Annotated in this window: 99 protein-coding genes and 4 pseudogenes (2 of these 103 only partly in view); 54 read left to right on the top strand and 49 right to left on the bottom strand. The window is 62.0% G+C overall.

All coding sequences use genetic code 11. The annotated features are described in order from the left end of the window. Nucleotides 1–900, bottom strand: partial view of an SRPBCC family protein gene (locus DM872_RS29775; RefSeq protein WP_179062745.1) — the 5' portion only. 240 nt of this gene lie to the left of the window's left edge; only the first 900 of its 1,140 coding nucleotides appear in the window; it begins with the start codon at nt 898–900; its stop codon lies beyond the left edge, outside the window. Nucleotides 901–988: 88 nt separating this feature from the next. Here DM872_RS29775 and bsrA point away from each other — a divergent pair, with 88 nt between their 5' ends. Together bsrA and DM872_RS29765 are read left to right on the top strand one after the other, a co-directional pair. Further along, nucleotides 989–1,906, top strand: coding sequence for a LysR family transcriptional regulator BsrA (bsrA, locus tag DM872_RS29770; RefSeq protein ID WP_179062744.1), 918 nt, complete (start codon nt 989–991; stop codon nt 1,904–1,906). A 297-nt stretch (nt 1,907–2,203) separates the two neighbouring features. Next, nucleotides 2,204–2,392, top strand: coding sequence for a hypothetical protein (locus DM872_RS29765; protein WP_179062743.1), 189 nt, complete (start codon nt 2,204–2,206; stop codon nt 2,390–2,392). Between the two features lie 96 nt (nt 2,393–2,488). On the opposite strand, the gene DM872_RS29760 is transcribed toward DM872_RS29765, so the two are convergent. From DM872_RS29760 to DM872_RS29730, 7 genes are all read right to left on the bottom strand, one after another. Further along, nucleotides 2,489–2,662, bottom strand: a complete 174-nt coding sequence (locus tag DM872_RS29760; protein ID WP_179062742.1) for a hypothetical protein — start codon at nt 2,660–2,662, stop codon at nt 2,489–2,491. Further along, nucleotides 2,659–3,789 carry a PepSY-associated TM helix domain-containing protein gene (locus DM872_RS29755; protein WP_179062741.1) on the bottom strand — a complete coding sequence of 377 codons (1,131 nt, stop codon included), beginning with the start codon at nt 3,787–3,789 and terminating at the stop codon, nt 2,659–2,661. The genes DM872_RS29760 and DM872_RS29755 overlap by 4 nt, the downstream gene beginning before the upstream one ends. 66 nt (nt 3,790–3,855) lie before the next feature. After that, the gene (locus tag DM872_RS29750) at nt 3,856–6,270 is read right to left on the bottom strand and encodes a TonB-dependent siderophore receptor (protein ID WP_179062740.1); all 2,415 of its coding nucleotides are present in this window, start codon (nt 6,268–6,270) and stop codon (nt 3,856–3,858) included. A 146-nt stretch (nt 6,271–6,416) separates the two neighbouring features. Further along, nucleotides 6,417–7,376, bottom strand: coding sequence for a FecR domain-containing protein (locus DM872_RS29745; protein WP_179062739.1), 960 nt, complete (start codon nt 7,374–7,376; stop codon nt 6,417–6,419). Next, complete coding sequence (locus DM872_RS29740; RefSeq protein ID WP_179062738.1) at nt 7,373–7,891, bottom strand: RNA polymerase sigma factor; 519 nt, start codon at nt 7,889–7,891, stop codon at nt 7,373–7,375. The genes DM872_RS29745 and DM872_RS29740 overlap by 4 nt, the downstream gene beginning before the upstream one ends. Before the next feature lie 156 nt (nt 7,892–8,047). Further along, complete coding sequence (locus tag DM872_RS29735) at nt 8,048–8,458, bottom strand: PA2817 family protein (RefSeq protein WP_179062737.1); 411 nt, start codon at nt 8,456–8,458, stop codon at nt 8,048–8,050. A gap of 71 nt (nt 8,459–8,529) precedes the next feature. Continuing rightward, complete coding sequence (locus tag DM872_RS29730) at nt 8,530–10,977, bottom strand: acyl-CoA dehydrogenase (RefSeq protein WP_179062736.1); 2,448 nt, start codon at nt 10,975–10,977, stop codon at nt 8,530–8,532. 152 nt (nt 10,978–11,129) lie between these two features. Here DM872_RS29730 and DM872_RS29725 point away from each other — a divergent pair, with 152 nt between their 5' ends. From DM872_RS29725 to DM872_RS29700, 6 genes are all read left to right on the top strand, one after another. Continuing rightward, nucleotides 11,130–11,792 (top strand): transglutaminase-like domain-containing protein, encoded by a 663-nt coding sequence (locus DM872_RS29725; RefSeq protein WP_179062735.1) that lies wholly within the window; start codon nt 11,130–11,132, stop codon nt 11,790–11,792. A gap of 87 nt (nt 11,793–11,879) precedes the next feature. Continuing rightward, nucleotides 11,880–12,797, top strand: a complete 918-nt coding sequence (locus tag DM872_RS29720) for an AAA family ATPase (protein WP_077523029.1) — start codon at nt 11,880–11,882, stop codon at nt 12,795–12,797. After that, the gene (locus tag DM872_RS29715; protein ID WP_179062734.1) at nt 12,797–13,744 is read left to right on the top strand and encodes a DUF58 domain-containing protein; all 948 of its coding nucleotides are present in this window, start codon (nt 12,797–12,799) and stop codon (nt 13,742–13,744) included. Before DM872_RS29720 ends, DM872_RS29715 begins: the two co-directional genes overlap by 1 nt. Next, nucleotides 13,741–15,729 carry a transglutaminase TgpA family protein gene (locus DM872_RS29710; protein WP_179062733.1) on the top strand — a complete coding sequence of 663 codons (1,989 nt, stop codon included), beginning with the start codon at nt 13,741–13,743 and terminating at the stop codon, nt 15,727–15,729. The genes DM872_RS29715 and DM872_RS29710 overlap by 4 nt, the downstream gene beginning before the upstream one ends. 58 nt (nt 15,730–15,787) lie before the next feature. Beyond that, a complete protein-coding gene (locus DM872_RS29705) occupies nt 15,788–16,549 on the top strand; it encodes a CHAD domain-containing protein (protein ID WP_179062732.1) in 762 nt (253 codons plus the stop codon). Between the two features lie 116 nt (nt 16,550–16,665). Then, a complete protein-coding gene (locus DM872_RS29700) occupies nt 16,666–17,466 on the top strand; it encodes an acyl-CoA thioesterase (protein WP_179062731.1) in 801 nt (266 codons plus the stop codon). Nucleotides 17,467–17,617: 151 nt separating this feature from the next. On the opposite strand, the gene DM872_RS29695 is transcribed toward DM872_RS29700, so the two are convergent. The 3 genes from DM872_RS29695 to DM872_RS29685 all read right to left on the bottom strand — a co-directional run bounded on the left by DM872_RS29695 (nt 17,618) and on the right by DM872_RS29685 (nt 20,593). Next, entirely contained in the window at nt 17,618–17,977 is a 360-nt protein-coding gene (locus DM872_RS29695; protein WP_179062730.1) for an Mpo1-like protein, read from the bottom strand. A 223-nt stretch (nt 17,978–18,200) separates the two neighbouring features. Further along, entirely contained in the window at nt 18,201–19,682 is a 1,482-nt protein-coding gene (locus DM872_RS29690; protein ID WP_179062729.1) for a methyl-accepting chemotaxis protein, read from the bottom strand. A gap of 104 nt (nt 19,683–19,786) precedes the next feature. Next, nucleotides 19,787–20,593, bottom strand: coding sequence for a TatD family hydrolase (locus tag DM872_RS29685; RefSeq protein ID WP_179062728.1), 807 nt, complete (start codon nt 20,591–20,593; stop codon nt 19,787–19,789). Between the two features lie 233 nt (nt 20,594–20,826). Between DM872_RS29685 and DM872_RS29680 the strand changes: the two genes are divergently transcribed. Further along, nucleotides 20,827–22,248, top strand: a complete 1,422-nt coding sequence (locus DM872_RS29680; protein ID WP_179062727.1) for a transglycosylase SLT domain-containing protein — start codon at nt 20,827–20,829, stop codon at nt 22,246–22,248. Nucleotides 22,249–22,349: 101 nt separating this feature from the next. Next, nucleotides 22,350–22,784 carry a DoxX family protein gene (locus tag DM872_RS29675; protein ID WP_077523011.1) on the top strand — a complete coding sequence of 145 codons (435 nt, stop codon included), beginning with the start codon at nt 22,350–22,352 and terminating at the stop codon, nt 22,782–22,784. Nucleotides 22,785–23,029: 245 nt separating this feature from the next. On the opposite strand, the gene DM872_RS29670 is transcribed toward DM872_RS29675, so the two are convergent. From DM872_RS29670 to thpR, 3 genes are all read right to left on the bottom strand, one after another. After that, nucleotides 23,030–24,067, bottom strand: coding sequence for a lipase secretion chaperone (locus DM872_RS29670; RefSeq protein ID WP_179062726.1), 1,038 nt, complete (start codon nt 24,065–24,067; stop codon nt 23,030–23,032). Between the two features lie 55 nt (nt 24,068–24,122). Beyond that, nucleotides 24,123–25,067, bottom strand: a complete 945-nt coding sequence (locus tag DM872_RS29665; RefSeq protein ID WP_179062725.1) for a triacylglycerol lipase — start codon at nt 25,065–25,067, stop codon at nt 24,123–24,125. A gap of 209 nt (nt 25,068–25,276) precedes the next feature. Then, on the bottom strand, nt 25,277–25,807 hold the full coding sequence (thpR, locus tag DM872_RS29660; RefSeq protein WP_179062724.1) for an RNA 2',3'-cyclic phosphodiesterase: 531 nt from the start codon (nt 25,805–25,807) through the stop codon (nt 25,277–25,279). Nucleotides 25,808–26,004: 197 nt separating this feature from the next. Here thpR and DM872_RS29655 point away from each other — a divergent pair, with 197 nt between their 5' ends. Further along, complete coding sequence (locus DM872_RS29655; RefSeq protein ID WP_179062723.1) at nt 26,005–26,313, top strand: class I SAM-dependent methyltransferase; 309 nt, start codon at nt 26,005–26,007, stop codon at nt 26,311–26,313. A gap of 21 nt (nt 26,314–26,334) precedes the next feature. Here the strand turns inward: DM872_RS29655 and greB are convergent. After that, a pseudogene (greB, locus tag DM872_RS29650) lies at nt 26,335–26,664 on the bottom strand (transcription elongation factor GreB); the annotation flags it as partial. A 129-nt stretch (nt 26,665–26,793) separates the two neighbouring features. Between greB and gmtY the strand changes: the two are divergent. From gmtY to DM872_RS29635, 4 genes are all read left to right on the top strand, one after another. Further along, entirely contained in the window at nt 26,794–28,137 is a 1,344-nt protein-coding gene (gene gmtY / locus DM872_RS29645) for a gamma-mobile-trio recombinase GmtY (RefSeq protein WP_179062721.1), read from the top strand. Nucleotides 28,138–28,540: 403 nt separating this feature from the next. Beyond that, on the top strand, nt 28,541–32,530 hold the full coding sequence (gene gmtZ / locus DM872_RS29640) for a gamma-mobile-trio integrase GmtZ (RefSeq protein WP_179062720.1): 3,990 nt from the start codon (nt 28,541–28,543) through the stop codon (nt 32,528–32,530). Continuing rightward, a complete protein-coding gene (gene gmtX / locus DM872_RS31025) occupies nt 32,454–33,098 on the top strand; it encodes a gamma-mobile-trio protein GmtX (RefSeq protein WP_373273752.1) in 645 nt (214 codons plus the stop codon). Before gmtZ ends, gmtX begins: the two co-directional genes overlap by 77 nt. A gap of 478 nt (nt 33,099–33,576) precedes the next feature. Then, entirely contained in the window at nt 33,577–34,074 is a 498-nt protein-coding gene (locus DM872_RS29635) for a ProQ/FinO family protein (protein ID WP_179062719.1), read from the top strand. Nucleotides 34,075–34,239: 165 nt separating this feature from the next. Here the strand turns inward: DM872_RS29635 and DM872_RS29630 are convergent, their stop codons facing one another. Further along, entirely contained in the window at nt 34,240–34,503 is a 264-nt protein-coding gene (locus DM872_RS29630; protein WP_179062718.1) for a type II toxin-antitoxin system Phd/YefM family antitoxin, read from the bottom strand. A 407-nt stretch (nt 34,504–34,910) separates the two neighbouring features. Between DM872_RS29630 and DM872_RS29625 the strand changes: the two genes are divergently transcribed. Further along, entirely contained in the window at nt 34,911–36,239 is a 1,329-nt protein-coding gene (locus tag DM872_RS29625) for a DUF4041 domain-containing protein (protein WP_179062717.1), read from the top strand. 817 nt (nt 36,240–37,056) lie between these two features. Here the strand turns inward: DM872_RS29625 and DM872_RS29620 are convergent. The 3 genes and pseudogenes from DM872_RS29620 to DM872_RS29610 form a co-directional block, all read right to left on the bottom strand. Beyond that, nucleotides 37,057–37,287 (bottom strand): annotated as a pseudogene (locus DM872_RS29620) (BRCT domain-containing protein); the annotation flags it as partial. A gap of 41 nt (nt 37,288–37,328) precedes the next feature. Then, complete coding sequence (gene panC, locus DM872_RS29615; RefSeq protein ID WP_179062716.1) at nt 37,329–38,195, bottom strand: pantoate--beta-alanine ligase; 867 nt, start codon at nt 38,193–38,195, stop codon at nt 37,329–37,331. Nucleotides 38,196–38,250: 55 nt separating this feature from the next. Beyond that, nucleotides 38,251–38,532 (bottom strand): annotated as a pseudogene (locus DM872_RS29610) (bifunctional aconitate hydratase 2/2-methylisocitrate dehydratase); the annotation flags it as partial. A gap of 303 nt (nt 38,533–38,835) precedes the next feature. Here DM872_RS29610 and DM872_RS29605 point away from each other — a divergent pair. From DM872_RS29605 to DM872_RS29595, 3 genes are all read left to right on the top strand, one after another. Beyond that, the gene (locus DM872_RS29605; RefSeq protein WP_077523333.1) at nt 38,836–39,585 is read left to right on the top strand and encodes an electron transfer flavoprotein subunit beta/FixA family protein; all 750 of its coding nucleotides are present in this window, start codon (nt 38,836–38,838) and stop codon (nt 39,583–39,585) included. 1 nt (nt 39,586) lies between these two features. Next, nucleotides 39,587–40,516: an electron transfer flavoprotein subunit alpha/FixB family protein gene (locus tag DM872_RS29600; protein ID WP_179062715.1), complete on the top strand. Its 930-nt coding sequence runs from the start codon at nt 39,587–39,589 to the stop codon at nt 40,514–40,516. A 69-nt stretch (nt 40,517–40,585) separates the two neighbouring features. Continuing rightward, entirely contained in the window at nt 40,586–41,410 is an 825-nt protein-coding gene (locus tag DM872_RS29595; protein WP_179062714.1) for a metalloregulator ArsR/SmtB family transcription factor, read from the top strand. Nucleotides 41,411–41,445: 35 nt separating this feature from the next. Here DM872_RS29595 and DM872_RS29590 read toward each other — a convergent pair whose 3' ends face one another. Beyond that, nucleotides 41,446–42,357 (bottom strand): TauD/TfdA dioxygenase family protein, encoded by a 912-nt coding sequence (locus tag DM872_RS29590; protein ID WP_179062713.1) that lies wholly within the window; start codon nt 42,355–42,357, stop codon nt 41,446–41,448. Between the two features lie 96 nt (nt 42,358–42,453). Then, nucleotides 42,454–44,064, bottom strand: a complete 1,611-nt coding sequence (locus DM872_RS29585; RefSeq protein WP_256873505.1) for an MFS transporter — start codon at nt 44,062–44,064, stop codon at nt 42,454–42,456. 198 nt (nt 44,065–44,262) lie between these two features. Between DM872_RS29585 and DM872_RS29580 the strand changes: the two genes are divergently transcribed. The 8 genes from DM872_RS29580 to DM872_RS29545 all read left to right on the top strand — a co-directional run bounded on the left by DM872_RS29580 (nt 44,263) and on the right by DM872_RS29545 (nt 54,408). Beyond that, nucleotides 44,263–45,603: a hypothetical protein gene (locus tag DM872_RS29580; RefSeq protein WP_179062712.1), complete on the top strand. Its 1,341-nt coding sequence runs from the start codon at nt 44,263–44,265 to the stop codon at nt 45,601–45,603. Further along, complete coding sequence (locus tag DM872_RS29575) at nt 45,600–46,994, top strand: acyl-CoA reductase (RefSeq protein WP_179062711.1); 1,395 nt, start codon at nt 45,600–45,602, stop codon at nt 46,992–46,994. Before DM872_RS29580 ends, DM872_RS29575 begins: the two co-directional genes overlap by 4 nt. A 19-nt stretch (nt 46,995–47,013) precedes the next feature. Next, entirely contained in the window at nt 47,014–47,802 is a 789-nt protein-coding gene (locus DM872_RS29570) for an SDR family oxidoreductase (protein WP_179062710.1), read from the top strand. 93 nt (nt 47,803–47,895) lie between these two features. Further along, on the top strand, nt 47,896–48,921 hold the full coding sequence (locus DM872_RS29565) for an aldo/keto reductase (protein ID WP_179062709.1): 1,026 nt from the start codon (nt 47,896–47,898) through the stop codon (nt 48,919–48,921). Between the two features lie 78 nt (nt 48,922–48,999). Then, nucleotides 49,000–50,667 carry a DUF1302 domain-containing protein gene (locus tag DM872_RS29560; RefSeq protein ID WP_256873504.1) on the top strand — a complete coding sequence of 556 codons (1,668 nt, stop codon included), beginning with the start codon at nt 49,000–49,002 and terminating at the stop codon, nt 50,665–50,667. 28 nt (nt 50,668–50,695) lie between these two features. Beyond that, nucleotides 50,696–52,075 carry a DUF1329 domain-containing protein gene (locus DM872_RS29555; protein WP_256873503.1) on the top strand — a complete coding sequence of 460 codons (1,380 nt, stop codon included), beginning with the start codon at nt 50,696–50,698 and terminating at the stop codon, nt 52,073–52,075. A 135-nt stretch (nt 52,076–52,210) separates the two neighbouring features. After that, entirely contained in the window at nt 52,211–53,353 is a 1,143-nt protein-coding gene (locus tag DM872_RS29550; protein ID WP_179062708.1) for an alpha-hydroxy acid oxidase, read from the top strand. Between the two features lie 101 nt (nt 53,354–53,454). Then, the gene (locus tag DM872_RS29545) at nt 53,455–54,408 is read left to right on the top strand and encodes an IS1595 family transposase (RefSeq protein ID WP_179062707.1); all 954 of its coding nucleotides are present in this window, start codon (nt 53,455–53,457) and stop codon (nt 54,406–54,408) included. 48 nt (nt 54,409–54,456) lie between these two features. Here DM872_RS29545 and DM872_RS29540 read toward each other — a convergent pair whose 3' ends face one another. Continuing rightward, nucleotides 54,457–55,791, bottom strand: coding sequence for an amidohydrolase family protein (locus DM872_RS29540; RefSeq protein ID WP_179062706.1), 1,335 nt, complete (start codon nt 55,789–55,791; stop codon nt 54,457–54,459). A 336-nt stretch (nt 55,792–56,127) separates the two neighbouring features. Between DM872_RS29540 and DM872_RS29535 the strand changes: the two genes are divergently transcribed. Beyond that, nucleotides 56,128–56,991: a cache domain-containing protein gene (locus tag DM872_RS29535; protein ID WP_373273758.1), complete on the top strand. Its 864-nt coding sequence runs from the start codon at nt 56,128–56,130 to the stop codon at nt 56,989–56,991. Here DM872_RS29535 and DM872_RS29530 read toward each other — a convergent pair. From DM872_RS29530 to DM872_RS29505, 6 genes are all read right to left on the bottom strand, one after another. Continuing rightward, nucleotides 56,970–57,569: a TetR/AcrR family transcriptional regulator gene (locus tag DM872_RS29530; protein ID WP_179062705.1), complete on the bottom strand. Its 600-nt coding sequence runs from the start codon at nt 57,567–57,569 to the stop codon at nt 56,970–56,972. The genes DM872_RS29535 and DM872_RS29530 overlap by 22 nt on opposite strands. An 8-nt stretch (nt 57,570–57,577) precedes the next feature. Next, complete coding sequence (locus DM872_RS29525) at nt 57,578–58,837, bottom strand: NAD(P)/FAD-dependent oxidoreductase (RefSeq protein ID WP_179062704.1); 1,260 nt, start codon at nt 58,835–58,837, stop codon at nt 57,578–57,580. Nucleotides 58,838–58,865: 28 nt separating this feature from the next. Then, a complete protein-coding gene (locus DM872_RS29520) occupies nt 58,866–59,033 on the bottom strand; it encodes a rubredoxin (RefSeq protein ID WP_016492693.1) in 168 nt (55 codons plus the stop codon). Between the two features lie 100 nt (nt 59,034–59,133). Next, nucleotides 59,134–60,153, bottom strand: a complete 1,020-nt coding sequence (locus DM872_RS29515) for a zinc-dependent alcohol dehydrogenase (protein ID WP_179062703.1) — start codon at nt 60,151–60,153, stop codon at nt 59,134–59,136. 44 nt (nt 60,154–60,197) lie between these two features. After that, nucleotides 60,198–60,674 (bottom strand): MaoC family dehydratase, encoded by a 477-nt coding sequence (locus tag DM872_RS29510; protein WP_179062702.1) that lies wholly within the window; start codon nt 60,672–60,674, stop codon nt 60,198–60,200. A 31-nt stretch (nt 60,675–60,705) separates the two neighbouring features. Then, nucleotides 60,706–61,608 carry an SDR family NAD(P)-dependent oxidoreductase gene (locus tag DM872_RS29505; RefSeq protein ID WP_179062701.1) on the bottom strand — a complete coding sequence of 301 codons (903 nt, stop codon included), beginning with the start codon at nt 61,606–61,608 and terminating at the stop codon, nt 60,706–60,708. Between the two features lie 331 nt (nt 61,609–61,939). On the opposite strand from DM872_RS29505, the gene DM872_RS29500 reads away from it, so the two are divergent. After that, nucleotides 61,940–62,683 carry a TetR/AcrR family transcriptional regulator gene (locus tag DM872_RS29500; RefSeq protein ID WP_179062700.1) on the top strand — a complete coding sequence of 248 codons (744 nt, stop codon included), beginning with the start codon at nt 61,940–61,942 and terminating at the stop codon, nt 62,681–62,683. A 27-nt stretch (nt 62,684–62,710) separates the two neighbouring features. On the opposite strand, the gene DM872_RS29495 is transcribed toward DM872_RS29500, so the two are convergent. The 3 genes from DM872_RS29495 to DM872_RS29485 form a co-directional block, all read right to left on the bottom strand. After that, nucleotides 62,711–63,559: a MaoC family dehydratase N-terminal domain-containing protein gene (locus DM872_RS29495; RefSeq protein ID WP_179062699.1), complete on the bottom strand. Its 849-nt coding sequence runs from the start codon at nt 63,557–63,559 to the stop codon at nt 62,711–62,713. A gap of 66 nt (nt 63,560–63,625) precedes the next feature. Beyond that, nucleotides 63,626–64,426, bottom strand: coding sequence for an enoyl-CoA hydratase (locus DM872_RS29490; RefSeq protein WP_179062698.1), 801 nt, complete (start codon nt 64,424–64,426; stop codon nt 63,626–63,628). Nucleotides 64,427–64,446: 20 nt separating this feature from the next. Next, the gene (locus tag DM872_RS29485) at nt 64,447–65,316 is read right to left on the bottom strand and encodes a MaoC/PaaZ C-terminal domain-containing protein (RefSeq protein ID WP_179062697.1); all 870 of its coding nucleotides are present in this window, start codon (nt 65,314–65,316) and stop codon (nt 64,447–64,449) included. 237 nt (nt 65,317–65,553) lie between these two features. Here DM872_RS29485 and DM872_RS29480 point away from each other — a divergent pair, with 237 nt between their 5' ends. Genes DM872_RS29480 through folX form a run of 4 tightly spaced genes read left to right on the top strand, consistent with a single transcriptional unit; the run spans nt 65,554 to nt 68,639 of the window. Continuing rightward, complete coding sequence (locus DM872_RS29480) at nt 65,554–66,417, top strand: SDR family NAD(P)-dependent oxidoreductase (RefSeq protein ID WP_179062696.1); 864 nt, start codon at nt 65,554–65,556, stop codon at nt 66,415–66,417. A gap of 42 nt (nt 66,418–66,459) precedes the next feature. Next, nucleotides 66,460–67,647, top strand: coding sequence for a thiolase C-terminal domain-containing protein (locus DM872_RS29475; protein WP_179062695.1), 1,188 nt, complete (start codon nt 66,460–66,462; stop codon nt 67,645–67,647). A 60-nt stretch (nt 67,648–67,707) separates the two neighbouring features. Further along, nucleotides 67,708–68,265 (top strand): GTP cyclohydrolase I FolE, encoded by a 558-nt coding sequence (gene folE, locus DM872_RS29470; protein ID WP_016492704.1) that lies wholly within the window; start codon nt 67,708–67,710, stop codon nt 68,263–68,265. Nucleotides 68,266–68,267: 2 nt separating this feature from the next. Continuing rightward, entirely contained in the window at nt 68,268–68,639 is a 372-nt protein-coding gene (folX, locus tag DM872_RS29465; protein ID WP_179062694.1) for a dihydroneopterin triphosphate 2'-epimerase, read from the top strand. 184 nt (nt 68,640–68,823) lie between these two features. On the opposite strand, the gene DM872_RS29460 is transcribed toward folX, so the two are convergent. Genes DM872_RS29460 through DM872_RS29440 form a run of 5 tightly spaced genes read right to left on the bottom strand, consistent with a single transcriptional unit; the run spans nt 68,824 to nt 73,388 of the window. Further along, nucleotides 68,824–69,879, bottom strand: coding sequence for an acyl-CoA dehydrogenase (locus DM872_RS29460; RefSeq protein WP_218649734.1), 1,056 nt, complete (start codon nt 69,877–69,879; stop codon nt 68,824–68,826). Next, nucleotides 69,876–71,036 carry an acyl-CoA dehydrogenase family protein gene (locus DM872_RS29455; protein WP_179062693.1) on the bottom strand — a complete coding sequence of 387 codons (1,161 nt, stop codon included), beginning with the start codon at nt 71,034–71,036 and terminating at the stop codon, nt 69,876–69,878. Before DM872_RS29455 ends, DM872_RS29460 begins: the two co-directional genes overlap by 4 nt. Nucleotides 71,037–71,046: 10 nt before the next feature. Continuing rightward, entirely contained in the window at nt 71,047–72,288 is a 1,242-nt protein-coding gene (locus DM872_RS29450; protein WP_179062692.1) for a CaiB/BaiF CoA transferase family protein, read from the bottom strand. Beyond that, a complete protein-coding gene (locus DM872_RS29445) occupies nt 72,285–73,064 on the bottom strand; it encodes an SDR family NAD(P)-dependent oxidoreductase (protein ID WP_179062691.1) in 780 nt (259 codons plus the stop codon). The genes DM872_RS29450 and DM872_RS29445 overlap by 4 nt, the downstream gene beginning before the upstream one ends. Nucleotides 73,065–73,073: 9 nt before the next feature. Then, nucleotides 73,074–73,388: a Zn-ribbon domain-containing OB-fold protein gene (locus DM872_RS29440; protein ID WP_373273751.1), complete on the bottom strand. Its 315-nt coding sequence runs from the start codon at nt 73,386–73,388 to the stop codon at nt 73,074–73,076. A gap of 256 nt (nt 73,389–73,644) precedes the next feature. Here DM872_RS29440 and DM872_RS29435 point away from each other — a divergent pair, with 256 nt between their 5' ends. Beyond that, a complete protein-coding gene (locus tag DM872_RS29435) occupies nt 73,645–75,237 on the top strand; it encodes an MFS transporter (protein ID WP_179062689.1) in 1,593 nt (530 codons plus the stop codon). Between the two features lie 127 nt (nt 75,238–75,364). Here the strand turns inward: DM872_RS29435 and DM872_RS29430 are convergent, their stop codons facing one another. The 4 genes from DM872_RS29430 to DM872_RS29415 all read right to left on the bottom strand — a co-directional run bounded on the left by DM872_RS29430 (nt 75,365) and on the right by DM872_RS29415 (nt 80,113). After that, the gene (locus DM872_RS29430; RefSeq protein ID WP_179062688.1) at nt 75,365–76,171 is read right to left on the bottom strand and encodes a metal-dependent hydrolase; all 807 of its coding nucleotides are present in this window, start codon (nt 76,169–76,171) and stop codon (nt 75,365–75,367) included. A gap of 76 nt (nt 76,172–76,247) precedes the next feature. Then, on the bottom strand, nt 76,248–77,534 hold the full coding sequence (locus DM872_RS29425) for an amidohydrolase family protein (RefSeq protein ID WP_179062687.1): 1,287 nt from the start codon (nt 77,532–77,534) through the stop codon (nt 76,248–76,250). 30 nt (nt 77,535–77,564) lie between these two features. Next, entirely contained in the window at nt 77,565–78,752 is a 1,188-nt protein-coding gene (locus tag DM872_RS29420; RefSeq protein ID WP_179062686.1) for an amidohydrolase family protein, read from the bottom strand. A gap of 173 nt (nt 78,753–78,925) precedes the next feature. Next, nucleotides 78,926–80,113 carry an acetyl-CoA C-acyltransferase family protein gene (locus tag DM872_RS29415; RefSeq protein ID WP_179062685.1) on the bottom strand — a complete coding sequence of 396 codons (1,188 nt, stop codon included), beginning with the start codon at nt 80,111–80,113 and terminating at the stop codon, nt 78,926–78,928. A gap of 134 nt (nt 80,114–80,247) precedes the next feature. Between DM872_RS29415 and DM872_RS31020 the strand changes: the two are divergent. The 3 genes and pseudogenes from DM872_RS31020 to DM872_RS29405 all read left to right on the top strand — a co-directional run. Next, nucleotides 80,248–81,417 (top strand): annotated as a pseudogene (locus DM872_RS31020) (methyl-accepting chemotaxis protein); the annotation flags it as partial. A gap of 144 nt (nt 81,418–81,561) precedes the next feature. Next, the gene (locus DM872_RS31015; RefSeq protein WP_373273757.1) at nt 81,562–82,275 is read left to right on the top strand and encodes a methyl-accepting chemotaxis protein; all 714 of its coding nucleotides are present in this window, start codon (nt 81,562–81,564) and stop codon (nt 82,273–82,275) included. Between the two features lie 77 nt (nt 82,276–82,352). Then, the gene (locus tag DM872_RS29405) at nt 82,353–83,543 is read left to right on the top strand and encodes an MFS transporter (RefSeq protein WP_179062683.1); all 1,191 of its coding nucleotides are present in this window, start codon (nt 82,353–82,355) and stop codon (nt 83,541–83,543) included. 70 nt (nt 83,544–83,613) lie between these two features. Here the strand turns inward: DM872_RS29405 and DM872_RS29400 are convergent, their stop codons facing one another. The 5 genes from DM872_RS29400 to glcD all read right to left on the bottom strand — a co-directional run bounded on the left by DM872_RS29400 (nt 83,614) and on the right by glcD (nt 90,096). Continuing rightward, nucleotides 83,614–85,788, bottom strand: a complete 2,175-nt coding sequence (locus DM872_RS29400; protein ID WP_179062682.1) for a malate synthase G — start codon at nt 85,786–85,788, stop codon at nt 83,614–83,616. A 19-nt stretch (nt 85,789–85,807) separates the two neighbouring features. Beyond that, nucleotides 85,808–86,209, bottom strand: a complete 402-nt coding sequence (locus DM872_RS29395) for a heme-binding protein (protein ID WP_077523261.1) — start codon at nt 86,207–86,209, stop codon at nt 85,808–85,810. Nucleotides 86,210–86,315: 106 nt separating this feature from the next. Further along, the gene (gene glcF / locus DM872_RS29390) at nt 86,316–87,533 is read right to left on the bottom strand and encodes a glycolate oxidase subunit GlcF (protein WP_077523258.1); all 1,218 of its coding nucleotides are present in this window, start codon (nt 87,531–87,533) and stop codon (nt 86,316–86,318) included. 8 nt (nt 87,534–87,541) lie between these two features. Continuing rightward, nucleotides 87,542–88,597 carry a glycolate oxidase subunit GlcE gene (glcE, locus tag DM872_RS29385; RefSeq protein ID WP_077523256.1) on the bottom strand — a complete coding sequence of 352 codons (1,056 nt, stop codon included), beginning with the start codon at nt 88,595–88,597 and terminating at the stop codon, nt 87,542–87,544. Continuing rightward, nucleotides 88,597–90,096: a glycolate oxidase subunit GlcD gene (gene glcD, locus DM872_RS29380; protein ID WP_179062681.1), complete on the bottom strand. Its 1,500-nt coding sequence runs from the start codon at nt 90,094–90,096 to the stop codon at nt 88,597–88,599. The genes glcE (DM872_RS29385) and glcD overlap by 1 nt, the downstream gene beginning before the upstream one ends. Nucleotides 90,097–90,334: 238 nt before the next feature. On the opposite strand from glcD, the gene glcC reads away from it, so the two are divergent. After that, the gene (glcC, locus tag DM872_RS29375; protein ID WP_077523252.1) at nt 90,335–91,108 is read left to right on the top strand and encodes a transcriptional regulator GlcC; all 774 of its coding nucleotides are present in this window, start codon (nt 90,335–90,337) and stop codon (nt 91,106–91,108) included. Between the two features lie 134 nt (nt 91,109–91,242). On the opposite strand, the gene DM872_RS29370 is transcribed toward glcC, so the two are convergent. After that, complete coding sequence (locus tag DM872_RS29370; RefSeq protein ID WP_179062680.1) at nt 91,243–92,442, bottom strand: amidohydrolase family protein; 1,200 nt, start codon at nt 92,440–92,442, stop codon at nt 91,243–91,245. Between the two features lie 149 nt (nt 92,443–92,591). Here DM872_RS29370 and DM872_RS29365 point away from each other — a divergent pair, with 149 nt between their 5' ends. From DM872_RS29365 to DM872_RS29320, 10 genes are all read left to right on the top strand, one after another. Continuing rightward, nucleotides 92,592–93,329, top strand: a complete 738-nt coding sequence (locus DM872_RS29365) for an SDR family NAD(P)-dependent oxidoreductase (protein WP_077523248.1) — start codon at nt 92,592–92,594, stop codon at nt 93,327–93,329. A 254-nt stretch (nt 93,330–93,583) separates the two neighbouring features. Then, nucleotides 93,584–94,093: a MarR family winged helix-turn-helix transcriptional regulator gene (locus tag DM872_RS29360; protein WP_158713771.1), complete on the top strand. Its 510-nt coding sequence runs from the start codon at nt 93,584–93,586 to the stop codon at nt 94,091–94,093. Between the two features lie 103 nt (nt 94,094–94,196). Next, nucleotides 94,197–95,261, top strand: a complete 1,065-nt coding sequence (locus tag DM872_RS29355) for a phosphotransferase family protein (RefSeq protein ID WP_179062679.1) — start codon at nt 94,197–94,199, stop codon at nt 95,259–95,261. Nucleotides 95,262–95,294: 33 nt separating this feature from the next. Beyond that, the gene (locus DM872_RS29350) at nt 95,295–96,596 is read left to right on the top strand and encodes an acyl-CoA dehydrogenase family protein (protein WP_179062678.1); all 1,302 of its coding nucleotides are present in this window, start codon (nt 95,295–95,297) and stop codon (nt 96,594–96,596) included. Beyond that, on the top strand, nt 96,596–97,339 hold the full coding sequence (locus tag DM872_RS29345; RefSeq protein WP_179062677.1) for an SDR family NAD(P)-dependent oxidoreductase: 744 nt from the start codon (nt 96,596–96,598) through the stop codon (nt 97,337–97,339). Before DM872_RS29350 ends, DM872_RS29345 begins: the two co-directional genes overlap by 1 nt. 13 nt (nt 97,340–97,352) lie before the next feature. Further along, on the top strand, nt 97,353–98,183 hold the full coding sequence (locus DM872_RS29340) for an SDR family NAD(P)-dependent oxidoreductase (protein WP_256873501.1): 831 nt from the start codon (nt 97,353–97,355) through the stop codon (nt 98,181–98,183). A gap of 12 nt (nt 98,184–98,195) precedes the next feature. Beyond that, nucleotides 98,196–99,026, top strand: coding sequence for an SDR family NAD(P)-dependent oxidoreductase (locus tag DM872_RS29335; RefSeq protein WP_179062676.1), 831 nt, complete (start codon nt 98,196–98,198; stop codon nt 99,024–99,026). Nucleotides 99,027–99,030: 4 nt separating this feature from the next. After that, a complete protein-coding gene (locus DM872_RS29330) occupies nt 99,031–100,680 on the top strand; it encodes an AMP-binding protein (RefSeq protein ID WP_179062675.1) in 1,650 nt (549 codons plus the stop codon). 176 nt (nt 100,681–100,856) lie between these two features. Then, entirely contained in the window at nt 100,857–102,179 is a 1,323-nt protein-coding gene (locus DM872_RS29325) for an MFS transporter (RefSeq protein WP_179062674.1), read from the top strand. A gap of 11 nt (nt 102,180–102,190) precedes the next feature. Continuing rightward, on the top strand, nt 102,191–102,643 hold the full coding sequence (locus tag DM872_RS29320) for a PaaI family thioesterase (RefSeq protein WP_179062673.1): 453 nt from the start codon (nt 102,191–102,193) through the stop codon (nt 102,641–102,643). Here the strand turns inward: DM872_RS29320 and glcE (DM872_RS29315) are convergent. Continuing rightward, nucleotides 102,640–103,647, bottom strand: coding sequence for a glycolate oxidase subunit GlcE (gene glcE / locus DM872_RS29315; RefSeq protein ID WP_179062672.1), 1,008 nt, complete (start codon nt 103,645–103,647; stop codon nt 102,640–102,642). The genes DM872_RS29320 and glcE (DM872_RS29315) overlap by 4 nt on opposite strands. A gap of 101 nt (nt 103,648–103,748) precedes the next feature. On the opposite strand from glcE (DM872_RS29315), the gene DM872_RS29310 reads away from it, so the two are divergent. Beyond that, nucleotides 103,749–104,612, top strand: a complete 864-nt coding sequence (locus DM872_RS29310; RefSeq protein ID WP_179062671.1) for an acyl-CoA thioesterase — start codon at nt 103,749–103,751, stop codon at nt 104,610–104,612. Between the two features lie 77 nt (nt 104,613–104,689). On the opposite strand, the gene DM872_RS29305 is transcribed toward DM872_RS29310, so the two are convergent. Together DM872_RS29305 and DM872_RS29300 are read right to left on the bottom strand one after the other, a co-directional pair. After that, nucleotides 104,690–105,565 carry an alpha/beta fold hydrolase gene (locus tag DM872_RS29305; RefSeq protein WP_179062670.1) on the bottom strand — a complete coding sequence of 292 codons (876 nt, stop codon included), beginning with the start codon at nt 105,563–105,565 and terminating at the stop codon, nt 104,690–104,692. 13 nt (nt 105,566–105,578) lie between these two features. Then, entirely contained in the window at nt 105,579–107,204 is a 1,626-nt protein-coding gene (locus tag DM872_RS29300) for an AMP-binding protein (RefSeq protein ID WP_179062669.1), read from the bottom strand. Nucleotides 107,205–107,446: 242 nt separating this feature from the next. Here DM872_RS29300 and DM872_RS29295 point away from each other — a divergent pair, with 242 nt between their 5' ends. The 5 genes from DM872_RS29295 to DM872_RS29275 form a co-directional block, all read left to right on the top strand. Further along, nucleotides 107,447–108,631: a thiolase family protein gene (locus DM872_RS29295; RefSeq protein WP_179062668.1), complete on the top strand. Its 1,185-nt coding sequence runs from the start codon at nt 107,447–107,449 to the stop codon at nt 108,629–108,631. Nucleotides 108,632–108,721: 90 nt separating this feature from the next. Continuing rightward, nucleotides 108,722–109,918 (top strand): ABC transporter substrate-binding protein, encoded by a 1,197-nt coding sequence (locus DM872_RS29290; RefSeq protein ID WP_179062667.1) that lies wholly within the window; start codon nt 108,722–108,724, stop codon nt 109,916–109,918. A 98-nt stretch (nt 109,919–110,016) separates the two neighbouring features. Continuing rightward, entirely contained in the window at nt 110,017–111,684 is a 1,668-nt protein-coding gene (locus tag DM872_RS29285; RefSeq protein WP_179062666.1) for a GMC family oxidoreductase, read from the top strand. Next, nucleotides 111,681–113,171: an aldehyde dehydrogenase family protein gene (locus tag DM872_RS29280; RefSeq protein WP_179062665.1), complete on the top strand. Its 1,491-nt coding sequence runs from the start codon at nt 111,681–111,683 to the stop codon at nt 113,169–113,171. The genes DM872_RS29285 and DM872_RS29280 overlap by 4 nt, the downstream gene beginning before the upstream one ends. 29 nt (nt 113,172–113,200) lie before the next feature. Further along, a protein-coding gene (locus DM872_RS29275; RefSeq protein ID WP_179062664.1) for a CaiB/BaiF CoA transferase family protein crosses the window boundary here: on the top strand, nt 113,201–113,766 show its start. 622 nt of this gene lie beyond the right edge of the window; 566 of the gene's 1,188 nt are visible here — the first part of the coding sequence; it begins with the start codon at nt 113,201–113,203; its stop codon lies beyond the right edge, outside the window.

The raw sequence follows: 113,766 nt of genomic DNA, 5'->3' as shown, positions 1-113,766 counted from the left end.
GGTCGCACGCCAGAGGTGTCCGGGGCTGTACTCGGTCACGTCCCAGCTCAGGTGTCCCGCGCGCCCGCCTGCGTGGATGTCTTCCTCGAAATGGCTGCCCGCCGGTAGTGGCCCTGCGGGGCCGTCCACGCGAAGTGAGGAGGGGTGCCATTCGGGCCAGCGGGTGGCAGTGCTGGCATAGGCCAACACCCGCTCCGGGCTGCGGTCGATTTCCACTGCGTGCTGCATTCGGGTCATGGCGTTCTCCTGTTCCAGTGGTTCCCAGTGCAGGCTGCCCTTGAGCCAGTCCATCAACGGGAAGACCAGGTTGAAGTTGTGGGTCTGCATCAGGTCGCGGCGGTGGTGAAGCTCGTGCAACCGGCGCATGTGGCTGATCCATGGCAGGCGCGAGATGGGGTGATTGGCGGGCAGGTGCTCGCAGGCATGGAAGACCTCGTAGCTCAGGTAGCCGGCCAGCAGCGTGGTGGAGAAGAGGGCGGCGACGTTGCTGTTCACCAAGGACAGCAGCCACCAGGCGGCGAACAGCCCGACGCTGTAGAAGACGATCAGCCAGGCAGGAAAGAGGATCACCCGCCAATCCCGCGCGGATTCCCAGGTCATCTTTCCGGCGACGAAAAAGCTGTGGTGATCGCCGGTATGGCGCTTGTAGAACATCGAGCCGGCGCGGGTCTTGTGGTGGCCAAGGTTCTTGTGGATGGAGTACTCGCCCCAGTTGAAGAAGACCAGGGCCGCGGGCACTACCAGCCACTCCCAGGTTTTCACGTCGCTCAGGCTGCTGATGAAGAAAGTCAGGCAGGTCGCGCCGTAGAGCAACACGAAACCGCCATGCAACCAGACGTTGTAGAGGGGGTGGATGCCCGCCCGATAGCGGTCGCGAAAGGCCTGGGTATCGTGGCTCATGGCTGCTCCAGCAGTCTTGTTGACATATCAGGAAGCATAGTGATGAATGCTTTATTCCGATAATGGATAGTCGAAATGAGCATTATTCATGAGCCTGAATTTGCGCCGCATCGACCTGAACCTGCTGCTGGTGTTCGATGCGCTGATGCAGGAGCAGAACCTGTCGCGGGCCGCCACGCGCCTGCATATGAGCCAGCCGGCGGTGAGCAACGCCCTGGCGCGGCTGCGTAGCCAACTGGGCGAGCCATTGTTCAAGCGCACGGCGCGCGGCATGTCGCCCACCGCCCATGCACAGGTGCTCTATGCGCCAGTGCGCCAGGCGCTGAACCTCCTGCAGCTCGGGCTGGGAGCCCAGGAGGTCTTCGATCCGGCGGCCGAGCATTGCTTTCGGCTGTCGATGAACGATTACGCCCAGGCCATGCTGCTGCCGCCGCTGCTCGAGCAGTTGAAGTGCGAAGCGCCGAGGGTGGTGTTGGAGGTGCAAGACGACGAGGCGCAAAGCCTGGTGACGCGCCTGGCCACCGGCGACCTGGACCTGGCCATCGACTACCTCTATTTCGACAACCCCGACCTCTGCTACCAGCCCCTGATGGAAGAGGAGCTGGTGGTGATCGGTCGCGCCGGGCACCCGGCTTTCGCGAGTGGGCTCACCCGCGAGGGCTACCTGGGCAGCCAGCACGTACTGATATTGCCGCGCGCCGGTCGTGGTTCACCGCTGGAGATCGTGCTCGGCTCGGCGAAAGTGAAGCGTCGGGTCGGCCTGCAGGTTCCCCACTACCTGTCGATCCCGCCGATCGTGGCCCGCTCTGACTTGCTCGGCACCGTGCCGCGTCGGCTGGCGGTGCACTTCGCCGCCATCTATGCGCTGGAGGTGGCGCCGCTTCCGGTAGAGACGCCGCCCGTGCAGGTGAGCCTGATCTGGCACCGTCAGCAGGAACTGGCGCCGGGACTGGGTTGGTTGCGAGAACAGTTGGCGCAACTCGGCGCGACGCTGGCCATTGGCTGAATTTCATCTGCGCGCTGCCATCGTTTCGTTCGCAATCAGTGGCTTAAGCAGGTGGATCGACAGGCGGTTCGGGGCGCTCTAGGCTCCCGGCAACAGCGCGTTTCGATGTGTCTTCGGGTGCGGCAAACAAGTTAGCTAGCGAACTAATTGCCATTTGGGTGGGTCCTATCTTCCGAATTGATCATTGGCCCTCGCCATCGGCGCATCAGCGCATCAGCGCGTACCGAGTCACCGGCTTTGATCGGACCCCCGATGATCCTTTCCGTTTTGCCTTGTTTGTTGTCCGGAGTTTGATTTATGAAATCTGTTATCGCCCTTGCTTCCGCCCTGACCATCGTTCTTTCGGCCACCACCGCCATGGCCGCAGGCGGCGGCGATCGCACCACCCAACGCTGGCAGGCCCGCCTGGCGAAAGTCCAGTTGGAGCAGAAGCAGCAAGAGGCTGTCGCCGCCAAGCAACGTGCCGAGCAGGCTCGTCAGGGCTGATCCGAAGCGGCGGCCGGCGTTCTTCCTGGTCCCGCATTCTCGCCCCCATTAAAAAGGCCCGCCTGGCAATGCCAGGCGGGCCTTTTTTGCATCTGTTTATTCGCGCGTGCGGCGCAGAAGCGGCCATGAACCGAGCAGGGCAGGTACGCCCAGGCCCAGCCAGGCCAGGCTGTCCCACCAGCCGTCACCCAGAAGTGCACTGAACAGGCCCACCGCGCAGAGCAGGCCGATGACCAAGGGCAGGCTGAAGGTGGATTGGCGCCACTTCATGCTGTGGCCTCCCCGGACGAGCGTTGCCCGCTGCTGCGCCGCTGGCGAACCCACCAGAGATAGAGGCCGCTGCCCAGCACGATGATGGTGAGGACATCCAGGACCGCCCAGAGCAGTTGCATGGGGCGGCCGCCGTAGTCGCCGAAATGCAGCGGCTGGGACATCGCCAGTGCATCCATGTACCAGGGACGTTGCGCGACGGCGGTGACCTCCAGGGTTCGCGCGTCGATCAGCACTGGTGTCCACAGGTGAGCGGTCAGGTGGGTGCTGCCGACCATGAACACCGTGTAGTGATGCTCGCTGGAGAAGCGTGTGCCGGGAAAGGCGATGAAGTCCGCTTGCATGCCCGGAAGCGCTGCGCCGGCGATATTGAGGACGTTGTCCGCCGGAGCACGCTCGGTCAGCGGTGGGGCGTTGCGGTAGGGCTCTACCAGGGCGGTCAGTGCGTCCTGGCGCCAGGCGCCGATCAGCAGGTCGGCACAGGCGCTGATGACGCCGGTGACGCCCACCACCAGGGCCCAGGTCAGGGTGACGATGCCGATCAGGTTGTGCAGGTCCAGCCAGCGCGTGCGGGTCGAGCGCTGGTGGCGCACCTCGGCGAACTTGAGGCGGCGCATGAACGGCGAATAGAGCACCACGCCGGAAACGATGGCGACGACGAAGAGTACGCCCATGAATGCCAGCAGCAGCTTGCCCGGCAGCCCGGCGAACATGTCCACGTGCAGGCGCAGGATGAACATCAGCACGCCGCCGTTGGCCGCGGGCATCGCCAGTGCTTCGCCGGTGCGGGCATCGAGCATGAAGGTGTGCGACGAGTTGGGTTCGGTGCCAGCGGTGGCGGCAGTGATGGTGACCACGCCGTTGGGCTCGTCCTTGTCATAGCCCAGGTACTGCACCACCTCACCGGGGCGATGGCGTTGGGCGGCGTCCACCAGTTGCTGCAGCCCGAGGTGCGGCGTGTCCGGCGCCATCTCGCGAAGTTCGGGCGCCTCGCCGAGAAGATGCTCCAGTTCGTGGTGGAAGATCAGCGGCAAGCCGGTGAGGGCCAGCATGAGCAGGAAGAGGGTGCAGATCAGGCTGGTCCAGGTGTGGACGAAGGACCAGCGGCGGATGGTGGAAGATTTCATCGGTATTCCAAGGCGAAGGCCGCCCTTGGGGCGGCCTCGGTGGTACTTCGGTTGCGCGCTAGTGCCTTACCACTGGTAGCTGGCACTGGCGACGACGCTGCGTTCGTCGCCGTAGTAGCAGTAGAAGCCGTCGCAGGTCGAGATGTAGTCCTTGTCGAGCAGGTTGGTTGCGTTCAGCGCAACCGATGCACCGGTGAGGCTGCTGTCCAGGCGACCGAGGTCGTAGTGCACGGCCGCATCGAACACGGTGTAGGAGTCCGCATGACCCAGCTCGGTGTTGGCCTGGTCGCCATAGGTGTTGCCGGTGTAGCGCGCGCCGGCGCCGATGCCGAAGCCGTCGAGCACACCGTCATGCCAGGTGTAGTCGGCCCACAGCGAAGCCTGGCGGTTGGGCATCAGCTGCAAGCGATTGCCCTTGAACTCACCGTCCTGCACTTCGGATTCCGCCTGGGTGTAGGCGGCGATCACTTTCAGGTTTTCAGTCACGTCCGCCACGGCTTCCAGCTCCAGGCCCTTGACCTTCACTTCGCCGGTCTGGCTGGTGACGGGGATGCCGGCGATGCGGTTGGTGACCGATACGTTCTGCTGCGTCAGGTCGTAGACCGCTGCGGTGAGCATGATGTCCGTGCCAGGCGGCTGGTACTTGACGCCCAGTTCCCACTGCTTGCCCTGGGTCGGCTTGAACGACTCGGTCGGCGAGGCCGTGGCGTTGCTGGTCGGCTGGAATGACTCGGCGTACGACAGGTACGGCACGAATCCGGACTCGAACACATAGCTGAGGGCGGCGTTGCCGCTGAATTCCTTGTCGCGTTCGGTGTTGGTGGCGTCGCCCTTGTTGAAGAACTCGGTGCCGGTGTGCACCCAGTCTTCGCGGCCGCCAAGGGTCAGGCGCCACTGGTCGAGGGCCATCTGATCCTGGACGTAGAGGCCGGTCTGACGGGTCTTCTGGTTGTAGTCGTAGAAGGCGTCGGAGCGCGGCGGGCGAGTGATCGGCAGGCCGTAAATCGGATCGGTCACGTTGACGCCCGGTACCTGGCCGAAGATCGACAGGAAGTTGGTGTTGCTGCGCTGGTGGTCGAGACCGAGCAGCAGGGTGTGGGTGATGTCGCCGGTGGCGAAATCAGCCTGGAAGTTGTTGTCCACGGCGAACTGGCTGATGTCCTCGTCCACGTTGGTGGAGCTGCGGCCAGTGTTGCCCTCGTCGTCGACGACAAAGCCGAAATCGGCGAAGGCCGGGATATAGCTGTTGACGGTGATGGTCTGGAACGACAGATCGGACTTGGTGTAGCGCAGGTTCTGACGGAACTGCCAGACGTCGTTGAAGCGATGCTCGAAGGCGTAGCCCAGCGCGTAGTAGGTGCGGTCGTAGTACTCGTAGTTCGGGTCGCCCAGGTTCTTGTGGTGGGAGATCTTGCCGAACGGCATGTCGATCTTGGTGCCCTGGATGGGGCGGAACTGGCTGGTGACGCCGGTATCGTCGCGGGTGAACTGCGACAGCAGGGTCAGGGTGGTATCGGAGTCGATGTTCCAGGTCAGGCTGGGTGCGATGTTGTAGCGCTTGTCGTCGATATGGTCGATCTGCGTGCCGCCGTCGCGTACCACGCCGCTGACGCCGTAGAGGAACTGGCCCTGCTCATCGATCTTGCCGGTGCTGGCGAAGTTGATCTGGCGGTGATTGTCGCTGCCGTACTCGACCTCGATCTCATGGCTCGATTCGGTGCTCGGACGGCGGCTGACCATGTCCAGCAGGCCGCCAGGCGGGGTCTGGCCGTACACCGACGAAGCAGGGCCGCGCAGCAGGGCCAGGCGGTCCAGGTTCCAGGTTTCCGGTTTCGGGTTGGCGTACACGCCCTTGGGCAGCGGCAGGCCATCGAGGAACTGGGTCGGCTCGAAGCCACGCACGCGCATCCAGTCGAAGCGGGTGTCGCTGCCGTAACTGCTGGAGACGATCCCCGGCATGTACTTCACGGCGTCGTCGAGGCTATGCACGCCGCGGTCCTGCATCTGCTCGCGGGTGGCGACGGAAATCGAGCGAGGGACTTCGACCAGCGCGGTATCGGTTTTGGTCCCGGCGGCGGTGCGCTTGGCCAGGTAGCCGGTGGTGGGACCCCACGCGGTTTCGTAGCTGCGGCTACCGTCGATGTTCACATCCGGCAGGCTCATCGCTTCGTCGGCCACGGGCGCCAGGCTGTAGCTGTCGGCACCGTTCTGCACCAGGCGCAGGTTGCTGCCCTGTAGCGCCTTGGACAGCGCCTGCAGCGGGCTCAACTCGCCCTGCACGGAGGGAGCGGTCTTGCCGGCGGTGAGGGCGGGGTCAACGCTGAGGACGATGCCGGCATCCGCTGCGATGCGGTTCAGGGTGCTGGCCAGCGGTGCGGAGGGCAGCTGGTAGCTGTCGGCCTGGGCCTGGGTGGCCAGGCTGCCAACGGTGACGGCCAGCGCCATCAGGGTGCGGCGGAAGGGTGCGGAAGCGCGTTGCATTGCGAACATCTCCTAAGTGAGAAATCGTCTCAATGCCTTCTTGCCGAGCCAGAATCGAAAAGTGACAGGGGGACGCTCAATTTTTTTTCCCGTCCCTGGGTGTCGTTGTTTTCGAGGTGGGCAGCGCCGCACTGCCCACCGTGTCTTCAGTCCTTGGCCGGCACCACGCGTGTCCACCAGTGACCCAAGCGCTCGATGCGCACGGGCAGGCTGGGGGGTAGGGCGGCCAGGGCCTTGTCACTGTCGTTGAGCGGGAAGACGCCGCTGATGCGCAGGTCGTCCAGGCCAGGGTCCAGGCCCAGGTAACCTTCGTGGTACTCGCTCAGGGTGTCGATCAGCTGGGACAGCGGCATGTCCTCGGCCACCAGCAGTCCCCGGCTCCAGGCTTCGGCACCCACGGGGGCGGCGCGCGTGGGCCCAAGGTGCTCCTTGTCGATCCAGACCTGCTCGCCAGCACGGACTACCCGCTCGGTCGAACCGTTGTGCGGCCTGGCTGCTACGGCGGATTCCAGCACGATCAGCTGGGTCGCCTCGCCGTCGCGGCGCACGAGGAAGCGGGTGCCGAGAGGCTGCAGACGGCCCTGGTCGGTTTCGATGATGAAGGGGCGCGGGTCGTCGTGGCCGGTCTTCACCAGGATTTCACCGCTGCGCAGATAGATTCGGCGCTGCGGACCGTCGAAATCGATGTCCAGCGCAGTGCGGCTGTTGAGTTGCACGAGGCTGTTGTCCGCCAGGCGCAGTTCACGGTGTTCGCCGTTGGCCGTTCTTTCATCGGCCAGGTAATCGCCGAGCGGACGCTGCTGGGCCAGCAGGCCAAGGCCAAGCCCAACCGCCAGAACCAGGGCCAAGGCATTGCCAGCCAGGCGATGCAGGCTGCGCCGGGGTACGCCGCCACCGCGGAGCAGGGCGCGTCGAGCGTGGGGAGGGGCTGCCGCTGCCAGTTGCTGGTCGATGCCGGAAAGCTGCTGCCATACCTGGGCATGTTCGGGGTGGGCGCCGAGCCAGCGGCGGAACTCGTGCCGCTCCTGATCGGTGGCCTCACCGGAGTCCAGACGCAGTTGCCAGGCGATGGCCTCGTCCAGGGCGCGTGCGGACACCCGGCTCATACCGGCTCCCCGTACAGGGCGATGTAGCACTGGCGCATGCCCTGGGCCAGGTATTGGCGAACCCGCGAGGGGGAAACGCCCAGGCGCTCAGCGATCTCGGCGTGGCCGAGGCCGTCGAGGCGGTTATAGAGGAAGGCGGCGCGTGCCTTGCTGGACAGCTGGCCGAGCAGGCGATCGATTTCGCGCAGGCTTTCCAGGATCAGCGCCTGGTCTTCGGGGCTCGGGTGCACGTCTTCGGAGGCCTGGGCCAGCTCTTCCAGGTAGGCGCGCTCCAGGTCATTGCGGCGGAACTGGTCGACCAGCAGCCCACGGGCGATGGTGGCCAGTAGGGCGCGAGGTTCGCGGGGAGGTTGCAGGTCGGATCGCGCGAGGAGGCGGACGAAGGTGTCCTGGCTAACGTCCTCAGCGCGATGGGGGCATTGCACCGTCTTGCGCAGCCAGTGGAACAGCCAGTCGCGATGGTCTCGGTAAAGCAGCCCTACCAGTTGCGGATTCGCGGAATTACCGGCCGACACGCTGACCTCATTGAGAAGTACTTGAAAGAGTGTTTACGAATGATTCGCAATGATGGCAGAGGCTGGCACCTTGCCGCAATTGTGTCGGTAAATCGGGCGATGGGTGGCGAATGTTGGGGGCAAGTAGGGGCGGTCAGAGTGCCGCCCCGGTAGGGCTCAGTGCTTGTTGCCGTTGTCCGGCAGGGCCAGCAGTTGCTTTTCCTGGTTCCAGTCGAACGGTTCGCCATTCTGTTCGGCATCGTAGCGGCGCTCGTCGAGTCGCTGGAACAGCTCGATTTCTTCGTCGGGCATGAAGTGCAGGCAGTCGCCGCCGAAGAACCAGAGCAGGTCGCGGGGGACCAGGTGGGCGATCTGCGGGTAGCGATGGAAGACCTGGCTGATCAGGTCCTGGCCGAGGTACAGGCTGCCTTCAGGGTCGCGCGGGAGTTCGCTCATCAGGTCGTCGAAGCGCTCGACGAAGAGCGCGTGGTTCTCTTCGGGAACCTGCTCCGCCTCGCCCAGGGCGACCAGGATGCTGCGCAGGTGAGCGAGCAGGGCGAGATGATGGTCGAGATAGGGATTGGACATGGCGGACTTCCTGAAGCTGGATCGGGCGCGGGAGTATAAGGCCCGCCGCGCCCGCTGTCCTGCCTGCGGGCTCAGCGGATCTTGCCGGCGCTGGGCGCCAGTTCCTCCTTGCTGAAGTCGTCGACGTCTATGACCCGCCGCCGGGCCGCCTCGAGGGCGCGGAGCTGCGTGGCACCGTCGGCATCCAGCAGTCCCGCGGCCAGGGCTGCGTCCACCAGCGGTTCCTCGGGGGCGGGGTTCAGGCTGCCCGCCCTGAGCGCGTGTTGCAGCTTGCGCTGCAAGGGTTGGCAGTAATTGGCGAGGTCGACGGCGTGTTGCAGGGCGCCCACCGGGTCGTCTGCCGATTGCGGTCGGTAGCAGCCGGCGAGCAACTCCTCCAGCGCCGGATCGCCCCGGTCACGGCCGATCACCCCGGCGACTTCTGCGGCCAGCGCATCCGAGGGGCCGGGATGGCGGCGGCCAAGGGGGAACACCAGCACTCTCAGCACTGCGCCCATGAACGCATTGGGGAAGTTGTCGAGCAGCCCGTCCAGGGCCTGCTCGGCCTTGCCCAGGCTTTCCTCCAGCGCCCAGCGCACCAGCGGTTGCAGGTGCTCAGGATAGTCGCGGTCGTGATAGCGCTTGAGGGCCGCCGATGCCAGATAGAGGTAGCTCAAGGCGTCGCCTAGCCGCGCGGACAGCCGCTCGCGGCGTTTCAGCTCGCCGCCGAGCAACAGCATGCTGCTGTCGGCGAGCAGGGCGAAGGACGCGGCCAAACGGTCGAGGGCGCGGAAGTAGGGGCGGCAGAGATTGTCGCCGGGCGCGTCGCCGATGCGCCCGAGGCTGAGGCCCAGCAACAGGCTGCTGGCGGCATTGCCCACGGCAAAGCCGATGTGCCCGAGCAGCAACTGGTCGAACTCATCCAGCGCCTGCTCGCGGTCATCGTGGTCGGCCAGGGCCATTTCCTTGAGGACGAACGGATGGCAACGGATCGCGCCCTGGCCAAAGATCATCAGGTTGCGCGAGAGGATGTTGGCGCCTTCCACCGTGATGGAAATGGGCGCTCCCTGCCAGGCGCGGCCCAGGTAGTTGTTCGGACCGAGGATGATGCCCTTGCCGCCATGCACGTCCATGGCGAGGCCAATGCATTCGCGGCCGCGCTCGGTGAGGTGGTACTTGAGGATGGCCGACAGCACCGAAGGTTTTTCGCCCAGGTCCACCGCGCTGGCAGTGAGGATGCGAGCGCTGTCCATCAGCCAGGCGTTGCCGGCAATGCGCGCCAGGGCTTCCTGGATGCCTTCGAACGCGGCCAGGGGCACGTTGAACTGTTCGCGGACACGGGCGTACTGGCCCGTCACCAGACTGGTGAACTTGGCGGCGCCGGTGGAGGCAGCGGGGAGGGAAATGGAACGACCCACCGACAGGCAATTCATCAGCATCATCCAGCCCTTGCCGAGCATGGTCTGGCCGCCGATGACGAAGTCCAGCGGCACGAACACATCCTTGCCGGAGTTCGGGCCGTTCATGAAGGCCGCGCCCAAGGGGAGGTGGCGCCGACCGATTTCCACGCCGGGAGTATTCGTCGGGATGAGCGCCAGGCTGATGCCGAGTTCTTCCTCTTCTCCCAGCAGATGCTCCGGGTCGTAGGCCTTGAATGCCAGGCCAAGCAAGGTGGCCACCGGACCGAGCGTGATGTAGCGTTTTTCCCAGGTCAGGCGCAGGCCGATCACTTCCTCGCCTTGCCACTGGCCCTTGCAGATGATGCCGACGTCCGGCATGGAGCCGGCATCCGAACCGGCGAGCGGTCCGGTGAGTGCGAAGCACGGAATGTCCTCGCCGCTCGCCAGGCGTGGCAGGTAGTGCCGGCGCTGCTCGTCGGTGCCGTAGTGCAGCAGCAGTTCGGCGGGGCCGAGCGAGTTGGGCACCATCACGGTGGAGGCCAGGTCGCCGCTACGGGTTGCGAGCTTCATCGCGACCTGGGAGTGGGCATAGGCGGAGAAGCCCTTGCCGCCGTATTCCTTCGGGATGATCAGCGCGAAGAAGCCATGCTGCTTGATGTGCGCCCAGGCCTCGGGCGGCAGGTCGAGCTGCTGGCCGATCTGCCAGTCGCTGACCATGGCGCAGAGTTCTTCCGTGGGGCCGTCGAGGAAGGCCTGTTCCTCTTCGGTCAGCTGCGGGCGAGGGGAGTCCAGGAGCTTGCGCCAGTCCGGACGTCCGCTGAACAGTTCGCCGTCCCACCACACCGTGCCGGCCTCGATGGCATCGCGCTCGGTCTCGGACATCGGCGGCAGCACGCGCTGGAACCAGGCAAACAGCGGTGCGCTGAGCCATTGCCGGCGCAGCCCAGGGAGCAGCAGCGGCAGGGCGACGGCCAGCCAGAGCAGCCAGAACACCAGCAGCAACCCGCCCGGGGGATGACCGAATAGCCCCATCAGCAAGAGAAAGCCGGCGACCAGCCCCAGTGCGGGCAGCGGCGCCGTGCGGCGGTGGGCGAGAAAGATGACGCCCAGGACCAGGGCGAGTAACCAGAGCAACAGCATGGTCGATCCTCCTTGATGGCGGCGCGGGACCGTCACGAGATTAGTCGCCAGCCATGACTATGGCGACAGGAACGGCGAGCTTGGCCGGAATGTCGTACCCGGGGTCGCGGGGCGCTGGATAGACTGGCGTGGTCACCCGCAGGAGAACACGCATGCAGCACTACCTGGAGCCCGGCCGCTTCGTTGATAGTGACCACCCCCTGGTGGTCGAGTTCGCGCAAATGCACCGTGGCGCAAGCCGCGACCCCATCGACCAGGCGGTCAGCCTGTACCGCGCGGTGCGTGACGAGATTCGCTACAACCCCTACGTGTTCAGCCGCGACCCGCAGACCCTGAAGGCCAGCCATGCGCTGGGCGCTGGTGAATCCTATTGCGTGCCCAAGGCGATCCTGCTGGCGGCCTGTGCGCGGCATTGCGGCATACCTGCACGCATCGGCCTGGCCGACGTCCGCAACCACCTGGCCACACCCCGATTGCTGGAGCTCTTGCGCAGCGAAGTGTTTGCCATGCACGGCTACACCGAGTTGTACCTCGACGGTCGTTGGGTCAAGGCCACACCGGCGTTCAACCTGGCGCTGTGCCGACTGTTCAATGTGCCGCCGCTGGAGTTCGACGGTCGCCAGGACAGCGTCTTCCACCCGTTCAACAAGCAAGGCGAGCGCTACATGGAATACCTGGCTGACCACGGCCAGTTCGCGGACCTGCCCGAGCAGCTGTTTTTCGAACACTTGGCCGAGGTTTACCCGCACCTGTTCCGTGAAGGTGCGGCTTTCCTGACTGGTGACCTGCATGCCGAGGCTGGCGCAGCGAGCTGACGCACAGTTTCATGAGTAAAGTTTGCCGGGCGCTTTGCCATTACCCGGCCTGCCAGTAGCATCGTCGCATTGCACAGGGAGCGACGAATGCGAACCAAACTGGATGCCTGTCTGCACGCGGTCAATCAGGTAGTGCTGGGCAAGGAAGCACAGGTGCGCCTGGCCCTGACCTGCCTGCTGGCCCGTGGACACCTGCTGATCGAAGACCTGCCCGGCATGGGCAAGACAACCCTGGGCCAGGCCCTGGCCAGAGTGCTGGGGCTGAGCTTCCAGCGCATCCAGTTCACCTCGGACCTCTTGCCCGGCGACATCCTCGGCACCTCGGTGTTCGACAAGGACAGCAGCCAGTTCGTCTTCCACCCCGGGCCGGTATTTGCCGAGCTGGTGCTGGCCGACGAGATCAACCGCGCCACTCCCAAGAGCCAGAGCGCATTGCTGGAAGCCATGGAGGAAGGGCAGGTGACCATCGAGGGGGCGACTCGCCCGCTGCCGGAGCCCTTCTTCGTCATCGCCACGCAGAACCCAGCCAGCCAGGGCGGCACCTTCGCCTTGCCGGAGTCGCAGCTGGATCGCTTCCTGATGCGACTGTCCCTCGGCTATCCGGCCAGGGCGGCGGAGAAGGCGCTGCTGCAAGGCGAAGCGCGGCGCGAGCTGCTGCCGCGTCTGGAACCCATCTTCACTCACGCCGAACTGGGGCTGATCCAGGCGGAAGTACCCAAGGTGGTAGCCCGCGACGCACTGGTGGATTACGTGCTGCGCCTGGTGGACGCCACCCGCAGCCAACCGCAGTTCGCCTGGGGCCTGTCGCCCCGCGCCAGCCTGGCGCTGCTGTCGGCGGCGCGTGCCTGGGCGCTGCTGGCGGGGCGCGATTATGTGATTCCGGAAGATGTCCAGGCGGTCCTGCCTTCGGTGGTCGGTCACCGCCTGCGCGAGCGCGCCGATCCGTCCGGCCATGGCGGCGGTGCGCTGGTGCAGTGGCTGCTGCGCGAAGTGCCGGCCCTCTGATGCTGGAGCTCCAGGTCGATCGCTGGCTGGCGCGGCGAATCCCGCCAGCGAACCAGGTGCGCCTGAATCAGCGGCGGATTTTCATCCTGCCCACCCGCGCCGGTGCCGCTTTCGGGCTGGCCCTGCTGCCGATGCTGCTGGTGGCGATCAATTACCAGAACAGCCTGGCCTACGCGCTGACCTTCCTGCTGCTGTCGGTGTTCCTGGTGGCCATCCTGCATACCTTCCGCAACCTTGCGGGGCTGAACCTCAAGGCGGCTGGCGGTGCGCCCGTGTTCCTCGGCGAGCAGGCGCATTTCCACGTCACGCTGGAAAGCGGCGGCCGCGAGCACCAGGCGATCGCGCTGGGCTGGCCGCCCTTGCCGTTGCAGGTGCAGGACGTAGCGGCCAATGGCGCCTGCGAGGTCGAGCTGCACGTGCCCACCCAGCGTCGTGGCTGGTTGCGGCCCCGGCGCCTGCGTGTCGAAAGCCGTTATCCGCTCGGGTTGCTGGTGGCGTGGAGCTGGGTGGACCTGGATCAGGCTCTGCTGGTCTATCCGCGCCCCCTGGAGGGCGACCTTCCGCTGACGCCCGGTCGTGGTGATGATGACGGCGACGATGGCCAGCATGTGCTCGGCGCCGGGGCGGACGACTACCAGGGACTGCGCGCCTACCAGCCGGGCGATTCGCGCCGGCGCTTGCACTGGAAGGCCTTTTCCCGTGGTCAGGGCCTGTTCGTGAAAGACTTCGCCGCCCTGGCCGGACGCGACATCTGGCTCGACCTCGACCGGCTGGACGGCGACCTGGAGCAGCGCCTGAGTCTGCTCTGCTACTGGGTGCTGCAGTTTTCCACCCGTGGCCAGCCGTTCGGCCTGCGCCTGGGGGGCCAGGAGCTGGGAGCTGATATCGGTGAAGCACATCGGGAAGCTTGTCTGCGGGCCCTGGCCCTGTTCGGGACGTCGAAATGAGAGCCAGACTGCCGATTACCCGGATCGGCCTGACCTGGCTGCTGGTGGCGCAGGTGCTGGTGATCCTGCCGCACCTGCCTTACCTGCCGCTGTGGATCATCGCCATGTGGCTGGGCTGCGCTGCCTGGCGCATCCAGATATTCCGCATGCGCGCGCAGTACCCCACGGGCCCGGTAAAGGCCGCGCTGATTCTGGCGATCGCCCTGGGTGTTTTCTTCTCCAGGGGCACCCTGGTGGGGCTGGAGGCAGCGGTCGTGCTGCTGGTGGCGGTGTTCATCCTCAAGCTTGTGGAACTGCGCACCCAGCGTGATGCGCTGGTGCTGGTCCTGCTCGGTTTCTTCACTCAGGTGACGGCCTACCTGTTCAACGACGGCATGCTGGCCGGCCTATACAGCCTGCTGCCCCTTTGTGCGTTGCTGGCTTCACTGGTGGGGTTACAGCAGAGCCGCTTCGCCGAACGCCCGCTGGTGCCGTTGAAGGCAGCGGGCAGCCTGTTGCTGCAGGCGATACCGCTGATGCTGTTGCTGTTCATGTTCTTTCCACGCCTGGGGCCGCTGTGGTCGCTGCCCTTGCCGGGCGAGAAGGGGGTCACTGGCCTCTCGGATGCCATGAGTCCGGCGGATATCGCCGAGCTGAGCCGCTCTGGCGATCTGGCCTTCCGCGCCAGCTTCGAAGGACCGGTACCGCCGATGAGCCAGCTCTACTGGCGCGCGCTGACGCTGGAGCGTTTCGATGGACGCCGCTGGTCCCAATCTCTCACCTCCCAGTTCGGCCAGGAGGCGGACTGGCGCCGGGAAGGTGAACCGCTGCGCTACAGCATCGTCATGCAGCCCAGCGGCAGGCCGTGGCTGTTCGGCCTGGATGTGGCCGAAACGCACGAGGAGGGCGTACGCGCCCGGGGCGATTTCCGCCTCGAACGACGCACGCCGGTGGATCGCCCGCTGCTCTACCAGGTCACCTCCTGGCCCCAGGCCGTGCGTGAACCCGAGGGTAACCCCGACGCCCTGCGCAGGGCCCTGCAGCTGCCAGCAAACGGCGAGTTGCGAACGCGGGCCTGGGCCGAGGAGCTCAAGCGGCAGCACGCCGAACCGCAACAGCTGGTGGATGCACTGCTGGCGCATTTCAATCGCGAGCCCTATGTCTATACCCTCAAGCCGCCGCCGCTCGGAGAGAACAACATCGATGCGTTCCTCTTCGATACGCGCCGGGGTTTCTGCGCCCATTACGCCGGCGCCATGACCTTCATCCTTCGAGCCGCCGGGATTCCCGCGCGCGTCGTCGCCGGCTACCAGGGTGGCGAACTCAATCCCGCCGGCAACTATGTGCTGGTGCACCAGTTCGATGCGCATGCCTGGGTGGAATACTGGCTGCCGGGACGCGGTTGGATCAGCGTCGATCCCACCTTCCAGGTGGCGCCCAACCGCATCGAACTCGGCCTTGAAGATGCCGTGGCCCGCGAACAGAGCTTCCTCGAGGGCTCGCCCCTATCTCCATTGCGCTTTCGACAGCTGGGGTGGCTGAACCAGGCGCGCCTGGCCTGGGACAATCTCAACTACGGCTGGCAACGCTGGGTGCTGGGCTATCAGGGTGAGGCCCAGATGGAACTGGTGCGGCGCTGGTTCGGCAGCCTGGATGGACGCTCGCTTGGTCTCGGCATGGTCGGTGCTGGAGCGCTGCTGATGGCACTGCTGGCCGTGTTCCTGTTCGCGCCCTGGCGCCGTGGGCGTGACCCGCAGCTGCGTCAGTTCGAAGTGTTCGAGCGACTGCTGGCGCGTCATGGCGTAGTGCGCGGCAAGGGCGAAGGGCCGCGCGCCTTCGCTGAACGCGCGAGTCGTGAGTTGCCCCGCCAAGCGGCCCAAATCCGCGCGTTCCTCGCTGCGTTCGAGGCCAGCCGATACGCCAGCCAGCAGGCGTCCGATCCCGCCACGCAGCTGCGTGCCCTGCGCAAGGCATTGCCCTGGCGCCTGCGTGGAGCGCGCGGATGATCCATGCTGAGTAACCTGCCGCAGTCATTTGCGCGCCTGATCCCTGGAGAGACTGACGATGGCCGGAATGCTGGATGACCTGATCGCCCAAGTCATTGGTCTGGAGATTCGCCTGCATGCCTGTGCCGAACGCCTGGCGGCGGGCACGGATGATGAGGCCCTGCATGACCTGCGCGTCGCTACCCGGCGCCTGCGCAGCCTGCTGCGGCCGTTTCGTGGCTTGCCTGCGGTCGATGTGCTGAACGAGGCGGCTGCCGCCCTGGCAGGTCTGAGCGGGCCGCTGCGGGATCTGGAAGTGCTGATCATCGAGTTGCGCAGCCACGGTCTGGATCGACTGACGACTGACCGCGAACGTGCGCGGCACCTTGGCTACGCGCAGCTCCTGCTAGCGCCGGAGCTTGCTCGTCTCTTCCAGGTGCTCGAAGCCTGGCCCCATCTGATGCGCGTGTGCGAGCGCGAGGGGTTGCTGAAGGGCTTGCAGGGCGCCGTGGGCAAGTCGCTTCGCAAGAGTCGCCGTCGGCTCATACAGGCGCTGGAGGATCCTTCCCATGATCGTCATCGCCTGCGTCTGCTGATCAAGCGCCTGCGTTACGGCGTGGATGCCCATCCGGATCTGATCGGCTTGTCGCCCAAGACCCGGAGGCTGCTGGTGGGCGCGCAATCGGCCCTGGGCAAATGGCACGACAACGTCCAGTGGCTGGTCCGTGCGGAGCGGGAGCCTGACCTGCGTCCGCGAGTTCGAGCCTGGCAGGTGGCGCTGCATGCGGCCGAAGTGCGTTCGGACCGGGTGTTGGAGAAGCTGCTGCGGCGTCTGGCCTGATCGACCGTGGCCGTTATCCCGTTGGCGTTGTCGCGGCAGCCCTGTGACGCGTCTTTCGAGCCGGTGGAGCAATGCCCTAAGATCGCCGACTGAGCGATTCATAACAGGGACTGCAGATGAAATTTTTTTCCGAACTGATCCAGGCGGCTCGCAGCAATTCGAATGCAATCGTGGTACCTGCCACCTGGGGACAGGGGCGGGCGGCCTTCGGAGGCGTCGTTGCGGCGCTGGCGTTCGAAGCCATGCGTGCCAAGGTCGAGGCGGGTCGGCCCGTTCGATCCCTCGCGATGACGTTCGTCGGTCCACTTGAGCCCGAAGTGCCCGCCAGTTTCGAGGCCGAACTGTTACGCGAAGGCAAGGCGGTGAGCCAGGTGTTCTGCCGCGTGGTGCAGAAGGCCCAGGTGGTGGCGCTGGTGCAAGGCAGCTTCGGCGGTTCGCGCCAATCGGTGGTGCAGATGACCGCCGAGCCCGCCCCCGACATGAAACCCGCCGCGGATTGCTTGGAATTGCCCTTCATCCCAGGCGTTACGCCGGAGTTCACCCGTCACCTGGCCATGCGCTGGGCCATCGGCGGCATGCCGTTCTCCGGAAGCCGCGAACGCGATATGGGTGGTTGGGTCCGTTTCCGGGGAGAAGTAGATCGGGAACCTGTCACTGAGGCCCATCTGCTGGCCCTGGTGGATGCCTGGCCGCCGGCTACCGTACCGCACCTGTCGGCGCCCGCGCCGGGTAGCACGCTGACCTGGACCATCGAATTCGTGCAGCCGCTACCCGAGCTGGATACCCATGACTGGTGCAAATATCGCGCGCGCATCGAGCACGCCAGCGATGGTTACGGCCATGCGGCAGCGGCGCTGTGGACGCCGGACGGCCAACTGGTGGCCATGAGTCGGCAGACCGTGGTGGTGTTTGGCTGATTGCGCCTTTCCGTAGGTTGGGCCGGGCGGCGTTCCGCGAGCGCAGCGAAGCCCAACGTGGCGCGGGTTCAGGTCCGCATCGTTGGGCTTCGCGTAGCTCAGCCGCAACCTACAGGGGCGGCGAGGTTTTTTGCCGGTCCACCATTCGTGGTCAGCGCTTCTTGTTGCGCCAGTTGCGCCACCACTGACCACTGAGCAGGAAGCGCGGGAAGGTGACGAACTGCTCCACCAGCAACCGGCCGATGGCGTCCTTGCGATCGTGGAAGGGTTCCGGTGCCACCGCTTCCATCCTGTGCCCGCGTCCTTGCAGTGCAAGGGAGGCGACGATGCCGATGATGCCGAGCACGAACGGCCGGAAGCTCAGGTTGAACAGCCCGTACACCAGGGTGATGGCCGCGAGGATGAACAGCGGCACGGCAATCACATGCAGGATCAGGTTGGCTGGATGCTGGTGATTGTCGGAGTAGGTCCGCCATTGCCACGCATGCAGGTTGGGAAGTCGTTTGCCCATGTCCGTCTCCTTGGGGGGAATGTCGGCAGCATAGACCGGCCCTGATGGGCCGGCGAATGCCTTCTCCCTATGGAGCGGATAGCCTGCCGCCGAGCTTTGCTGGATCTCGCGAGCTAGAGAAGAACAAGGCGAAAGAGGCTGAGGGGGCGGAGTTTACGAGCTGTAAATGAGCAAGCCCGAAGCCTCTTTCAACGCAGTTATTCCGACGCGCAGCAGATCCAGCTCAGGCGCGCAGCTTGAGCTGGCGGATGGCCTGCGACAGCTCGCTGGCCAGCTCCGCCAGCTCATTGCTGGTCGCGGCGGATTCTACGGTTTGACTGACGGTCAGCTCAGTGACGTCGCGAATCCCCACCACTGCGCGGGTCATTTCCTCGGCCACCTGGCTCTGCTGTTCAGCGGCCACCGCGATCTGCGTATTGCTCTCGCGCATCTGGGCGACCGCGCCGGTGATCGCGGCGAGGGCAGCACCCGCCTCGTGGGCGGCCTGCACGCAATCGTCGGCCTTGATCGAGCTTTCCCGCATGAACTCCACCGCGTCGCGAGTGCCGGCCTGGAGGGCGCCGATCATGCTGGTGATTTCGTCGGTGGAGTCCTGCACACGCTTGGCCAGATTGCGCACTTCGTCCGCCACGACGGCGAATCCACGGCCCATTTCACCTGCGCGGGCGGCTTCGATGGCGGCGTTCAGCGCCAGCAGATTCGTCTGTTCGGCGATGCCGTGGATGACGTTGACCACGCCGCTGATCTTCTGGCTGTCCTCGGCCAGCCGCTGAATCGTCTCCGCTGTCTGCTGCACGCCGGTCGAAAGCCCGGCAATGGAATGCTCGACCCGTTCCACCACCAACTGACCGGCGCCGGCAAGCTGGTCGGCGTTCTGCGACTGGTCGCGGGTGTCCGCCGCGTGCTGGGCGATGTGATGCACGGTGGTGGACATCTCGTTGATGGCGGTGGCGGCCTGGTCGGTTTCGCTCTGCTGTCCGAGCATGCCCTGGCGCACCTCACCCATGCTGCCGGCAAGACGTGCTGCGCCTTCGTCGAGCCGCGCCACGGCCTGGGCAACGGTGCCGACCACCCGCGCATATCCGGCTTGCATGGCATTGAAGGCGCCAGCCATCTGGCCCACTTCGTCACGGCTGTCCAGCGGCACGCGCGCGGAAAGATCGCCGCTGCGTTCGACGTGGAGCATCACGTCCTTGAGGGTGTTGAGGTGGCTGAGCAGGAAACGGATCAGCAATTGCGAAGCCGCCAGCAGGGCGACCATCAGCAGGAATACGGAGATTGCGTACTCCACGGCGCGGGCGCCGAGCAGTTGGCTCAGGCTCGGGCTGCTGGCCAGCACGGCGACGCGCTGGCCCTCGGCGTGATCGAACACCTGGGCGCCAATGACCGGATCGTTGCCTAACAGCGCGTCATGCTCCAGTTCCACCCAGCCGTTGGCGCGGGCCAGCGCCTGGCCGCCAGGCAATGGCGGGGCGCTACCGGCATCGAAGGCGAGGACCTGGGGCGACGAGGGCACGGGTTGGGTGGCGGGCCAGGATTTCAGCAACTGGACCTGGGCCGCAGCGGCTTTGCGGGCGTCTTCCGCCCGGCCCTGCTGTTCCAGGTAAAGCGCGTGGAGGACCAGCAGGAGTGTGGTGCAGAAGGCCACGGCGTTGACGGCCCAGAACTTGTACTTCAGGGAGATATCGCGAATCCAGGTTCCCATGATTTTCTTCTTGTGGCTCGGAGTATTGGCAAGGTGCCACTATTTTCTGACGGAAAATTCCTACCAGAGTTGATCCGAATCAAGAAGGAATCTGATTGCCTGCGTCAGTCGATGGTCGGGAGTCCGAAGAAGGCGCGCGCACAGGCGGTCGTGTGGCGAGCCAGTTCTTCCGGGCTTTCACCGCGATGCACGGCCACTTCCCGCAGCACTTCGGTGAGGAAGGCCGGCTCGTTGTGGCCATGCTTGGGTTTGGGGCGCAGGCTGCGCGGCAGCAGGTAGGGCGCATCGCTTTCCAGCATCAGCCGACCACGGGGAATGTCACGCACCAGGGCGTGTAGATGGGTGCCGCGACGCTCGTCGCAGATCCAGCCGGTGATGCCGATGTGCAGGTCGAGGTCCAGGTAACCGTAGAGGGCGCGCTTCTCGCCGGTGAAACAGTGCACGACGGCGGCGCTGAGCTGATCGCGGAATTGCCGGACGATGGCCAGCAGGCGTTCATCGGCGTCGCGCTCGTGGAGAAACACCGGCTTACCCAGCTCGGCGGCCAGTGCCAGCTGCTCTTCCAGCGCCTTTTCCTGTTGCGGGCGGGGCGAGAAGTCACGATTGAAGTCCAGGCCGCATTCGCCCACTGCGCGCACCCGTGTTTCGCCCAGTAGTGCACGCAGTGTCCGCTGGCTATCGCTGTTCCAGTCGCTTGCTTCATGGGGATGGACGCCAGCGGTGCTGAACAGCAGCAGGCCGCTTTCATCCAGTTGTTCGGCGACGAGCAGGGCCTTTTCGCTGTCATCCAGGTTGGTCCCGGTCAGCACCATCTGGCGGACGCCGGCGGCCTGGGCACGCTCCAGCAGGGCGCGGGCATCGCGGGCGAGGCTGGGGTGGGTCAGATTGACGCCGATGTCGATGAGTTGCATGGTGCTACCTCGGATTGGAGCAGAGCAGCGGAACAATGCTCGAAACAATTAAAAAAGCCAATATTTACAGGAACTTGGCGCCTTGTGTTGAAGTCAATACCACGCTTTGACTGGCGTCAGGCGCGTAGCTGTGACACTCTCCGCGCCCCTCGCTCGCCATCCAAGGTTTCGCGGCGCAGCAACTCTACACGTTCGGGTGCGCGCTGACGTCCCGCCCAGTCCCTGGAGAATTGATGACGCGACCGCTGCTGTTCCTGCTCTGCCTGCTGGCGCTGTTGCCCTTCACGGCCAGCGCTCGCCTGGCTGGACCGCCGGAAGTCTGGCAGCAGCCGGCCGAAGCGCGCGACCTGGCCCAGATCCGCCGCAGCGGTGTGCTCAAGGTGCTGGTGAACCAGAGCCGCAACAGCTCCGGTGAGGTCAAGGGCGAACCCGTCGGGGTCGAGTACCACCGTATCCGTGCCTTCGAGCAGTACCTCAATCGCAATGCCCGCGACGGGCGTGAAATCAAGCTGAAGATCATCCCGAAGGCCAAGGATCAATTGCTGGCTGCATTGCAGCGGGGCGAGGGCGATCTCGTAGCGCCGGGGGAGCTGATCAACCAGGGCATCGGCAGCAACGTCAGCGCCAGCGCGCCCCTGCGCAAGGATGTGCCGCTGGTGCTGGTCAGTCGTCAGGGGCAGCGTCGTTATCAGCGCCTGGAGCAGTTGTCGGGCCGTAGCATCGCGCTGCCGGTCGGTAGCGCGGCGGGTGAGGCGTTGCGGCCGGTGAACGAGAAGCTCGCGGCGCGCAAGCTCGCACCCATCGTCATCGAGTGGGTCGATTCGACGCTGGCGGTGGAAGATGTGCTGGAAATGGTCCAGGCCGGCATCTTCCCGCTGACGGCCGTGGAGCAGCCGATTGCTGAGCGCTGGGCCAAGGTGATGCCGAAGCTGCGCCTGGACAAGCACCTGGTGCTCGACCGGCAGGGTGACATGACCTGGTTCGTTCGCCGGGATGCGCCGACGTTGCGGGCCAGCGTCGACCGTTTCCTGGCGGGGTATCGTGCACCTGAAGATCAGGATGCGGCGTTCCAGCGCGTCTATCGGCGCCTCTACAAGGTTCACAACCCCCTTGCCCGCACCGAGCGCCAACGCCTCGAGCGCGTGCGTCCGGTGCTGCAGCGCTACGCCGACCAGCATGACTTCGATTGGCTCAGCCTTGCGGCACTCGCCTATAAGGAGTCCAGTCTGAATCCGGCGGCCAGGGGCGCGGGCGGCGCCACCGGGCTGATGCAGATCACGCCGGGAGCCGCGAGCAGCGTGGGTGTGGGGAACATCCAGAAGCTCGACAACAATGTGCAAGCGTCAGCCCGGTACCTGGCCAAGCTGCGTCGGAGTTTCTTCTCCAGCACTCAACTCGACGAGCGCGAGCGCATGGCCTTCGTGCTGGCGGCCTACAACCTCGGCCCGCAACGGGTCCAGGGGATGCGCGCCGAAGCCCGGCGACGGGGCCTGAATCCCAACCAGTGGTTCTTCCAGGTCGAACGCATCGCTGCTGAACAGGCCGGGATGGGTGTGGTGAGCTACGTCAACAGCGTGAACAAGTACTACCTGGCCTTCGATCGCGAGCGTTATCTACTGGAGCCTTCGAAAAAGGCTGGCAAGGCGCGAAAGTAATCGAATAATTCGATAATGTGGCTGAGAATTTTCCGGTTTTAATATCAAAAAATTCTACTAAGCTTGTGTTCATCGACTCCCACAACACAAGGAACACCTCGATGAGCAACCCGATCAAATCCATCCTCGCCACCAATGCGGGCTATGGCATCACCCTGCTGCGCGTCATTACCGGCCTGACTTTCATGGCACACGGCGCGCAGAAGCTCTTTGGCATGTTTGGTGGTTACGGCCTGGCGGGTACCGGGCAGTGGATGGAAAGCATCGGCCTGACTCCCGGCTACCTCATGGCCCTGATGGCGGGTAGCGCCGAGTTCTTTGGTGGCCTGGCGCTGGTGATCGGTTTGCTGGTGCGTCCGGCCGCCGCGGCGTTGATCGTTGCGATGGTCGTGGCGATCTTCAGCGTGCACTGGGCCAGCGGTTTCTTCATCACCAACGGTGGTTTCGAGTACGCCATGATCCTTGGCCTGATCAGCGCCACGCTGCTGGTCGAAGGCGCCGGCAAGATGTCCCTGGATCGCAACCTGGCCAGCTGAGCCAGGTCGTTGAAAAAAGGCCCGCTCATGCGGTAATGCTGTTCACATAAGAACGCCGCTAATCCCTCACCGGGTGAGCGGCGTTCTTGGTTTCTGCAGCGGGGAAACGCTGTAGGAGCCAGCTTGCTGGCGAATGGGCGATATCCCGGAAAGTTTCGCGAGCAAGCTCGCTCCTACAACAACAGCGACACCTCGTTGGCGGGGCTAACTGAACAGCATTACGCTCATGCGGGCCTTTTTGCGTTTCATGGCTGCTTTTTCCGGGCCATCGCCAACTCGGCGGCGGCCTGGAGGCGCATGCGCTCCTGCGGGTTGAAGCCTTCCTCCTCCAGGCGGTTGATCGCAACCGTCTTGTCACTCTGGCTCAGGCCCTCGCTGGCCTCGATACGGCCTTTCTCCTTCAGGTAGGCCTGCAACCGTTGCTGCCATTGCAGTCGCTGCTGGTCCAGGTTCTCCAGCCTCGCCGTTGCTTCGGCCCCGACCAGTTGCTGGCGCAGCTGACGAACCTGCTCGGGGTTGCCGCCGGCCGCCTGGAGCGCCCCCACCTGGACCCTGAGTTCGGCCTGCAACTGGCTCGCGGCCAGGGCCTGCATCTCTTCCGGCAAGCCAGCGCGTAGTTGGTCGATGGCTGCTGCCTTCGCGGCCGGGGTCATGTCGGCGTCGCGTTGGATGGCCAGGCGCTGCAGGGTGAAGGCGTTGTAGGCCTCCTCGGAGGCGAAGAAGGCTTGATGGGCATCGGTGCTGAAGATGCGCGCGCGCAGTGCCTGTACCGCCGCTTCACGCTGACGCAACGCAGTGAGGTCGGCGAGCAGCGGCAGATCGCGCTCCAGTTGTACCAGCTGGCGCTTGTAGTCCAGGTACTGATCGAGCAATGCCAGGGCCTGGCCTTGCGCTGGCGATTCCAATTGCCCGGTGATGAAGCTTCTGAGGCGCTGGATGCTGTTGGCCAGCGACTCTTCGCCCTGGGTGCTGAGGAAGTAATCGAAGATGCGCCGGATGTCCTCGGTGATCAGCAAGTTGCCGGCGGCATCGAGGTGGAAGCGGCCGTCCACGTCTGTCCCCGCCAGTGATCCGGGCTGCTTCGCGAATGTGGTTGCGCCCGCCAGGGGGCTTTGCAGAGGCTGCGAGGCGGGGAAGGCGTCGGCAGTTGGAACGCGTGCTGCGGTCACGGCGTTCGGAGGCGCTACGCCAGGTGAGGCAGGGGCCGGTTTGCCGCCCCCTTGCAGCAGGATGGCCAGGGCGCCGGCAAAGGCGAGAGGGAACAGCAGCAGGAGTTTTTTCACAGGGTCACTCGGCAGTCTGGAAGGAAGCGGGGCCCGCAGGCCCCGCGCAGTTGCCTCAAAGGCCGTCGTTTTTCAGCCGGTTGGCCTGTTGACGATAGACGGTAGTCGGGTCCGTCTCGAACAGACTGGTCAGCCCCAGGGTCTGATTGACCTCGTCCAGGTGGTTCATCCGGTAATCGTCGCGGATGACCTTGCCCAGGTGCGAGCTGCAACGTCCCACCAGGCCGTCGTTGGCTTGGCCGTTGAAGGGCAGGGAGCTGGCGCCCAGCAGCCCGTCGCTCACATCCAGCACATTGGTCAGGGGGCTGGTGCCGCTCCAGGAGTAGTAGCGCACCCCATTGACCTGGTAGGCGCCTTCACCGCAGGCGGTGGTCGGCAGGCCCTGCGGGAAGCGTGCGTTGAACGCGGCCGCGCCCTGGCTGTTGAGAGATTCCAATGCGCCAAGGGCGTTCTGCTGGAGGTCGCTGTCGCTGCCGGAGAGGAAGTTGATCAGCGCGCCCAGGCCGTTGACGATGCCGGCCAGCATGACTTCACCCGCGGAGCCTGGTGGTATCTGACGAAGGAAGTCAGCCGTGGCGGAACCTTTGTGGGGCGCGCCGACGCTGGTGGCAGAGGCGACGAGATCCGGGCGCACCGCTGCCACATAGCGAATGGTCGGGCCGCCATGGCTGTGACCGATCAGATTGACCTTGGGGCTGCCACTGATGGCGACGATTTCTTCCACCTGTTCAAGCAGTTCTTCGCCGCGTGCTTCGGTGGTGTTCAGCTGGCTGACTTCCGTGACATAGACGCGGGCGCCATCGCTGCGCAAGGCAGAGGGAATGCCGTACCAGTAATCGACGCCAAGGATGCTGTCGAATCCGAGCATGCCGTGGGTCAGGACGATCGGGTAGCGGGTCTGGGTATAGCCGCTGGAACCGAACCAGAGTGCGTGGGCTGGTCCGGAAGCAGCGAGTCCAGTGGCAAGGCAAAGGGCGAGCAGGGTCTTGTTGTTCTTCATGTGCGCTCTCGATGTTGTGCGTGGGAGGGCCTGACTGCATTCCCTGGCGTGGCCACGTCCGTCCTGGGCGTGCACTTCGGCAGGGCGGAGCGCAGGAACCATGCCATTCGCTACGAATATCGAGTAGCTGCTCTGGGATGGGCTTTTTGCGGATGTTTACAACCGTTCACCCTAGGATGTCGGCCAGTTTCCTGTTACGCGCCGAAACGTCAGGCTGGGGTCGAAGGCCGCAACGGCCAGTGTCCGAGCGCACGATAACGGGTGCCTCTGGCGGTGTTTTCCGAGGCGAAGAGGGCGAATTCGGTGGCGGGCCAATCGAAGGTTGGGGTGCTGGCCGCGGGAAGTCGCGGACAGTGGCGAGCCAGTGTCAGGTGCGGCTTGAAAGGGCGGGTCTCCAGGGTGAAGCCGGCGCTCAGCAATTGCTCGCGCAGGTTGCGTTCCAGTTCGATCAGCGCGGGCGGTATCCGACTGGGCGCCAGATACAGCAGGCCGTTCTTCCAGCGTGCCAGGCGATCCAGGTGCAGGGTGAACGCCTTGGGTTCCAGGCCAGCCGCCAAGGCTTCCAGGGCTTCCACCTGACCACGGGGTTGCGAGCCGAGGAAGGCGAGGGTGAGGTGAAGCTTGTCGGGGGCCACGGGTTTACCGTCAACAGGGTTCCGGGTGCACCAATCGGCAATGTCGTGGGCCAGTTGCGGGCAACAGGGAAGGGCGAAGAACAGGCGCAGGGGCGGGGTGCTCATGGGCGTCTCGCAAGGCGTGGTGGTCGCCTTGACAGTATTGCGCGGGCTTCTCTAGGATGTCGCCCCATGCGCCGATTTAGTCAGCTACTTGCGGGGCGCAGAAGTCTTCAAAGACTTCCAAATACCGCTAAAACGCTGGTTCGGTGTCGCCTCTCACCGCTGCCCAGCGGGACCTCACGAGGCGGAGACATGACACCATGACCTGTCCCCAACCCCTGCTCCGACTAGCCCCGATCACCACCGGGCTGGTTTTGCGCAATCCCCGAATCCTGCTTGGCGGCTCGCATCAGCCAACGCTTCTGCGCTATCTCGAAGGCTGGCCCAAACGTTGGGGTCGTCCACGCAACTTCCTGATCCAGTTCGCCCGCGAAGGCGAGTCGTTGGCGCGCTTCGCCAGCGACAGCTTCGACATGGCTGTGATCCAGACGCCATCTGCACAGGAGCTGCCGGAGGTACTCGGTCATTTGGTGCGAGTGGCGCGGCAGGGACTGATCACTCGGCGCTGACCGGCCGGCTCGACCGCTGATCTACGGATAATCGATCTCTACCACGTACCAGGTCTTTTCCCCGGTTGGGGTGCTGACCCGGACTTCGGCGTCCAGCGGCTTGCCCACCAGCGCGCGGGCAAGGGGAGAATCGATGCTGATGAGGTTCTGCTTCAGGTCGAACTCGTCAGGCCCGACGATGCGGTAACGGACCTGCTCACCATCGTCATCCTCCAGGGTGACCCAGGCGCCAAAGTAGACCTTGTCGGGATCGCTCGGACGTTCGCGTACCACTTTGAGGTTTTCCAGGCGCTTGGTGAGGAAGCGAACGCGACTGTCGATCTCCCGCAGCATCTTCTTCCCGTAGGTGTATTAGAACCCCAGCTATCAATGTACTAAATGAATATCACCAAAATCCGCTAATTACCCTCGCCTCTGTGGCGCGACGAGCGGATTTGACGAGCTTGTTACCCTCAACATACTAAGTCGGAGGGTTCTCTCATGGCCTATGCGGTTAAGATCAAAGTCAAATATCGAGACGGTCTGCGAAGCCAAGTCATTCAGCTACCTGGGGTCTTCACCCAGTCAGGATTACTGGTTTCCCATCTCCGTTACCTATCGAGTCGCTCTGGAAAAAGTGCGTCCTGGCGCGAAAGTTCAGTGCACTCAGTCATTCTTCTTCTAAAGTTCATTTTTGCTAATGAGTCTCGATTTGTTCGCGTAATAGATATGCTTTCGGCGTTTACCTATGCTCTTACCGAAGGAACTATTGATCGCGAAACGTATGAGGATCCTAGCCAGTTATATTGGGCGCCTCGTCGTTTTCATGATGCAAGATCGATACTTTTCCAAATTACAAGCTACACAGATTGGTTGGCAGAGCAGCCATTACATGATTCGCGCCGTGCGAATCCATTCCGCAGAGCTAGCTCTGAAGAGTGCAAGTTAAATTGGTGTGCATATTATCATCGAAATAGTGGGGTTTTTCTCAATCATCTGATCGCAAGCCGAGATGCTGATGCTAATGCTTTTGTTAGAGAGGTATCTATTCCAGGCGCTCCAGTTTTACGTCTGGAAGAAGTTAAAAGGTTTCCGGAAGATAAAATTCACGTCCTGCTGAAAGAAGGGTTTGTATTGGCTGGAACTTCGTCTTTTGATCCTGAGACCATGCGTATAGATTACAAGTCTCAAGCGATCACGTTACTCCAGCACTATGGTGGATTGCGGAAGTGTGAATGTTTTCATTTGTATGGCTGTGACATTACTTTTGATAAGAAAAGAATGGAAGTGGACGTACATGTGTATCACCCTAGCACTGGTACGTCTCCTGACGCGCGATATAGGACCCGTCGTGAGTATTTAAGCCGAGAGTTTCGCCTAAAACCTAGGACTGAATACCCGAAGTCTGAAAGGCTGCATCTAGGATGGAAATCGCCATTGTTAACTGATGCAGGTGGTTGCTTTAAAGTAAACTTTTGCCCTCCCAGCAAAGCGAAGGAGTTTCTACTTGCCTGGGTGAATTATATAAAGTTTCAACGAGTGTCGCCCTCTCCTGGGGAAGAGCATCCATATGCTTTTACTAATAGCTATGGCCGTCCAGAAACTATAAAAAATTATCAAAGGCTGCATTCGTTGGCTGTGAGGAGGATTGGTTTGGTTCCTTTAAAAATTTGCGGGACCACGGAGCATGGTCATCGCCATAGTTATGGTTACAGACTTAAGGAAAATGGATTCGATGCAATATTTATTCAGAAGGCGCTGCATCATAAAAGTCCTAAGTCTTCGTTGGTGTACACGCAGCCTAGTGATGCAGACGTGCGTGAAATGATGCGTAAATTGGAATGAGTTTATCGATTATTGTTTGGATAGAGAGTTTTAAGAGTGTAGGGTGTTTTTAATTTTGAGGGGTATTGGCTCCTTGCGAAAACTCTTCAATTGCTTATAGATGATAATAAGTGATTGTTAGATTGAGTTGTCCGCGGGCATAGGTTGCATTGGCTTAAGTTGGTCGGAGGGCATATGAAGGCCGTAAAGAGTGCGAAAATCAACGGGAAAGGGACTATGCGCTATGCCGGGGCTTGGAGTGAGTGGCGAGATTTTTTGGTTGAACCCCTGAGAGAGAATTTAAAGCGGCGGGAGGGGATTCCTAGTGTGAGCCAAGAAGATTTACGGATATCCATGAAAAGCAGCACGGACGCGCTTGGGGGCTGGCTTGAGTGGGACGACTTCCTTTTGGGGAAGGTCAATCATGAATCAAAAAATAGCGACTAGTTTGATTGACGGCTTGTACCTGTCCTTTGAAGAGGCAAGTCGTGCGGCGCAGTCCCTTGGTTTCAAGAATGCTCGTGCTTACAAAGCAGGTTATAAGAAAAATCCAAGATTACCGAAAACCCCAAAGCAGCAATATCCGGATGAGTGGTGCGGATGGCCCATGTTCTTGGGGAGTGGTGTTCGCCCTGCTCGTTATGCCACCTTGGCGGAGGCTTCGGCCGCTGCAATTAGACTCAATATCACGAGTTCTATGGATTATTCAGGTAAATATAAAAATGATCCTAGGCTAAGGGCTAGTCCAGAAGTTGTATATCCAGATTGGATTGGCTGGCGAAATTTTCTCGGTAAGCCTGAGTGGGACTTCTATTCTGAAATTGAACTGGCATCTAATGCTGCGTTATCGCTAGGGATAAGAACTTGTTACGAATATGGGGAAAGGCATATTGAAGATCTTCGGCTGCCTGCGAATCCTGAAAAATATTATAAAGATTGGGCGGGTTGGCCAAAATTTCTGAAGAAATTATCTAATAAATATCCAACGCTAGCGGAGGCGAGTGCGGCTGCGCGAAGATTGGGTGCCAAGAGCACGCTGGAATATATTAGGTTGTATAAATTAGATTCTGGGCTTAGGAGTAATCCGGCTTTATCTTACCCTGAGGAATGGGTCAATTGGTACGATTTCCTCGGCATGGAAACTCCAGTTGAAAAGTACAAGGATCTTGAGAGTGCGATGTGTGCCGTTAGGGCGCTAGGCGTAACGAAAAAGGCGCAATATAGACGCGCTCTTAAGATAGATAAAAGGCTTCCCTGGAATCCTCAGGATGTATATTTGGAAGAGTGGGCAGGTTGGAGCGCATATCTAGGGGTTCTCGAGACCGAGCAAGTATATAATATATTTGAAGAGGCCAAATCAGCTGTTGAGCGTCTGGGTATCACTAGTTGGCGTGAGTACTGTGAGAGGCGCTCTGCCGATCCCCGACTTCCTAGGAATCCTCGTTTGAAGTATCCGAAAGAGTGGAAAGGTCCGAGTGATTTTTTTAGTGTAAGTACGCGGCGCGAAGAAATATACCTTACATTGGGGGAGGCCCGAGCGGCCGTGCAGAAATTGCCCATCCATAGTCGGAGAGACTATGAAACGATGTATATGCAGGACAGAGGATTGCCTGGTTCACCCCAGCAGAAGTATGTGCACGAATGGAAAGGGTGGCTGGATTTTTTGCTGCCAGTTGAATACCGCTGTTTGGCTGATTTAAGACGAGCATGCAAGATATTAAAATTAGGGAGTGCACGAGAATATAGAGAGGAATATAAGAAGCACCCACCTATGCCAGCAAATCCAGATCGATTCTTTCGGGGGGAGTGGGTTGATTGGTTTGATCTTCTGGGGCTTGTTACATTTTTGAGTTATAAAGATGCATGCGCCTTCATTCGCTCTAGCGAATTGAAATCAAAAAAGGCTTACATAAATTTCATCGATTCGAATAGGTGCGATTTTCTTCCCAGAACACCAGATCAGGTGTATGCGGGGGATTGGGTGAGTTGGAATGAGTATCTTGGTAAGTCTGAGCCTTTCACCATTGATAACATTGTAGAGCGTTACTCTGAGTGGCGTGACGCGATTGTTGATTTAATGAGGAAAGCACGCGGAGGTTTTTCAAAGAAAAAGTGTTTGTGCATGTTTGTAAGGCTTTTTATCCAAAAAAACGAACTGGGAATTTCACCGGTTGACTTTATATTGAACGGAAAGTGTAACGCTAGGGAGTTTAAAGAGTTTCTTGAGTCGGAATTCCCGGAAAGATATCGCCGTCCAGTCTGGTTGGCAGTTAATGAACTGATCGAGCATGTCATCTTAACGAGATTGACAATTGAAGATGAGGTGACAGGAGAGTTAGTTTCGGTTCCTGGCGCCCGAAATCCAATTGCATCGTCCGGGGTCGTCCCCGAATACGTTGGCAGTGGGCTCGGAGAAAGCTGTAAGCCAGCGTTAGCGTACCAGTATGTTGATGATATGAAAAACTGGATGATTCCACCGAGCGCTAAGAATTTCTCTGATTTGCAACACTTGCACATTTTTGATGCTGATTGGGTCGAAGTCGACATGTCTCGGACTTTTACGGACGAAAATGACGCCGACTGCGTGTTAAAGATGTCAGGCGGTAAGCTTATGATCTGGTCGCCCATTTGTTGGATACAAACCTTTGCTTTGGCGTCAGTTCCAGCTCGGGGAGTTCAAATTGCATACAATGACTCGGGTGAAGGCGATAAATATTTTCCTGAGGTAGTGCAGGATAGACTTGTGTGGGTTGAGAATTTTTCTGAATTTGCAGGTCTCACAGAAGCTCAAGGATTCGTGAAGAGATATCCAAATGATCAATTTGGAATGCATTTTACTACCAATAAAACTGGGTCTATCGAAAAGGGGTATAATGTTGCATGGATTCCAATGAGCTTGGCATATTGGTTGGTAAAACTAAGGAAGTGGCAAAGTAAATATAATCCAGTTAAACGTCCTCTTCCGTGGGTTGAATGCAAAAAAACGAACTTTAATGAGGCTCAACTCAAGGCTAAAGGTGCTAATTTTTTTCTATTTCGAGGTGTTGGTAGCGAGGAACCTCTTGGCTTTAGTGAGAAGTTGAGTGCGAGATTGGCGGCTGCTCTTTATTATAGTCAGCCAGAGAGCTTAAAATTGGCCGAACTTAGCGGGGCCCCTGGTTCGCTGTCGAAATACAGTTCGCGTTATACACCGCATAGTATGCGTGTTAGTCTTATTACTGCGTATATAATGGAATTTGGTCTGCCGGTAGAGATTGTTATGAAGATAGTTGGTCACTCTTCCATTGTGGTGACCATCTATTACTGCAAGATTGGGGTGGAAGAATTTAGATCGAGGTTAGAGAAGGCTGAAAAAGAAGCGCTTAAAAATAAGGCGTATGCCGCTCAGATGATGATTGAGCAAGGTCGTATAGATGAGCTTAAGCCGGGCTTAATCGCAACTGATGGTGGCCTCATCGAGGCGCTATCGGGAAACGTTCCTGCTGGAAATTATCTTTTCCGAGATTATGGATTTTGCCCATACGCCGGAACGCGCTGCGAAGATGGTGGGCCTTTATCTAACAACCCCCAGGTACGGTTTCCAGTTCCTTACGGTTACCTAGGGTGTCAAAACTGTCTCCGGTGCCGACATTTTGTAACCGGTCCGGCTTTTATTGGTGGTTTGGTGTCGGTACTCAATGAAATATCACTGAATGTGAGGGTCCAGTATGAAGCGTATAGCGGTCTAGAGGAAAAAGTGGCCGGAATTCTAATAGAAATTGACACGTTGGATGAAGAAGAGTACCAGGCTGTGGCGCGGGGATCGGTATTTGATTCATCAATACGTGACGAGTTAGAGGTGAGGCTCAGAAAACTGCGATCAGAGAGCGAAAGCGCCGCGAAGAAGTTGGATATGTTCATGTGCGACATGCAGGCTGGGGCACGTCTGTTAATGCAGTGCGATGGCTTGGTGGGGCAGCAAGTTGAGTCTTGTGATGGTGAGATTCACACCCAACTGGTTGTTCAGTCGGGTCACGAGTTGGACGTGGCCTTTGAGGAGGTTTCCTATTTTCACCAGTTGTGTGAAGTTTGCTCGAATGCAGAAATTTATGAGTCTTCTTCCTCTAGTTTGGCAGTGGCTACTCGTTCGCAATTTTTAGATCGGATGATGAGTTATAATAAGATTCCGACTTTCTTTTACTCTCTCTCTCAAGAGCAGCAGTTGGTAGTTGGTAATCAGGTAGCGCAGCTATTGGTTTCTCGAGTAAGGTCGTGGGAGCGGATTGACGACCTGGTCGACGGGCGTCTGTTGTTTGCTGATCTGCTTGATTCGGAAAGAATCGAGAAGGTTGAGATTGATGTTATTCTCGCGGATAGTCTGCGCTCCAGTGAGGGTGTTGTTTATGCACTTGGATCAGATTCTTCAGAACCTTAAAGTTGGTGCGTCTCAGCGAGTTTGTAGAAGTTTGGATAGTATTTTTGCGATCTGCGAGGAGCAGGTGAGGAAATCAGAATTCGATTTCTCGGTGGCAACTATATCCAGACTTGGCGCGGGTCGGGGCGTTCCAAAGGCCCAAAGTATCAGAAATCGGACCGGAGAGTGTTATCGTACATTGATTGGTGCATTTACAGCGGCTTACCCAAAGACGCGATTATCCCCGTCTGGTCGCTCTAAGACTCAATGGATCTCTGATATTAAAGACCCTCAGTTGAGGTTGTTAGTGCAAATTCAGGAGTCAGAGTTGAATGAGGCTCGTAAAATGCTTAGGGAGATTGTTCCTCCAAGAATGGAAATCTATGTGGATGATAGGGAGTTCACCTCAGGTGATCATAGGCTCAATAGTATTGAGCGGAGGGCGTTGGAGCATTTGGTCTCTGATGATTTTCTCAAGCAATTCGGGTTTCAGTTGGGGGGCTTCGGAGATGTGACTGACTCGACTGGGCGAAAAGTTTTCAAACCGGGAACCATCCCAGCATTAAAGAAGGCATTGGAATACCTCTAGCGTTGAGCGTTCTTTTGACGTGGTATAACTGGTACTACTTTTGACGGAAACTCCGTCATACTGCACTCGATCTCCTCTTCTTGGGAAAACATTCCGCCAGAGTTCGGCTGTTAGCTTCTACGTTCACGTTGGCTTCGCGCCGACTCCGAAATCCTGCGGCTGATGTGGCCAACTTAGATCCGCATTGCGCTAACCTGGCTGCGATTACTTCAGGCTTGCCGGTCCGCTCGTCAGCTCTTTCATTGTATGGCGCACCCGACCGGAAGCTGTCTCCCGAAATAAAGCAGCTATTGGCCAGGAAGTGCTTCTGTGAGTGGTTGCTTCTACCTAAAGCTCCACTTGGGTCTGGCAGTTGGCCTGCACAATTGATCGCGATAAAAAACTGGCCTGTCTCTATTGAGTCTGCATAGGCTGATGAGCGTGAGCGGCATGGGACAACCTTACGCCACGAATCAACTAGGAAGCAGTGAATCAAACGATGGGTTTTGAACAGCTCGCCGAGTTACGTGACCGTCTGCGGGCTGAGGTCAAGCAGGTATCGACTGCCAGCCCGAAGCCCCCTAAGCGGAAGTCCTCCCCGCAAGCAAAGTCTCGTGGCCAAGATCCTGCGGTGGAAGCGAATTGGCGATTGCAGAAGCTTTTCCCCTTGGCCTTCCCTGTCAATCCGGCCCCCAAGGTTCCGCTCAAGGAAGGTATCTTCAAGGATGCTGAGCAACACTTGGAGATGCTGGGGCTAACACGCGAACAGCTCAAACTAGGGATCGCTATTTGGTGCCGCGGGACTCGATACTGGGCAAGCATGGTCGAGAATGCGCCGCGCCTAGACTTGAACGGTCAAGCGGTTGGCGCGGTGACGGCAAGTCAGGCGCTGTATGCGCAGCAGCAAGCGTCGCGGTCGCGCGGGCAAGCACGACGACATCGTTCGAACCCCAAACAATTCATCCAAGACGGCGCCGCCGACACCTCAGCGGGATGAGCAATTGATTGGAAGAACCTAAGTCGAGAATCGAGTCCCTCTTCGCTTCGATTGCGGGCAGGGTGTGCGGGTGACGGCGAACCGACCCTTCAGTGGAGAGCGCGATGCTCTGAGGCGAATCGCAGGCCAGCTTCCGACCGAAAGGAGCCGGTTCCTACGTCCATTTCAGGCGCCGGAGTTGTCAGTGCGAGGGGGGCGACTCGCCAGTTTCTGTAGGAGTTCGTCGCCGGTGACGAGTCGACCGCTCTCGGTGTCTTTGTCACCCATGCTGAGTAGCTTCACTAGGGCGATGGCCTCCTGGGTTTGTTGGTACTGCTCGTAGGACTGAACGACCATCGTGGGCAGGCCGTTCTGGGTGATGCAAAGTGGTTCGTCGAGATCCAGCGTTGCTGCGTGCTGCTTGAGGTAGCTGATCGTTTGGATTCGCATTGGTAGAGCTCCCACGGAGGCAAACAGAAGTCTGAAAATAGACGGGATTTCAAGCCACGGCGCGCTCAACTGACAACAGGATAATTCCATGGATCGCCGCCATTGCAGGCGGCATTGGCAGCGTGGCGATGACCGTTTTCTTTAGCTGTTAAGGCTGGTTTAGCTGGACAGCTAATCATCCGTTTTTAGCTAATGATTAGGCTGAATGACTAGGTTTGCTGGCAGCAAATCGGTCGATCGAGTCTTATCGGCCGGAAGCGGATGGCTAGGACCACTCCGGCGAGTGATCGCTGTTGGGGCAGGGGCTCCAGAAAGCACCTGCTAGACCGCAGAGGTTGCGCTATAAAGCTTCCAGACTGGCGTTTAGAACTGAATCACCCTTCGATGCAGCAACCAGGAAGGAACCTATGTCCTTTAGCGACTACTGGAAGGGCCCAGCGCACCGGCAGCGGGCAGATGACCTGGAGATCCAGCTTTCCGACCTTCAGGCGCGCTATGCGCAACTGCAAGCGCTCAATAGGAAGATCGGCGCCATGGACGTCTTAGAAATTCAACGACTGATTGAACGAGAGAAAGGAAAGCTTGCGGCGGTCCGCCAGGAAGTTCAGCTAGCGGAGCAGGAGAAGGCGGCGCTTGTGCAACGCTCCTCCGACCTACAAGGGCAGATCCTCGTATGGGAGGAGACGCTCCTTCTGGAGAGCTTTGCGCTCTATGAGCCGAAGTTCAAGCTGAATGCCAGCCACGAGTACAAGTCCCGACTGGACAGTGTGCGCGAACACCAGAAGACAATGATCAAGGGGGGGACGGCGGCCACCGGAAATATGGCCTGGACGGTCAATGGCAGCCAAGCCCAAGGGCGTAAGCTCGTAACCGACATGATCAAGTTGGTGATCCGATCTTTCAACAATGAAGCAGATTACTGCGTGGACAACGTAAAGTTCGATAATGTCGAGCTGGGCGAGAAGCGAATTCTCAAATCGTTCGAAGCTTGCAATCGCCTGGGCAAGATTATGGACGTGGAGATATCCCGCAAATACCTGGCCCTCAAGCTCGATGAGCTGCACCTTGCCCATGAGTTTCAGATCAAGAAGCAAGAGGAAAAAGAAGAAGCCAAGCGGGCCCGAGAAGAACTGCGGGAGCAGCAGAAGCTTGAGCAGGAAATTCGCGCCGCCCGGGAGAAGATCGCCAAGGAGCGTAAACACTTCGCGACCGCTATGCGTGATCTCCAGGCACGCTTGGGCAAGGCAACGTCTGAACAGGAGCGCGTGCCACTCTTGGCAAAACTGGCTGAGATTGAAATGGGCCGGGCCGCGTTGGAGAGCGAAGAGAAACTCATCGACTATCGCGAACAGAATGCCAAGGCCGGCTACGTCTATGTGATATCCAACGTAGGGGCATTTGGTGAAGGGGTTTACAAGATCGGGATGACTCGCCGCCTGGAACCGATGGAACGCGTCGACGAACTGGGCGACGCATCGGTGCCATTCTGGTTTGACGTGCATACGATGGTCTTCTCTGACAACGCCCCAGCGCTGGAAGCGAAGCTGCACGAACGCTTTGCTGCAGGTCGCCTAAACAAGGTCAACGGGCGCAAGGAATTCTTCCGTGCGGACATTGCCAAGATCGAGTCGGTCATTCGAGAAAACTACGATGCGGCCGTCGAAGTCATTCACGAAGCGCCAGCTGAGCAGTATCGCGAAAGCCTGCGCATGACACTGCCCACGGCCGCAATCTAGCAATCAGAACGGGTGTCGGCACAAAGCTAGCTTTACCGATTGGATGCCTCTGCATGTGACCTTGGTTTATCACGGATGAGGCAAAATCGACCCTTGCCGCCTCCGTAATGCACAACACCCTGAGGCGCGAACCTCAGGGTGTGCTTGCTAAATCATCAAGTCGGCCTCGCCGTTAGATATCCCGCTTACTGGCTGGGAGAAGCTCACAATCATTTGCAGGTTCTCGACATCGCTACCCCCCTTTTCAGGGTTCCGGTTCGTAGCGACAAACTGAATTTCATCCACCGTAACGATCACGTCAAAGTTAGACACTGGTCTGAGCCGTTGGATTGACAGTAACGCATGCGGCTCATGTGCGCTTCCCCGCAGCCCAATCGGCTTCGAATCTGGCTCGGAGTTTGGCCTCGTTGGCCTGACAAACCTCTACCATGCGCGGAGATTCTGGAATCTGGCAGCGCTGGGTCGGAGTGAAGTACTCGGACCAGGAGACTTCCTTCAGCCGATCTTGGGCAGCAGATTTTGCGAGCTCTTCTGCGGCTCTGCGATCTATCTCGGATCGCCGGCGAGCAGCCTCTTGGTGGGCTGCTACTTCTTCGGGAGAACGCCGATGAGCCACCGGTGATTGAGGTGCGGATTTGTGCTGCAACTGTCGCAGAATATGGGACAAATCGTGCTCGAGCCTGTGCTCGGCTCTGTACATGCGCAGCTGGTAGAAAATCAGTGCAGTAACCACTGCACCTACAACTCCAATTGCCCAGTGAGCAAAGGATTTCGGGCTACGTCTACTCATCTACCCGCCCCCTTGCGCTTAGGCAAATTACTCCAACACTGCCTTCTGCCAATGCTCTTCACTGACGATGGAGATCTGTGCCCCAGATTCGCGGAGTTCGACAGCTTTCGTAATTTTGGTGCCGTAGGTGCTGTGTAGCCATTGTTCATTACCAACAGTGCCTATCACGATGACCAGGGCTTCGCAGTCCTTGCGCGGGCCGTATGCCATAACGCCGGTGAAGACGAACAGACGGCCGTTCCACTTAAATTCTGGGGCAGATGTGCTTCGGCCTGATCGCAGGCTCTTCATAGGAACTGCTAACAGTGAGATTCCGAACACAAGCGACACTCGAGGTTGTCGATCAAGCGCGTATTACCGATGAATGCTGCAACCAGAATGACCAGCGATTTGTCCTGCTGAGCGGGTGGCTCAAGTGTCCGCGCTGCTCTGATCTCAAGGTAGTCCAGTCGGAAACCAGCTTTCTGAAGCATGCTCTTCCCATCTTTGATAAGTGACGGGAAGTCACGCTCGCCTCGTTCGATAGCGCCTGCTATCTGCCTGATGCAGCGGTAGAGTAATGGCGCGATATCGCGTTCGGCGGGGGCGAGGTACCCATTGCGTGAGGAAAGTGCGAGGCCATCGGGGGCGCGAATGGTTGGCGCGGCGAGTATGCGCGTGGCGAGATTCAAGTCGTTGGTAAGTGCTCGAATCACAGCAAGCTGCTGGTAGTCTTTCTGGCCAAACACCGCAACGTCGGGCTGAACGATATTGAATAGCTTGGTCACGACGGTTGCCACGCCCTCAAAATGCCCTGGGCGGCTGTCACCACAAAGGCCTCGTGATATACCAGGGACAATCACGCAGCAGTGATTGCGCAATCCATCTGGGTACATCTCTTTTACGCTCGGTGCGAAGAGCACGGAGCAGCCAGCTCTGGACAGCGCCTTCTGATCTGCAGAAGGCGTTCGCGGGTAGCTCTGGAGATCTTCTTGGGGACCGAACTGCAAAGGATTTACGAAGAGGCTGGTGACGATGAATTCACTTTCCTGTCGGGCCATCTCCAGTAGCGAGATGTGTCCTTCATGAAGGTTGCCCATCGTCGGTACCAGCCCGATGCGTTTTCTCTGACCTCGCGCCTTTTGCAACGCTGCGCGCAATGTCTGGATGCTGTCAGTTGTGATCATCGCTGACCTGATGGGGGTGTTTGGCACAGATTTTCGGGTTTTCCATCAGAGACGCCTGCATGGCGGCCAGCAGTTCGGTGGCGCGCTGCTTGCCGATTATTGGTGAGCAGGTATCGCCACGGACAATGGCGGAGAGGAAGTCGGCCTTGATATAAGCCGCGTCGTTCACACCTGCTGGCACGTGATTGGAGATCAAGTCGAAGAGAAAGGCTTCCTCGAAGGCCGGCGGGTTCTTCAGCAACTCCACCAGCTCCGCGGTCTGCGTGGCATCCAACGCAAGGGGCGGCAGCCCTTCCTCGGCACGTGCTTTCACGTGTTCGAAATAGCCTTCAAGCACTGCGATTTCTCCTGTCGAGCACGGATAAAAAAGTAGGGCAGGGACGGCCATCGAGGATGACGACTCAGCAGACCGACATGGGAACCTGCACCTACGAAAGGTATGCGACGCCCGCCGCAGGTGCGTTGCAGCAGATCGTCGGTTGGCGATCAAAAAATAACAATATTTCAGTTATTCAACAACTGACATGTTGACATTTTCTTGTCGGGACACAAAAGTTAGCCCGCTGGCGCCCCCGTAGCGCCGCTGTGTGCCTGGCCTTCGGCCAGCGGCGTTACGCCACCGTCATTCGAGAGAAATCACATGAAAGTACTGGTCCCGGTCAAACGAGTGGTCGACTTCAACGTCAAGGTCCGCGTCAAGGCGGACAACTCCGGCGTCGACCTCGCCAACGTGAAGATGGCACTGAACCCCTTCTGCGAAATCGCCGTGGAAGAAGCCGTCCGACTGAAAGAGAAGGGCACCGCGACTGAAGTCGTGGTCATTACCGTCGGTTCTAGCGCAGCCCAGGAGCAGTTGCGCACGGCCCTGGCCTTGGGCGCCGATCGCGCCATTCTGGTCGAGTCCGCCGACGAGCTGAACTCCCTGGCCGTCGCCAAGTTGCTGAAGGCCTTGGTCGACAAGGAGCAGCCGCAGCTGGTCATCCTCGGCAAGCAGGCCATCGACAGCGACAACAACCAGACCGGCCAGATGCTGGGCGCCCTCACGGGCTTCGCCCAGGGCACCTTCGCCTCCAAGGTCGAGCTGGCTGGCGACAAGGTCAACGTCACCCGTGAGATCGATGGCGGTCTGCAGACCGTTGCGCTGAACCTGCCGGCGATCGTCACCACCGACCTGCGCCTGAACGAGCCGCGCTATGCGTCGCTGCCGAACATCATGAAGGCCAAGAAGAAGCCGCTGGACGTGGTCACCCCGGATGCCCTGGGCGTTTCCACTGCCTCCACCGTCAAGACCCTGAAAGTTGAAGCACCGGCCGCCCGCCAGGCGGGTATCAAGGTCAAGTCCGTGGCTGAACTGGTCGAGAAACTGAAGAACGAAGCGAAGGTGATCTGAGATGGCAATCCTGGTAATCGCTGAACACAACAACAGCGCGCTGGCAGCTGCCACCCTCAACACCGTTACCGCCGCTCAGAAGATCGGTGGTGATATCCACGTTCTGGTCGCTGGCCAGGGCGTAGGTGCTGCTGCAGAAGCTGCCGCCAAGGTCGCGGGCGTGTCCAAGGTGCTGGTCGCTGACAACGCTGCCTACGCGCACCAACTGCCGGAAAACGTCGCTCCGCTGATCGCTGAGCTGGGCAAGGGCTACAGCCACGTGCTGGCACCCGCTACCACCAACGGCAAGAACTACCTGCCGCGCGTGGCTGCCCTGCTGGACGTCGACCAGATCTCCGAGATCATCGCCGTTGAAAGCGCCGACACCTTCAAGCGTCCGATCTACGCCGGCAACGCCATCGCTACCGTGCAATCCAGTGCGGCCGTGAAGGTCATCACCGTGCGTTCCACCGGTTTCGACGCCGCGGCTGCTGAAGGCGGTTCCGCTGCCGTTGAAGCCGTGGGCACTGTGTCCGACGCTGGCAAGTCCGCCTTCGTGGGTGAAGAACTGGCCAAGTCCGATCGTCCGGAACTGACCGCTGCCAAGATCGTCGTTTCCGGCGGCCGTGGCATGCAGAACGGCGACAACTTCAAGCACCTCTACAGCCTTGCAGACAAGCTGGGCGCTGGCGTGGGCGCTTCCCGTGCCGCCGTCGACGCCGGCTTCGTGCCGAACGACATGCAGGTCGGCCAGACCGGCAAGATCGTCGCGCCGCAGCTGTACATCGCCGTCGGTATCTCCGGTGCCATCCAGCACCTGGCGGGTATGAAGGACTCCAAGGTCATCGTCGCGATCAACAAGGACGAAGAAGCCCCGATTTTCCAGGTGGCTGACTACGGCCTGGTGGCTGACCTGTTCGAAGCCGTACCCGAATTGGAAGGCTTGGTTTGACTGCGGGCCGGCAGGCAGTCGATGGACTGTCTGCCGGCGAGCTTGGCTTCACAGAACAGGTGATGCCTCATGGCACGAGTCAATGAAAAGCTGGCGTCGCTCAACTGGGGGCAGTTCAGCCCGCTAGCCGACCCGACCCGCCGCGCCATTTTCACCCGGTTGATGGAGCACCCTGCGGCCGTCAAGGTGCTCGCAGCGGAAATGCCGATCTCCCAACCAGCCATTTCCCAGCATCTGAAGGTGCTCAAGGAAGCCGATCTCATCCTGGACGAGCGCCAGGGTCGCTATCGACTGTATTCGGCCAATCCCCAGGCGCTTGAGGCGCTGTCCTTGCAGTTCGGTCAGTTGCGCGACTGCCTGTTGGACGATGGCGAGTCTCAGGGCACAGCGTCCGGCGAGTTCGATTCAGTGGATCGCGCCATGCAACAGTGGGCGCGCCTGTGGCCGGAGCACGATCCGCTGAGCGTCGGACTGATCGTGCGCCTACGTCTGGTAGCCCGGCATCTGGAACGGCTCTCCGAACTGGCCGCCTCACGCCATCAGCTCAATGTTGTGCAGGTACTGCTGCTGGCAACTCTGGACCGTATCGAACCGCCCCATGAAAGCACCCTTACTGAGCTGTCCAAGGTTAGCTTCATGTCTCTACCGGCCACTGCGCGCCATCTCGACCAGACCGAGAAGCGCGGCCTCATAAGTCGCAGACCGGACGAGAACGACGCCCGCTCCAACCTGATTCGCATCACGGACAAGGGGCGCGAGGTGCTGCACAAGATCATGAACTCGCAGCGCCAGCATGAGCATGCCCCCGTATACCAGATGACAGGGGATGATCAGTTGCGTCTGGCCAGGATGTTGCGTTCGTTGATGCGCGATCTGGGGACGATCCAGGGATGAAGCGTGGCACCCCGCCGGCACGGGGTGCCATCAAGTCAGGCGACCTGATCGGTTTCCAGCACTCGACCCATTTGCGTATCGCCGCCGATGGTAGTGCGGTGTACCAGGCGCCGGTCACCCAGGGGGTATCCCAGCGCCGAATGGAGTGTGCGCCAGTTGTCCCACAGCACCATGTCGTCTGGCTCCCAGTGGTGGACGTAGCAGAACGTCCGACTGGTGACGTGGGTAACCAACTCTTCGAGCAGGGCGTGACTTTCCGAGGCGTCCATGTTGACCACCCGTTGCAGGTGCAGCGGGCTGAGGTTCAGCACCTTGCGGCCACTCACCGGGTGGCGCCATACCAGGGGGTGGGCCACTGGCGGGAAGGCAGGAAAGTTGCGTTCGCCTTTTACCTGCATGCGCAGCAGTGGGTCGCGTCCGTAAGGAGAGTCGAGAAGCGAAGTGCAGAATCGATACTCCACCTCTAAGTGCTCGATGCGCTGTTTCATCGCCTCCGGCAGCGCGGCGTAGGCCGCAATGGTATCGATCCAGGCGGTTTCCCCGCCGTGTTGCGGGGTTTCCACGGCGCGCAGCATGGCGCCGTGGTTGGGGCGGTTAGTGAAGACAAGGTCTGAATGCCAGGGGATGAAGCCGACGAAGGGCTTGTCCGGCGCCGACTCACGGTAGTACACGCTGAGCTTTGCCTGGGCATCGCTATCGAGCACCATCAGCTCGGGATATTGGCTTTCGGTCACCAGATTTTTCACCGGATGCACGTCCAGTTCGCCAAAGCAGCGGCTGAGACTGAGCTGCTGTTCCGGGCAGTGGCCCATGTTCTTGAAGACAACTATGCCGGCTTCAATCCAGGCCTCATGAAGTTGCTTGGCGATGTGCGACGGAATTGGTTGATTCAGATCGATTTCACTGCATTGCACGCCAATGCCACCGGCTAGGTTGGATATTTTCATTGTTGTTGTTTCTTGCTTTGAGAGTTTTGTTTGGAATATTTGACTGGGAACTCGAGATGCTTTTGAGTAAATCGTTAGTTGCTTGCCAGCTAACTTTTATCGAAGTGCTTCGGGCTCATTTGTGGCGATCACTGTGGATTGTTGGGGCGCGTTGTTCGCCTGCTCTGGACGTCGCTGCAGGCGTAGGCTGAGCAGCAGCATCAGCGCCAGCACCGCGACCAGCGAGCCAGTCACCCACGGGATGGCCGAGGCCAGTCCATCCAGCCTGCCGGCCTGGAGCAGCTCACTGGCGTCGACGCCAAGTTGTTGCAGTTGAGCGGCAAGTTCAGGACTCGGCTTGGCCTGGCCGAGGCCTGCCAGGCGGCCGAGCAACTCGGGGCTTGCGCCTGCCTGGCTGGCACGCTCCTGCATCGACTGCTGGGCGATCAGGGTCACCGCGCTGCCGAAAACGCCGAGGCCGAAGGTGGCGCCGGCGGGCGAACCGAAGTCCTTCATCATGGTGAACAGACCGCTACCAGCGGCCAGCTTGGCGCGTGGCACGGCGCTCATCATCAGCTTCATCAATGCCGGGGTCTTCATGCCGTTGGCGAAGCCGATCAGGATGACGATGCCGGCGATCATCCACAGTGGTGTGCTCAGCCGGATGGTGCTTATCGTCAGCATGCCCAGCAGTATGGCGACCATCGACGCCACCACGATCCGCCGGCAGTCGTACCTGTCCGCAAGGCGCCCAGCGATGGGGGCGGAGATCATCGAGCAGCCGTACACGCACATGTTGATGAAGCCCACCTGAGATGCGCTGCCACCCGGGCGCTCGCTGATGAAGAAGGCCAGCGAATAGGTCAGGCCGGCCAGGCACATGACACTCAGCAGGTAAAGTCCGGCAGGCAGGATGAACGCAGGGTTGCGCAGGATGCCAATGTCGATCACAGGGTCAGCCACGCGCTGCTCCAGCTTCCACAGTAGCGCCGCGGCGACCACACCTATGCCCAGGGCTGCGAGCGTGTAGGGCGAGGTTGGGCCGAGCTTGGCGGCGGCGGTTGGGATCGACAGCAGGCCGCCGAGAGCCAGGAACAGTAACAGCGACCCGGCCAGATCGTAGCCGCGGCGTCGGCTGACTACGGTGGTTTCCGGCACGAGGGCGGCGATCAGTAACAGACCGACTGCGCCCAGCAGGCCGCTCAGCCAGTAGATGATCTGCCAGCCGAAAGCGTCGACTAACAGGCCGCCGAGCAGGGCGCCGGTAGTGGCGCCCAGGCCCATGGCGGCGGTGAAGATGCCGAGCGCCATGCCGCGCCGCTCATCGGGGAAGAGAAATCCAATGTAGGCCAGCACCACGGGCATGATGCAGGCCACCCCCAGCCCCTGAAGCAACCTCGCGGCCAGGAGCAATTCGAAGGTGGGCGAGACCGCTGCGGCGAATTCGGAAACGGAGAACACCACCAGGCCGATTAGCAGCATCTTCTTGCGGCCGATGGCATCGGCCAGGCGGCCCATGATCGGCGAGCAGGTGGTGGAAGCAACGAAGAACACCAGGATGATCAGCGCCGATGAATTCATCGACACGCCATAGTGACGGGCGATGCTGGGCAGCGCCGGGGCCTGGAAAGTCATTGCTTCGATAGTGACGAAGGTACTGAACAACAGTACCGCGTAGATACGCCAGGCAATACGTGGGGACAGGTGTTCTTGTTGTAAGGCTGTCATGCGCGCTCTCCGGATTCGTCGATAGCGGAACTTATTGTTGTGGTTCCAGAGACTACGGCGCTTCTTCCTTGTCTGCTCGTGATTCATATAAGTTTGCACTTATATGATTCTGCTTGAATGCACTTTTTGTTAGCGAATAACGTGAGGTCACTCGATGAGTTAATTAACCGAGTTAAATAAGTGCCGGAGCAAAACTACATGTCACCCAAACGTAAGTTTCTGCTGGACCTAATCGAAAAGCCGGATGAGGCATTCAATATAAGCGCAAGCGAACTGGCCCACCTGCGCCTGGCCGCCGCCCAGGAGTTGTTCGAAGAGCGCGTGCAGCAGATTCCCCTGCTCAAGCACCGTGCCGAGGAGGCCGGTATCAGCCGAATCGAAAGCTTCGAAGACCTGGTGCCGTTGCTGTTCGCCCACACCACCTATAAGTCCTACCCGGCGTCCTTCGTTGAGAAAGGCCAGTGGGAGCGCCTGCTCAAATGGCTCGACGCACTATCGGTCCCGGACCTGAGCCAGGTCGACATGACCGGTGTCAGTAACGTCGACGAGTGGCTCGACCGCCTGTGGGCAGCCGATCACCGGGTCCTGGCCACCAGCGGCTCGAGCGGCAAGTGCTCGTTCCTTAACCACACCGCCGGAGACCAAGACAACAAGCGGCGCCACTTCAAGTACGCAGCCGCATGGCCGGTTCAGGTGGCCAGCAAGGACCGGCCGGTGTTCTGGATGGGGCAGATAGAGGGCCCCAACAGCGCGGTGGAGGCCGGCCAGTTCGCCATGGCCAACTGGGGCCGCGAGGGTGCCATCTTCATGCTGACCCAGGAGCCGCTGCGCATTTCCGAAGTAAGCCGCATGGCAGCGATGCGCAAGCGGATGGCAGACGGCTCGGCGACCCCCAATGAGATTGCTGCCTTCGAGGCCGAGTCCGCAGTCAAGGGTGCTCGAGGAAACGAGGAGATGCGCGCCTTCGCTGACAAGGTGTTGGATCACCGCCATGAGCCGATTTACCTGATCGGCTTCTGGGCACAGCACCTGGCGATCATCGAGCGCGCCCGCGAGCGCGGCATCGCCGATGGTGACTTCCATCCGAACAGCATTATCGGCGCCGGTGGCGGGGTTAAGGGCATTCCATTGCCTCCGGACTACAGAGAGCGGGTCAACACCTTCTACGGCAATGTGCTGCGGCCGGGCCTGTACGCCATGACTGAGCTGTCCCAGCCGATGCCGCGCTGCGAGAAGGGGCACTACCACATCCCGCCGGGACTGATCGTCCTGCTGCTGGATGATAGCGGTGAGAAGCTGGTCGAGCCCATTGGCTTGCAGAGCGGGCGCTTCGCCTTCCTTGACCTCGCCTACGAGGGCCGTTGGGGCGGCCTGATCACGGGTGACAAGGTAACCGTGGATTTTGCATCGAAGTGCGAATGCGGACGCCACGGACCGGTAATCCACGACTCCATAACCCGATACACCCAACTGGGGCAGGATGACAACATCGGCTGCGCCGGAACCATAGACGCCTATATCCGGGGGGCTATCGCATGAATGCAGTGAACCAACATCAGGTCTCCCGCGTCTGCCACATCGTCAAGGGCGAGGTGGTGGAGGGGGAGGATCTCGAATACGGCCCTGCCCATGCGCGATTCACCACGCCGGCGCTGAAGCTGGACGAACTGGTCTGGAGTCGTCAGGAGCCAGGCCCGGCCTTCGATACCCCGCTGGATGACATCCTCGACATCCTCGGCGAGCTCAGCCGCTGGCTGGAGCGCGATCCGGAAGGCCTGGTCAGGCAGGCACTGGAAAATGCCATCCGCAATAACCCCATGCACCCACGCGTCATGCAGCGCTCCTACGAGATGATGCCGCGAATCTTCGATCGCGAGCGGCTCCTGGTGCAGATCGACAACGAGCTGGGCGGCAAGGAGGTGGTGGACGGTTGGAAGCCGGTCACCAACCTGCTCAGTGGTCGACCGGCAGCAATGCGTGCCTTCCCCGCGCGCATCCTTCACATCATTGCCGGCAATGCACCTGGAGTTGCGGCGGTTTCCATCGCCCGCGGCGCGGTGACCAAGGCAGTGAACCTGATCAAGCTGCCGTCCAACGACCTGTTCACTGCTCCGGCCATTCTGCGCGGCATCTCAGCGGTAGCGCCGGGGCATGCCCTGGCGCGCTCCTTCTCGGCCGCATATTGGCGCGGAGGCGACGATAAAGTCGAAAGCCTGCTGATGCGTCCGCAGTTCTTCGACAAGCTGGCGGCCTGGGGCGGTGATGCGACGCTGCGTAGCGCGAAGAACTACATCTGCCCAGGCTTCGAGCTGGTGTCCTTCGATCCGAAGACCTCCATTTCCATGATCGGTCGCGAGGCCTTCGCCTCCGACGAGCTACTCGCCGAGGTGGCCGACAAAGCAGCCGCCGATGCCACTCTGGTCGAGCAACTGGCCTGCGCCTCCAGTCGTTACCAGTTTGTGGAGGGTACCCAGGAGCAGGCCGACCGCTTCGCCGATCTGCTGCAACAGCGCATGGGTGTGGAACGTCAGCTGGCATCCGCGGAAGGGCGTCCGGTGCCGGGTCACCTGCGCGAAGAAATCGACGGCCTGCGAGTGATGCCCGACTACTACCGGGTTTGGGGGAACTACAGCGGGGCCGGTGTGGTGATCCGCTCCGAGGAGCCGGTGGATTTCCATCCCGAGTTCCGTGTGGTCAATGTGGTGCCGGTCAATGACCTTCGTGATGCGCTGCGCTTCGTCAACGTCGCGACCCAGACCGTCAGCCTGTACCCCGGTGAACGCAAGGTTGAGCTACGTGATTTGCTGGCTTCGGCCGGTGCCCAGCGAGTTACCTGCATCGGTGCTTCAGGTGGCATGGAGGGTGGCTTGGCCCACGACGGCTTCCTGCCGCTGGCGAGACTGGTGCGCTGGATTAACGATGAAGGCTGAGTCGAAGGGAGCGGGGTGGATGAGCAGCGAACAGATGCAGTGCGGATTCCCCGGCCTGTCCCTGGCCGGCCAGGTGGCCCTGGTCACCGGGGCCGGGCGAGGGCTGGGCTTCGAGATGGCGAAGGGGCTGGCCCAGGCCGGTGCAAGGGTATGGCTCAACGGCCGTGATCCGAAGCAATTGGAGGCGGCTTGCGCGCGACTGGTCGACAGCGGGCTACAGGCTTGTGCCTTGCCCTTCGACGTGGAGGACGAAGCGGCCGCCGACATCAGCGTGCAGCGCATCCTTGGTGAGCACGGGCGGCTGGACATATTGGTCAACAACGTCGGCCGGCGTGATCGCCGTTCGTTGTTCGAGCTGGATAGCCAGGCTTTGCGCGCCATGCTCGACAACCACTTGGTAGCGGCTTTTGGGCTGAGCAGGCTGGTGGCAGTACCCATGATGGAGCAGGGCGGCGGAAGGATTATCAACCTGGCCTCGGTCTCGGCCTTCCTCGCTTCGGCAAGGGATGCCGCCTACATCGCTGCCAAGGGCGGCCTGGTTGCCTTGACTCGTGCGCTGGCGGCAGAGCTCGGCAGCCATGGAATCACGGTCAACGCCATAGCACCCGGGCCCTTTGCCACTGAGACCAACCAGCCTCTGTCAGCTAGTCCGGAGAGCCAGGCGTGGATTGCCAGACGCAGTTCCCTGGGCCGCTGGGGGCGACCCGAGGAAATCTCCGGTGCAGCAGTATTCCTGGCGTCCCCCGCGGCTTCATTTGTTACCGGCCAGGTGCTGGCTGTGGATGGAGGATTGCTGGCGCACTACTGAGTTGACGGCGGGTGCATCCGCTCAACCCGACCCGGCGAAGCGGTGCTAGCATGTCCATTGAAATAACAAAGAGTCAGTTATTGGGGGTTGATCATGCGTTACAAGATACTCGGCAACACGGGGTTGCGTGTCTCGGAGCTTTGTCTCGGCACTATGACCTTCGGTACCCAGGGCTGGGGGGCGGAGGAGGGCGAGGCAGCCCGGATCTTCGCGCGCTTCCGCGAAAGCGGCGGCAATTTCATCGATACCGCCAATGAGGTCTATGCCGGCGGCAGGTCCGAGGAAGTAGTGGGCAGCCTGATCCAAAGCTGTCGCGAGGAGATGGTACTGGCCACCAAGTACTCCCTCGCCTATCCCGGTGGCGGCAATCCCAATGCGGGCGGCAACCACCGCAAGAGCCTGCGCCGCTCGGTCGAGGCGAGTCTGCAGCGGCTCGGCACCGACTACATCGATCTGCTTTGGGTTCACGCCTGGGACAGCGCCACACCGCTGGAGGAAACTCTGCGCGCTCTGGATGATCTGGTGCGTCAGGGCAAGGTGCTTTACACCGGCATCTCCAATGCGCCGGCGTGGGTGGTGGCCAGTGCAAATACTCAGGCGCGGCTTCAGGGTTGGACTTCCTTCGCCGCACTGCAGGCGGAGTACAACCTGCTGGAACGAAGCGTAGAGCATGACCTACTGCCTATGTGTCGGCACTTTGGGTTGAGCCTGGCCGCCTGGTCACCCCTGGCCAGTGGCATCCTCAGCGGTAAGTACAGCGCCGGCAAGGACGCCGGTGAGGCCAAGCGCCTGGACGTGGCTGGGCTCAAGACCCTGGACGAGCGCAGCCTGGCCATTGCCGAGGCGGTGGGTCAGGTGGCTCAAGCGATCGGCCGCAGCCCTTCGCAGGTGGCGCTTAACTGGCTTCGGGCCCAGCCGGGTGTGATACCGCTGCTGGGGGTGCGCACCCTCGCGCAACTGGAGGACAACCTCGGCTGCCTCGACTTCCAACTGGAGCCGGGGCACCTGGCGACCCTTGCCGAGCTGGGCGCGCCACCTGCGCAGTACCCCCATGACTATCTGACCAAGTACCAGGAACTGATCGCCGCCGGTTACCGGCGACTGACCGACCCTAACTGAATCCCGCGGAATAAGGCTTCCAGGCTCGGCCTGGAGGACCCCGCTCACCCTGAAGAAAGACCTCTGGAGCAAGGTTTAATGGCCACAATAAATACAAGAGCCGCACCCATCACCGCCCGCTTGTCGGCCTCCATCTGGCTACTCGCACTGGCCATTTCGCAAGATGCCGGTGCGATGCTGCTCGACCTGGAGAGTGACGACTGGGAAGTCCGCGTCGACAACACCATCCGCTACAACGCCGCGTGGCGCATGGAGCATCAGAACAAGGACTTCCTGCGCTCGCCGGCCTTTGACGACACCGAGAACAAGTTCGATCGCGGCGACCTGGTGACCAACCGCTTCGATCTGCTCAGCGAGCTGGACGCTGTGTACCAGGGTAGCCATGGGTTCCGTCTGAGCGCAGCCGGCTGGTATGACCAGGCCTACCAGGGCAAGGCCGAGCCCAACTCAGCGCTGGTGAACAGCGGCAACTACATCAATGATCACTACAACGGCTACGCCACCCGATACATGGCGGGGCCCTCAGGCGAGCTGCTGGACGCCTTCGTTTTCTCCAACTTCCAACTGGGAGAAGTGGGCGTGGGCGCCAAGGCGGGCAAACACAATGTCTACTGGGGCGAGTCGCTGTTCACCTTGGGCAACAGCATCGCCTACTCGCAGGGGCCGGTGGACACCATTAAATCCGCGTCCAGCCCCGGCACTGAGGCCAAGGAGCTGTTTCTGCCAATCAATCAGCTGTCGGCTGACCTCAGTCTGAGCAACGAGCTGTCCCTGGGCATGCAGTACCTGCTGGACTGGAAACCTTTCCGACTGGTTCCGGGCGGCACCTTCTACGCGAACTCCGACGGCTCGCGCTCGGACCTCGCTTCGCCACCTGCCTTGGTCAATGGCGATGACCTGGAGCCCGGCAGCAACCACGGCGAGTACGGCCTGAACTTGCGTTGGAGCCCTATGGCACTGGGCGGCACGCTGGGCCTCTACTACCGCAAGTTCAACGAAAAGTTGCCTTGGAGTTTCACGCAAATCGAAGGCCGTACACCGCGCGCAGTGCGCTTGGCCTATGCGCGGGATACGGAACTCTGGGGGCTTAGCCTGTCCCGCAACATCGCCCAGATGAGCGTGGCCACCGAGTTGTCCTACCGCAAAAACACCGCCCTGGTGTCCCGGTCCGGATACCCCGTTCGGACTGTTGCTGGTGTGGATCCCAGCTTCGAAGCCGCCGAAGGTGCACGGGGAAATTCCTGGCATGCCTTGGTGAACGCAGTCTACCTGCTGCCGAAGACGGCTCTCTGGGAAGGTGGCACTTTCCAGGGAGAGGTTACCTACAACCGCCTGGACAAGATCACCGACGACCCGCAGAACCGCTTCAATGCAGAAGGCCGTGGCTGTACCTCCGCGTACACCAAGCACTGCGCCACTCGCGACGCATGGGGCATGCAGCTGCGCTTCACGCCGGAGTGGCCGCAGGTGCTGCCGGGGTGGAACCTTTCGATGCCGGTCAACCTGGCCTGGGGCCTCGAAGGCAATAGTCCGACCCTCGGTGGCACCAATGAAGGTTCCTACAGCTGGACGGTGGGCGTCAGTGGTACATACCGCAGCGCCCATACCTTCAGCCTCAGCTACATCGACTCCTACGCCCGTTACGACACCCGCGCCGACGGCACCGTGACTACCGACTTCACCAGCGGGGCGGCAGTGCAGAACGACCATGGACGTCTGTCCTTCACCTACAAGACGACCTTCTGATCCGCAGCGACAATCCGGGAGAACAACAATGAAAAAGCTTGAGTGCATGACACTGGCGACACTGGGATTCTGGGTCGCGATGCAGGTCTACGCGACACCCTCGGAACAGGAAATCAGCCAGCTGGGCTCCACCCTCACACCGCTGGGTGCCGAGGTGGCGGGCAACGCAGATGGCAGTATCCCCCGCTGGGATGGAGGCCTCTGTACCCCTCCTGCGGGCTACCAGCCGAAGAAGGGCGAGTCCGGCGGTGGCCCCTGGTTGGATCCTTTCGCCAACGAGCAGCCGATCCTGAAGATCACCAAGGACAACCTGGAGCAATACGCCGACAAGCTGGACGCGGGCACGAAGGAACTATTCCAGCGCTATCCCGAGACCTTTCGCATCGACGTCTACCCCAGCCATCGTACGGCCTGCTACCCGCAATGGGTGTACGAGAACACCATCAAGAACGTCCGAAATCCCAAGTTGGTGGGCGGGGCGCCGGGATTGGTGAATGCCCATGCGCAGATTCCCTTCCCGATCCCAAAGAACGGCTACGAGGCCATGTGGAACCAGTCGGTGCGGGTGGATGCACCCTATGTGAAGGGCGACCAGGAAAACTGGCTAGTGGATGCGGCGGGCAACGTTACCCTCACCTCCATCAACCGGGTCGAGCAGAGCAAACCATATTGGGACAACGAGCGGGAGGCGGTGCCGGACGAGCAGCCCTACTGGACCTTGATCTCCACCACCGTGGCGCCCGCTTCCAGCGCCGGGGTCAAGCAACTCCGGCACAACTTCCTCGACACTGAGATCCGTGATCCCATGGCCTGGTCCTACGTGCCGGGACAGCGCCGGGTCCGGCTGTCGCCCGAGTTCAAGTACGACACCGTCTCCACCAGTTCCGGCGGCGTGCTGCTGTTCGATGAGATCAGCGGCTTCGACGGCAAGATGGACAAGTTCGACTTCGTGCTGAAGGGCAAGCGGGAAATGTACATTCCGGCGAACGCCTACAAGTTCAATGCCGCGCCGAGCGAGGTGGTGAATACCCCGAATCACGTCAACCCGGATTACCTGAGGTTCGAGTTGCGCCGGGTGTGGGTGGTGGAAGCCAACCTCAAGCCGGGGGAACGACACGTACAGAAGACCAAGACCTTCTATCTGGACGAGGACAGCTGGTCGGTGGCTGTCTACAACGCTTTCGACAACACCGGGACCATCCAGAAGGTCACCTACTACCCGGGATTCCAGGAGTATGACAAGCCGCAGTACCGCACTGCGCCCAACGTCCTCTACGACCTGACCAAGCGCGTATACACCCATGGCGCGCGCATGGGCGCGGAGAAGTCCACCGGCTTCTACCGGGTCGCGCGCTACCCCACGACCTTCTTCTCCCCCGGCTCCCTGGCCGGAACCGGCATCCGCTGAGTTCTTGGTGTGGGTCCGGGCCCTTCTCAGATCGGTGGCCCGGGCCATCCTGCCGGCGCAATCCAGCCGGCAGGCACACTTTTTTCCTTCCCGAGCGCCGCGCCCCGCGCCGGCGTTGAATCCGAGGGCGACACCTTGACCATAGTTGCAACCATCGAAGACCTGCAGCGACTTGCCAGCCGTCGCGTGCCGCGAATGTTCTATGACCTGGTGGACGCCGGTTCATACAGCGAAGGGACCTACCGCGCCAACGAGGCGGACCTCCAACGCATCAAGTTACGCCAGCGCGTTGCGATCGACGTTGGCGCGCGTAACCTGAAAACTCGCCTGCTGGGCGAGGATGTCACCATGCCGGTAGCCCTGGCACCGGCCGGTCTGACTGGCATGCAGAGAGCCGACGGCGAGATACTCGCGGCCCGCGCGGCCGAACGTTTTGGCGTGCCCTTCACGCTGAGCACCATGAGCGTCTGCTCTATCGAGGACGTCGCCGCTGCCACTCACAAACCCTTCTGGTTCCAGCTTTATCTGATGCGTGATCGCGAGTTCGCCCGCTCGTTGATCCGGCGCGCCAAGGCGGCCGGTTGCTCGGCGCTGGCGCTGACCCTGGACTTACCCATGGTGGGTCAGCGACACAAGGACGTACGCAATGGTCGCGCCTATTCCAAGCGCACTCTGGTGCGCTTCGCCAACCTGGCTAGCAAACCGCGCTGGTGCCTGGAAATGCTGCGTACATCCCGCCGCAGCTGCGGCAATATCGTTGGCCATGCAAAGGGTGTGAGTGACGAGACTTCCATGCGCGCGTGGGTCGGCGCCCAGTTCGACCCCACCGTGACCTGGGCCGACGTCGCGTGGGTGCGTAGCCTTTGGGATGGCCCGTTGGTGCTCAAGGGAATTCTTGATGTCGAGGATGCTCAATACGCCGTGAACTGTGGCGCCGACGCCCTGGTTGTGTCCAATCATGGTGGCCGCCAGCTGGATGGAGCACCGTCGTCCATAAGTGTCCTGCCCTCCATCGTGGATGCGGTGGCAACGCGTGCTGAAGTCTGGATGGATGGTGGTGTGCGCAGCGGACAAGACGTTTTCAAAGCGTGCGCCCTGGGTGCCCGCGGAGTCATGATCGGCCGCAGTTATCTTTACGGCCTGGGTGCGGAAGGGGAAGCCGGCGTGGGCAAATGCCTGGACATCATCCGGCGGGAGCTCGATGCGACATTGGCACTGAGTGGCACCGCTGACATTCGCAAAGTGGGTCGCGATAGCCTGGTTGCAGGCAGCTGGTAGCGGCAAGCGACTCTGCAGGACCCAAAAGAAAAGGCTATGTCTGCGTTAAGTGTTGCTAGTACCTAAACTTTCGCTACGGCATCTCTTTGAGGAGGTCTGCCATGCGCGCGACAGAGTTCAGGAGCTTGTTATCCCGCCTCTATCAGCTCAACCAAGCACAGCGAGAGCAATTGCAGGCGCAACTCGCCCTTCCCCAGGACGTGTTGACGGAAGCCCTGACAGCGCCCGAGCAGTGTCCACACTGCTCGGGCGCTGACCTACGTCCCTGGGGTTCCAGCCACGGATTGGCCCGTTATCGATGCCGAGCCTGCGGGCGCACCTGTAATGCCCTGACCGGCACGCCGCTGGCGCGTTTGCGCCAGCGAGAGTGCTGGGGGCTGTATGCCGAAACGGTGGTTCACAGCCTGACGGTGCGTAAGGCGGCCGCGCTCTGCGGGGTCGACAAGAACACGGCGTTCCGCTGGCGGCATCGTTTTCTCCGTTTGATTGCTGAACACCGCGCCCAGCATGAGTCGGGGATTGTCGAAGCCGACGAGACCTTTTTCCTCGAGTCATTCAAGGGCCAGCGCCAATTACCGCGCGCGGCCCGCAAGCGCGGCGGCACGGCGCAGCGCAAAGGCTTTACCGCCGAGCAGATTCCCGTTCTGGTCGTGCGTGATCGCAGCGGACACCACGCGGATTTCCACTTGAAACAGCTCAATGCAGCTCAGGTGGGGGCAGTGCTACGCCCATTGCTCGATTCGGATGCCGTGCTGTGCACCGACAGCGCGGCGATCTACCAGAGCTTTGCCAAGGCCGAAGGCATTACCCACCATCGCGTGAACCTACGTCAGAAACGACGGGTGGACGGGGCCTTCCACATCCAGAACGTCAACGCCTACCACGGCCGACTGAAGAGCTGGATGACACGCTTCCATGGAGTGGCGACCAAGTATTTGGCGAATTACCTGGGCTGGCGTCGTCTCCTCGAACGTTATGGAAAGGATATCAACCCATTGATTTGCATGAAGGAATCACTTGGTTATTACCCTCTGCAACAACTAACGCAGACATAGCCAAAGAAAACGCCCCGCTTAGCGGGGCGTTTTCGTTCGTGCAGGCGATCAGGCTTCTTCGGCCATGATCTTGCCGTCTTCCTTCGCCACGGCGGTGAACATCTTGATGATGTCGCCGGAGGTCACGCGACGACGCACTTCGCCTTCCTTGAGGGGGGCCGGGCCACCGTAGGACTTCGGCGTGGTATCCACGTCTTTCGCCAGGGCGCGCAGGGCACTTACGGTGCACTTGTCGCGGCCGCCCATCTTGCCGAACGCATCGAAGTTATAGAGACGCAGGGCGTTGCCGTGCGTGATCTTGTCGATGCTGGCGTCCGGCAGATGCTTGAGGGAGTCGAACAGCATGTCAGCGGATTCCGGCCAGACGGTATCCGAGTGCGGGTAGTCGCATTCGTAGGCGACGTTGTCTACGCCGATGTCCTCGAGGTTCTTCAGGCCGAAGCGGTCGTCGATGAAGCAGGTCTGGAAGTGTTCGCGGAACACTTCGCTCGGCATCTTGCCGCCGAAGTCGGCGTAGGTCCAGGCCTTGTGGTGCTCATGGACGAAGTCCGCGCGCTCGAGGAAGTAGGGGATCCAGCCGATGCCGCCCTCGGACAGGGAGATCTTCAGGTCCGGGTAACGCTGCAGCGCTTTCAGGTGCAGCCAGTCGGCAGCCGAGTTCACGATGGAGATCGGCATGGTGATGATCCAGGAGTCGATGGGCGAATTCATCGAGGCATGGGGAGCCTGGGCACCAGAGCCGATATGAATGTTGATTACCACCTTGTTTTCGGCACAGACCTTCCACAGCGGTTCCCAGTGGGCGTCATGGATGCTCGGCTGGCCCTTCAGCGAAGGGTTGTCGGAGAAGGAGATGGCGTGGCAGCCCTTAGCAACGACGCGCTTGATCTCGGCCACCGAGGCGTTGAGGTCCCAGTAGGGAATGATGGCGTTGGGGATGTTGCGGCCCGGATAGCTGCCGCACCACTCGTCGATGTGCCAGTCGTTGTAGGCCTGCAGCAGGGCGAGGGCGTTCTGCTTGTTTTCGAACTGATGGAACAGGCTGCCGTCGAAGGTCACCACGCTGGGGAAGTTCAGCGAGGCCAGCAGACCGTTGGCGTTCATGTCGTCGATGCGCGCATGGATGTCCCAGGCGCCTTTACGCATCTGGTCGAAGGAGATCGGCTCGCAGCCATACTCCTCGCGCAGGCGGCCGACCACGGCATTGAGGCCGATGTTGCCTGCACGACGGCCTTCGAACAGCCAATAGTCGGCGCCGTTCTTGTCTTTCAGTACCTTGGGGGCGAAAGCCTTCTGGGCAGTGGTGAGGTGCTGCTCGAACATGGTGGGCGGCTCGACAATGTGGTCGTCGACGCTGACTAGAACGAGATCATCGAGTTTCATGTGTTATCTCCATCGCTCAAGCGGCCCCTCACCAGGCAGGTTCGGACTGCTTCAGGTTTGTTGTTGTATGCGATGTCGAACGTTACCCCGAGTTGGGGCGTTCATCAATAGCAAAACAGACAAATAGTCAGTTATTGTTATTTTCGCATGACTGCTTGATGCCCTTGCCGATTGACTCAAAACCTTCCAGCTGAAGTGATTTCCTGTCAATAGACTACAGGCCTGATAGTCCTTCCGTCGTTGATGTACGCGACGGGTGGCTGGAGCCTTTGCTGGCTAAGTAATACAATGTCATTTTTTGTCAGCTGCAAACAATTTGGCAGGGGTGGGACAACTATGGGATTCGGCAGGATTATGGGCTGGGTGGGGATGTTGGTAGGCATTGTGCTCGCTGGAGGCGCAAGTGCTGCGCCCGGTGGTTATGAGGCAGAAGAGCAGGAGGCGCGGGCGTTGCTGGAAAGCGCCGTGGCCTACTACCGCGAGCACAAGGCGCAGGCCTTGCCGGTATTCAGTCGGCAGGGGCCTTTCGTGCGTGGCAACCACTATGTCTATGTGCTGGACATCAATGGCGTAATGCTGGCCAGTGGTGGGCCTTCCGCCAGTTTGATCGGCAGCAACCTGCTTGAGCAACTGCCGCCTGACCTCAAGAAGCCCTTCGACGAGGCCTTGAAGGTCAAGGAGGGGCAGGGCATCCAGGAGGCGGAGTACCATTGGAACAATTGGCAGACTGGGCGCGTCGAGCGCAAGCGCGTGCTGTTCCAGCGTGTTGACGATGTATTGCTGGGTGCTGGCTATTTCATTTCCAAGGCATCCCCGGCTCATGCACGGGATCTCCTGGAAAAGGCAGCGGCAGCCGTATCGTCCGGGCCACAACAGACCTTTGCGGCGATCAACAGCGAGAATCTGGCTTTCCTCCAGGATGATCTCTACGTCTTCGTTGTCGATATGAACACATCTCGCTACGTAGCCCACGGCTACAACCAACGTCTGGTAGGCACTGACTTCCGCCGGGTCAAAGACCCGCAGGGCAAACCGGTCGGCGAACCTATGCTCGCGGCAGCGAAAAAAAGCAGTGCAGGCGAATACGACTATCTCTGGGAAAACCCGCTGAGCCGCAAGGTGGAGCGTAAGCACACCTATTACCGCAAGGTCGGCGACTACCTGGTATCTGTCGGCTATTACGAGAAAGCCGGCGACTGAATGTTGTAGGCGCCGGGGTACAGGTTCGCTCCGGCAATCTGCAGTGCAATCCGCTGGCAGACCCGGACCAATTGTCTGGGGTCATCCTCCCCGGCCTCCTGCCACAAGCAGAGGCCGGTGAGCATGGAGAGAATGGCGGTGCTGGTCATGGTGTCTTGGCTGAACAGGCCCAGATGCTCACCGCGATCGAGAATGTCCTTCAGCTCCCGCTCATAGCATGTCTTCATGGCGATCACCTGATGCCTGCCGTGCTCTGGCAGATTGCGCAGGTCCATGCTGGCAATCAGGCTTTCGGCTCGGCGCGCGCTCTGGAACTCCAGGTGGTGTGCGATGAAGTCCGCGAGCGCGCGTACCGGGTCTCCACGATTTCCTGACGATTCTTGCCAGGACTGCTGCAGGTCTTCCAGGTAGCTGGCGATGAGGTCCTGCAGCAAATCATCCTTGCTTCGATAGTAGGCATAGAGCGAACCGGCCTGCAGGCCGCAGCTCCTGGCCAGTTGGCGCAGGGATACTGCGCCAAAGCCATGCAGGGCGATCAGCTCGATGGCGTTGCTGCGGATTTCCTCGATCCGGGACATGGCGGGTATCAGGCCGGAAGGCTCGCGGCCAGGTCTTTGAGACTGACCGACTCGTCGACCAACAGTTCGACGTCACCAGAAAAGCCTGCCTGAACCAGCTTCTTGATGGCCATGAACTCTTGCTGACGATTGATGCAATCGGCGGCGATCAGTCGCCCCTTGCTCAGGTAGAAGGCGGCGAAAGAGCGCAGTGCCTTGGAGCCGCGTAGTACCACCTCGTCATAGCCTTGATTGATACCTGCAATTTGCAGCTTGAGGTCGTACTGGTCCGACCAGAACCAGGGGAGCGAGCTGTAGGGTGCCTGTTTGCCGGTAATGGACGAAGCCGCTGCCCGCGCCTGCTCGATGGCGTTGGGTATGGACTCCAGGCGCATACGGCAGCCGTAGAGCGCGCTGGGGTAATTGCTGCAATCGCCGATCGCGTAGACGTCGGCGGTGCTGGTGCGGGAGAACTCGTCCACCAGAATGCCATTCTCCACCGCCAGGCCAGCCTGCTCGGCCAGCTCGGTATTGGCGATGGCGCCCACACCCACCAGCATGAGATCAACCGGAATGCGCGTGCCATCGGTAGTGACCAGTGCTTCTACCGTCTGCCCCGTGACATCCAGGCAGACCTGCTCCAGTTGGGCGTTCAAGCACAGTTCGACACCAGCAGCGCGGTGCACCTGCTCGTAGAAGCTCGATACTTCAGGAGCTGTGACACGTGCCAGAACTCGTGGCTGGGCTTCCAGCACAGTGACCTTCAACCCGGCTTTCTGAGCTGCCGCCGCGACTTCCAGACCGATATAACCACCGCCGACAATCACCAGGCGCTGGCCTTCTACCAACTGGTCTCGCAAGCGTTCGGCATCTGCCTGGCTGCGCAGATAGTGCAGGTTATCCGGTTGGCGTTCGCCGAGCCCTGCGACCTGGAGCCTTCTCGCCCGACTGCCAGTAGCCAGGACCAAGTGGGTCCAGGTAAGGCTGCTGCCGTCGGCAAGCTGCACCGAGTGACCTTCCAGGTCCACGCCGCTGACGGAAGTGCCGTTGAGGATTTCGATGCCGGACTTCTCGTAGGTGGCCGCTGGGCGGATCGGCAGCGCCTCGGCACCGAGGGTGCCTGCAAGGAAGGCCTTGGACAGCGGTGGACGCTGATAGGGAAGGCCAGGCTCATCACTGATGATCAGGATGCGTCCGTCGAAGCCGTTCTGCCGCAACGAGACGGCCGCCTCGCTGCCGGCGTGGCCGCCGCCGACTATCACTGCGCATGCTTGGGTTGGGACTGTCATGGCGATTCTCCAGGAGCGTCAGACGCAGTCAGGCGATTTCGAGCATGGCGAAGTCTTCTTTGGTGGCGCCGCACTCCGGGCAGATCCAGTCATCCGGCACGTCTTCCCAGGGTGTGCCCGGCGCAATGCCTTCGTCAGGCAGACCAAGGGATTCGTCATAAATGAAACTGCAGAAAAAGCATTGCCACTTCTTCATATCCACTCCAGGCTCAGGTTGTGCCGTTAACGGCGCGTTGTTCGTTGGTTATTGGAGGTAGTCCTCGATCGGTCATGCGGATCGAGGATGGTCTATACCTTCAGCTCACTTGCACCAGCACCTTGGCGGACTGGTGAGGGTCTTGTGCCATGGCGAAGGCCTCGGCGAAACGGTCGAATTCGAAGGAATGGCTATGCATCCCTTCGAGTGTCAGTCGCTCATCACCCAGCATCGCAAGGACCTCAGGGAATTCGTCGGGGTAGGACAGGGAGCCACGTATGGCGAGTTCCTTCACCATGACCTGGACCATATCCAGCTCCACCGGCTGCTTATGGGTGGCCAATACCAGGATGCGCGCCATGTCCTTGGCCATGGCGACCGCCTGCTGGAGCATTGCACTCTGGCCGGCGCAGTCGATGTACAAGGAGCAATCCACCAACGGCTGCGCCGAAAGCTTGCCGGGAACAGTGCCAAAAGTTGTTTGCAGTGCCGTAGCCAGGTCTTCCCGGGTCGGATTTATGCAGCGCTCGGCGCCTAGCTGGCGGGCACGCTCCAGTCGCTCGTCGATGATGTCGACGACCGCGATTCGTTCAACTCCTCGGTGCCTGAGGGCCGCAACAACGCCAAGGCCGATGGGGCCGGCACCGAACAGCACCACCCGGTCGGCTGGTCCGGCCTGGCAAAGATTCAGACCGTGGACACCGACTGCGACAGGTTCGGTCAGTACCGCGCGCTCAAACGCCAGCGCGTCGGGAATCGGGAAGATCGATTCTCCAGGCACTGCGTCGCGCACCAGCAGGAACTCGGCGAAACCCCCATGGTCAGGGTCGCCGGTACCGATGCGATTACTTCCCTTCATCGGATGGACCACCACGCGCTGGCCGACCGCAACGCCCTGCACGGCCTCGCCAACCTGATGTACGGTGCCTGCCAGCTCATGCCCGAGGGGCATTGGTTGCGGACCCGGACGGCCGATATAGCCATTCCTGGCGAAGCCGATATCGCTGCCGCAAATACCGAACACAGCGACCTTCACCACCACATCCCGTGGGCCGGCCTGCGGCATCGGCACCTCGTCGATACGCAGATCCTGTGGACCGTACAAACGCACTTGCTTCATCTTCATCTCCGGCTATGGGCGGCTGCACTACAACTGGGAATAGTTCAGGCGTGCAGGTTTTCGCGGCCTTTCACCAGGCGCAGCGGGGTGTAGACCATGACCACGCTGCCGTCCTGCTTGACCACCTGGTTGCGGGTGCGCACCAGACCCATGCCTGGCTTGCCTTTACTCGGACGGGATTCGATTACCTCCACCTCTACATGGATGGTGTCGCCTGCAAAGGTGGGGCCCTTGATGTCCAGCTCCATGTTCAGGAAGGCCACGCCCACGCCCTGCAACGCGGTCTGGAACAGCAGGCCTTCGGCCATGCAGAACACCTGGCCGCCGGGTACTAGGCGGCCGTCGAAGCCAGCGTCGCGGAGGAACTCCTTGTTGGTGAAAAGCACCTCCAACATGCCGGTGGCGGAAATGAAGTTGACGATGTCCGTCTCGGTGATGGTGCGCCCGTAGGTCTTGAACTTGCGGCCAACTGGCAGTTCGTCCCAGGTAAAACCGGTTCCGATGGTTTCGATCTCGCTCATGCTGCGTTCCTTGTTGTTCTGTCAGGGGCTGTCAGATCGGGTCCCAGGTGGTGAGCTGGGGCGAGGGGATGTTCTCGTAGAAGGAATTCTTCATCGCGGGGATGGCGTGCTCGGCGATGCTTTCCGGGGTCCAGCCATCACTGCGGTGCACCGAACGGATCACGCGCGACTGGGAGTAGAGGTAGATCTCGTTGGCACGCACGCCGAAGATCTGCCCGGATACTCCGGCACCCGCATCACTGGCCAGGTACACCGCCAGCGGGGCGATCTTGCGGGGTTCCATGGTCTTCAGCTTCTCCATGCGTGCGGCGGCGTCCGGCGTGTCGGTGGGCACCGAGGCGGTCATGGCTGTCCAGGCGAAGGGCGCAATGCAGTTGGAGCGCACGTTGTAGCGCGCCATGTCGAGAGCGATGGTCTTCGACAGGCCCACCAATCCCAGCTTGGCCGCCGAGTAGTTGGCCTGACCGGGGTTGCCAATCAGCCCGCTGGTGGAGGTCATATGGACGTAAGCGCCGCTGGCCTGGGCCTTGAAGTGCGGGGCCGCAGCGCGGGCGACATAGAAGGAACCGTTGAGGTGGACGTTGATCACCGCTTGCCATTCTTCGAGGCTCATGTTGAAGAAGAAGCGGTCACGGACGATGCCGGCGTTGTTGATCACGCAATCCACCCGGCCGAAGTTGTCCAGCGCGGTCTGCACGATGTGCTGGGCGGAATCCCATTCGGCGACGCTGTCGACGCTGGCCGCGGCTTCGCCTCCTGCTGCGCGAATCTCCGCGACTACCGCTTCCGCGGCACTGCCCCCAGCCTCGGTACGACCCAGGTCATTGACCACGACGCGCGCGCCCTGGGCGGCGAAGGCCAGGGCGAACTCTCGACCAATGCCGCTACCGGCCCCGGTGATGACCACGACTTTGTCTGCAACCATGTTCGGCATGTCGCCTCCTGAATTGGCTTCTGGGTTCCTGGCGCTGGCTCAGGCCTGCGCGTTTGGCTCGTGCATCTATAATAACTGTAAATGTGTCAGTTATGTCTAGTCCGTTCGGACTAATATCGATACTCGTCGATGACGTAAAGTCCTTGGGGCCAGTAGCTTTCGGGCTATTGAAATGTGCGGTGGCTTTCTATAGGTTCGACTGAGAGCTGTCATTTTGTTTATTATTGGGGCGTTTGCGCCCAGCAACAGCCGGTAAGGCCAAAGGGCCCTGGGCACATCAGTGCCGGGGCGGGCGCGCCAATCTTGAATTTCGAGTCAAAGGGACCATGCCATGGCATTTGAAGTCAGCATGAACAAGCAGGGGCAGGTGTTGGGCCGCAAAGGCCAGGAAACCCGTCAGCGTCTGATGGCGGCCACTCGGCGCCTGCTTTTCACCCACGCCTTGGTGGACATCACCGCTGTGGCCATCGCGAAGGCCGCGGGCACTTCCTCCGCCAGCTTCTACATGTACTTCGACGACGTGCAGGACGTGCTCTATTCGCTGGCTCTGGAAGCCGGCGAAGACATGGCCAAAGTCTCGCGGCTGCTGGAGGAACCCTGGGCTCCTGAGCGGTTCGAGGAAGAGGCGCTGCGCCTGATCGAGGCGCTGAACGGGGTCTGGAGCCGCCATCGTGAAGTGCTGCGCTACCGTAACCTCGAAGCTGATCGTGGCGACCCGCGCTTCGAAGAGCTGCGAATGAACACCTATATCCCGTTCATCGAACGCTTCGCCAAGCTGATCCTCACGGTCAACCCGGCCGAGGGCAGTCGCAAGAAGAGCGACGCCTACGCCGAAGCGACCGTTCTGCAGGCCGCCATGGAACGGCTGGCGGCCACGGACCCGGTGGTGATGGAGCGTGGTCTGGGTTCCAAACGGGTGAACGCTGCCATTGCGCGCATCGTGGTGCAGACCCTGCGCTCCGGCATGCCGGAGGAAACCACTGCTGAAGCTGCTCCCGCCCCCCGTGCACGCAAGCCGCGCGCTACCAAGGCGAAGGCCGTCGCCCCGGCGCCGGAAGTGGCCGCCGAGGGCTGAGGCTGCTTTCCTGTCGGGGGCGCTTTTTCAGGCCTCGAACTCGATGACGCCGTGACTGAGTACCGGCTTGTCGCGCTCCACCGCATGCATGCGGAACAGGGCGAGGCCGGGCTCCATCCGCCAAAGCTCGATGCGCATGGTTTCACCGCTGTACATCGGGCCGGCGTAGCGCACCGACAGGCTACGCAGGCGCGCGGCGTCATTGTCGCAAACCATTCGTAGCGCACCGCGGCCTGCGAGGCCGAAACAGCCGACACCGCGGATCATCGCCTGGGGTTTGCCCTGGGTTTGAGCCGCAATGGCGATATCCGCCGAGAGGCGGAACAGCGTGTCTGGCTCCGGTGGCGTAGGAATCTCCAGTACCAGGTCAGCGGCCCGTTCCGGTAGCGGAGTGGGGCGCGGTGTATCTTGTGGCTTGCCGCCGAACCCACCATTGCCGCGCAGGACGGTAGTGACCTCGATGCTGGCGACGGCCTCGCCTGCAGGCTCGCTGAGCGTCAGTGTCTGCAGCATGACGGCGCCTTTGTCGGCGCCACGATCAAATATCTCATCGATCTTCTGGGTGACTACCAGCTCGCCTTCGCTGCTCAGTGGGCGATGCAATCGCAGGGTTTCCTGGGCATGAACGATCTGCTGCCAGGCTATGCCGGTGCGTGGATCCATCTGCCAGAACTCGCCGTCGGCCAGGGCCACGGCGGACATCGGCAGTACCCGTAACCCTTTGCCGGGCTCAAGGTAGGGACGGTCGGTTTCGACCCAGTCCGTCGAAGCGCCAGCGCCGAAACCACGGGCGAAGCGGATGCAGTCTTCCTGGCCGTAGCGTCGGGTCACGGCGGGGAAGGGCCAGTCGATAAGCTTTTGGTAGTCGAGGGACACCTGGAACTCCGGAAGGGCGTGAAGGAAAGGGTGGGGCGAAAGCATGGCGCTTTCGCCCAGGTGCGGTCAGGACTGGGCTTTCTTGGCGGCTTCCATCGAGGCACGCATACCGGCGGCTGCGACTTCGAAGTGCTCCTTGGTGGACGTGCTGAGGATGTGGGTATCGAAGTGCGCCATCAGCGAATTGCGGAAGCCCATGATGTCTGCCGAGCGATTCAGCGAGCGCTTGAGCATGCGGATGCCGATGGGGGGCGCCGCGGCGATGCGGTTGGCCAGCTCCAGCGTGAAGTCCTCCATCTCGGCGCGGGGCACCACGTGGTTGACCATGCCCCATTCCTTGGCTTCGGCAGCGCCGATCCTCTGGCCGGTGAAGAGGAATTCCTTGGCTTTGCGCAGTCCCATTACCCAGGGATGTACCAGGGCTTCAACCGAGGCGGCGGCCAGGCTGTGGCCTACCGGATCGCTGAAGAAGGCGTCGTCGGCGGCGACCACCATGTCGCACATGTTGGCCACCATGAAGCCGCCGGCAATGCAGGCGCCCTGCACCTGGGCAATGGTGGGCTTGGGGAAGTCCCAGATGCGCAGGGCGTTACCCAGGTAGTGCTCGCTTTCCCAAAGCCAGTGTTGTTCGGGGGAGAAGTTGCCGCGCTTTTCCATGCCATCCATCAGGTCATGGCCGGCAGAGAAGTGCTTGCCTTTGGCGCCGATAATGATCACGCGAATGGCATCGTCGCGCTTGGCGCGGTCCAGTGCGTCATCCAGCTCGGCCAGCAGGTTCTCCGATTCGGCGTTGGCCTGGCCGGGACGGTTGTGGCAGATGCGCGCGACGGCGCCGATCACTTCGTAGCTGATGTCCGAGTATTCCATCTTGTTATTCCTCGTTGCGGCTAGGCAGCGAATTCCGCGTAGCCATTGTTGAGAATGATCAGATCGCGCTCTACCACTCGCGCGCGGAAGCTGGCCTTGCCGGGACCTTCATGCCAGACCTCGACCTTCAGGGTTTCCCCTGGATACATGGGCGAGGCGAAGCGCAGGTTGAGTGCACGCAGGCGGTGCGGATCATCGTTGCAGAGCAGGCGGACGATGGCGCGGCCGGCCATGCCGTAACTGCTCATGCCGTGGAGGATCGGCTTGTCGAAACCGGCCTTGGCAGCAAAGGCGGGGTCGATGTGCAGCGGGTTCAGGTCTCCCGACAGGCGATAGATGGTGGCCTGTTCCGGGCGGCTGGACAGCTCGATGCTGAGGTCGAAGGGGCGGTCATCCGGCAACGAATGAGGCTTGGGCTGGCCCTCGGCGGTACCGCCGAAGCCGCCATTTCCACGCATGAAGGTGGACCAGGTGGAGGTGGCCAGAAGTTCCTCTGTCTCTGCGTCGTAGATGCGCCGTGACATGTACATCACGGCACCCTTGTCGGCGCCCTTGTCGTAGATCTCGTCCACGCTGTCGCGCCCGATCAGTGTGCCCTTGGCCGGCAGTGGCTTGTGGATGCGCAGGAACTGCTCGCCATGCAGCACTTTCGTCAGGTCGATGCCGGTTTCCGGGTTGGCCAGCCAGAACTCGCCGCTGGCCATGATGGTGGCCATGGTGGGTAGTGCCTTCAGACCTTTCTCATAGACGTACTGCAGGTCGCCGGCCGGCAATGGGTTGCTGGTGGCCGCCCCTACGCCAAGGGCGTAGAGGATGGTGTCGCGAGTGCTGTAGCTCTGCCGGCCGTCGGTAATGGGCCAGTTCTTGATGCGGTGGTAGTCGAGAGGCACGTCGTATTCCTCGGTAGGCCGGTTCTTGTCTCTAGCATTGCGCTTCGCTTGAAAACTGTCAAACAGTCAGTTACATGATGTAGTATGCCTGTGTGAGGCATTAAGGGCGGGCGATTGTTCTGCCTTTTCTGATGGCATTTCAGTTGCTTTGCGATGAAAACTCTCCCGCGCCGAGGGGCGGGAGCTTCCGGGCATGGGCCGGAGCCCACCCAAACAAGAACATTTCGGAGACAGACAATGGCTCTACTGGAAGGAAAGGTCGCGATCATTACCGGTGCCGGGCGTGGCCTGGGCGCCACGTACGCACAACTCCTGGCCGCCGAGGGCGCGGCGGTGGTGGTCAACGACCTGGGGCGTGACGAGAACGGCAGCTACACCGCTGAGGCTGTGGTCGCCGCTGTGCGCGAGGCCGGCGGTCGCGCCGTGGCGCACACCCAGGACATCTCTACGGCGGAAGGCGGGCAGTCGCTACTGGCAACCGCCCTTGGTGAGTTCGGTCGTGCCGACATCCTGATCAACAACGCCGGCATCCTGCGCGACAAGTCTTTCCTCAAACTGGAGGAAGGGGACTGGGATGCGGTTATCAAGGTCAACCTGAAGAGCATGTACGCCGTCACCCAGCCTGTATTTGCCTGGATGAAAGAAAACGGTGGTGGGGTGATCGTCAACACCTCGTCCACATCCGGCCTGGTCGGCAACTTCGGTCAGAGCAACTATGCCGCTTCCAAGTGTGGCGCTTGGGGCTTCTCCAATGTGCTGGCCATCGAGGGCGCCAAATTCGGTGTCCGCGTCTGGACCCTCGCTCCGGCGGCCGTTTCCGCCCTGACTGCACCGTTGATGGACGAGGCTACCAAGGCCCAGATGGCGCCCGAGCATGTTGCCCAGGTGGTGCTTTACATGGTCAGCGAGCTGTCCGGCCAACGCACCGGCCACTGTCTGTTCGCCTCCGGCCAGAGTGTGCGTGAGCTGAAGCTGCTGTCCGCCGAGGGCATTCCCGGCGGTGGCAAGGACGCGGCATTCGACGCCCGCAGCCTGGCCGCAGCCGAGGACAAGGTTTTCCGCCCCGAGGCAGCGCTGACCATCATGGACTTCGCCAAGTAACCGCCCCACAGATGCGGGGCGAGCGGCCCCAGGGAGTTCAACATGAGTAACAAGGTACTGGTTGCCGGTGTGGGGATGGTCAAGTTCACCAAACCCGGCAAGAGCGAGATGTACGACGTGATGGGGGGCGATGCTGCTGCCCTGGCGCTGAAGGACGCAGGCATTGCCTACTCCGAAGTACAGCAGGCCTATGCCGGCTTTGTCGCCGGTGATACCTGCTCCGGGCAAACCGCGCTGTACCGCGTGGGAATCACCGGTATTCCTGTGATCAACGTCAATAACGCCTGTGCCAGCGGTTCTTCTGCGTTGTTCCTGGCGCGCCAGGCCGTGGCCAGTGGTGTGGTCGATGTTGCTCTGGCAGTAGGCTTCGAGCAGATGAACCCGGGGGCCATGTCCACCGGTGACGCCGCGCTGCGCACACCGATCACGGTGAAGATCGACGAGGCGGTGCGCAAGATTCGCGGCTGGGACGACAACGCCCCCAGCGGCCCACAGTACTTCGGCGGTGCTGGTGCCGAATACCTGGAGAAGTACAACGTTTCAGCCGAGTTGTTCGGGCGCGTCTCGGTCAAGGCTCGCAGCCATGCCTTGCGCAACCCTTATGCGCTGTTTACCGAGCCACTGACCCTGGAGCAGGTCATGACCTCGCCGCAGATATTCGGACCGGTCACTCGCCTCATGTGCTGCCCACCAACTTGTGGCGCAGCTGCTGTGGTGGTGGTTTCCGAGGCTTACGCGCGCAAGCACGGCCTGGGCAGCTGCGTGGAGATTGCCGGCATGGGTCTGGCAACCGATACCTCTGACAGTTTCGAATCCGGCAGCATGCTGGACGTTGTCGGCGCCGGCATGACCCGTCGTGCTGCAGCCCAGGCATTCGAACAAGCTGGCGTGGGTGCGAGTGATATTGATGTGGTTGAGTTGCACGACTGCTTCTCGCCAAACGAGGTCATCACCTACGAAGCGCTCGGGTTGTGCGAGGAGGGCGGTGCGGAAAGGTTCGTCATCGACGGGCAGAACACCTACGGTGGCCGCGTGGTCACCAACCCATCCGGCGGCCTGCTGTCCAAGGGACATCCCCTGGGCGCTACCGGTCTGGCACAGATCACCGAATTGACCTGGCACTTGCGCGGTCAAGCCGGCGATCGCCAGGTGGAGAACGCCCGCATCGCGCTACAGCACAACATCGGGCTGGGAGGCGCCGGGGTGGTCACCATCCTCAAGCGCATCTGAGTTCGAGGCGCCCAGTGGTGGCTGGGCGCCTGTTCAACGTAATCAATGGGAGAGGCGCAGATGAGCGAACCCATGACCCAGCATTACCGGGAAATCCTGCTCGGCGTAGGCGAGAACCCTGCCCGCGAAGGCCTGCTCGATACTCCCAAGCGCGCTGCCAAGGCGATGCAATTCCTCTGCAACGGATACCAGAAGACCCTGGCTGAGATCGTCAATGGCGCGTTGTTCGAGTCGGACAACGACGAGATGGTGATCGTCCGGGAAATCGAACTCTATTCCCTTTGCGAACATCACCTGCTGCCCTTCATCGGCAAGGCCCACGTGGCCTACATTCCCACCGGGAAGGTGCTGGGCCTGTCCAAGGTGGCGCGCATCGTCGACATGTATGCGCGGCGCCTGCAGATCCAGGAGAACCTTACCCGCCAGATCGCTGAGGCGATCCAGCAGGTCACCGGCGCCGCCGGCGTCGCCGTGGTGATCGAGGCTCAGCACATGTGCATGATGATGCGCGGTGTGGAGAAGCAGAACTCGGTGATGAGCACGTCGGTGATGCTCGGTGCTTTCCGCGAGTCGCAGAACACCCGTTCCGAGTTCCTTCAGTTGATAGGGCGGAAGTAGGTATGCCCGGCCTTCAACCCGGTATGGCCCGCATCCGCGTCAAGGATTTGCGCCTGCGCACCTATATCGGCATCAAGGAAGAGGAAATCCTCAACCGACAGGATGTGCTGATCAACCTGTGCATCCACTACCTGGCGAGTGAAGCGGTGCAGGGCACCGAGATCGAGCAGGCGTTGAACTATCGCACGATCACCAAGGCGATCATCCGCCACGTCGAGGAAAATCGCTTTGCATTGCTGGAGCGCCTGACCCAGGAAATACTCGATCTGGTGATGAGCGAACCGCGTGTGCGGTATGCCGAAGTGGAAGTGGACAAGCTGCATGCACTGCGCTTCGCCGAATCGGTTTCGATCACCCTGGCCTGTGAGCGCTGATCACCCAGGAATCCTGTAAGTCGGGTCGGGAGGCGCTCTGCGAAGTCCGACATCTCCAGGCTCGGAGCCAGGGATTGTCGGGCTTCGCCGCAGGCTCAGATCCGCGCAGCCCGCACCAACCTCCCCCAACGATTCAGTTACGCGTACCGCCCCCTCTCTCCCAAGGGAAGAGGGGGCTCTCGTTTCAAGCGTCGATGGACGTGGTCAGTCGTTGCCACAGGTGGGCGCCATCATTCGCCAGTACCTGCCGACCAATTCGCTCCGACCACCAATGCTCGCTGCCGGCTTCGGCCCTCCATTGCCAGAGACGACGGGTGTAGTAGTGCAGGCTGTGTTCGTCGGTCACGCCAATGGCGCCGAACACCTGGTGAGCGATGGCCGCCGCACGGGTGGCGGCCCGGCCTACCAGACTCTTGGCCACGGCGGCTCCGTAGCTGGCATTGCCGGCATCCACCTGGCGTGCGGCATAGAGGCCTGCGACCTGGGCGGCGGCGGCCTGGGAAGCGAGCTCGGCGACCATCTGCTGGATCGCCTGGAACTTGCCGATAGGTTTGCCGAACTGCACGCGGGTATTGGCGTATTCCACGCAGAGGTCCAGCACTCTGGCCAGGGCCCCGGCCATTTGCATGCTGCGCAGCGCCGCGAGGTGCGGGCGCAGGCCCAGCTCGTCGAGGAACGGTGCTTCGGCGGTTTGCAGCGGGATGGTGCCTTCCAACTGCAAGCTGGCGCAGGGCAGGCGGTCGAGCGTGTCGATGGCCTGCTGGCGACCGGCGTCGGCGCGTACCAGGCAGAGGTGCATGACTTCGTCGCGGAGGGCTGCAACCAGCACATGACCGGCCACGGGCAGCCAGCTCAGTTGGGCGTCGTGGCCTTGCAGTCTGCCCTGGGCATCCAAGCGGAAGATTTCGCCGGAGACCGCCAGTACGCCTTCAGGAACATCCAGCCCTGCGCGGGCGAGCGCCCAGGCAGCGATGGTGGTTTCGCCTACCGGCACGGGAACGGCGTGAACGCCACAGAGGCGCAGCACCGGTTCGCTCTCGGCCCAGTTGAGCCCGGCACCGCCGGCGTTTTCGTCGCTGAGGGCGAGGGTGATGCCCATGGCTTCGATTTCCTGCCAGAGGTCGCTGTCCAGTTGGCCGTCTTCGGCATGCACCCAGGTATCGCGGTCGATCCTGTCGCTGAACAGGCGCTGGACCTGCTCGGCGAGCATTTCGCTGATGTTCATTTCGCTGTTACTCATTTCAGTCCTAGCCCCTTGGCGATGATGCCGCGCAGGATTTCCCGGGTGCCGCCGCGCAGGGAGAAGGAGGGCACGTTCTGCACCAGGAATGCCTGGAGTTCGCTGAGTCGGTCGTCGGCGGCGATGCTGGACGGGCAGTCCAGCAGCTCGCGGACCAGGTCCGGCATCCGCTGCTCATGGAGGTTGCCGAGGTCTTTGACCAGCGCGGCTTCCTTGGCGGGAGAATGGCCTTCCTGCAATTGTCCGACTATAGAAAGGGACATTTCCCGCAGCACAGCCAACTCGGCGACTGCTTCGCCCAGCCGTCGGGAGGCGAGACGGTCGTCGGTGCCTGCATGGCGCAGCGCATCGATGGTCAGTGGTAGCAGGGGGAATGAACTCATGTAGCGGTCCGGCTGGCTGCGCTCGAAGGCCAGTTCACCACTGGCCTGCGCCCAGCCATCGCCCTCGCGGCCGACCAGCATATCGTCGGGAACGAAGACGTTATCGAAGGTCACTTCGTTGAAATGGGCCTCGCCTGTCAGGTCGTGAATCGGTCGGACTTCGATGCCGGAAGCGCTCATGTCGATGAGGAACTGCGACAGGCCCTTGTGCTTCTCGGCGTCGGCCTGGCCGCCACTGCGGAACAGACCGATCATGAAGTCGCAGAGGTGCGCATTGGTGGTCCACACTTTGCGGCCATTCAGACGCCAGCCGCCCTCCACGCGCGTGGCGCGGGAGCGCAGGGAAGCCAGGTCGGAACCCGAGTCCGGCTCGCTGAGACCGATGCAGAATGAAGCCTCGCCTCGTGCGATCAGTGGCAGAAAACGCTGGCGTTGAGCCTCGGTACCCAGGCGCAGTAACAACGGACCGCTCTGGCGATCGCCGAACCAGTGGGCGCCCAGGGGGGCGCCCACTGCGAGCATCTCTTCCACCACCACATAGCGCTCCAGGCCGGAACGCTCATGGCCGCCATAGGCTTTCGGCCAAGTCATGCCGATCCAGCCACGTTTGCCGACTTCGCGGCTGAAATCGCGGTCGAAGCCAGTCCAGGAATGGCCGACCTTCCAACCGGACCAGTCCTTCGCTGCTTCGGTCAGGAAGTTACGGGCTTCCTGGCGCAAGGGTTCGAGGGAGGAGGGCAGTTGCAGGGGCTTGAAACTGAATGCGGATGTCACGGCAGGTCCCTCAAATGACGTTGCGCTGGCGCAGTTTGGCGATGTGCTCGGCCGAGAGGCCCAACCATTCGCCCAGGACTGCGTCGGTGTGTTCGCCAATGGCCGGTGGTGCCAGCTTGTAGCGCACGGGGGTGGCGGAGAAGCGCATCGGGCTTGCTGCCGAGCGAACGGTGCCGTTCAGCGGATGCTCCTGGGCAATGATCATTTCCCGATCGATCACATGGGGATCCAGCTCAAGATCCTGCATGCCGTTGATCGGGCCGCAGGACACGGTGTTGGCGTTCAGGTGCTCGATCCACTCGGCCTTGGTTCGTCCCCGCAGCGCCTCCGTGAGTTGCTGTGAAAGTTCGCGGCGGTTGGCCACTCGGGCGCCGTTCTTTGCAAAGCGCGGGTCTTCGATCCAGTCCTCGCGGCCTACCGCCTTGGCCAGACGGACAAACTCGCGATCGTTGAATGTGGCCACCAGGATGAAGCCGTCATCCACTGGGTAGACCCCATAGGGCGAGGCACTAGGGTGATCGTTGCCGGTCCTGCCCAGTTCCTTCCCACCGTTGAACCAGGCGGAAAAGGTGTTGAGCAGGGTGGCGACCTGGGCGTCGAACAGCGACACGTCGATATGCTGGCCTTCGCCGCTGCTGTTGCGGTGATTCAGCGCGCCGAGCACGCCGATGGCAGCATAGAGGCCGGCGCAGATGTCCGCCACCGGAATGCCCACACGCATCGGCCCGTCACCTGACTCGCCTTCGCGGTGGCCGGTGACCGACATCACCCCGGCCATGGCCTGGATCAGGTAGTCGTAGCCCGAGCGGTTGGCGTAGGGGCCGGTCTGGCCGAAGCCGGTGATGGAACAGTAGATCAGGCGCGGGTTGATCTTGCGCAGGTCCTCGTAACCCAGGCCGTACTTGGCCAGGGTGCCGGTGCGATAGTTCTCCAGCAGAACATCGCAGTTGGCCACCAGCTGTCGGATCAACTCGGCCCCTTCAGGCTGGGCAAAGTCCACCGTGATGGAGCGCTTGTTGCGGTTGGCCGCCTGGCTGTAGGTGGATTCCTGGTGCGGCTGGTTCTCGGTGCCCTTGATCCAGGGCGGGCCGATGCGGCGGATGTCGTCGCCTTCGCCTTGGCGCTCGACTTTGATTACCTCGGCGCCAAGGTCGGCGAGGATCTGCCCGGCGTAGGGGCCGGCGATCACTCGGGTCATGTCGAGAATGCGGATACCGCCGAGTACTTCAGGGGAGATGTCGTTCATGGTCATACCGCGATGGTGTACCCGCCATTGACCGAAAGGACCTGGCCGGTGATGTAGGAAGCGCCCTCGGAGAGCAGGAAGCAGACCGGTACCGATACTTCTTCAGGAGAAGCAAAACGGCCCAGGGCGATCTGCTGCAGGTAGGTGTCGAGGAAGCGCGGATCGTTGCGCACCTTCTCGGTCATGGCGGTTTCCACCATGCCGAAGCACACGGCGTTGGCGCGGACGCCGTACTTGGCCCATTCGCGGGCGGCGGTCATGGCCATGCCGAACATCCCGGATTTGGCTGCCGAGTAGTTGATCTGTCCCAGGCTGCCCCGGCGTCCGGCGTCGGAGGAGATGAAAACGATGGAGCCGGGAGCTTTGTCGCCCGCTTTGCTGCGTTCCAGCAGGTGGCGGCCGACGGCCTGGGTGAAGAGGAAGGAGCCGGTGAGGTGCACATCCAGCACCAGTTGCCATTGCTCCAGGGTCATTTTCTCGATCATCGCCGGGCGGCCGATACCGGCATTGTTGACCAGGCCGTGGACCGCTCCGAATCGGGCGATGGCCTGCTCTACGGCACCCTGAACGAAATCGGCGTCGGCCACACTGCCGGCCAGCGGCAGGTAGTGCTCGCCCAGATCATCGGCCGCTGCTTGCAGTGCTTCGGCATTGAGGTCCACCGCCGCCACATTGCCGCCCAGCTCGATGGCCAGGCGGGCGATGCCCAGGCCGATGCCTTGCCCGGCGCCGGTGATGATGATGGTGCGTCCCTGGAGGGACATCGGATTCTTGTTGGCCATGATGTTCGCCTAGTTGCTGTGGGGGTCGAAAACGACGAAGAACTGTTCGGGCTCGGCGCTGATGCGCGCCTTGACCCGCATGCCGATGCTTACCTGCTCGGCAGGAAGACCCTCGACCCGGGACATCAGGCGCGGGCCTTCATCCAGGTCGACCAGGGCGACGGTGTACGGCTCGGTCGGAGGCTTGGGGCGCACCACGGTGACCGCATAGACCGTGCCCAGGCCCGAGGCCTCCACCCATTCAAGGTCAGTGGCTCCGGTTCCGGGTTCCAGTACTCGCGGATAGAAAAAGTGACGCTGACTGGATCGGCTGCGCTGGAGCATGAATCGCCCCTGCTTGAGGAACCCTTGGAAATCGAGATCGGGGCATAGGGCCATGGTGTGCAATCCCTGATGGGCGCCTGGAGCTGGGGCGCCGGATTAAAACTGTCTGGTTGTCATTGATTCTTCTGCTCGCCCTTTATGCCCTTGTTGACTAGGCATTGCTTTAGGTAAAAACTGGCGATCAGTTAGTTTTGAATATGCGGGCATTCAAACGGCGAGTCAAGCCGAGGCCGCTTTCGCAGATACGGAAAACCTGATGACCGACAGCTCGAACTCCCTCTGGGCGCCCTTGCGCTTTCCTGCCTTTCGCTGGCTATGGCTGGGTGCCTTGGCGATGAACCTGGCGATCTGGATGCAGAACGTCGGCGCGGCCTGGCTGATGGTGTCCCTGAGCAGCTCGCCGATGCTGGTGGCGCTGGTGCAGACCGCCATCAGCCTGCCGTCCTTCTTCTTTGGCCTCCCGGGTGGAGTCTTCGCGGATATCTTCGATCGGCGTCGCTATCTGCTGCTGACCCATGCCGGGATGCTGCTGGCGGCGTTGACGCTGGTGGGTTTCTGCATCACCGGGATGATCGGCCCCTGGTCGCTGCTGGCGCTGACCTTCGCCTTCGGTATCGGCTTCGCTCTGCAGGGACCGGCCTGGTACACCACTCAGGCTGAAGCGGTGCCGCGGGCCTTCATGGCCTCGGCCCTGGCGCTGTCCTCGGTCTCCTACAGCTCTGCCAGGGCGGTGGGGCCCGCGTTGGCCGGCGGGGTGATGGCGGCTTCAGGCATCGTCAGCGTGTTCATCATCTGCACATTGTTGCTGGCGTGCTCGGTGCTGGTGGTGGCATGCATGCGCCGCCCTTCCGAAGATGCCTCGATGCCCGCGGAGACCCTCTGGGCCGGATTGCGTGGTGCTCTGCGCTATGCGCGTTACTCGGAGGTGGTACGCACCCAGTGCCTGCGCACTATTGCCTTCGTCGGCGCGGGGAGTGGGCTCTGGGCATTGCTGCCGGTAGTTGCCAGCGAGTCCGGCGGTGCAGGGAGCTACGGCCTGCTGTTGGGCAGTATTGGTGTCGGCACCATGTGCGGGGCCTTGGTTCTGCCTATGTTGCGGGCACATCTGGAAATCAACCGCATGGTGTTGATCGCCAGCCTTGTCTATGCGCTGGGAATGCTCGTGGTGGCCGAGGTGCCGAGTACGATGGTTCAGTGCGTGGCGCTCTTCTTCGCCGGGATCGGTTGGCTGTGTGTCGGCACGATTAACCTGGTGGCGATCCAGTCCACTGTTCCGCCCTGGATCCGTGCTCGCTCCGTGGCCATCTACATGCTTGTGTTCCAGGGCTCCCTGGCCATAGGCGGAGCCGCCTGGGGGGCAGTGGCAACTCGGATCGGCACCCCCGATGCGCTGCTTGTGGCGTCCCTGATGGTGGTGGTGTCACTGCTGGTCATGCGCCGCTATCGTGCTCGCTTGGGAGATGAGGCCGAGGTGACGCCTTCCAGCCACGAGATGCCGGCCTTTTCCTTCGCCGAGCTGCAACCTCAGGACGGCCCGGTGACCGTTCAGATCGCCTACCAGATCCGTCTTGAAGAACGCACGGAGTTCCTCCGCCGTATCCATGCGATGGGCCTCAACCGTCGTCGAGACGGCGCAAGTTTCTGGCGCGTCTACCGCGAGCTGGAGCGTCCGGCCTGGTACATGGAACGCTTCATGGTGGACTCCTGGTCGGACTACCTGCGGCAGCAAACCCGCGCCACACTGGCTGACCGGGAGGCGGAGGAGAGCGTTCGCGCGCTGCACGTGGGCAGTGAGGCTCCTCGGGTTTCCCATTACCTCAGCGAGCCCTTGCCGCGCAGCGATTCCTGAACATATAGGCGCGAGAAAAGGGAAGCTCGTGGTTTCGACGAATGCCGGAGGGCAAACTGGCCCTGCTCTCCGGATTTCATCTGGGCTATGAGGCGATGGAAGCAAAAGCAGCCTGAGCAAGTCCGCCTCAGAGGTTCAGATACCGCGCCATACCTGCAGGAGCCTTCTTGAGGGCCGGGTCGTAGAGTGGCGAGAACACCTTGAGCAGGCGGGGCAGACTGGCCCTGGCGAGGTGCCGCTTGACCACTCGCTCGCGCTCGACCGAGGCGGCGTGGTCTGCCTCCGATAGGTTGCAGCGGTCCTGCTCGAGCAGGTAGGCATTGATCCGTTTGACGTGCCGGCCGATGTGGGCAATCGCGTAGATGAAGCCATACAGGCGGTACAGGTAGCCGCGCAGGCCGTGTCCGTAGAGTGCCTTGTACACGTCGTAGCAGACGCTGCGGTGCTCGAATTCCTCGGCTAGGTGCCATTTCCACAGGGTCACAGCGCTTTCATCGGCACCTTCCAGGTAATCGTCCAGGTCGGTGAAAAACACTTCGGCACTGGACGAGCCCATGGCCTCGAAGCCTTCGGAGTAGGCCAGGAGGAAACGTAGCGGCTTGTCTTTCAGCCAGCGCCGATAGTCGGCCTCGTAGGGGGCCTCCAGCTTGCATATGCCGGCGTAGCCGCTGTCGTACAGGCGCTGGTTGAAGGCTAGGTGGCGCTTGCAGTGCTGCACCTCCTGTTTGATGAAGATGTCCACCTCCTCCAGCAGGCGCTGCTGGCCAGGCCGAGAAGCCAGTTCGTCGCGGGCGCGCATCATCACCTTTACCAGGAAGGGTTCGATGTGGGCGGGTACGGTGGATGCGGCGTTGTAGTACTGGGCGAACTCGCGGTTCGGCGCCCAGTCGGGGCGCACGTTGGCGAAATCGATTGTGGGGCTGCGAACGCGCATGGAATCTCCTTGCGGATGGTTTTCGGGAGCAAAGGCAAACGGCCTGGACGCATGGCTAGCGCCCAGGCCGGGGCGGTCAGGCGAATAGCTTGACCACTTCACCGGAGGTGACCGGGTGGCCATGGCGGTTCGACGGGTTGTGTCCGCCCATGCCGCGAACCGGCGTCACGTTGACGTGCCTGGCCTGGGCGCGCAGGGCACCCACGGTGCAGTTCTCGCGGCCGAGGATGGCGAACGGGTCGAAGCGGAACTCGCGCATCGCGTTGAGGTGGGTGGTCTTGTCGATCATCTCCTTGGGCAGGTGCTTGATTGCCCCCCAGACGGTTTCCGGCGAATTCGGCCAGACGCAGTCCGAATGCGGGTAGTCGCACTCCCAGGCAACCATGTCCATGTTCAGGAAGTCGGTGCTGTGCAGGCCGAACTGGTCGTCGATGAAGCAGGTCAGCACATTGCGCTTGAACAGTTCGCTGGGTAGCAACTCGCCGAAGTCGGCGTTGGTCCAGGCATGGTGGTGCTTGTAGACGAAATCGGCGCGTTCCAATAGGTAGGGAATCCAGCCGATTCCACCCTCGGCCAGCGACAGCCGCAGATCGGGGAACTTCTTGAACACCGGCGAGAACAGCCAGTCGGCAGCGGCCCCGGAGATGGCCATGGGCATGGTCACGATCCAGGCGTCGATCGGCGAGTCCATCGACGAGTGCGGCGCCTGATTGCCGGAGCCGATGTGGCTGCTGATGACGATGCGCTCCTCGACGGCCGCCTGCCACAGCGGGTCCCAGTAGCCCAGGTGGATGCTCGGCAGGCCGACGGCCGCTGGGTTATCCGGGAAGGTCACGGTGCGGCAGCCCTTGGCCGCCACGCGCTTGAGCTCGGCCACGCAGGCCTGAACGTCCCACAACGGAAGGATCGCCAGCGGGATGAAGCGGCCAGGGGCGGCGGCGCACCACTCGTCGATATGCCAGTCGTTGTAGGCTTGCACGATGGCCAGAGCGGCCTGCTTGTCGCTGGAGGCGATCAGCCGGTTACCGGCGAAGTGCGGGAAGGTCGGGAAGCAAATCGAGGCCAGCACACCATCGGCGTTCATGTCCTCCACGCGCTTGGCCACGTCGAAAGTGCCACGGCGGATCTGGCTGTAGGCGGTCGGTTCCATGCCGTACTCTTCCGGCGGGCGGCCGACCACGGCGTTGAGGCCGAAGTTAGGGATCACCTGGCCGTCGTAGACCCAGGTATCGGCGCCTTTGTCGTCGGTCACCAGGCGCGGCGCGACATCCCTGTACTTGGCCGGCAGGTGCTTGTCGAACAGGTTCGGCGGTTCGATGACGTGATCATCGACGCTGATCAGAATGAGATCGTTCATGTCCATGGTCGTACCCTCTTGTTGTTGTCGCTGGACTCAGTCGCGGGCGCCTTCGAGCAGGCCCTTGAGGTTGCTGTGCATGATCTTCTTGGTATCGGCGTCGGACAGGTTCGCGATGTCCTTGAAGAAGTCCAGCGGGCGCTTGAGGCCCTCCGGGTGCGGCCAGTCGCTGCCGAATAGCACGCGATCGGCGCCGAGCAGTTCGATTACCTTGTCCACCGGGTCCTCGTAGAAGGGCGCCAGGAACACGTGTTCGCGGAAGCTCTCCACCGGGTCGCGCTTGAACGATTTGGGCATCTTCGAATAGACGTGCTCGAAGCGCTTGAGCAGCGGCTCCAGCCACGCCGAGCCATTCTCTAGCACCGCCACGCGTACGTCGGGGAAGCGGTCGAACACGCCATGGCAGACCAGTGCCGACAGCGAGTCGGCGATCGGCCGGCCCATCCAGTCGAGCATCTCGTTGAACGGATCCTTTTCGAACGGGCGGAATTCGCCCTGGCCACCGGCGGTCCACCAGCGGTAGATGCGGTTGTAGCCGGAGTCGGAGACGTGGTGGATGACGAAGATCTTCGACTCGTTGATGCGCGCCCAGAATGGGTCGAACTCCTTGAAACCGTGGGAGCGGCTGCCACGGATACCGGCCACCGGAGCGGGGCGGATCAGCACGCAGCGGGCGCCGGCGGCGAGCAAGAAGTCCAGTTCCTTGCAGGCGGTTTCGCAGTCAGACAGGTTGATGGCGCCAGCCGGGAACTGGCGGCCGTTGCCGAAACCGTATTCCTCGGCGACCCACTGGTTGAGCGAGTGGAACAGCGCTTGGATGGCTTCCGGCTTGTGCTCCAGGCGTTCCTCGATGACCGAGGCCAGAGTCGGCAGAATGATGGCCGCGTGGATGCCCTCCTGGTCCATCACTTTTAGGTGCTCGGCACCGTTGTGAAAAGCGGGGCGAGAGGGAATCGGGGCGCCGCCGTACTCGCGCAGGGATAGTCCCTTGGGGTTGTTGCCGCGGTACCAGCCCTCGTGGGAACCGATATCGGCGACATACTCGAAGGTCGGGTTGGGGATGTAGTCGGAGATCACGCCGCCCACCGCCAGTTTGGTGCGGCCGTTGATCTGTACGTACTGGAAGTCGTTGCGGAACTGCTTGGGCAGGTGGCGCAGGAAGGCGTCCGGTGTTTCGTAGTAATGCTGGTCGCAGTCGTAGATCGGGTAGTCGATAGTGCTCACGCGCTGATCCTCGGTTGTTGTGGTTGGGTCGAAGGCCCGCAGCCATTACATTCCGACGGATTCTCGCGGCTCTTGATTTAGATCAATAAATGAATATCTGTCAGTTATTTGTTTGTGAGCCGAAAAAGAAGAACCGGCCACAAGGGCCGGTTCTCTGATCCGGAGGGAAGCCTTCAGAGGCGTTCGAGTACCACGGCAATGCCCTGGCCGCCGCCGATGCACATGGTTACCAGGGCGTAGCGTCCGCCAGTGCGTTGCAACTCGTAGATGGCCTTGATGGCGATGATGGCGCCGGTGGCGCCTATCGGGTGGCCAAGGGAGATGCCCGAGCCATTGGGATTGACCCTGGTTGGGTCCAGGCCCAGTTCGCGGGTGACGGCACATGCCTGGGCGGCGAAGGCTTCGTTTGCTTCGATCAGGTCAAGGTCGGCAATGCTGAGGCCAGCGCGTTCCAGTGCCTGGCGCGAGGCCGGCACCGGGCCGATGCCCATCTGCAACGGGTCCACCCCGGCATGGCCATACGAGAGGATGCGAGCCAACGGCTTGATGCCTCGGCGCTCGGCGGTGGCGCGCTCCATCAGCACGAGCGCGGCGGCACCATCGTTCAGTCCGGAAGCGTTGCCAGCAGTGACGCTGCCGAACTGACGATCAAATACAGGTTTCAACTTGGTGAAGTCGTCCGGCGAAGCATCGCGGCGCACGTGCTCGTCGGTGTCGAACTGCACCGTACCTTTTCGGGCTTTCAGGGTGATCGGCAGGATCTGCTCGCGGAAGTGACCCTGCTCAATGGCAAGGGCTGCTCGACGATGGGACTCCAGTGCCAGGGCGTCCTGCTCCTCGCGGGAGATGCTGTGGGCTTTGCCGACATTCTCCGCGGTGATTCCCATGTGAACATTGTGGAAAGGGTCGGTGAGCGCGCCGGTAAGCATGTCGGTCAGCTTTACATCACCCATGCGCGCTCCAAATCGATTGGTAGCGCTGGAGTAGGGTGCGCGGCTCATATTCTCCGCGCCGCCGGCCACAGCGACCTTGCTGTCGCCAAGGAGGATGCCCTGAGCAGCGCTAATGATCGCCTGCAGGCCCGAACCGCACAGGCGGTTCAGCGTCAGGGCAGGAACCTGATGGCCGATTCCAGCCTGCATGGCCACTACCCGGCTGAGGTACATGTCCCGGGCTTCGCTGTGGATCACGTTGCCGAACACCACATGGTCTACTTCTTCGCCAGATACGCCGGCTCGACGCAGGGCTTCCTCTGTCACCAGGGCGCCCAGTTCCGTTGGCGGTAGGTCTTTCAGGCTGCCGCCGAAATCCCCGATCGCAGTGCGAACCCCGCTGACGATTACCACTTCATGCTCGCTCATCTTCGTTCCTCATGCTTGGCGTCATGCTGTAAAGATAACTACTAGTCAGTTATTATTTCGCATTCGCCGTTGGCATTGCCAGCGCCGAGGCTTGCAACCCACGCCACTTGAACAAGAACAATGAGGGCATCGTGATGAAGGTTGTGTTGAATCCCGGGATACTGCTGATGAATCGTCTGAGCTTCGCCATGAAGTTCAGCCTGATCAGCGCCCTGTTCTTCGTGCCTTTGTTGGGCACCAACTACTACCTGGTGCGTGATGCCCAGCGCCAGTGGAGCGACGCCAGCGCCTTGCTGGGTAGCCTGCCGCTGGTGGAGCAGGCTCTCGAACTGCAGTACCAACTGGACCAGCTGAAGGACCTCACCCTGATTCGAGTGCGGGTCAGCCAGGTGAACAAGAACAGTGATATCGATCAACGCATTCGTGCGGCCGAGGCTCGTGCGGTGGAACTGGCGCAACGACTTGAATGGAGCGGCGCAGATCTCGAGCAGGCGGGCATGTTCGGGCAGAAGCGAGATGAGCTGCGGGAAGGGTTGCAGCGTTTGGCCGGGGCTGATGGCGGTGCTCCTAAAATGGAGCTCGCAGGTCAGCTGGCCAAGCGTTGCGAGCTGTTCCTGATCTACCTGGTAGCTCAGGTCGGTCTCAGCCAGGATCCGCAGCCACTTGTGCGCCAGGTGGCCGAGTTGGTCAGCATCACCGCACCAAAGGCGATGCAACTTCTGAACAGTGCCCGTGCGCAGGGCGCGGCGGCGCTAGGCCAGGGCTTCCTCAGTTCCAACGACACCATTCTGCTCGACAACTTGGTGGTCGAACTGGGGCAGCTGGGTGGTGAGTACGGACTCAAGACCGAGGATTTGTTGGCGAGCGCCAAGGGCTACCAGGATCTCGCTCACGCGGTAGGTGAGAGTCTCAATGGCCTGACCGGCGCCCGTATGCTGGTGGATGAGCAAGTCCTGAATGCCGCAGAACTGAAGACGCCGTGGACATCCTTCTTCGACCAAATGGCCGGGTTCAGCCAGGCCAGTCAGCGCCTAGGTGTAATTGCGCTAAATGTCCTTGGCGAAGAGCTCGAGGCGCGCGTCGCCGAGGCCCGTCGGCAAATGACATTGCTGCTGGCAACTTTGGCGGCGATCTTCTTGCTGATCCTCTACCTCTATAGTGCCTTCTACCTCTCTACTCGTGGCGTTCTCGGCCAGTTGGGGAGGGTCATGCACAAGGTGGCGGCCGGTGACATGACGGCAAGCTTCCATGGCGACAGCCGCGACGAATTGGCTGACTTGGGAACGATCTTCAACGGCACTGTGGGGCAGATCCAGGACCTAATCCGCCGAGTCAGTGGTGTTGCCCTGCAGGTCGGTCAGCAGACCGAGTTGGTGCAGTCAGTCTCGGCCGCCAGCTCTCGAGCCGTGGCTGAGCAACGTGGCCAGCTCGAACAGGTTGCTGCGGCCATGAACCAACTGTCCGCCACGGCCCAGGAAGTGGCACGTAGCGCCGTGGCCGCTGCTGACTGTGCCCGCAGCGCCAATGACGAGACTGTGCGCGGGCGTGGCATGGTTCGTCGTCAGGTAGAGAACATCCAGGCCTTGGCGGGGGAGATCGACAAGTCGATGTTGGTCATCAATCAGCTGGCTGCCGACAGCAATGCCATAGGCCAGGTGCTGGACGTGATCAAGAGCATCGCCGAACAGACCAATCTGCTGGCACTCAATGCCGCTATCGAGGCGGCGCGAGCGGGAGAGCAGGGGCGTGGATTCGCGGTGGTGGCGGACGAAGTGCGTACTCTCGCCCAGCGCACTCAGCAGTCCACCACCGAGATCGAGCAGATGATCGTCAACCTGCGTAACCGGGTTGGTGCAACGGTCAAGGCCATGGGCGAGAGCCACCAGATGGCCGGGGCAACCGCCAGTCAGGCCGACCATGTGGAGGCGGCGCTGGACAACATCCTTGGCGCCATCGGCACCATTGTCGACCAGAGCCAGCAGATCGCTGCGGCGGCCGAGCAGCAGACTGCGGTGTCCCAGGACATCGACAAGAACCTGGTGGGGATCAGTCAGGTGGGCGAACGAACTGCCAAGGACGCAGCCCGTGCCGAGCAAGCCAGTGAGGAATTGCTCGGACAAGTGGGGAATCTTCAACAGGTGATCGGAACTTTCCGCATCTGATGACTCACGTGACGCCTCCGCGCCCTCGGCTTGTCTGTGATGTGGCGGACGCAGAAGCCCAAAACAGGATCCAACTGATGAGCGAAACTTCGGCTCCCGCTGCACTGTCCCTGCCACCCTTGCTGTTCGCCAACATGGCCTGCACCATGGCCGTGGTCTCGTTCGTCTCCCTGGCCGGTCCGATCTCGCGCCTGCTCGGCCTGCAACCCTGGCAGGCGGGCTTTGCCGTCACCCTGGGTGGCATCCTGTGGATGCTGCTGGCCCGGTTCTGGGGCGCGATGGCCGACCGCCACGGACGCCGGCATACCCTGCTGCTGGGCGCAGCAGGCGTGATTTTGGCGTACTGGAGCATGTGCGCGGTCATCGTTCTGTCGCTGCGCCTGCTGCCTCCGGCGTTACTGGCATTCATCGGGCTGGTGCTCACCCGGGGCGCGGTCGGTGCTTTCTATTCTGCGATCCCTACCACGGCCCAGGCCCTGATCGCCGATCACTACGCCCCGGCCGAACGGGCCGGAGCATTGGCGGCTCTGGGCGCCTCCGGCGCCTTCGGCATGGTGGCTGGCCCGGCCCTGGCTGGCCTGCTGGCGCAATCCAACCTGACCTTGCCGCTTTATGTCACCGCGTTGCTGCCTGTAATCGGCTTTTTTGCCCTGTGGTACACCTTGCCGCGTCATGAGCACCCGCGCCACCGCAGCAAGGTGTCTCTGCGCTTGGCCGATCCTCGCTTGCGCCGGGCCATGACGGTCTGTCTGGTCGTGGTGAGTGCCATAGGTGCCGCGCAGATGACCGCGGGTTTCTATGCCCTTGACCGCTTGCACCTAGAGCCGGTTTCCGCAGCCAGGGCCGCCAGCCTCGCGCTGACGCTGACCGGTATCGCTATGATCCTGGCGCAATTGCTGGTGCGTCGCCTAGGCTGGTCGGCGCAGCGGCTCATCCGCATCGGCGGCTTGGTTGCGGCGGCAGGTTTTTTCATGACCGCTCTGACTTCTTCGGCCATGTTGCTTGCTGTCAGCTTCTTTATTTCCGCCCTAGGCATGGGCTGGTTGTTCCCGGCCTTCGCGGCCCTGGCGACGAATGCGGTGGAGCCTCACGAACAGGGGGCAGCGGCGGGTTCGATCGGGGTAATGCAGGGGCTTGGCATCGTGGTCGGCCCATTGGCCGGGACGCTGCTGCTCGGCATCGGCTCAACAGTACCGTTCTGGGTACTGGCGGTACTGCTGGCAGGCACGGCACTCTGGCCGTCCGGGACTAAGCCGGTGCGGGACTGAAGGTGGTAAAAGCGGAGGGGGCAAGCCATCCATGAATAACGGATGGCTTTGCCGGCTTGGTGCGAGAAGGTCAGTTTCTGCTCTTGAACGACAAGCGGAAACGATGCAGCAGTGGTTCGGTATAGCCGCTGGATTGCGCGCAACCTTCGAAGACCAGCGCGCAAGCGGCCTGGAAGGCAACGGAAGAGTCGAAGTCCGGCGCCATGGGCCTGTAATTCGGGTCGCTAGCGTTCTGCTGGTCAACCACCTTGGCCATGCGCTGTAGCACTTCAAGAACCTGGTCGCGGCTGACCACGCCATGGCGTAACCAGTTGGCCATGTGCTGGCTGGAGATGCGCAGGGTGGCGCGGTCTTCCATCAGGCCCACGTCGTGGATGTCCGGCACCTTGGAGCAGCCGACCCCTTGCTCCACCCAGCGCACTACATAGCCGAGCAGGCCCTGGGCATTGTTCTCCAGTTCCTCGCGTATGGCATCGATGCTCCAGTCGGGCTTCTCGGCCACCGGCACCGTCAGTAGGCCGGTGAGCAACCCTTCGCGTTCGGTGGCGAGATCGATGCGCTCCAGCTCCTGCTGCACCTCCTGCACATCCACCTGGTGGTAATGCAAGGCGTGTAGGGTAGCCGCGGTTGGAGAGGGCACCCAGGCGGTGTTGGCGCCGGCCTTGGGATGGGCGATCTTCTGCGCCAGCATGGCCGCCATCAGGTCCGGCATGGCCCACATGCCCTTGCCGATCTGCGCGCGGCCGCGCAGGCCGCAGGCCAGGCCTACCAGCACGTTATTGCGCTCATAGGCCTGAATCCAGGCGGTGGATTTCATATCGCCCTTGCGCAGCATGGGGCCAGCTTCCATGGCGGTGTGCATCTCGTCGCCGGTGCGGTCGAGGAAACCGGTGTTGATGAAGGCCACTCGCGCCGAGGCGGCGGCGATACAGGCCTGGAGGTTGACGCTGGTGCGCCGCTCCTCGTCCATGATGCCCATCTTCAAGGTGTGGCGCGGCAAGCCCAGCAGGTCTTCGACACGGCCGAAGAGTTCATCGGCGAAGGCCACTTCAGCCGGGCCGTGCATCTTCGGCTTGACGATGTAGATGGAGCCGCGCCGCGAGTTGCGACGGACCTTCAGGTCATGCAGGGAGGCGAGGGTGGTGATTACGCCGTCGAGGATGCCTTCGGGAACTTCGTGGCCTTCGCCATCGAGGATGGCCGGGTTGGTCATCAGGTGGCCGACATTGCGCACGAACATCAGCGAGCGACCCGGCAGGCTCCGGGCCGTGCCATCGGCGGCGGTGTAGCTGCGGTCGACGTTCAGGCGACGGGTGAAAGACTTGCCGCCCTTGCTGACTTCCTCGGTGAGGTCGCCCTTCATCAGGCCCAGCCAGTTGCGGTAGACCTGCACCTTGTCTGCCGCATCCACTGCGGCCACCGAATCCTCGCAATCCATGATGGCGCTGAGGGCGGCCTCCAGCAGCACATCCTTGACCCCGGCGGCATCGGTCTTGCCGATCGGGTGGTTGGCGTCGATCTGGATTTCGAAGTGCAGCCCATTGTTCTTCAGCAGGATGGCGCTGGGTACGTCGGCCGAACCCTGATAGCCGATGAAACGCTCGGGATCGCGCAGTCCGCTCTGGCGATCCCCCAGGCTGACGAGCAGCCGACCGCCGTCCACCCGATAGCCGCTGGCCTCGGCATGGGAGCCTTCGGCCAGCGGCGCAGCCTGGTCGAGGAAGGTGCGGGCAAAAGCGATCACTCGCTCGCCGCGAATCGGGTTGTAGCCGGCACCTTTCTCCGCACCGCCGTCCTCGGGGATGGCATCGGTGCCGTAGAGTGCATCGTAGAGCGAGCCCCAGCGTGCGTTGGCGGCGTTCAGCGCGTAGCGCGGGTTGGACATGGGTACGACCAGCTGTGGACCGGCCTGTACGGCCAGTTCCGGGTCGACGTTGGTGGTCGCGGCCTGCACCTTCGCTGGTTGCTCCACCAGATAGCCGATCTCGCCGAGGAAGGCTCGATAGGCTGCCATATCATGGATCGGGCCTGGGTTGGCTCGGTGCCAGTTGTCCAGTTCGCTTTGCAGGCGGTCACGTTCGGCCAGGAGGGCGCGGTTCTTTGGCGCCAGATCATGAACCAGGGCATCGAGGTCCCGCCAGAAGGTTTCCTGGTCCAGGCCGGTACCCGGCAGCGCTTCGTTGTCGATGAAGGCGGCCAGTTCGGTAGCCACCTGCAGGCGGTGGCGCTTCACGTGTTCGGTCATGCTGTATCTCCGTTGAAAGTCAGGCCAGGCACCGGGCGCCGGCATGGGCGATCTGGGCATCCTGGTCGGCCTTGACGCCGGACACACCAACGGCGCCGACTACCTGGCCGTCCACCAGTACGGGTACGCCGCCTTCCAATGAGGTGAGCAAAGGTGCGGAGAGGAAGGCGCTGCGCCCGCCGTTGACCAAGTCCTCGTAGCTCTTGGATTCGCGGCGGCCGAGGGCGGCGGTGCGGGCCTTTTCAGTGGCAATGTAGGCGCCAATTGGCGCGCAGCCGTCAAGGCGCTCCAGGGCCAGCGGATGACCACCGTCATCGACGACGGCTATGGACACCTTCCACTGATTGGCTTCGGCCTCGGTGCGGGCGGCCGCGAGAATGCGGGCGACTTCGGTCTGGCTCAGGATGGCTTTGTGCTGCATGGCTAATCCTCAAATTGAGTTCGCAGGTAGATTCGATCTGGGTAGGAGCGAGCTTGCTCGCGAAGTTGTTCTGGGTCGTTCGCGAGAAGGCTCGCTCCTGCAGGTGTCAGTGCATGGCCTCGTCCACCAGCTCGATCCAGTGCCGCACTGAAGTGCGGCCGGCGCCGTCCAGGTGCGTCTGGCAGCCGATGTTGGCGGTGGCGATGACCTGGGGCTGGCCGCTTTCCAGGGCGTTGAGCTTGTTGTCGCGCAGTTGCCGGGACAGTTCCGGCTGGGTGATGGAGTAGGTACCGGCTGAGCCGCAGCAGAGGTGCCCGTCGGGTACCGGCGTCAGGTGGAAGCCCAGCCGACTGAGTACGCCTTCCACCGCGCCGCCGAGCTTCTGCGCGTGCTGCAGGGTGCAGGGGCAGTGGAAGGCCAGGCGCAGGTCACCGCGGATACCGAGACTTTCCAGCGGCGCATCGCGCAATACTTCCACCAGGTCTTTCGCCAGTTGGGCGACGCGCTCGGCCTTGGCGGCGTAGTGCGGGTCATCCTTCAGTAGATGGCCGTAATCCTTGACGAAGGCGCCGCAGCCGCTGGCGGTCTGGATGATGGCCTCGGCACCGGACTCGATGGCCGGCCACCAGGCGTCGATATTGCGCCGGGCGCGGTCGAGGCCGGCGTCCTGGGCGTTCAGGTGATAGTCCACAGCGCCGCAGCAACCCGCTTCACGCGCTGGCTCGACGCTAATACCCAGGCGGTCCAGCACCCGGGCGGCGGCGGCATTGGTGTTGGGGGAAAGCCCCGGTTGCACGCAGCCTTCGAGCATCAGCACGTGGCGAGCGTGGCGGACGGCAGGGCGTGGGCGGGCCGGGCGAACCTCACGCGGCAGCTTGGCCTTGAGTGCCTCCGGCAGCAGCGGACGGAAGGCGTTTCCGGTGTGCACCATTGCCTTGAACAGTCCAGCGTGGGGCACCACTGCGCGCAGGCCGGCGCGCAGCATGCGCTCGGTAAAGGGGCGCGGCACATGTTCTTCGACCACCGCGCGGCCGATATCCAGCAGGTTGTGGTACTGCACGCCGGAGGGGCAGGTGGTCTCGCAATTGCGGCAGGTCAGGCAGCGGTCCAGGTGCTGCAGGGTGCTGGCACTGGGTTTATGGCCCTCCAGCACCTGCTTCATCAGGTAGATGCGTCCGCGCGGACCGTCCAGCTCGTCGCCCAGCAGCTGATAGGTGGGGCAGGTGGCATTGCAGAAGCCGCAGTGCACGCAACTGCGCAGGATGGCTTCGGCTTCTTCGCCGCGCGGCAGGGCGCGGGCCTGTTCACTCAGATGGGTTTGCATATTCGGCCTCAGACTTCCGCGTACATCCGCCCGGGGTTAAAGATCCCCTGCGGGTCCAGTTGCGCCTTGAGCTGGCGGTGATAGCGCAGCAGCGCCACCGGCAGCGGCTGGAAAGGGCTGTCGCAAGAGTCGAAACAGGTGGCGTGGCCGCCGTTGCGGCTCACGACTGCGCGGATTTCCTCAGCGGGAGCTTCGGACTTGAGCCAGCGCTGGGCACCGCCCCAATCCACCAGTTGGGCGCCGGACAGGTCCAGAGCCGGCGTGTCGTTGGGCAGGGAAATGCGCCAGAGCGGACGGCTATCGCTGAAAAAGGGCAGGCGCTGCTCCTTGAGGTCCTCCCAGAAACCCGGCTCTACGCTTTCGCAGCCAAGTCGGTCGTGGGCGGCGGCCACCGAGCCTTCGCCGCCCTCCAGGCGCAGGTGCAGGAACTCACCGTCATGGCAGGCGGCGCTGATGGGCAACGGCTGCTGACCCCATTCGGCGAGCCGGCGCAGGGCATCCGCCACGTCCACCGCCAGGCGCAAGTTGGCCACGGCGCGTGGCTTGGGCAGGACCTTGAGGGAGACCTCCGTGAGCACGCCGAGGCAGCCGAAGCTGCCGGCCATCAGGCGCGACAGGTCGTATCCGGCGACGTTCTTCATCACCTCGCCACCGAAGCGCAGGTGCTTGCCGCCACCGGAGATCACCCGGGTGCCGAGGACGAAATCGCGCACCGATCCCGCCCAGGGCCGGCGCGGGCCGGACAGCCCGGCGGCGACCATGCCGCCCACAGTCGCGTTGCTACCCAGGTGAGGTGGTTCGCAGGCCAGCAGCTGACCTTGCTCGTCCAGTGCCTGCTCCAGCTCTGCCAGTGGCGTGCCGGCGCGCACCGTCACCACCAGCTCGGTGGGGTCGTAGGTGACGATACCCCGGTGCGCGCGAGTCTCCAGCAGGTCGCCAGTCACCGCGCGGCCGAGGTTCGCCTTGCTGCCACCGCCCTGGATGCGCAGCGGTTCACGTCGGGCGAGGGCATCGTTGACCTGCTCCAGCAACCAGGCGCTGGCATCGAAGGATGTCTGGCTCATCAGAAGCGCTCCAGTTCGGGAAAGGGCAGTTGGCCGTGGTGCACGTGCATGGCGCCGAACTCGGCGCAGCGGTGCAGGGTGGGGATGTTCTTGCCGGGGTTGAGCAGGCCCGTCGGGTCGAAGGCCGCTTTCACGCCGTGGAAGAGGGTCAGTTCGTCGGCGTTGAACTGGGCGCACATCTGGTTGATCTTCTCGCGCCCCACGCCGTGTTCGCCGGTGATGCTGCCGCCCACCGCGACACAGAGCTCGAGGATCTTGCCGCCCAGGGCCTCGGCCCGCTCCAGCTCGCCGGGCTGGTTGGCGTCGAAGAGGATCAGCGGGTGCATGTTGCCGTCGCCGGCATGGAAGACGTTGGCCACCCGCAGGCCGTACTCGGCCGAGAGATCGGTGATGCCGCGCAGCACGCCGGGTAGCTCGCGGCGGGGAATGGTGCCGTCCATGCAGTAGTAGTCCGGGGAGATGCGGCCCACCGCCGGGAAGGCATTCTTGCGCCCGGCCCAGAAGCGCACGCGCTCGGCTTCGTCGCGGGCCAGGCGCACTTCGGTGGCGCCGGCTTGCTCCAGCACCTGGCGCACCCGCTCGCAGTCGTCGTGGACGTCCGCTTCCACGCCGTCAAGCTCGCAGAGCAGGATGGCCTCGGCGTCCACTGGGTAGCCGGCATGGATGAAGTCCTCGGCGGCACGGATAGCGAGGTTGTCCATCATCTCCAGGCCGCCGGGGATAATGCCGGCGGCGATGATGTCGCCCACCGCGCGGCCGGCTTTCTCCACCGAATCGAAGGCCGCCAGCAGCACCCTGGCTACCTGGGGCTTGGGCAGCAGCTTGACCGTGACTTCGGTGACCACACCGAGCATGCCCTCCGAACCGGTGAACAGTGCCAGGAGGTCGAAGCCGGGACTGTCCAAAGCATCGGAGCCCAGGGTCAGACGCTCGCCTTCCACCGTGAGGATGTCCACCTTGAGCAGGTTGTGCACGGTCAGGCCGTACTTCAAGCAATGCACACCGCCGGCGTTTTCCGCGACGTTGCCGCCGATGGAGCAGGCGATCTGCGAAGACGGATCCGGCGCGTAATAGAGGTCGAAGGGCGCTGCTGCCTGGGAGATGGCCAGGTTGCGCACGCCAGGCTGGACGCGGGCGAAGCGCCCGGCCGGATTCACTTCCAGGATGCGGTTGAAGCGCGCCATCACCAGCAGGATGCCCTGTTCCAGCGGCAGGGCGCCGCCGGAGAGACCGGTGCCGGCGCCACGAGCCACCACCGGCACTCGGAGTTCATGGCAGAGCTTCAGGAGTTGCTCCACCTGTTCGATGCGCTCAGGCAGTACGACCAGCATGGGCGTGGTGCGATAGGCGGAGAGCCCGTCGCACTCGTAGGGCTTGAGGTCTTCCTCTCGGTGGAGGATATCGAGGTCGGGCAGGCGTTCGCGCAGTTCGGTCAGCAGCGCGGCTTTGTCGACCTTCGGCAGCGCGCCGTCGACGCGCTCGTCGTAGAGGATGTTCATGGCAGGCTCATCGGTCTTGTTGTTGTGGCGCCAGCGTTTGCGGGGGCGTTTGTAGAACCATCATTGGTCCCGCTTCAGCTGGCCGTCCATTGGTCTATCAACTGGTCCTACCAGTTTCTGTGGCGAATAGAGCTAACGTGGTTCATTGCTTCTAATGCGGCCTCTATGCTGTAGGGAGTTTCGTACAAGCCTTGAAATGGTGTTTAACAACTGGTCCTACCAGTTTAAGGAGAGGCCAATGTCGGGCGAAAAGACTGACGAACGCCGACAGGTCGCCGATGTGGTGGCCGAACGCATCGAGCAATTGATCGTCGATGGCGTGCTCAAAAGCGGCCAGTCGCTGCCTTCCGAGCGACGCCTGTGCGACAAGCTGGGCATTTCCCGCTCGGCGCTGCGCGAGGGGCTGAAGGTGTTGCGTGGGCGCGGGATCATCGAAACCCGCCAGGGCAGTGGCTCCTATGTGGCTGAGCTGACCGGGCCACGCGATGCCAGCCCGCTGATGCACCTGTTCAGCTCCCAGCCGCGCACCCTCTACGACCTGCTGGAAGTGCGCGCTCTGCTGGAGGGCGAATCCGCCAGGTTGGCCGCGCTGCGCGGTACTCAGGCAGACTTCGTGCTGATTACCCGACGCTACGAGGAAATGCTTGCGGCCCATGCTGCTCCGGAGGGCCTGGACTCCCAAGAACATGCACGCCTCGACCACGCCTTCCATCTGGCGGTGTGCGAGGCCTCCCATAACCCGGTGCTGGTGCACACCCTGAAATCGCTGACCGACCTGATGTTGAGCTCGGTGTTTGCCTCGGTTAACAACCTCTACCACCGGCCGCTCAGCCTGAAACAGCTGGATCGCCAGCACTCCCGTCTCTACCACGCAGTGACCGAGCGCTTGCCCGACCAGGCTCAGCGCGCGGCCCGCGATCACATCCACGGCATTCGCGACAGCCTCAAGGAGATCGAGCAGGAAGAGCAGCGGTTGGTGCGGGCGACCCTGCGCCTCGAAGGCTGGGCTTGAGCGCGATCTGCTGCGGCGGGCTTCCATGTTCGCCAAGGATGGGAGTGTCACTGGAGGTCTTTCTCTGCTCGTAATGCCATAAAAAAGGGCATGGATTGTGACCATGCCCTGTCGCTAGCGAAGTCCGCACCGGATCAGTCGCGGACGCCCTCCAGCAAACCTTTCAAGTTGGTGCTCATGACACGCTGAGCCTGGGCATCGCTGAGATCCTCGATGTCCTTGAAGAAGTCCCACGGGTGGCTCAGGCCTTCCGGGTGCGGCCAGTCGCTGCCGAAGAGCACGCGGTTGTCACCCATGATCTCGCAGATACGCAGCACCGGGTCCTCGTAGAACGGCGAGATGAAAACGTGCTTCTTGAAGCTTTCCACCGGGTCTTGTTTGAAGGCCTTTGGCATCTTCTTGTAGTTCATCGCCAGACGTTCCAGCAGCGGCTCCAGCCAGGAGCTGCCGTTCTCCAGCGAGGCCACGCGCACGTCCGGGAAACGGTCGAAGACGCCGTGGCAGACCAGCGAGGTCAGAGTGTCGGAGATGGCGCGACCCATCCAGTCCAGGGTCTCGGCAAAGGGATCCTTCTCGAAGGGACGGAATTCGCCCTTGCCGCCAGCGGTCCACCAGCGGTTGATCTTGTCGTAGCCGGAGTCGGAGACGTGCAGCATGACGAAGATCTTCGCCTCGTTGACCCTGGCCCAGAATGGGTCGAACTCCGGCATGCCCGGAGCGCGTCCCTCCATCGGGTCTTTGGTGCCGGCGACTGGGGCAGGGCGGATACCTACGACACGAGCACCGTGCTTCAGCACGTACTCCAGCTCTTCGACGGCGCGATCGACATCGAACAGGTTGATCATCGGCACCGGGAACAGTCGATTTTCGCGGGCGAAACCGCAGCCCTCGGCCAGCCAGCGGTTGGAAGCGTGCATCAGGGCGGCGATCACATCCGGCTTGTCAGCCAGGCGTTCTTCAATCACCGAGGCCAAGGTGGGAATGAACAATGCGGCATGAATCTTCTGCTCGTCCATCACCTTCAGGTGTGCGGCACCATCGAAGAAGGCCGGGTCCGAAGGTATCGGCTCGCCACCGATTTCACGCAGCGACAGGCCTTCGGGGTTCTCTCCGCGGTACCACTTCTCGTGTGCACCCGGCGCAGCCACCACATCAAAGGTCGGGTTGGGGATGTAGTCGCTGATCACACCACCGACGGCCAGTTTGGTTCGGCCGTTGACCTGCACGTACTGGAACTCCTTGCGGTATTCCTTGGGCAGGTGGGTCAGGAAGGCCTCCGGCGGCTCGTAAAAGTGCCGGTCGACATCGTAGATCGGGTAATTGACGTTACGCATCATGACCTCTGTGATCGGTCTGGTTGATTAGTGAAACTGACTGTATGTTAGTTATAGGTGTGCGTCAAGATGGCTGGAATTGGCGCGTATCAAGATTTGCTAACTGACGTATTGTCATTGACATGGCCGGTGGCCAGGAGAAACGAAGCATGAGCGAAGCATTGACTGGAAAGGTGGCGGTGGTAGTCGGCGGCAGCAGCGGTATAGGCCTGGCGACTGTGGTTGAACTGCTGCGAGCAGGGTGTGCCGTGCGCGCCACGGGAGTTTCCCTGGCAGAAATAGAAGCCTGTCGCGCGGACTCCGAGCTTGCTGGCGCCGTGTTCGATCTGCTCGACGTACGCGACAGTGGGGCGGTGACGCGCTACTTCGCCGAACTCGAGCGTCTGGATATCCTGGTTAACTCTGCCGGTATCGGTCGCGGTGCAGCGGAGTTCGAGGAGGAGGGTTTCCTGCAAACGGTGGAGATTAACCTCAATGGTTCCATGCGCTGCTGTTATGCCGCCCGCGAGTTGCTGGCGCGAGATGGCGGCGCCATCGTCAACCTGGCCTCTGTTATGAGCTTCTTCGGTAGCCCTACTGCGCCGGCCTACTCCGTCAGCAAAGGGGGCGTGGTCCAGTTGACCCGCAGCCTGGCGGTGGCCTGGGGCAAGGAGGGTATCCGGGTCAACGCCGTGGCGCCGGGCTGGACCGACACCCCGATGACTCGCGGTATCCAGGAGCATGCCTCCGAGCGTAATGCGCGGGTGCTCGCGCGGACGCCTCTGGGGCGCTGGGCCCGGCCGGAGGAGATCGCGGCATGCATCCTGTTCCTGGTGTCGCCCGCAGCATCGTTCGTCACCGGCCATGTGTTGGCGGCGGATGGGGGATACATGGCAAACGGTTTATGAGCCCAAGGCCCGGCATTAGTCGGGCCTTTTCTTTTCCGGCCCGGTCGTTCTCCGGGACTGCCTTTCACATCTCCACCAACTCCTGCATCCGTCTCTTTGCTTCCCTACGGATAGGCTGACGCGTTCTCAATCCTGTTGCCCGGGGTTGAAGCACCGCATAGCCTTCCCCTCTAGTCCGGCGTGCCGGATCAAAGGAAATTCAATATGAGATAAATTGACAGTATGTTGTCAATGTGGAAAAGAGGTGTCATAGTTTGAGCAAGACGTCCGAAACGAGTGGTGCAGTGACGTTCGACCATTCGGTCCACAGCGAGCAGGGTGCCCGCCTGGCCGAATTGGTTGATGAGGTGCTGCGTCTGCATGGTCGGGTGATGAGTGCGAGGAAGCCGGCGGCGCTGGGTAGTTCTGCCCAGACCATCGTCCTGGCTTCGGTGGTCCTGGCGCAGGAGCCGCCAACCGTGGCGCGAATTGCGCGCAGTCTGGGCTATAGCCGCCAGGCGGTGCAGCGGGTGGCCGATGTGCTGGTGGAGGACGGGCATGTCCTCTACGTGGACAACCCTCATCACAAGACCTCCAAGCAGTTGGTGCCCACCGACAAGGGGCGCCACGCCTACGCAGAGGCTAACCGGGAAAGCGCGGAGTGGACCGAGCGCATCTCCCGTGGGCTGGAAGTCGTGGAGTTGGAACAGACGCTGAGCGTGCTGAGGCAAATACGCCGGAACCTCGAACTGGACAAAGAGCAGTCCGCAGGAGGGCCGGCATAACAACAAGAACCAGGTAAACGGGAGGTAGGTCGATGTTCGCGACAACGAGCAATTCACGCCGCTCCGCCAATCGGGCGGTGTGGGTAGTCAGGGAGCGAACCAGATGACTTCGACCCTTCCCGATTTCGACGGGCTTCTCGACTGGGCGGCCCTGGCTCCCTGGATCGAGTTAGCAGGCCTGCCTGGTAGTGGTCCGGTGACAGAAGTCACCCAGCTCACCGGTGGCTCGCAGAACAATCTGTTCCTTATGCAGCGCGGCGACGCCCGCTTCGTGCTGCGTCGCCCGCCGCGTCATCTGCGCGCCAACAGCAACGAGACCATGGCGCGAGAAGCTCGTGTCTTGGCGGCGATCGCAGGCAGCGCCGTGCCCCACCCACGCCTGCTGGCGGCCAGTACCGATGGCACGGTGATGGGCGTCAACTTCTATGCGATGGAGCCCCTGGAGGGTTTTTCTCCGGCGGGCCAACTGCAGGGACTTTATGCCACGAATGCCAGCTGGCGTCGGCGCATGGGGGAGGAGTTCGTCAGCGCCGCTGCTGCCCTGGGTGGGCTGGACTATCAGGCTCTCGGCCTCGAAAACTTCGGCCGACCCAATGATTGGCACGGTCGCCAGGTGGAGCGCTGGCGCTCGCAACTGGACGGTTACCGAGACACCCCCGGTTACAGCGAGACCTCTCTGCCCCATGTCGACGAGGTGGGTCGCTGGCTTTCCGACAATGTCCCCGCGGACGGCCGCATCGGCATTATCCACGGCGACTTTCAGTGGCCCAACGTCATGTTCTCTCTGGAGGCCCCCCGAATTTCCGGGCTGATCGACTGGGAGCTATCCACCCTTGGCGATCCGCTGCTGGATCTGGCTTGGGTGCTGACCTCATGGCGCGAGCCGGGTGACCCCGAGGGTGGTGCCGGCGCCAAGCCGGTGGTGGAGCCTTGGGATGGTTTCATGAGCCGCGCTGAGCTGATCGGCCTCTACGGCGAACTGAGCGGCCGTTCCATGACCAGCATGCCGTGGTTCTTCGTGCTGGCCTGCTACAAGCTCGCCTGTTTGCTCGAAGGCACCTATGCGCGCTCGCTGATCGGCAAGGCCCCCAAGGAAATGGGCGCTTATCTGCACGACTACGCCACCTGGCTGATGGCCAAGGCCCGACAACTCATCGCAGCCGCCTGACGCGGCCCGCCGAAACTGCCTGGAGAATGACAGATGTGGGACTTTTCCACCGACCCCGAATTTCAAGCCAAGCTGGACTGGATCGACCGATTCCTGCGTGAGGAGGTGGAGCCGCTGGATGTGCTCTATCCCTCGGTTAGCGTGGTCTATGACACTCGCCACGAAAAATCCCGCGCGATCCTCAGGCCCTTACAAGAGAAGGTACGCCAGCAGAAGCTCTGGGCCTGCCACCTCGATCCACATCTGGGTGGGGAGGGCTATGGCCAGCTCAAGCTGGCGCTGATGAATGAGCGCCTGGGCAGATCCCTCTGGGCGCCCACGGTTTTCGGTACCGCCGCGCCGGATACCGGCAACGCCGAAATTCTTGCCATGTTCGGCACCCCCGAGCAGAAGGCACGCTACCTGCAGCCTCTGCTGGATGGCGACATCGTCTCCTGCTTCTCGATGACCGAGCCTCAGGGCGGTGCGGATCCTCGGGTGTTCACCACTACCGCCGTGCGCGATGGCGAACACTGGGTGATCAATGGCGAGAAGTGGTACTCCTCCAATGCCCGTTACGCCGAGTTCATCCTAGTGCTGGCGGTGACCGCACCGGACGCGCCGATCCAGAACCGCATGTCCATGTTTATCGTGCCGCGTGAGACCCCGGGCCTGGAAATCATCCGCAACGTGCCGCACATGGGCGAGCGCCTGGAGCAGGATGAGGCCACCGAAGGCTACCTGCGTTACGACAATGTGCGGGTGCCGCTGGACCATATGCTCGGCGAAATCGGTGGCGGATTCGCGGTGGCTCAGGCACGTCTTGGCGGAGGCCGCATTCACCATGCCATGCGCACCGTCGGCCAGTGCCAGCGCGCGCTGGACATGATGTGCGAGCGCGCCCTCAGCCGATACACCCAGGGCACCCTCTTGGCGGAGAAGGGCACGGTGCAGGCCATGCTCGCCGACACTCAGATCGAGCTGGAGCAGTTCCGCCTTCTGGTACTCAAGACCGCCTGGATAATCGACAACAGCCACGGCGATCCGCGCAAGGCGCGCGCCCATATCGCCATGGTCAAAGTGGCGATGGCGAAGATCTACTACGAGATCGTCCGTCGCGCCATCCATCTGCACGGCTCACTCGGTGCAACCTTCGAAACGCCCCTGGCCTACATGTGGAACAACGTGCCCACCATGGGGCTGGCCGATGGTCCGACCGAGGTGCACCAGATCACCGTCGCCCGCGAACTGCTGCGCAATTACAAGGCCGCCGAGGGGCTGTTCCCCTCCGAGCACTTGCCGCCGAAGATCGCCGCTGCGCGCGTGCGCTATTCCCACATCCTGGGAGAGCAATGATGAGCGACAAGCTGTTCGACCTGACCGGCAAGGTCATTCTAGTCACCGGGGGTAGCCGAGGGCTGGGCTATCAGATGGTCAAGGCATTCGCCGAGCGCGATGCCGACCTGATCATCGCCAGCCGCAAGCTGGACGCCTGCGAAACCGTAGCCGAGGAAGTGCGGGCGCTGGGCCGGCGTGCCATGGCCGTAGCTTGCCACGTGGGCAAGTGGGCGGAAGTGGAGCGCCTGGTGGATGTGGTCTACGCCGAATTCGGTCGAATCGACGTGCTGGTGAACAACGCCGGCATGTCTCCGGCGGTGCCCAGCCACGAAGTGACCGAGGAGCTTTTCGACAAGGTCCTCGGCCTCAACTTCAAGGGTCCCTTCCGTCTGAGCGCGCTGGTAGCCCAGCGCATGGCGGCGGGAGAGGGTGGTTCCATCATCAATATCAGCAGCACGGGTGGCATCCGTCCCTCTCCGCAGATAGTGCCCTACGCCGGCGCTAAGGCCGCGCTTAACGCAATGACCGTCGGCCTAGCCCAGGAATATGGGCCCACGGTACGGGTGAACACCATCTCCGCCGGCCCATTCCTTACGGATATCGCCAAGGCCTGGACCGAGGACATGCGCCAGAGCTGCGCCAATGCGCTGGGTCGACCGGGCCAGCCCGAGGAGATCATTACTACCGCGCTCTACCTTGCCAGCCCCTACTCCACCTACACCACCAGTTCGCTGATCAAGGTGGATGGCGGCTTGCCATAGGAAAGGTGGGCTGATGCCCACCAGCGAGCGCTATCAACTCCTCATACAACAAGAACAAGAGGTCGATGCCATGCAGCTAGCAGGCAGGAACGCGATCGTCACCGGCGGCGCCCGCGGTATAGGCGCCAGTGTGGTGCGTGCCTACGTAGCGGAAGGCGCGCGTGTGGTTTCCCTGGACGTACTGAACGAGCAGGGCAGGGCTCTGGTCGACGAACTGGAGGCCAGCCACCCTGGCCAGTCGCTGTTCCTCCATTGCGATATCGCTGACAAAAGCAAGGTGGACGGGGCCTTCCGCGAAGCGGTTGCCTGGCTGGGCGGGCTCGATGTGCTGGCCAACGTCGCGGCGGTGGAGCGCACTGCGCCGGCCGAGGCCATAGACAAGCCGGACTGGGACCTGATCTTCGACGTCAACGTGCGCGGCACACTGCACACCAATCAGGCGGCCTTTTCTTACTTGAAGGAGCGAGGCGGACGCATCATCAACTTCGGCTCCGCCGCTGGTCTGAGTGGCATGCCCGGCGCCGCCCACTATGCCGCGTCCAAGGGCGCGGTGCTGGCCTGGACCCGCACCTTGGCCCAGGAGTGGGCGCGCTACGCCATCACGGTGAACGCCCTCGCGCCGATGATCTGGACGCCCATGTACGACGCCCACCGGGCCAAAATGAGTGCCGAGGAACTCGCCGCCCACGACCAGATGCTCAGCCGCATCATCCCCCTGGGTGGCAAGCTCGGAGACGCCGAGCGGGACCTGGCGCCAGTAATGGTCTTCCTCGCCGGGGAAGGCTCGCGTTTCATTACCGGCCAGACCCTCTGTGTGGACGGCGGCACTGTGCCGGTCCGCTGAGGGAGGTGAGCGATGCGCGAGTTTGCGAACAAGACCGTCGTCATCACCGGCGCGGCCAGTGGCCTCGGTCTAGCCATGGCGCGCACCTTCCAGCGTGAAGGCATGCGCGTCGTGCTGGGTGATCTGCCCGGACCGGAGTTGGAAGTGGCACGGGATAGCCTGGCAAGGCTGGGCGGCGAGGTGCTGGCCATTCCCGTTGACGTCTCCGATGCCGAATCGGTGGAGGACCTGGCTCGCCAGGTAGATGCCGTGGGCGGGCTGGACATTCTGTGCAATAACGCCGGTATCACCGGCGACCGGCCAAGGAACAGCTGGGAGCACGACCTGGGCAACTGGCGGCGGGTGCTGGACGTCAACCTGATGGGTGTTATCCATGGCCTGCATAGCTTCGTGCCGCGTCTGCTGCGGCAGGGCCGCCCAGCCCACATCGTCAACACCGCCTCCATGGGCGGGCTGATGGCTATTCCCTTCATTGCGCCATATGTGGCGGCCAAGTCGGCCCTTGTGGCGCTGTCTGAATCCCTGGCTCTGGAGCTTGCCAGTGAAGGGACGAGTATCGGGGTCTCGGTGCTCTGCCCGGGTCTGGTCCGTACCGGCCTCACGGGACCGGGTCGCGACCATTCCCTGTCGCGGGCACCTGAACCCTCGGCTGCCGCCTTGGCCTTTCAGCAGGGCACTCAACAGGCGCTGGAAAAAGCAGCGCTGAGCGCCGAGGACGTGGCTGAAGCGCTGCTTGCGGCCATCCGCGAAGATCACTTTTACGTGCTGAGCCACGAAGGTTCCCTGGCGCTGGCAGGACAGCGCTGGCAACGCCTGGTCGGCCAATACCCATCCGGAGTCTGAAACCATGAGCTTTTCCACCCAACTCAACGACAAGGCCCTGCCGGGCTGGTCCGTCGGCCAAATGGACACCGTTAACGACGTGGTGCGCCGGGCAGCGCGGGAGCATGGCGAGCGTCCCTTCCTCGACGTGCAGGGCGATATTTACAGTTTTGCCGACATCCAGCGGGAAAGCTGCCGACTGGCCAACGGCCTGGAAGCCCTGGGTGTGGTCAAGGGCCAGACGGTCGTGACCATTCTCGACAACAACGCCGATGCTGTATTGCTCTGGTTCGCCCTGAACAAGCTGGGCGCCATCAGCGTGCCGGTAAACACAGCCCTCAAGGGCGAATTCCTGCGCCACCAGATTGCCGACGCCACCGCCGAGCTGGTAATTGCCGAAACCGAGTACGCCGAGCGCATTGCCCTGGTAAAGGACCAACTGCCGAACCTCAAGTACATTGCCCACCGTGGTGTCGCGCCTGCAACGGACCTCGGCGGGAAGACTCTGGTCTCCCTTGAGGCGCTGCGCAGTGAAGACAACAGCGACCCCAAGGTCGAGGTGCTACCCAGTGACCTGACTATGCTCATCTATACCGGCGGCACCACTGGCCCATCCAAGGGCTGCATGATCAGCCACAACAATGCCTGCAACGAGGCGCGGCAGATCATTGAAGCCCACGGACGCACGCCTGAGTCCATCACCTGGACGCCACTGCCCTTGTTCCACCTCAATGCGACGGTCACGACCGTCTTGTGCAACCTGATGATCGGTGCCCGCTCCGTGATCTATCCGAGATTTTCGGTTTCCGGGTTCTGGCCGGATATCGAGCGCAGTGGCGCCAACGAAGCCAACTTGCTGGCTTCCATGGGCCCTCTGTTGGCTGACGCTCCGGACAACGAGGCCATGAAGCGCTGTTACGGCAAGCTCAACAAGGTCTATTCGGCGCCTTTCCCCCCGGAGCTGCAGTCTCGCTGGCGCGAACGCTTTGGCGTACGTCACACGGTAGGCGGGGCCGGTTTCGGCCTCACCGAGTGCGCCATCGTCACCATGCTGCCCTTCGGCCAGCCGGACAAACCCAACTGCGCCGGGCGTCGCTGCGACTCGTTTGATATCCGGGTGGTCGATGATTTTGACGTCGAGCTGCCCTATGGCACGCCCGGTGAGCTGATCGTGCGACCACTCAAGCCCCACGTGATGTTCGAGGGCTACTGGAACCGCCCGGCCGACACTCTCAAGGTGATGCGCAACATGTGGTTCCACACAGGCGACATCGGGAAGATGGACGAGGATGGTTTTTTCTTCTTCCTCGACCGCAAGAAGGACTACATGCGTCGCGGCGGCGAGAACATCTCCGGCTTCGAGATGGAGCGCAGTTTCATCGCCCATCCGGAGATCGAGGAAGTGGCGGTCCATGCGGTGTTCTCCGAACTGTCGGAGGACGACGTGAAGGTAACCGCCGTGCTGCGTGAGGGCAGCACGCTCAGCGAAGAGGATCTATGTCGCTGGGCTATCGATCGCGTGCCGTACTACGCGGTACCGCGATTCATCGAGTTCCGCACCAGCCTGCCGCGCAGCCCGGTAGGGCGCATCCTCAAGTACCAGCTGCGCGATGACGGGGTTACCCCGCAGACCTGGGACAGGGTAAAGGCAAACCTGACCTTCGCCAAACGCTGACCCTCTGCAGTGCGACGACACCTATCAGGTGTGACTTCTGATGGGGTCGTCGCACTCACCATCGAGTGCACTTGCTGAGCGACATGGATGGCAATAAATAAAAGAGTGTCATTTATTGATTTCGCGGGTATAGAATCCGGCTAAAACAACTACAAGGCTGAGCGGGGTATCCACGCATGAGTTCCCAGCACCATTCCGGTCCTTCCCTGGCGATTGACCTCACCGAGTTTCGCCAGGGTTGGCGCATCCTCATCCTGGCACTGCTGGGTATTGGCACCTCGGTGGGGGTCGCTCCACTGTATTCCTTCGGTACCCTGGTACTGCCCATGCAGGAGGCTTTCGGCTGGTCTCGCGAGCAGATTCAGCCCGCCATCGCCTTTCTCTTTGCTTTTACCATCGTCGCAGTGCAAATCAGTGGCTGGCTGATCCGCCGCTATGGCCTGCGTCCGGTGGCAATCTCCTCGCTGGTTGCCCTGGCCCTCGGCTACTTCGCCATCAGCCTGATGACCGGCCCGATCTGGCAACTCTATGCCGGCTACTCCCTGCTGGCGTTTGTTGGCATGGGAACTACCATGGTGACCTGGACACAGCTGGTGAACCTCTGGTTCGACCGCAACCGCGGTTTGGCCCTGGCCATCATCCTCAGTGGTACGGGGCTGGCCGCTCTGGTGCTGCCGCCGGTGCTGAGCTGGGTAATTGCCCAGTCCGACTGGCGTGCCGGATTCTGGGTGCTGGGTGCCATGCCGCTGCTGATCACCTGGCCGCTTTCGTTACTGTGGATGCGTAGCGACAGCCCGATCACCCGCGCCGTCGCCGAGCCCGGCACGGCTCCCCGACTACCAGGCATGTCCCTGCGCCAGGCGGCGCTGTCGCCACGGTTCTGGCTGTGCAACGTGGCACTGGTGCTTTCGGTGACCTCGATGATCGGCATGGTCACCAGCACCGTTCCCATGTTGCGCGACAAGGGGCTGTCAGCCACCGACGCGGGGCTGGCATTCAGTGTCTATGGCATCTCCCTGATTCTCGGTCGCGTGGTGGTGGGTTACTTGGTGGACCGCCTCTGGGCACCGGGGGTTGCCTTCGTGGTGCTGGTGATGCCCGCCTTTGGCTGCCTGATGTTCGCCGGAGCGGATACCCACATGACCAGCCTGATGCTGGCCTCGGTCCTGGTAGGTGTTGGTGCGGGGGCGGAGATGGATATCGCCGCATTTCTCATGGCGCGTTACTTCGGTATGCGTGACTACAGTCGCATCTTCAGTTTGCACATGGGCTTCATTGGTCTGGGGGCTACGCTGGCACCACTCTATTTCGCCTATCTCTACGCCCAGACCGGATCCTATTCCGGCTTGTTAACCCACTGCGTCATTACCTTCGCTTTGGGTTCCGTGCTGATCCTCACGCTGGGACGCTACCCGAAATTCGACCAATCAGAACCGGATCAGCAGGCTGTCGAACAGTCGGGCGACGATATGCCGGGCCTGTCTCGCAGCCAAGCGTGAGGAGTACTGAAATGAGCGGCAGAAACGCCCAGGAAGTCAGCGCCTACGTGGCGAGTGTTCCGCCCCTGCAGGGCATGGACCCCTTGCTGACCCACCTTGAGATCTATGGCACGCCGGAGTTCGACGAGGAGGGTGCCACCCTGCGCCTGCGCCTCAAGGATCATCACATGAACGGCGGGGCCTCCGCCCACGGCGGATTGATGATGACCCTGATGGATGCCGTGCTGGCCTGCTGCACGCTGGGTCACGGGAGCGGCCGCAGCTGCGTCACTGTGGAGCTCAAGACCAACTTCATGCGCCCTGGCGGCGGTGTTGGCGGTCTGCTGGTTGCTCGGGGCTTCCTGCGCTCCAGCGGTAAGTCCCTGGCGTTCTGCGATGGTGAGGTGCGCAATGAGGCAGGTGAACTGCTTGCCACGGCTTCGGGCACCTTCAAGTACGTAAATCGCAAGACGCCGGCGGCCTAGCCGGCGAACAGACCTTGCGGGTCCAGCTGCTTGCGGAGCGCCCGCATGTCCTCTGCTTCCGGCAGCTGACTGAGACCGGGCGCGCAACCATCCGGCGTGAAGCAGATCGCCCTGCCACCCAGTGCCTGGGCGTGGCGCTCAATCACCAGTGTCGGCTCGGCACTCTTCAGCCAGCGCTGGGCTCCTCCCCAATCCAGTAGCACCGCCCCCGGCAGCTTCCGTTGTGGCGCATCTGCACCCACTTGGATGCACCAGAGCGGGCGCGGGTCGCGGAAGAAACCTAGGCGCTGCTCGCGCAGATCGTCCCACAGGCTGGAGCTGGTTTCGTCGCCTCCGATCAGGCTCCTTGCCCGTTGCACGGCTTCCGGGGTGCCCTCCAGGCGCAGGTAAAGCGCATCGCCAGTGTGGCATCCGCCGCTGAGCGGGGAGGGATAGCGCATCCAGGTCCGGAACTTGCGTAGCGCCAAGGACTGGCTGATTTCCAGACGAAGACTGAGCGTCCGACGAGGCTTTTGTCGCACTAGCAGACATACCTCGGAGATCAAGCCCAGGCGGCCCAGGCTGCCGGCCACCAGCCGGCTTGGAATACCTTCCCCGCCAAAGTGGCGCAACTGGCCATCCCCATCGATCAGGCTACCCCCCAGGACGTGCTCCGCCACACCCCCGGCCCAGGGGCGACGAGGGCCTGCCAGGCCAGTGGCGACCATGCCACCGACTGTGGCGTCTGCTGAGAAGGCCGGAGGCTCAAAGGCGAGCATCAACTCGTATTCATCCAGCGTAGCGTTGAGTGCTCGCAATGAGGTGCCAGCCCGAGAGCGAATCCAGAACTGTGCGGGATCGAGTTCGAGGATGCCCTTGTGATTGCGACTGTCCAGAGATTCTCCGAACTTGCTCAGGCCAAGAAAGCCTTTGCTATCAGCCCCCCTGATTCGCAACCTGGCATTCCTGGCCTTGGCGGAACAAATGGTTTCGATCAGCTGCGTGCTGGCGTCATGGGCCTTCATCACTGTCCTGGCTTTCTAATAATTGACTATGTGTCAGTTTATTGGTTAGTTTCGATGCCATCAACAAGGGCACGAGAGCCAGTTTTCGGAGTACATATTTCATGACGGCAGCAGCGGCGGTAAGGCCAAGAAACTGGAGTCAGGAGCGCCTAGCGGAACTGTTCGTGCTGGAGCAGGAGGCTCCCGGGTCATTCCTCGCCAGCACTCACGACACCAACCTCAATGGCCGGGTATTTGGTGGCCAACTGCTGGGACAGGCCTTGGCCGTAGCCCAGCGCTACAGCCCGGAGCTGATGCCAGCGACACTGCATTGTCTGTTTCTCCAGGGTGCGCGCACCGACCAGCCGCTGCACTATCGGGTGACGCCCCTGCAGCAAGGAAAACGTTTCACCAGTCTGCATGTAACCGGTCAGCAGGGCGAACGCCGGATAGTGGATGCGCAGGTCACGTTGCAGGCGCCGATCAGCGGATTCTTCCATATGGAAACCGCCACCGAACTGCCCGGGCCGGAGCAACTGCTGTCGCTGGATGTCGTCGAGGACGGCCATTGGGCGCGCTTTGTCAGACCGTTCGTGGAGCTGCGCATCGTCGAGCCGCAAAACTACCTACGCCAATGTGCCGAAGCGCCAGCCATCGCCTACTGGCTGAAGTTGCGCGAGAGTCTGCCGTCGTCGCCCGCTCTGCATGCTCAAGCCTTGGCCTATCTCAGCGACTACTGGATCAACTCGGCTGCCATCAGCTACCACGTGCCCATCGAGAGAGCGCGGGAGCGGCTGTTCGTGTCCAGCCTCAACCATTCCCTTTGGTTCCACCGTCCTGTTGTCGCCGATGACTGGCTGTTGTTCGTGTGTGAGAGCCCAAGCATGCAGCGTGGGCGTGGTCTTACCCAGGCGCGCGTATTTGACCAGTCGCGGAATCTGGTGGCATCCATTGCCCAGGACTGTCTGGTTGGGGAGCGGGAGTAGGGCAGGTCTATCTGAACGGGCTGCGCCTCTCTCGCCGAGAAAGGCGCAGTCACGCGGAAAATGCAGGGCTTAGAACGCTACAGTCCTGCTTCCGTCTGCTCTTCCTGGGGCAATGGATGGTGGTCGCGCAGGAAGTCGATGATCGCGGAGTTGAAGTGATCGTTCTTGTCGCCAGCGACCATGTGCCCGGCGCCTTCGATATCGACGAAAGCCAGGTGCGGCAGCATGCTGCGCAGTTCTTCCACACCTTCCGGGCTGACCACATCGCTCTGGCGGCCGCGCACCAGCAGGGTGGGAACCCTGACTGCTGGAGCTGCCGCCTTCATCGTCTGGCTGATACGCGCGACCTTGTCTTGGTGGTCACCGGAGATGAAGCACGGATCCCAATGCCAGTACCATCGGCCGTTGTCGCGCTGGCGCAGGTTCCTGGCGAGGCCGCTTAGGTCGCGCGGGGCAGGGCGGTTGGGGTTGTAGGCACCCACGGCTTCAGCTGCCTGTTCCAAAGAGGCGAAACCCTCCGGGTGCTGGGTCATGAAGCCGACGATGTGCTCGATACCCTGGGGCTCCAGGCGCGGCGTGACGTCCACCAACACCAGAGCTTTTGCAATCTCGGGATACCGACCACAAGCCACCAGCGAATGGGTGCCGCCCATGGAGGCGCCGACCAAGGCCGGGCGACCGCCCAGTGCCTTGATCACCGCCAGAAGGTCGGCGACCTGGGCTTCCAGGCTGTAGTCGCCATCCGCGGCCCAGTCAGATTCGCCGTGGCCGCGGGCATCCACCGACACTACGCGATAGCCCTTGTCAGCCAGCACCTGGTGGGCACGCGCCCAGGAGTGGCGGGTTTGCCCGCCACCGTGGAGGAGGATTACCGTTGGCGCATCTTCTGCACCGGAAAGGTCCGCCGCCAGGCGATTTCCATGGGCACCCTTGAGCCAGGTCTGCACTTTCATCGCTTCCGTCTTCTCAGCGCTTTGCAAGCTTGAAGCCGGCTTTCTCACGATCCCAGGTTCCGGAGGTGACACCTTCGTCACGCAGTTGGAACTTGTAGACGCGACCCAGCGGGCTCTTCGGTAAGGCGCTACGGAACTCGATATAGCGAGGCACCGCATAGTAGGGCATCTGGTCGGCCGCCCAGTGGCACAGGTCCACTTCGTTCAGCACCGTGTCCGGCTTGAGGGTGATGGTCACCTTCAGTTCGTCCTCGCCCAGATCGGACAGCACCGCATGGGCGGCCACTTCGTCCACGGCGGGGTGCTGGAGGAAGGCGCTTTCCACCTCGAAGCTGGAGATGTTCTCGCCGCGACGGCGCAGGTAGTCCTTCTTGCGGTCGAGGAAATAGAAGTAGTCGTCCTCGTCGAACATGCCGATGTCGCCCGTGTGGAACCACATGTTGCGCATGACTTTGAGGGTGTCCTCGGGGCGGCGCCAGTAGCCTTCGAACATCACGTGCGGCTTGCGCGGGCGGACGATGATTTCGCCGGGGGTGTTGGGCGGGAGTTCGACATCGTTGTCATCGACGATACGCACGTCGAAGTACTCGGTGTTGCGTTTGCCGGAGCTGTTTGGACGCATCGGCGTGCCAAAGGGCAGGATGGTCGGCAGCGAGCATTCGCTGAGGCCGAAGCCTCCGCAGATGGTGTGGGCGACGCCGAAGCGCTTCTTCCACTGGTCCTGCACGGATACCGGGAAGGGCGCGCCCCAGACTGCTTTGAGCTGGCCGAAACAGCGCTTCATCGAGTCGTTGTCCGGCGCGCCGGCCAGCATCGGCATCATCGAGGCCAGCAGTTGCACATCATTGGCACCGGTACGTTCGATCTCCGGCCAGAAGTTGGAAACCGAGAAGCGGGTATAAAGTGCAACCTGGGCGCCGACCATCATGTTCGACAGCACGGTGGTGGCCACAGCATTGAAGTGGAACAGCGGAAGCGGAGACCAGGTAATGGTGTCTTCCTGGCGGTTGGTGATCACCAACATCTGCCGGGCCAGGCTGCACGCATAGTTGTGGCTGATCATGCAGCCTTTGGATGGGCCAGTAGTGCCGCCGGTATAGATGAGCATGGCCAGGTCGCCTGGCTGCACGTCAACGTTGGGCTCACTGGAATCGTCGCTGAGGATGCTGGTCCAGGGCAGCAACTGCTTGTCGAACACCAGGTCAGGCACGGCTCCACGGTAGACCAGGGTTTCCAGCTTTGGCAGCTTGCTGGCGATGCTCGCGACGCGCTCGGCGTAATCACTCTCGGCGATCACCAGTATGGAGTCGGCATCCGAAATCTGGTGGCGGAGGAACTCACCTTTGAGGGCGGTGTTGACCGGTACGCTTACCGCACCGAGTTTGTTGATGGCGAACCAGATGCACACGGCATCGGCGGAGTTGTCGAGGATGGTGACCACGGTCTGGCCCTTGCTCACCCCCAGGGCGCGCAGGCCATTGGCCAGTCGGCAGGCAGTCCGGTTGAGATCAGCGAAACTGTAGGTCTCGCCGAGAACGTCGAGAAACTTGCGTTCACCGTACTTTTGAGTGGAGCGTTGCAGCACGGCGTTGATGGTATCGACCTGATCAGTGCTCCAGCCGGGTTCGCGTGTTGACATATATCTGGACCTCAATGTTGTTTTTGTAGGCGCCCCTCGTCGAGCCTGGATCGAGAGGCAGTCCCGCTACCATGGCCTACAGTCAAGTTTCTTCAGCGTCGGCCGCTGTGAGCGGTGGTAGGCAAAAAACTGACTGTTTGACATTTTTTAGAGTCTGCCGCAGTCTGGATGGGGGGTCAATACTCTCTCGAAGAGTCCCCGGAACCCGCCTGAAACCCGATAACAAGCAAAGAGGAAGCTCCATGGCGTCGGCTCTGGAACGAACAGCGATCATTTCCGGCATCGGCCAGTCGGCCGTGGGGCGCAGGCTGGGGCGCACTGGTTTGGATCTTACTCTCGAAGCCGTGCTTGCGGCGTTGGCAGACGCCGGTCTGGATCGGAGCCAGATAGACGGTGTGGCCAGCTGGCCGGGTTATCGCGCCGATATGCCGGCCTTCTCGCCGGTGTCCATCGGCCAGGTGAAGGAAGCCCTCGGCCTGGAGCTGAACTGGTACTGCGCCGGCAACGAAGCCACCCAGATGAGCGCTCTGATCAATGCCTGCATGGCTGTGGCGTCGGGCCAGGCGCGCCATGTGCTGTGCTTCCGCACAGTGAACGAATCCAGTGCGCTCGCCCAGGGCGTACGTTCCAGCACGGTGGGCGGGTCGGCAGCGCGGGTTTCAGGCTTCGCCGAGTTCCTGGTGCCATTCCAGGCCGCCTCTGCAGCCAACTGGGTGGCGCTTGCCGCCAGCCGCTATTTCCATGAGTTCGGCACCCGCCGTGAGCAATTGGCGGCCATCGCCCTGAATGCCCGACGCAACGCGATGCTCAACCCCAAGGCCGTCTACCGCGACCCTCTCAGCCTTGACCAGTACATGGCCGCGCGAATGATCTCGACGCCGCTGTGCCTGTTCGACTGCGATGTCCCGGTGGACGGTTCCACCGTGCTTATCATTTCGCACCGCGATACTGCGCCGGACCTGCGCAGCAAGCCGGTGTTCGTCGAATCCATCTGCGGCCCGTTCAGCGGTCGCGATGCCTGGGATCAGATGGACGACCTCACTCGCTACAGTGCCGAAGCCTGCGGTAAACGCCTATGGAGTCGTACTGACTACAAACCGGCCGACGTCAACCTGGCTGAACTCTACGATGGTTTCAGTTTTCTCTCCCTGCTCTGGCTCGAAGGGCTGGGCTTCTGCGGTCGGGGTGAAGCAGCGGACTTCGTCGAAGGCGGCCAGCGCATCGCCCTCGACGGCGAACTGCCCCTGGCTACCCATGGCGGTCAGCTTTCCGCCGGGCGTCTGCATGGCCTCGGCCATGTGCACGAGGCCGTAGTGCAGCTACGCGGAGAGGGCGAGGCGCGTCAGGTTCCGGGCAATCCGAAACTGGCCGTGGCCAGCAATGGCGGCGGTCCACTGGCTGGCGCAGTCCTGCTGTCGCGCGAGTGATTCCCGACCGGTGTCCCGCCCCATGATCGGGGCGTGAGTACCAGGTGCGTGCGAGATAACGATAAGAACAACAATCTCAAGGAGACGGACATGAGAGTCCTGGTCGCCGCATTGTCATTATTCTGTCTGCAAGCCCAGTCATTCGCTGCGGAACCTCTGGTGATCGGCCTCAGCTACCCCAGTACCGGAAGTTACAAGTGGGAGGGGCTGTCGCAGAAGCGCGGGGCACTGATGGCGGTGGAGGAGATCAATCGAGACGGCGGCGTTCTGGGCCGGCCGCTCAAACTGGTGAGCCGAAACAGCGGCGCCATGCCCGATCGGGCGGCGCAGAATGTCGAGCGCCTGGCGGCCGACGGCGCCGTGATGCTAATGGGTGGCGCATCCAGTGACGAGGTCATAGCCGCCGGCGAACGCGCCCGGCAATTGCGCTTGCCTTACTTCGTGCCCACCGCCTACGCCAATCGGGTGACTGGTCGCGCCGGCCACGCCTTCTTGTTCCGAGAGGGTGCTAGTGCCCGGATGGCCAACAACCTGCTGATGGAGTACCTGGAGACCACGCTGCCGGGCAAGCGCTACTTCATCATCACCAGCGACGACGTCATCCCCAATGGTAGGAGCGGCAGCCTAAGCGAGGCCTCGCGCAGTCGCGACCTGTCCAGCCAGCGACACTACCGCGATGCGCTCAAGCAGGCGGCGCAGAGCGAGGCCGACGTGCTGATCCTGATGCTCTACGGTACGGACGTGGTGAATGCCATGCGCTTGGTCGACAACCTGGGGCTCAAGGAACGCATGCTGGTGGTCGTGCCCAACCTCAATCAGGACGTGGTCGACCAGGCCGGGCCTGCGCTGATGAGCGGCGTGATCGGCACCGATACCTGGACCTGGCGGGTTCCTGAGCGCGAGGCAAACCCGCGTGGCAAGCGTTTCGTTGTCGACTACAGCGGCCGCTACCAGAGCTACCCGTCCAGCGCCGCCGCGTCGGCCTACGGCATTGTCCGGCAGTGGGCCGAGGCTGTGACGCGCGCCGGTACGGCAGAGTCTTCGGCCGTGGTCGCGGCACTGGAAGACCACAGTTATCGCTTGCTCAAGGACGAGCAGAAATGGCGCGCACTGGATCACCAGAACCTGCAGGGCATGTATGTGGTCAGGGTCAAGCCGAGGGCAGAGGTTCTCAAGGACGAACTGAAACAGGATTACTTCGAAATCCTGTACTGGATGGAAGGCGAGGTGGCTGCTCCAACGGTCAAGGAAGTCCTCTGGGAACGCAGTCCGGAGGGGCCGGAGTGATTTGATGTCGCGCTCCGTGGAAAGGCAGTGGCAAAGGCTGAGAACTGATGTTATGTTACTTTCTGGTAACGTAAAACAACAACAATCAGGTGCCTTCCATGCAAGAGCAATATGACTACGTCATCGTGGGGGCGGGGTCGTCTGGCTGTGTACTGGCCAACCGGCTATCCGCAGATCCGTCGGTATCCGTCCTGCTGCTGGAAAGTGGTCCGGACGACGGCAGCCCGCTGATCATGATGCCGCGAGGCATCGGCAAGCTGCTGGCGCCGGGCAATCCCCACGTTTGGGACTACCAGGTCTCCCGCGGCAATGGCCTGCCCGGCGAACTCTGGCTCAAGGGTCGCGCCATCGGTGGCTCCAGTTCCATCAACGGTATGGTCTACGTCCGCGGCGCGCCGGCCGACTACGACGCCTGGGAAACGGCCGGCTGCACTGGTTGGGGCTGGAAGGACATGGCCCGTCAGTTCGTCGCCCTGGAAGACCACCAGCTCGGAGCTTCGGAGGCGCGCGGCGCCGGCGGCCCACTCAAAGTTTCCATCCATCCCTCGGGCTCGCCGCTCTGCGAGGCGGTGATCCAGGCCGCCGAACAGAACGGTGTGCAGCGGGTGGAGGACACCAACCACGTGGCCACGGTGGAGCAGGGTGCCTTCGGCTACCAGCCGCAGACCACCTGGCAGGGCAAGCGCTTCAGCGCGGCTCGGGCTTTTCTCCACCCCATCCGCAATCGCCCCAACCTGCGCATCCTCACTGGCACCGAGGTTCTGCGGATCAACTTCAGCGAGCGACGCGCTGTCAGTCTGCTGGTCCGCGACAAGCGCGGCGAGCGGCAGGTCGGAATCCGTCGTGAAGTGATTCTCAGCGCCGGCGCCATCCAGTCGCCCAAGCTGCTGCAACTCTCGGGCGTCGGTCCGGCCGCGCTGTTGGTCGAGCACGGTATCCCGCTGGTCAGCGACTCGCCGAACGTGGGTCGCAACCTGCGTGAGCACGTCTGCCTGGCCATGCAGTACCGGGTCACCGGCGGCAGCCTGAACAATTGCTTCCGCGGTCTGGGTCTGCTGGGTTCGCTGTGGAAGTATTACGTCCACTCCAGCGGTCCGCTCACTCACGCCGCCCACGAGGCCGGCGGGTTCATCAAGACCCGACCGGAGCTGGACCGAGCTGATGCACAGATTGGTGTCAGCCTGCACTCGCTGGCACAGGAGGGGGAGACCGTGGTGCCGGAGAAGCAGCCAGGCCTGACCTTCTACTGCTACTTCATGCGCCCGGAAAGCCAGGGCCAGTTGAGCATTCGCTCCTCCGATCCGGATGTGCCTCCGGCCATAGACGCCAACTACCTCGCTTCCGAGGTCGACCAGGCCGCTGCCATTGCCCTGGTGCGCTGGGTGCGCCAGCTTTGCGCCCAGCCGGCGCTGGCTCCGTATATCGTCAGCGAGGAGGTTCCCGGCAAGGCCGCACAGAGCGACGAGGAAGTCCTCGCCGCCGCCCACGCCATCGGACAGACCGCCTACCACGTGTCCGGCACCTGCCGAATGGGCGGGGATACTGCTTCCGTGCTTGACCCCGAACTTCGTGTGCGGGGTGTCAGCGGTGTGCGTGTGGTGGACACCTCCATCATGCCGACTCTGGTCTCCGGTAATACCAACGCCCCAGCCATGGCCATCGCTCTACGCGCGGCAGAACTCATCCTGGCGGGCGCAACCCGCCGCCAGTCAGACGCGCTCCATCGTCAACTGGACCTCCACGAACTCGAGGGTCAACAGCAATGAATGTTCCGTACACCGATATCAAGTCCTTCCTCATCGACGGCGAATGGGTCCTGCCGACTCAGGGGTACGAGCCCATCCTCAATCCGGCCACCGAAGAAGTCATCGGCGAGGCACCGCTAGCTGGCCGTACTGAAGTGGAAATGGTACTTGCGGCGGCGCGCGAGGCCTTCGACCAGGGACCCTGGCCGGGCCTGCCGATGGCCGAGCGGATCGCCGCCGTCAAACGCCTGCGCGCTGCCATCCTGGCGCGCGAGGTACGCATCAAGTCCTTGTTGATCGCCGAGGTCGGCGCGGCCCAACTACTGCTCAACAGCGCCCAGTTCAATGGCGCCATCGAAGCCATCGACTACGCCATCAGCCTGGCCGAGAAGCTCGAGCCCCACGGCACGTCCATCGAGCTAAAACCCAACCCCTTTGACCCGGCGGGCGGCGAGATACTGGCCGCCGGTATGGTGGTGTATGAGCCCTACGGCGTGGTGGTGGGCATCACGCCATACAACTATCCCTTCCTGCTCAACGTGGTGAAGGCGGTGCCGGCATTGCTGACGGGCAATACCGTGGTAATCAAGCCTTCTCAGTTCACTCCCTTCTCCGGGCTGCTGCTGGGCGAAGTGATAGTCGAGGCCGGACTGCCCCGTGGCGTGCTCAGTGTGATCAACGGCGGGCCTGAGGTGGGCGCCATGCTCACCGAAGATCCGCGAGTCGATCTGGTGACCTTCACCGGCTCGGACAAGGTTGGGCAGGCGATCCTCCGCCAGTCCGCCGGCACCCTGAAGAAGGTTCACCTGGAACTTGGGGGCAAGTCGGCATTGATCGTCCGGCAGGACGCCGATTTGCTCAAGGCCGCGGCCACCGCTGCCTTCAGTATGTCCTTGCATGCGGGGCAGGGCTGCGCGCTGCTGACCCGCTATCTGGTGCACAACTCGATCCGGCCAGCCTTTGTCGAGACGGTCAAGGCGGTTCTGGGTCAGTTCAAGTTGGGTAACCCGGCTGACCCCAGCGTGGTGGTGGGGCCGCTGATCCGCGAAAGCGCGCGGCATAAGACCGAGCAGTTCGTGCAGATGGGGCTGGACGCTGGGGCCTGCCTAGTGGCTGGTGGCAGGCGCCCGGCTTACCTGCAGCGTGGTTTCTTCCACGAGCCGACTCTGTTCAACAACGTCGACAACAGCTCGACACTGGCCCAGGAGGAAGTGTTCGGTCCAATCGGTGTCGTGATCGGGTTTGACAGCGACGATGAAGCTATCCGCTTGGCCAACGACTCGAAGTTCGGCCTGAGCGGCGCGGTGATGTCCGCCGACCGTGCTACCGCGTACCGCATGGCACTCAAGCTGCGTACTGGTGGCGTTTCCATCAATGGAGGCACTGGAGACTTCTTCGTCAAGGCGCCCTTCGGTGGCTTCAAGCATTCAGGCATCGGCCGGGAGCTGGGCAAGGACTGGCTCAAAGAGTTTCTGCTGGAGAAGTCCATCACCTATCCCATCGGCTGATACGACCAGCGTTCATAGCGAGGCAGACCATGTACGACGTGATGAATGGAATACGGGTGATCGAAGTGGCCGAGCACACCTTCGTGCCGGCCGCCGGCATGGTGCTGGCCGACTGGGGCGCCGATGTGATCAAGGTGGAGCGCGCCCAGGGAGGTGACGCCGCGCGCCATATGAAGTTGCCGGGGGCCGATGGTGCTATCAATCCCTTCTTCGAAGCGGCCAACCGTGGCAAGCGCGGGATTGCCCTGGACCTGACGCAGGAGGCGGGCCGCGAGCAGTTGTACCGGCTGATCGAAGGCGCCGACGTGTTCCTCACCAACCTGCGAGCGGACGCCCGGCAGAAGCTGGGCATAGAGGCAGACGACCTCCTGTCGCGCAATCCCAGGCTGATCTATGCCCGTGGTACTGGCTACGGCCTTCGTGGAGCCCTGGCCAATGATGGCGGCTTCGATTACCCCTCGGCTTGGTGCCGTGCGGGCGCCGCCAATGGTCAGACGCTGCCCGGTGAAATGCCGCCACGTCAACCCGGCTCGATCGGCGACCTCACCGGCGGCGTCACATTGGCCGGCGCCATCGCTGCGGCGCTGTTCCGTCG

Origin of the sequence: Pseudomonas taiwanensis (assembly GCF_013393345.1) — a bacterium.
GTDB lineage: Bacteria > Pseudomonadota > Gammaproteobacteria > Pseudomonadales > Pseudomonadaceae > Metapseudomonas > Metapseudomonas resinovorans_C.
Note: the sequence above shows the minus strand (reverse complement) of the source record. Positions and strands in the feature narration are given on the sequence as shown.

Excerpts from the sequence above, each read along its gene's own strand:
- DM872_RS29585 (WP_256873505.1), bottom strand. The coding sequence starts at position 44,064 with ATGACAGCCTTACAACAAGAACACCTGTCCCCACGTATTGCCTGGCGT.
- panC (WP_179062716.1), bottom strand. The coding sequence starts at position 38,195 with ATGATCACAACTGACAGCATCCAGACATTGCGCGCAGCGTTGCAAAAG.
- DM872_RS29295 (WP_179062668.1), top strand. The coding sequence starts at position 107,447 with ATGGCGTCGGCTCTGGAACGAACAGCGATCATTTCCGGCATCGGCCAG.
- DM872_RS29300 (WP_179062669.1), bottom strand. The coding sequence starts at position 107,204 with ATGTCAACACGCGAACCCGGCTGGAGCACTGATCAGGTCGATACCATC.
- DM872_RS29290 (WP_179062667.1), top strand. The coding sequence starts at position 108,722 with ATGAGAGTCCTGGTCGCCGCATTGTCATTATTCTGTCTGCAAGCCCAG.
- gmtY (WP_179062721.1), top strand. The coding sequence starts at position 26,794 with ATGGCCTATGCGGTTAAGATCAAAGTCAAATATCGAGACGGTCTGCGA.
- DM872_RS29535 (WP_373273758.1), top strand. The coding sequence starts at position 56,128 with ATGGGATTCGGCAGGATTATGGGCTGGGTGGGGATGTTGGTAGGCATT.
- bsrA (WP_179062744.1), top strand. The coding sequence starts at position 989 with ATGAGCCTGAATTTGCGCCGCATCGACCTGAACCTGCTGCTGGTGTTC.
- DM872_RS29475 (WP_179062695.1), top strand. The coding sequence starts at position 66,460 with ATGAGTAACAAGGTACTGGTTGCCGGTGTGGGGATGGTCAAGTTCACC.
- glcC (WP_077523252.1), top strand. The coding sequence starts at position 90,335 with ATGTCGGGCGAAAAGACTGACGAACGCCGACAGGTCGCCGATGTGGTG.
- DM872_RS29595 (WP_179062714.1), top strand. The coding sequence starts at position 40,586 with ATGGCACGAGTCAATGAAAAGCTGGCGTCGCTCAACTGGGGGCAGTTC.
- DM872_RS29435 (WP_179062689.1), top strand. The coding sequence starts at position 73,645 with ATGACCGACAGCTCGAACTCCCTCTGGGCGCCCTTGCGCTTTCCTGCC.
- DM872_RS29625 (WP_179062717.1), top strand. The coding sequence starts at position 34,911 with ATGTCCTTTAGCGACTACTGGAAGGGCCCAGCGCACCGGCAGCGGGCA.
- DM872_RS29320 (WP_179062673.1), top strand. The coding sequence starts at position 102,191 with ATGAGCGGCAGAAACGCCCAGGAAGTCAGCGCCTACGTGGCGAGTGTT.
- DM872_RS29630 (WP_179062718.1), bottom strand. The coding sequence starts at position 34,503 with ATGCGAATCCAAACGATCAGCTACCTCAAGCAGCACGCAGCAACGCTG.
- DM872_RS29285 (WP_179062666.1), top strand. The coding sequence starts at position 110,017 with ATGCAAGAGCAATATGACTACGTCATCGTGGGGGCGGGGTCGTCTGGC.
- DM872_RS29720 (WP_077523029.1), top strand. The coding sequence starts at position 11,880 with ATGCGAACCAAACTGGATGCCTGTCTGCACGCGGTCAATCAGGTAGTG.
- DM872_RS29700 (WP_179062731.1), top strand. The coding sequence starts at position 16,666 with ATGAAATTTTTTTCCGAACTGATCCAGGCGGCTCGCAGCAATTCGAAT.
- DM872_RS29565 (WP_179062709.1), top strand. The coding sequence starts at position 47,896 with ATGCGTTACAAGATACTCGGCAACACGGGGTTGCGTGTCTCGGAGCTT.
- DM872_RS29530 (WP_179062705.1), bottom strand. The coding sequence starts at position 57,569 with ATGTCCCGGATCGAGGAAATCCGCAGCAACGCCATCGAGCTGATCGCC.
- DM872_RS29400 (WP_179062682.1), bottom strand. The coding sequence starts at position 85,788 with ATGACCGAACACGTGAAGCGCCACCGCCTGCAGGTGGCTACCGAACTG.
- DM872_RS29580 (WP_179062712.1), top strand. The coding sequence starts at position 44,263 with ATGTCACCCAAACGTAAGTTTCTGCTGGACCTAATCGAAAAGCCGGAT.
- DM872_RS29440 (WP_373273751.1), bottom strand. The coding sequence starts at position 73,388 with ATGCTCCAGCGCAGCCGATCCAGTCAGCGTCACTTTTTCTATCCGCGA.
- DM872_RS29730 (WP_179062736.1), bottom strand. The coding sequence starts at position 10,977 with ATGCTGTTGCTCTGGTTACTCGCCCTGGTCCTGGGCGTCATCTTTCTC.
- DM872_RS29500 (WP_179062700.1), top strand. The coding sequence starts at position 61,940 with ATGGCATTTGAAGTCAGCATGAACAAGCAGGGGCAGGTGTTGGGCCGC.
- glcF (WP_077523258.1), bottom strand. The coding sequence starts at position 87,533 with ATGCAAACCCATCTGAGTGAACAGGCCCGCGCCCTGCCGCGCGGCGAA.
- DM872_RS29545 (WP_179062707.1), top strand. The coding sequence starts at position 53,455 with ATGCGCGCGACAGAGTTCAGGAGCTTGTTATCCCGCCTCTATCAGCTC.
- DM872_RS29280 (WP_179062665.1), top strand. The coding sequence starts at position 111,681 with ATGAATGTTCCGTACACCGATATCAAGTCCTTCCTCATCGACGGCGAA.
- glcE (WP_077523256.1), bottom strand. The coding sequence starts at position 88,597 with ATGAGCCAGACATCCTTCGATGCCAGCGCCTGGTTGCTGGAGCAGGTC.
- glcE (WP_179062672.1), bottom strand. The coding sequence starts at position 103,647 with ATGAAGGCCCATGACGCCAGCACGCAGCTGATCGAAACCATTTGTTCC.
- DM872_RS29690 (WP_179062729.1), bottom strand. The coding sequence starts at position 19,682 with ATGGGAACCTGGATTCGCGATATCTCCCTGAAGTACAAGTTCTGGGCC.
- DM872_RS29715 (WP_179062734.1), top strand. The coding sequence starts at position 12,797 with ATGCTGGAGCTCCAGGTCGATCGCTGGCTGGCGCGGCGAATCCCGCCA.
- DM872_RS29510 (WP_179062702.1), bottom strand. The coding sequence starts at position 60,674 with ATGAGCGAGATCGAAACCATCGGAACCGGTTTTACCTGGGACGAACTG.
- DM872_RS29515 (WP_179062703.1), bottom strand. The coding sequence starts at position 60,153 with ATGAAGCAAGTGCGTTTGTACGGTCCACAGGATCTGCGTATCGACGAG.
- DM872_RS29445 (WP_179062691.1), bottom strand. The coding sequence starts at position 73,064 with ATGGCCAACAAGAATCCGATGTCCCTCCAGGGACGCACCATCATCATC.
- DM872_RS29425 (WP_179062687.1), bottom strand. The coding sequence starts at position 77,534 with ATGGACATGAACGATCTCATTCTGATCAGCGTCGATGATCACGTCATC.
- DM872_RS29450 (WP_179062692.1), bottom strand. The coding sequence starts at position 72,288 with ATGACCATGAACGACATCTCCCCTGAAGTACTCGGCGGTATCCGCATT.
- DM872_RS29635 (WP_179062719.1), top strand. The coding sequence starts at position 33,577 with ATGGGTTTTGAACAGCTCGCCGAGTTACGTGACCGTCTGCGGGCTGAG.
- DM872_RS29330 (WP_179062675.1), top strand. The coding sequence starts at position 99,031 with ATGAGCTTTTCCACCCAACTCAACGACAAGGCCCTGCCGGGCTGGTCC.
- DM872_RS29655 (WP_179062723.1), top strand. The coding sequence starts at position 26,005 with ATGACCTGTCCCCAACCCCTGCTCCGACTAGCCCCGATCACCACCGGG.
- folX (WP_179062694.1), top strand. The coding sequence starts at position 68,268 with ATGCCCGGCCTTCAACCCGGTATGGCCCGCATCCGCGTCAAGGATTTG.
- DM872_RS29355 (WP_179062679.1), top strand. The coding sequence starts at position 94,197 with ATGACTTCGACCCTTCCCGATTTCGACGGGCTTCTCGACTGGGCGGCC.
- DM872_RS29490 (WP_179062698.1), bottom strand. The coding sequence starts at position 64,426 with ATGGAATACTCGGACATCAGCTACGAAGTGATCGGCGCCGTCGCGCGC.
- DM872_RS29590 (WP_179062713.1), bottom strand. The coding sequence starts at position 42,357 with ATGAAAATATCCAACCTAGCCGGTGGCATTGGCGTGCAATGCAGTGAA.
- folE (WP_016492704.1), top strand. The coding sequence starts at position 67,708 with ATGAGCGAACCCATGACCCAGCATTACCGGGAAATCCTGCTCGGCGTA.
- DM872_RS29525 (WP_179062704.1), bottom strand. The coding sequence starts at position 58,837 with ATGACAGTCCCAACCCAAGCATGCGCAGTGATAGTCGGCGGCGGCCAC.
- DM872_RS29505 (WP_179062701.1), bottom strand. The coding sequence starts at position 61,608 with ATGCCGAACATGGTTGCAGACAAAGTCGTGGTCATCACCGGGGCCGGT.
- DM872_RS29335 (WP_179062676.1), top strand. The coding sequence starts at position 98,196 with ATGCGCGAGTTTGCGAACAAGACCGTCGTCATCACCGGCGCGGCCAGT.
- DM872_RS29760 (WP_179062742.1), bottom strand. The coding sequence starts at position 2,662 with ATGAAGTGGCGCCAATCCACCTTCAGCCTGCCCTTGGTCATCGGCCTG.
- DM872_RS29540 (WP_179062706.1), bottom strand. The coding sequence starts at position 55,791 with ATGAAACTCGATGATCTCGTTCTAGTCAGCGTCGACGACCACATTGTC.
- glcD (WP_179062681.1), bottom strand. The coding sequence starts at position 90,096 with ATGAACATCCTCTACGACGAGCGCGTCGACGGCGCGCTGCCGAAGGTC.
- gmtX (WP_373273752.1), top strand. The coding sequence starts at position 32,454 with ATGTTATTCTCGCGGATAGTCTGCGCTCCAGTGAGGGTGTTGTTTATG.
- DM872_RS31015 (WP_373273757.1), top strand. The coding sequence starts at position 81,562 with ATGAACCAACTGTCCGCCACGGCCCAGGAAGTGGCACGTAGCGCCGTG.
- DM872_RS29755 (WP_179062741.1), bottom strand. The coding sequence starts at position 3,789 with ATGAAATCTTCCACCATCCGCCGCTGGTCCTTCGTCCACACCTGGACC.
- DM872_RS29520 (WP_016492693.1), bottom strand. The coding sequence starts at position 59,033 with ATGAAGAAGTGGCAATGCTTTTTCTGCAGTTTCATTTATGACGAATCC.
- DM872_RS29750 (WP_179062740.1), bottom strand. The coding sequence starts at position 6,270 with ATGCAACGCGCTTCCGCACCCTTCCGCCGCACCCTGATGGCGCTGGCC.
- DM872_RS29405 (WP_179062683.1), top strand. The coding sequence starts at position 82,353 with ATGAGCGAAACTTCGGCTCCCGCTGCACTGTCCCTGCCACCCTTGCTG.
- DM872_RS29305 (WP_179062670.1), bottom strand. The coding sequence starts at position 105,565 with ATGAAAGTGCAGACCTGGCTCAAGGGTGCCCATGGAAATCGCCTGGCG.
- DM872_RS29325 (WP_179062674.1), top strand. The coding sequence starts at position 100,857 with ATGAGTTCCCAGCACCATTCCGGTCCTTCCCTGGCGATTGACCTCACC.
- DM872_RS29370 (WP_179062680.1), bottom strand. The coding sequence starts at position 92,442 with ATGCGTAACGTCAATTACCCGATCTACGATGTCGACCGGCACTTTTAC.
- DM872_RS29685 (WP_179062728.1), bottom strand. The coding sequence starts at position 20,593 with ATGCAACTCATCGACATCGGCGTCAATCTGACCCACCCCAGCCTCGCC.
- DM872_RS29575 (WP_179062711.1), top strand. The coding sequence starts at position 45,600 with ATGAATGCAGTGAACCAACATCAGGTCTCCCGCGTCTGCCACATCGTC.
- DM872_RS29765 (WP_179062743.1), top strand. The coding sequence starts at position 2,204 with ATGAAATCTGTTATCGCCCTTGCTTCCGCCCTGACCATCGTTCTTTCG.
- DM872_RS29675 (WP_077523011.1), top strand. The coding sequence starts at position 22,350 with ATGAGCAACCCGATCAAATCCATCCTCGCCACCAATGCGGGCTATGGC.
- DM872_RS29460 (WP_218649734.1), bottom strand. The coding sequence starts at position 69,879 with ATGAGTAACAGCGAAATGAACATCAGCGAAATGCTCGCCGAGCAGGTC.
- DM872_RS29695 (WP_179062730.1), bottom strand. The coding sequence starts at position 17,977 with ATGGGCAAACGACTTCCCAACCTGCATGCGTGGCAATGGCGGACCTAC.
- DM872_RS29735 (WP_179062737.1), bottom strand. The coding sequence starts at position 8,458 with ATGTCCAATCCCTATCTCGACCATCATCTCGCCCTGCTCGCTCACCTG.
- DM872_RS29345 (WP_179062677.1), top strand. The coding sequence starts at position 96,596 with ATGAGCGACAAGCTGTTCGACCTGACCGGCAAGGTCATTCTAGTCACC.
- DM872_RS29725 (WP_179062735.1), top strand. The coding sequence starts at position 11,130 with ATGCAGCACTACCTGGAGCCCGGCCGCTTCGTTGATAGTGACCACCCC.
- DM872_RS29395 (WP_077523261.1), bottom strand. The coding sequence starts at position 86,209 with ATGCAGCACAAAGCCATCCTGAGCCAGACCGAAGTCGCCCGCATTCTC.
- DM872_RS29710 (WP_179062733.1), top strand. The coding sequence starts at position 13,741 with ATGAGAGCCAGACTGCCGATTACCCGGATCGGCCTGACCTGGCTGCTG.
- DM872_RS29365 (WP_077523248.1), top strand. The coding sequence starts at position 92,592 with ATGAGCGAAGCATTGACTGGAAAGGTGGCGGTGGTAGTCGGCGGCAGC.
- DM872_RS29560 (WP_256873504.1), top strand. The coding sequence starts at position 49,000 with ATGGCCACAATAAATACAAGAGCCGCACCCATCACCGCCCGCTTGTCG.
- DM872_RS29430 (WP_179062688.1), bottom strand. The coding sequence starts at position 76,171 with ATGCGCGTTCGCAGCCCCACAATCGATTTCGCCAACGTGCGCCCCGAC.
- DM872_RS29705 (WP_179062732.1), top strand. The coding sequence starts at position 15,788 with ATGGCCGGAATGCTGGATGACCTGATCGCCCAAGTCATTGGTCTGGAG.
- DM872_RS29605 (WP_077523333.1), top strand. The coding sequence starts at position 38,836 with ATGAAAGTACTGGTCCCGGTCAAACGAGTGGTCGACTTCAACGTCAAG.
- gmtZ (WP_179062720.1), top strand. The coding sequence starts at position 28,541 with ATGAATCAAAAAATAGCGACTAGTTTGATTGACGGCTTGTACCTGTCC.
- DM872_RS29745 (WP_179062739.1), bottom strand. The coding sequence starts at position 7,376 with ATGAGCCGGGTGTCCGCACGCGCCCTGGACGAGGCCATCGCCTGGCAA.
- DM872_RS29680 (WP_179062727.1), top strand. The coding sequence starts at position 20,827 with ATGACGCGACCGCTGCTGTTCCTGCTCTGCCTGCTGGCGCTGTTGCCC.
- DM872_RS29340 (WP_256873501.1), top strand. The coding sequence starts at position 97,353 with ATGCCCACCAGCGAGCGCTATCAACTCCTCATACAACAAGAACAAGAG.
- DM872_RS29665 (WP_179062725.1), bottom strand. The coding sequence starts at position 25,067 with ATGAAGAACAACAAGACCCTGCTCGCCCTTTGCCTTGCCACTGGACTC.
- DM872_RS29480 (WP_179062696.1), top strand. The coding sequence starts at position 65,554 with ATGGCTCTACTGGAAGGAAAGGTCGCGATCATTACCGGTGCCGGGCGT.
- DM872_RS29570 (WP_179062710.1), top strand. The coding sequence starts at position 47,014 with ATGAGCAGCGAACAGATGCAGTGCGGATTCCCCGGCCTGTCCCTGGCC.
- DM872_RS29415 (WP_179062685.1), bottom strand. The coding sequence starts at position 80,113 with ATGAGCGAGCATGAAGTGGTAATCGTCAGCGGGGTTCGCACTGCGATC.
- DM872_RS29555 (WP_256873503.1), top strand. The coding sequence starts at position 50,696 with ATGAAAAAGCTTGAGTGCATGACACTGGCGACACTGGGATTCTGGGTC.
- DM872_RS29350 (WP_179062678.1), top strand. The coding sequence starts at position 95,295 with ATGTGGGACTTTTCCACCGACCCCGAATTTCAAGCCAAGCTGGACTGG.
- thpR (WP_179062724.1), bottom strand. The coding sequence starts at position 25,807 with ATGAGCACCCCGCCCCTGCGCCTGTTCTTCGCCCTTCCCTGTTGCCCG.
- DM872_RS29600 (WP_179062715.1), top strand. The coding sequence starts at position 39,587 with ATGGCAATCCTGGTAATCGCTGAACACAACAACAGCGCGCTGGCAGCT.
- DM872_RS29310 (WP_179062671.1), top strand. The coding sequence starts at position 103,749 with ATGACGGCAGCAGCGGCGGTAAGGCCAAGAAACTGGAGTCAGGAGCGC.